The following is a 112,193-nucleotide window of genomic DNA, read 5'->3' as shown; positions in this document are numbered from 1 at the left end:
TGGTGCGACTCCTCTGCGTTCGGGGGTGTGCGGCACGCGTGCCGCGGGGGAAAGTCTGCGCCGGCCGGCGGTCAGCGGTGGCGACCTGCTCGGCGGCTCGGGGGTGTAACCACCGACCGGGCCCGCCAATTCCCGGCTGCCTGCTCCGGTCCCGGGCTCCCGGCCGTGAGCCATGTACAACCCCCCGACCCGCCCAGCGATTCCCCACCCGGCCCCCGCGATCCGGACACCCCGCCCACCCGACCCCATACCCCCGTCGATCATGAAGTTGGCGGCGACAAATCGGACCGCGAACGCCGCCAACTTCATGATCGACGGGCTCAGGCGGGGTAGGGGCCGCCTTGTGGGGTGATCGACGCGGGGTGCGGCGTCCGGCAGGGTGGTGCCGAACGGCCCATTCCTGGAGACGGGGGACCGATGTCCACGTACCGCACCCCGCGCCCGCCCGCCCCGGCCGGCGCCCCCTCCGCCGGCGAGTCCCTGCGCCGGTGGCGGGAACTGCGCCGGCTCAGCCAACTGGAGCTGTCCATCCGGGCGGAGGTGTCGACCCGGCACCTGAGCTTCGTCGAGACCGGGCGCTCCCGGCCCAGCCGGGAGATGGTGCTGCGGCTGGCCGATCCGCTCGACCTGCCGCTGCGCGAACGCAACCGGCTGCTGCTCGCCGCCGGATACGCCCCGGCGTACCCGGAGACCGCGCTCGGCGCGCCCCGGATGGCCGCCGTCCGGGCGGCGGTCCGGCAGGTGCTGGCCGGGCACGAGCCCTACCCGGCGGCGGTGGTGGACCGGGGCTGGAACCTGGTGGACGCCAACGACAGCCTGACGGTGCTCACCGGGCGGGTGGCGCCCGAGCTGCTGACCGGCCGGGTGAACGTGCTGCGGGCCAGCCTGCACCCGGACGGGTTGGCCCCGCACATCGTCAACCTCGGCGAGTGGCGGGGGCACCTGCTCAAACGGCTGGCCCGGCAGGTGGAGCTGACCGGGGACGCGGAGCTGGCGGCGCTGGAGGAGGAGCTGCGCGGCTATCCGGGCGGCGGCCCGGACCGGTCCGTGGACCAGCCCGGCCCGGACGAGCTGGTGGTGCCGCTGCGGGTGCGGCACGACGGCGGCGAGCTGTGCTTCCTCAGCACGGTCGCGACCTTCGGTACGCCGCTGGACGTCACGCTGGCCGAGCTGTCCATCGAGTCGTTCTATCCGGCCGACGAGCGGACCGCCGCCGTGCTCCGGGACCGCGTCCGGAGCTGACGGGTCACGCCGCGGTCCGCGCCCGCCCGGCGGCGTCCGCCGGGGCCTCCCCGCGGCCGGCCGGCCAGGGGATCTCGGGCGCGGCGTGGAACGCGATCCCGGCGGCGCTCCAGCGCGGGCCGTGGCCGGCGAGCCGCTGCCGGAACCCGGCCCAGTCGTGTGTCGAGCGGGGCGACCAACCCAGCTCGGCGACGGCGGGCAGGCGCGGGAACATCATGAACTCGATCTCGGCTCGGGTGGTGACCGACTCGGTCCACAACGGCGCCTCCACCCCCAGCACCGCCTCCGCCGGCACGCCGTGGACGTGCGCCCCCGGGTCCCACTCGTAGGCCCGGCGTACGTCGACGAGCCCGGCCCAGTCGTGCCCGATCGGGGTGTCCGGGGCGTACTTCATGTCGAGGTAGGCGTGGTTGCCGGGGGAGAGGACGAGCCGGGCGCCCCGGCGTACCGCGTCGGCCGTCTCGGGGTCGTCGCCGTTGGTGCCCCACCACTGCACCACGCGCCCGTCGACGTGCCCGGCCGGGGCGATCTGGTGCCAGCCGACGACGGTCTTGCCGGTGGCCGCGACAAGTGCCTGGGCCCGCTCGACGAAGGCGCGGTAGTCGCCCGCCGGCACCTTGAACGCCTCGTCGCCGCCGAGGTGCAGCCACGGGCCGGGGGTCAGCGCGGCCACCTCGCCGACCACGTCGGCGACGAAGGCGTACGTCCGCTCGTCGTGCGGGTCGAGGTAGCTGAACCCGACGTCGGTGCCGGTGTACGGCGGCGGCGCGGTCTTGCCGGGCGCCAGCTCGGGATAGGCGACGAGCGCCGCGTTGGTGTGGCCGGGCAGGTCGATCTCGGGCACCACCGTCACGTGCCGGCGGGCGGCGTACGCGACGATCCGCCGGTAGTCGTCCCGGGTGTACCAGCCGCCCGGCGCGCCGCCGACCGCGGTGCCGCCGCCCGCCTCGGTGAGCCGGGGCCGGGAGTCGACGGCGATCCGCCAGCCCTGGTCGTCGGTGAGGTGCAGGTGCAGGTGGTTGAGCTTGTAGCGGGCCAGGTGGTCGACCACGCGCAGCACGTCGTCCACGCCGAAGAAGTGCCTGACGACGTCGAGCATCGCGCCCCGGTAGGCGAAGCGCGGCCGGTCGACGATCGTGCCGCCGGGCAGCACCCAGCGCTCCGCGACCGGGGCGGCGCTCTCGATCGCCGCCGGCAGGAGCTGGCGCAGCGTCTGCGCGCCGTGGAACAGCCCGGCCGGGGTGGCGGCGGTGATCCGCACGCCGTCGCCGGTGACGTCGAGGCGGTAGCCCTCGTCGCCGAGCGCCGCCTCGTCACCGCCGCCCACGTCACCGCCGCCCACGTCGCCGCCGGTCGCCGAGACGGTGAGCGTCAACCGGCCCTCGGCGCCGTCGGTCGGGTCGGTCACCGGGAGCGGGAACCCGGTGGCCGGGCGCAGCCAGCCGGCGAGCTGCTCGGCGACGTCCCGGCCGGCGGCGTCGATCCGGATCGCCGCGTCCGCCGGGATTGTGAAGTCGCCGCTCGGATCGGGGAGCACCCGCTCGGGCGCTGGCACCACGTCGCCGAGGCGGACCGGCGCGGGCGGGGCGAGCAGGTCGGTGGCCCGGTCGGCGGCGACGCGGGCCAGCTCGCCGGCGGCCGGCGACACGCCGGGCAGGCGGTCGGTCGACGTCGGACGGGGGAGGGCGGGGACGGGCCCGGTCTCGGGTGCTGCGGGGTTTGTCGACACGGCGACTGCTCCGAGTGGTGTATTCGTGCGGGATATGGCAAAGGTCAGGTTCGGCGATATCCGGTGCCGTCAAGAGTACGAGGGGAATCGGAATTGCGTGATCCTGCGCGTGGAAGCGTTCCCAAAGACCCGTACGAACGCGGGCAGTGGTGACTGTTGTGCCGATTGTCACCGAACGGTCCCAGGCCTCGCGAAGTTCGCTTAACCTTCGCCCACCGATCGCTGACGAGCCGGGATTACCGGTGGTCGCTCCCGGGGTATGTCCGAACTGAACCTTCGTTAAGTGTCAATGGCGCGCGTGGGAGGCTCTGGTGGCAGCGCAAGAAGAAACGGTCGAGCACAAGTACGTCTACGACTTCGCCGAGGGCAACAAGGACCTCAAGGACCTGCTCGGTGGCAAGGGCGCCAACCTGGCCGAGATGACCAACCTCGGCCTGCCCGTCCCGCCCGGTTTCACCATCACCACCGAGGCCTGCCAGGCGTACCTGACGACCGGGCGCGAGCCGGACGGGCTGGCCGCGCAGATCGAGGCGCACCTGGAGTCGCTGGAACGCGAGATGGGCCGCCGGCTCGGCGACCCGGCCGACCCGCTGCTGGTCTCGGTGCGCTCCGGCGCCAAGTTCTCCATGCCCGGCATGATGGAGACCGTCCTCAACGTCGGCCTCAACGACCGCAGCGTCATCGGCCTGAGCACCCAGGCCGGGGGGAACGACAGGTTCGCCTGGGACTCCTACCGCCGCCTGATCCAGATGTTCGGCAAGACCGTCTGCGAGGTGCCCGGCGAGGAGTTCGAGCACGCGCTGGACGACGCCAAGCACGCCAAGGGCACGCAGAACGACCTCGACCTGGACGCCGACGACCTGCGCGCGCTCGTCGACGCGTACAAGAAGATCTTCGCCAAGCACACCGGGCGCGAGTTCCCGCAGGAGCCGCGCGAGCAGCTCGACCTGGCCATCCGCGCGGTCTTCGACTCGTGGAACGCGGAGCGGGCCATCCTCTACCGCCGGCAGGAACGCATCCCGGCCGACCTGGGCACCGCGGTCAACGTGGTCAGCATGGTCTTCGGCAACCTCGGGCCCGACTCCGGCACCGGCGTCGCGTTCACCCGCGACCCGGGCAGCGGCGCGCAGGGCATCTACGGCGACTACCTGGCCAACGCCCAGGGCGAGGACGTGGTGGCCGGCATCCGCAACACGGTGCCGTTGCAGGAGCTGGAGCAGCTCGACAAGACCTCCTACGACGAGCTGCTCGGCATCATGGCCCGGCTGGAGGAGCACTACAAGGACCTCTGCGACATCGAGTTCACCATCGAGCGCGGCAAGCTCTGGATGCTCCAGACCCGGGTCGGCAAGCGCACCGCCGCCGCCGCGTTCGTCATCGCCGGCCAGCTCGTCGACGAGGGCCTGATCGACCTGGACGAGGCGCTGCACCGGGTCAACGGCGCGCAGCTCGCCCAGTTGATGTTCCCGCGCTTCCAACTCGACCACGACTTCCAGCCGGTGGCCAGGGGCATCGGCGCGTCCCCGGGCGCGGCGTCCGGCAAGGTGGTCTTCACCTCGGCCCGCGCCGTCGAACTGGCCGCCGAGGGCGAGGCGGTGATCCTGGTCCGCCGGGAGACCAACCCGGACGACCTCAACGGCATGATCGCCGCCCGGGGCATCCTCACCTCGCGCGGCGGCAAGACCAGCCACGCCGCGGTGGTGGCCCGGGGGATGGGCAAGACCTGCGTCTCCGGCGCCGACGAGCTGGAGGTGAACGTCCCGGCGAAGAAGTTCACCGTGGCCGGGCACACCGTCGGCGAGGGCGACGTGGTGTCGATCGACGGCACCACCGGCAAGGTCTACCTCGGCGAGGTGCCGGTCATGCCGTCCGAGGTGGTGCAGTACTTCGAGGGCGACCTCGACCCGGAGACGACCGACGACCCGCTGGTCCGCGCCGTACACCGGATCATGACGCACGCCGACGGGGCGCGGCGGCTGCGGGTCCGGACGAACGCCGACACCGGCGCGGACGCGGCGCGGGCCCGGCGCTTCGGCGCCGAGGGTATCGGCCTGTGCCGCACCGAGCACATGTTCCTCGGCGAGCGCCGGGAGCTGGTCGAGCGGCTCATCCTCGCCGGCGGCGGGCGGGAGCGCGACGAGGCGCTGGCCGCGCTGCTGCCGTTGCAGCGGGCCGACTTCGTGGAGATCTTCCGGGAGATGGACGGGCTGCCGGTCACCGTGCGGCTGATCGACCCCCCGCTGCACGAGTTCCTGCCCCCGCTGGAGCAGCTCGCGGTAAACGTCGCGGTCGCCCAGGAGCGCGGCGAGGACGTGGCCAAGGAGGAGGCGCTGCTCTCCGCGGTCCGCCGGATGCACGAGGAGAACCCCATGCTGGGCCTGCGCGGGGTGCGGCTCGGCCTGGTCATCCCCGGCCTGTTCGCCATGCAGGTCCGCGCCATCGCCGAGGCCGCCGTGGCGGTCGCCCGCGACGGCGGGACGGCCTGCCCGGAGATCATGGTGCCGCTGGTCGGCGCCGTGCAGGAGCTGGAGACGGTACGCGCCGAGGCCGAGAAGATCATCGCCGAGGTGGTCGGCGACAGCGGTGTCGACGTGCTGATCGGCACGATGATCGAGGTGCCCCGGGCGGCGCTGACCGCCGGGCAGATCGCCGAGGCGGCCGAGTTCTTCTCCTTCGGCACCAACGACCTGACCCAGATGGGCTGGGGCTTCTCCCGCGACGACGTGGAGGGCGCGTTCTTCTGGCGCTACCTGGAGCTGGGCATCTTCGGCATCTCGCCGTTCGAGTCGATCGACGCCGACGGCGTCGGCCGGCTGGTCCGGATCGCCGCCGAGGAGGGCCGGGCGGCCCGCCCCGGGCTGAAGCTCGGCGTCTGCGGCGAGCACGGCGGCGACCCGGACTCGGTGCACTTCTTCCACGAGGTGGGCCTGGACTACGTCTCCTGCTCGCCGTTCCGGGTGCCGGTGGCCCGCCTGGAGGCCGGCCGCGCGGCGATCAGCACGACCGGCTCCGACTCCCGCTGAGCCTGTCGGCGCGGGGCCGCCGGTGACCGCCGGCGGCCCCGCCCGGCGCGCCTTTCCGGTCTCCCGGGCGTAACCTGAGCTTCCGCCACGTGTTGATCAGGAGGGGTGGCCGCATGACCGCCGTCTGGGAGAACCTGACCATCGACGCCCGGGACCCGTCCCGGCTCGCCCGCTGGTGGGCCGAGGCGCTCGGCTATCAGGTGATCACCGACCGGCCGGACGAGGTGGAGATCCGGCGCACTCCCGACACGCTCCCCGGCCTGGTCTTCGTCCCGGTCTCCGGGCCGAAGCAGGGCAAGAACCGGCTGCACGTCGACCTGCGCCCGACCGACCTGGAGGCCGAGGTGGAGCGACTCGTCGACATGGGCGCCCGGCACGTCGACATCGGGCAGGGCGACGTGCAGTGGACCGTGCTGGCCGACCCGGAGGGCAACGAGTTCTGCGTTCTCCGGGAGCGCGAGGAGTGAGCCGGTGTTGCGAGCCCCGCAGTCGCGACCTCCGGCGTCTCCGGGAGCGCGAGGAGTGAGCCGGTGTTGCGAGCCCCGCGTTCGCGACCTTCGGTCCCTGCGCCGGCGAAGCCCCGTTGCACGCTGACGACGCGGCGCGGCTGGTCGCCGAGGCGCCCAAGGACACCGGGTACGGACGGTCCCCGTTCGAACGCGACCGGGCCCGGGTGCTGCACTCGGCGGCGTTCCGTCGGCTCGCCGCGAAGACCCAGGTGCACGTCGCCGGCACCGACGACTTCCTGCGTACCCGGCTGACCCACTCGCTGGAGGTGGCGCAGATCGCCCGCGAGATGGGCGCGCGCCTCGGCTGCGACCCGGACGTGGTGGACACCGCTGGGCTCGCCCACGACCTCGGTCACCCGCCGTTCGGCCACAACGGCGAGTACGCGCTGGACGAGCTGGCCGCCGCGTGCGGCGGTTTCGAGGGCAACGCGCAGACGCTGCGGGTGCTCACCCGGCTGGAGGCGAAGGTGCTCACCCCGGACGGGCGGTCCGCCGGGCTGAACCTGACCCGGGCCGCGCTCGACGCGGTGGGCAAATATCCCTGGGAGCGCCGCCCCGGCGAGCGCAAGTTCGGCGTGTACGCCGACGACCGCCCGGTCTTCGACTGGCTGCGCGCCGGCGCCCCGCCCGGTGACCGGCGCTGCCTGGAGGCCCAGGTGATGGACTGGGCCGACGACGTGGCCTACTCGGTGCACGACGTCGAGGACGGCATCCACGGCGGGCACGTGGACCTGGGCCCGCTGCTGGCCGACGAGGACGAGCGGCGGGCGCTCTGCGCCGACGTGGCGTCCGCCTACTCCGGCGAGGCGCCGGAGGACCTGGGTGAGGTGCTGGCCGAACTGCTCGCCGATCCGGTGCTCGCCCCGCTCGCCGCGTACGACGGCAGCCACCGGGCCCTGGCCGCCCTGAAGGCCACCACGAGCGTGCTCACCGGCCGGTTCGTCTCGACGGTGGTGGCCGCCACCGAGGCGCGCCACGGCGCCGGCCCGCACCGCCGCTACGCCGCCGACCTGGTGGTGCCGCGCCGGATCCGGGCGCAGTGCGCGCTGCTCAAGGGCATCGCCCTGCGCTACGTGATGCGTCGTCCGGGCGCGAGCGGGCGCTACGACAGGCAGCGGGAGGTCCTCGCCGAGCTGGTCGCCGCGCTGCTCGACCGGGCCCCGGACGCGCTCGACGAGGTCTTCGCGCCGTGGTGGCGGGACGCACCGGACGACGCCGCGCGGCTGCGCGTGGTGATCGACCAGGTGGCCTCGCTCACCGACCCGGCCGCGCTGGCCTGGCACGCCCGGCTGGTGTCGCCGAGCTGACCGCCCGGCCGCCCCTGTCGCAACTGAGGGTAGCCTAAGCCGCATGACGGAACGCCCGAAGTCGCTCACCGCCGCCACGGTCGTCCGGACCTCGCGGCCCACCCCGCACCTGATCCGGCTCGTGCTGGGCGGCGCGGAGCTGACCGGCCTGCCGGTGGGCGCGCACACCGACCACTACGTGAAGTTCGTCTTCCCGCCGGTCGGGGTGACCTATCCGCATCCCACCGACCTGGCCACCATCAAGCGCGAGTTCCCCGCCGAGCAGTGGCCCCGGCTGCGGGCGTACACGGTGCGGGCCTGGGACGCCGCGGCGGGTGAGCTGACCGTCGAGGTGGTGCACCACGGCGAGGAGGGGTTGGCCGGGCCGTGGGCGGCGGCGCTGCGCCCCGGCGACCGGGTGCTGTTCACCGGGCCCGGCGGCGCGTACGCGCCGGACCCGACCGCCGACTGGCACCTGCTGGCCGGCGACGAGAGCGCGCTGCCGGCGATCGCCGCCGCGCTGGAGCGGTTGCCGGCCGGCGCGCCGGCCCGGGTCTACGTCGAGGTGGCGGATCCCGGCGACGAGCTGCCGCTGGCCAGTGCCGGCGCGGTCGAGCTGCGGTGGCTGCACCGGGCCGGACGTCCGGCCGGCGCCGCGCTGGTCGAGGCGGTCCGGGCGCTGGAGTTCCCGCCCGGCCGGGTGCACGCGTTCGTGCACGGCGAGGCCGGCGCGGTGAAGGAGCTGCGCCGCCTGCTGCGGGTGGAGCGCGGGGTGCCCCGGGACGACCTGTCCATCTCCGGCTACTGGCGGCGCGGCCTGGACGACGAGGGCTGGCGCTCCACCAAGCGGGCCTGGAACGCCGAGGTCGAGGCCGAGGAGTCCGCCGGCGTCGCGACCTGACCGGTTGACGCGTTTCGTCCCGCGCCGGGCGGCGGCCCGCTCAGGATGGGGCCATGGCGGAACAGGTGCGGGATCGACCCGCGACGCAGCCGGCCGACCGGGTGGTGCTCGGGCTCGGCGTGGCCGGCGTGCTGGCCGTGGTGGCCTGGGGCGTGTTCGCGCGCGGTTCCCTGGCGTCGTTCGGTGCGGCCGGCCTGAGCTGGACGATCAACACCTTCGGTTGGTTCTTCGTGGTCGCGGCCGACGCGTTCCTGGTGCTGGCGGTGGTGCTCGCCGCCTCCCGGTTCGGCCGGATCCGGCTGGGCGCCGACGACGACGAACCGGAGTTCGACGGGCTGGCCTGGGTCGCCATGATGTTCAGCGCCGGTATGGGCATCGGACTGGTCTTCTTCGCCGTGGCCGAGCCGATCCAGCACTACGCGGCGCCGCCGCCCGCCTCCGGCGTCGAACCGCAGACCGGGGCCGCGGCGGCCACGGCCATGCAGTACACGCTCTTCCACTGGACGCTGCATCCGTGGGGCATCTACGCGATCGCGGCGCTGGCGCTCGCCTACTCCACGTTCCGCAAGGGGCGCGGAAGCCGGATCTCGTCGGCGTTCGCGCCGTTGCTGGGCGCGTGGACCGAGGGCCCGATCGGGCGCGCGATCGACCTGCTGGCGGTGTTCGCCACCGTGTTCGGCTCGGCGACCAGCCTCGGCCTCGGCGCGCTCCAGGTGGCGGCCGGGCTGGACCTGGTGAGCGGCGTGCGGGACAGCCGGGGCGTCGAGCTGGTGATCATCGGCGCGCTCACCCTGGCGTTCGTGGTGTCGGCCTTCTCCGGCCTGCACCGGGGGTGAAGTGGCTGTCCACCACCAACGTGCTGATCGCCGTGCTGCTGATGCTGTTCGTGTTCGTGGTCGGTCCCACGGTCTACACGCTGGAGGTGTTGCCGGCGTCGGTAGGTGACTACCTGAGCGGCCTGGTGCGCATGTCGACCCGCACCGGGGCGTTCTCCGACCCGGCCTGGCTGGGTTCATGGACGATCTTCTACTGGGCGTGGTGGATCTCCTGGGCGCCGTTCGTGGGCACGTTCATCGCCCGGATCTCGCGGGGGCGTACGGTCCGGCAGTTCCTGGTCGGGGTGTTGCTCATCCCCAGCGGCGCGAGCGCGGTGTGGTTCGCGGTGATGGGCGGCACCGCGCTGCGGACCCAGTCCACCGGCATCCGGGACCTGGTGGCCGACGTGGGCGCCGGCTCGGAGCAGGCGCTGTTCGGGCTGCTGGACGCGTTGCCGCTGGCCACGGTGACGAGCGTGCTCGCCATGGCGCTGATCGCGCTCTACTTCGTCACCAGCGCCGACTCGGCGTCACTGGTGCTGGGCTCGTTGAGTTCGCGGGGGGCGCTGCGTCCGCACCGGGGCGTGGTGGTGCTCTGGGGTGTGCTCATCGGCGCGGTCGCGGCGGCGCTTCTGCTCGCCGGCGGGCTGGACGCGTTGCAGCAGGCCACCATCCTGGTCGCGCTGCCGTTCGTGGTGGTGATGCTGGGCCTGGCCGTCGCCCTGGTCCGGGAGATGGCCGCCGACCCGGTCCTGCGCGCGGGGACCCGGCCGCGCCGGTCCGGCCTGGCCGCGGCGGTGCGGGCCGCCCGGTCGTACGAGGAGGAGGAGTCGCCACCCGTCACCCGCTGGCTGCACCGTCCGCGTCGCTGAGCGGGTGTACCGCGAATTGTAGTATGAGTGCTACATTCCGGGGCATGACTGCGACCGACTCCCTGGATGCCGTCGCGCCGACCGGACGACCCGACGAGGATCTCGTCCTCGACGTCCGCGACCTGCGCATGCGCTACGGCAGCGTCGACGTGCTGCACGGTGTCGACCTCACCGCCCGGCGGGGCGAGGTGGTCGCGCTGCTCGGCCCGAACGGCGCCGGCAAGACCACCACCATCGAGATCCTGGAGGGCTTCCGGCTGCCCTCGGCCGGCGAGGTGCGGGTGCTCGGTGTCGACCCGGCGCGCGGCGACGAGCGGTGGCGCGCCCGGCTCGGCGTCGTGCTCCAGTCCTGGCGCGACCACGGCAAGTGGCGGGTGGGCGAGCTGCTCACCCACCTCGGTGACTTCTACGCGCCGTACGCGACCGACCGGATCCGGCGTCCCTGGCCGGTCGACGACCTGCTGGCCACCGTGGGGCTGACCGCGCACGCCGGCACCCGGGTGGCCCGGCTCTCCGGCGGGCAGCGCCGCCGCCTCGACGTGGCGGTCGGCATCGTGGGCCGGCCCGAGCTGCTCTTCCTGGACGAGCCGACGGTCGGCTTCGACCCGGCGGCCCGGCGCGAGTTCCACGAGTTGGTGCACCGCCTCACCGACACCGACGAGACCACCATCGTGCTGACCACGCACGACCTGGACGAGGCGGAGAAGCTGGCCGACCGCATCCTCATCCTGGCCGGCGGCCGGATCGTCGCCGAGGGCTCGCCGGATGAGTTGGCCCGCCGCGTCGCCGGCGACGCCGAGGTGCGCTGGACCCGCGAGGGCGAGCGCTACGTGCACGCCACCGCCGACGCCACCGGCTTCCTGCGCGATCTGCTGCGCGAGCACGGCGACCGGGTCCGGGAGCTGGAGGTGCGCCGGGCCAGCCTGGAGGACGCCTACCTGGCGCTGGTGCACGAGGAGGAGACCGGGATCCGCACCGGCCGGGCCGAGCGGGTGTGGCAGCGGGAGGCGACGCGATGAATCCGACCACCAACGCGATGCGGGCCGGGGTGCGGCGTGGCCTGATCGAGCTGCGCGCCACGTTCACCAACGGCCAGGACCTGTGGAACTACTTCTTCCCCACGGTGGTGCTGCTGGTCGCCGTGTTCTGGATGCGCGGCTCGACCGTGCCCGGCACCGACTTCTCCCTCGGCGCCCGGACGCTGCCCAGCGCGCTCGGCATGGGCCTGCTCTTCGGCGGGCTGCTCGGGCTGGCCCAGCAGCTCATCGTCGACCGGGAGGACGGCACGCTGCTGCGCGCCAAGGCGATCCCGGACGGCATGCTCGGCTACCTGGTCGGCAAGCTCGTGCTGGTCTCGGCGATCTCGCTGATCGGGGTGACCATCCAGCTCACCCCCGGCCTGTTCTTCCTGGACGGGCTGCGGCTCGGCGACCCGGGCGCCTGGCTCACCCTGGCCTGGGTGGTGCCGCTCGGGCTGGTGGCGACGCTGCCGTTGGGCGCGGTGATCGGCTCGGTGATCGAGAACCCGCGCAACATGGGCCTGGTGGTCCTGCCGATCTTCGGCCTGATCGCGCTCTCCGGGATCTTCTACCCGATCAACGGCCTTCCCGGCTGGGTGCAGGGCGTGGCCCAGGTCTTCCCGCTCTACTGGCTAGGCTTGGGCATGCGCTCGGCGCTGCTCCCGGCCGACCTGGCGGCGGTCGAGCTGGGCGGCTCCTGGCGGCACCTGGAGACGCTCGGCGTGCTCGGCGCCTGGGCGGTGCTCGGGCTGGTGCTGGCCCCGGTGGTGCTGCGCCGGATGGCCCGCCGGGAGTCCGGCTCGCGGGTCGCGGCCCGGCGGGAGCGGGCCATGCAGCGGGTCGGATGAGAGGGCGTCGATGAGCGAGACCGTGCACAACCGGATCGCGGTGCTGCGCGCCGAACGGGGCGTCTCCCGTCGACAGCTCGCCGACGCGCTCGGGGTGCACTACCAGACCGTCGGCTACCTGGAACGCGGCGAGTTCCGGCCCAGCCTGCACCTGGCGCTGCGCATCGCGGCCCACTTCGAGGTGCCGGTCGAGGTGGTCTTCTCCATCGAGCCGTTCCCCCGCATCGGCGACCCCGCGACGGCCCGCTCGGCCTGAGCCGGCGGGGACGGGCGGCGTCCGCCACACGCCCGTCCCCCCGGCCACCGGATCGTCGGTCCGGCAGGGCAGGATGTACGCCGAGGAGGTGGCGGCCATGGCGGGGCGGATCCGGGACGAGGACATCGCGCTGGTCCGCGAGCGCACCTCCATCGCGGACGTGATCTCCGAGGTGGTGACGCTCAAGTCGGCAGGTGGCGGCAACCTCAAGGGGCTCTGTCCGTTCCACGACGAGAAGAGCCCCTCGTTCAACGTCTCGCCCGCCCGCAACGTGTTCTACTGCTTCGGCTGCGGGGTCGGCGGCGACGCGATCAAGTTCCTGATGGACGCCGAGCACCTCGGGTTCGTCGAGTCCGTGGAGAGCCTCGCCGCGCGCGCCGGCATCCCGCTGCGTTACGTCGAGGACGACAGGTCGACGCCGCGCGCCCGGCCGCAGCAGGGCCAGCGGCAGCGGCTGGTCGCCGCGCACGCCGCCGCCGTCGAGTTCTACCGCGCCCAGCTCACCACGGCGGGCGCCCGGCCGGCCCGGGAGTTCCTCGCCCGGCGCGGCTTCGACCGGGCCGCCGCCGAGCGCTACGGCTGCGGCTTCGCCCCCGACGCGTGGGACCTGCTCACCAAGCACCTGCGGCAGCAGGGCTTCAGCCACGACGAGCTGGTCACCGGCGGCCTGTCCCGCCCGGCCCGCTCCGGCTCGCTGATCGACAGGTTCCGCCGCCGGCTGATGTGGCCCATCCGGGACATCACCGGCGACGTGATCGGCTTCGGCGCCCGCAAGCTCTTCGACGACGACGACGGCCCGAAATACCTCAACACCCCCGAGACGCCGATCTACAAGAAGTCACACGTCCTCTACGGCATCGACCAGGCCAAGCGGGAGATCGCCAAGCAGGGCAAGGTGGTGGTGGTCGAGGGCTACACCGACGTGATGGCCTGCCACCTGGCCGACGTGCCGACCGCGGTGGCGACCTGCGGCACCGCGTTCGGCGCGGACCACATCTCGGTGCTGCGTCGGGTGCTCTTCGACAGCGACGAACGCGCCGGGGAGATCATCTTCACGTTCGACGGCGACGCCGCCGGCCAGAAGGCCGCGCTGCGGGCCTTCGAGGACGACCAGCGCTTCGTCGGGCGCACGTTCATCGCGGTCAGCCCGGACAACATGGACCCGTGCGACCTGCGGCTGGCCAAGGGCGACCTGGCCGTGCGCGACCTGGTGGCCCGCCGCGAGCCGCTCGTCGACTTCGCGCTCCGGCACATGATCAGCCGGTTCGACCTCGACACCGTCGACGGCCGGGTCGAGGCGATGCGCCGGGCCGCGCCGCTGGTGGCGAAGCTCAAGGACCGGGAGAAGCGCCCGGAATACGTCCGCAAGCTCGCCGGTGACCTCGGCATGGAGATCGAGCCGGTGCAGCGGGCGGTGCTGAGCGCCGCCAACGGCCAGCCCGCCGCCGGTCGCCCCGCGCCGTCGCGTCCCGGCCCGGCCACGCCGGCCGTGGACAGTCCCCGGTCCATGGTGGAGCGCGAGGCGCTGAAGCTGGCGTTGCAGGAGCCGGTGCTGGCCGGCCCGATGTTCGACGCCGTCGAGGCCGGCGACTACCAGCACCCGGTGCACGCCGTGGTGCGCGTGGCCGTCGCCGCGGCCGGTGGGGCGGCCGGCGCGACAGGCGGCGCGGTCTGGATCGAGCGGGTCCGGGACGCCTGCGACGACCTGGCCGGGCAGGCCCTGGTGGGCGAGCTGGCGGTGGAGCCGTTGCGCATCGACGGCGAGGTCGACCCGAGGTATGTCTCGGTCACCATGGCCCGGCTCCAGTGGAGTTCGGTCACCGGCCGCATCCGGGACCTCAAGTCGAAGATCCAGCGGATCAACCCGGTGAGCAACAAGGACGAATACTTCGCCCTCTTCGGCGAGCTGCTCTCGCTCGAACAACACGCGCGCGCCCTGCGCGAGCAGGCCGCCGGAGGACTGTGATGGGACTCTTCCGCCGCCGCCCGAAGCTGCCGCCGGCCGACCGGCCGCCGCTGGCCGCCGACGAGCGGGTGCTCGCCTGGGCCGCCGCCGGCAACGGAGAGGGTGACGGCGTGCTGGTCGCCAGCAACCGCGGGCTCTGGCTGCCCGGTCGCGGTGAGCGCCTCGGCTGGCACGACGTCCTCAAGGCGGTGTGGTCCGGCCGCGAGCTCACCGTCACCCCGGCCGAGGCGGTCGCCGAGCGCGACGGCTACCTCGTGGTCGCCGACGCGCCGGCCGAGACCTACCTGCTGCTCGACCCGGGCGACCTGCCGCACCAGGTGCGGGCCCGGGTCACCGCCTCGGTGGCGTACACCGCGCACCACCCGGTGCCCGGCGGCGCCGCCCGGGTCGCGGCGCGGCGGGTGTCCGGCGTCGACGGTCTGACCTGGACGGTGCGCTATGACCCGGGCACACCGGTCGACGACGAGGCGGTGGCCGCCGAGACCGACCGCCTGGTCGCCGAGGCCCGCGCCGCCACCACGCCCGCCGACGCCTGACGGCGACCGGACCACCGTACGGCTGTGGCCCTCGGCGGACGGCTTGGCCGGGCCGCCTTGTTCGGAGATCGAGACGCCGGCCGGCAACGTGGCAATGCGACGGACCGCCGAGACGTGCGGTTTCACCCACGAGGGCACCCAGCGGGAGCGCGCGTACGACGGGGACGGCTTCGCGGACATGGCGATCTACGGTCTGCCGCGGCGTGACTGGACGCCGTGAGTGTGAGATGCCCGGCCGGCCGACGTCCGAGTCTCGGGCGGGCCCCTCTTCGGGCTCGGTGGAGTGGTCACAGGAACTCGCTGCGGTAGGTCGAGGCCAGTTCGGCGGCGAGGCGGCGGCGTTCGGCGAGTTCGTCCGGTGCGAGCTGCGGCGGCGGTGCGTCCCGGCCCGCGACGACGTCGCCGATGCGGCTGAAGTACTCGTCCTGCCCGGCCGGGGTGCACATGCACAGCATCCGGGCCGGCGCGCCGGAGGTGTTGCGGAAGTGGTGCGGCGCGTTGGCCGGGATGTTGACCGTCGACCCGGCCCGGACGAGGTGCTTCTCGCCGCGGAAGGTGAACTCGATCTCGCCGTCGAGGATCGTGAACATCTCCTCGAAGTCGTGCCGGTGCGGCGGCGGGCCGCCACCGTCGGGGACGCGCATGTCGATCAGGCAGTACGCGCCGTTGGTGTGCTCGCCTGTGATCAACATGCCGTAGGTGTTGCCCACCAGGGAGATGTAGGTCGTGTCGGGATCGTCGGGGTTCGCCACGGTCAGCGAGCGCGCGGGATCGTCGTCGGGAATCATCGTGATCGTCTCCAGGCAGTGCGGTGGCGGGTCAGGCGGTTGGCGCGAGGACGACGGTCTTGCCGGGCAGCTCGCCCGCACCGGCCCGGGTGTGCAGTGCCGGCAGGTCGGCCAGCGCGACCCGCTCGGCGACGTCGACGCGCAGCTCGCCGGTGCTGACGCGGGCAGCCAGGTCGGCGAGTTGGTCGGCGTCGCTGCGGACGAACAGGTCGACGCCGTGCACGCCGCGCGCCTCGTCGGACGGGGCGGGCATCCAGACGGTGGTGTTGACCAGGGTGCCGCCGTCGCGGATCAGCGTGACCAGCGCGGCGAGCTGTTCCGGGGCGACGGGCGCGAGGTTGAGGACGAGGTCGACCGGATCGGTCACCGCCGCGGTCACGTCGGTGGTGGTGTGGTCGATCACCTCGTCGGCGCCGGCACTCCGGACGCGATCGGCGCTGCGCGGGCTGGCCGTGGCGATCACCTGGGCGCCGACCTCCTTGGCCAGCTGGACCGCGTAGCCGCCGACCGCTCCGCCCGCGCCGTTGATCAGCACCCGCTGACCGGCGGTCAGCTTGCCGTGGTCGAACAGCGCCTGCCACGCGGTGAGGCCCACCAGCGGGAACGCCGCCGCGTCCGCCAACGGGATGTTCCGGGGCGCCCCGGTCAGGATCTCCGCCGGCGCGAGCACGTACTCGGCTGCCGCACCCGGCTCCGTCATCGGCAGGAAGCCGACGACCTGGTCGCCGACCGCGACGTCGTCCACGCCGTCACCGAGCGCGTCGACAGTGCCGGCGACATCGAGGCCGGGGGTGTGCGGCAGCTCGACCGGGATCGGGCCCTGCATGAAACCCGCGCGGATGTTGCCGTCGACGCCGTTGAACGACGTCGCGGCGACCCGGATCCGGACCTGGCCGGCACCGGGGGTGGGCTGCTCGACGTCCTCGTAACGCAGGACCTCGGGGCCGCCGAACTCGTGGAAACGCACTGCCTTCATCGCTGAACCTGCTTTCGTGAGCGCCGTTCGTGTGCACTCAATCTGGCAGGATCCGGCGTGGTCAGCCTGGGCCGGGCTGGCCCACCTTGACGATGGCCGGCTCGGCGGCGGCGCCGACGATCTCCGCCAGGCGCGCCGCGTCGGCCGAGCCCGGCGCCGCGGTGAGCATCAGAGCGGCCAGGTCGTCACCCGGGATGGCGAGCAGGCTGCCGACGAGCGTGACCGCGCCGGCGTCGGGATGGATGAACGCGGCACTGCTCTCGTACGCCTCCACCGGCCGCGGCGTTCGCCACAGGGTGTCGAACAGGCGGCTTCGGCTCCGCATCTCGTCCACCAGCGCGGCGAGCGACGCGTCGGCGGGATAGCGCAGCAGCGCGCTCCTCAGCTGCGCGGCGAGGATCGCTTCATGATCGGTCGCGTCATCGGCTGACTGCTTGAAGTCGTCGAACGGATCACAGAACGTGCGCCAGGCGACGTTCCACTCCCAGGGGTCCCCGGTGAGATGCCAGTGCTCCAGCGCCAGGAACGCGCTGTTCACCGCGACGATGTTCATCGCCGCGTCGGAGACGAACATCGGAGTGTCGGTGAACCGCTCCAGCAGCCGCATCGCGCCCGCACCGATGTCGGTCGGCACCTGCCCGTCCGCGGCGGCGTACCCGGCCAGCGCGCACAGCCGCTCGTAGTCCGCCCGCCCGATCCGCAACGCCCGGGCGATGGCGTTCACCACGCCGGCCGACGGGTGGCTGCGCCCCTGCTCCAACCGGCGCACGTAGTCCGCGGACATACCCGCGAGTTCGCCGAGTTCCTCCCGCCGCAGCCCCTGGGTCCGCCGGCGGCCGACCGGCAGCCCGACGGCCTCCGGTGCCGTCCGCTCCCGCAACTGGCGCACCGCGACACCGAACTCGTGACGTTCCACGGCCCAATTGTGCCCGGTCAGCGTGTCGACGACTGTTCCGGTACCGGCCGCTCAGCGGTCTTCGGCGGCCGTCGCCTGCCAGGGATCGACGACCTCGACGCCGGTGTCGGCGAAGTCCTCGGTGTTTCGGGTGGCGAGTGCGGCGACCTGCCGAGCCTGTCCCGGCCGGCCACCAGCCGGCTGTCCGGGCAGAAGGAAAGGCAAGGAGTCGTCTGCTCCCTGCCACTTTCAACGTATATCGCACCCCGGGTCTTGCGGCAAGCCCCCGGTGCTGCTGAAGAATCCCCCTCCGACGCCGTGACCTGGCGAAATCGAACGGGGGATTCCGTGATCGACGTGATCGACGTGATCGTCGTGGGCGGTGGGCCGACCGGCCTGATGCTGGCCGCCGAGTTGCGGCTGCACGGCGTGCGGGTGGTCGTCCTGGAGCGGGACGCGGAGCCGACCAGCGTCGTCCGCTCGCTCGGCATGCACGTGCGCAGCATCGAGCTGCTGGACCAGCGCGGTCTGCTGGATCGTTTCCTCTCCGTCGGGCAGAAGTTCCAGCGCGGTGGCTATTTCGCCGGCATCGCGAAGGAGTGGCCGCAACGGATGGACACCGCGCACAGCTACATCCTCGGCGTCCCGCAGCCGGTCACCGAGCGGCTGCTGGCCGAGCACGCCACCGAGGCCGGCGCCGAGATCCGGCGGGGGAGCGACCTGGTCGGGCTGAGCCAGGACCAGGACGGGGTGACCGCCGAGCTGGCCGACGGCACCCGGTTGCGGTCGCGGTGGCTCGTCGGCTGCGACGGCGGTCGCAGCACCGTGCGCAAGCTGCTGGGCGTCGGCTTTCCGGGGGAGCCCAGCAGGTCCGAGACGCTGCTGGGCGTGATGGAGCTGACCGCGCCGGCGGACGAGGTGGTCGCCGTGATGACCGAGGTACGCAAGACGCAACTGCGGTTCGGCGTCGGGCCGGTCGGGGACGGCGACGGGCTGTACCGGGTGGTCGTACCGGCGGCGGGGGTGGCGGAGGACCGCGCGGTCCCGCCGACCATCGAGGAGTTCCGGCAGCAGTTGCGGGCGACCGCCGGCACCGACTTCGGGGTGCACTCGCCGCGCTGGCTGTCCCGCTTCGGTGACGCCACCCGCCTCGCCGAGCGCTACCGGGTCGACCGGGTGCTGCTGGCCGGCGACGCGGCGCACGTCCACCCGCCACTGGGCGGGCAGGGGCTCAACCTCGGGCTCCAGGACGCGTTCAACCTGGGCTGGAAGCTGGCCGCGCAGGTCGGCGGGCGGGCGCCGGCGGGGCTGCTGGACACGTACGAGGCCGAGCGGCGGCCGGTGGCGGCGGACGTGCTCGACAACACCCGCGCGCAGACGGAGCTGATGTCCCTGGAACCGGGCCCGCAGGCGGTACGAAGGCTGCTGGCGGAGCTGATGGCCTTCGAGGAGGTGAACCGCCACCTCATCGAGAAGATCACCGCGATCTCGGTCCGGTACGACCTCGGTGACGGACACGACCTGCTCGGCCGGCGACTGCGCGACCTGAAGCTGGCGCGGGGGAACCTGTACGGCCTGATGCACTCCGGTCGCGGGCTGCTGCTGGACCGGACGGGCGCGCTCTCGGTGGCGGGCTGGGCGGACCGGGTCGACCACGTCGTCGACGCCGGCGCGGAGCTGGACGTGCCCGCCCTGCTGCTGCGGCCGGACGGGCACGTCGCGTGGGCCGGCGACGACCAGCGAGACCTGGCCGCCGGGCTGTCCCGGTGGTTCGGACCCGCCGGCTGACCCTCCCGCCCCGCCCCCGCCGGCCCCGCCCCCGGCGTAGCCTCAGCGGCTCGTCTGGCGTGGGTGGAACGCCATGGGTGTCAAAACGAGCCGGAGAGACCCATGGCGTTCCACTCGTGGGCTGGCTGGAGCGCGAGTGGAACAGCATGGGTGTCTGAGGCGCGCGGAGGCACCCATGCTGTTGACGCCGGCGTGACGGCCGCTCGGTGTCAGGTCGCGGTGGTCACCCGCACCGGCATCTGCATCTCGGTGACCCACAGGTCGAGGTCGGGCGGGCAGTCCAGGTAGACCTCGCGGGCGAAGCCCGGCTCGACCGCGCGGTGGCCGTTGTCGTCGATCCAGGTGGCGAGCTTCTGTCCGGTCCGGAACGCCTCCGACATCGGGCCGTGGTGCAGCGCGGTCGCCGCGTACTCCACGGGCGGGAGCGTGACCACCTCGAACCCGGCGGCGGGGGACACCTCGGCCGATCCGACCGGGACCGCCGCGTGCACCCGGATCGTTTCGTCGCCCGGCTCGACCGGCGCCGGTTCGTACCAGGCGATCGGCGCGCCGGTGACGGCCACCCGGTGCCGTTTCAGCAGCTCCATCAGACGAGGGTAGAGCGGGCTGAGGTTCTCGGTGATCGACGTCGGGTGGTCGTAGCCGGCGGCGGTGCCGGACAACTGCGCCACCCGGATCGCCGCGATGCTCTTCAGGACGACGTCTCCGGTCTCCATGTGTCCCTCGCTCTCGATCATGCGGAGTCGCGCGTCGACCTGGGCCAGGCGGGCGGTGTCCTGCCGCATGCGCGCGGCCAGCTCGGCCCGGCGCAGGCGCAGCATGCCGCGCAGCTCGGCGGGATCCACCTTCTCGTCGATCAGTGTCTGCACCTCGTGCAGGCTGAAGCCCAGGTCCTTCAGGGCGGTCGCCCGGTTGAGCAGGCGCAGTTGCAGCGCGGTGTAGAAGCGGTAGCCGCTGTGCGGGTCGACGTGGGCGGGACGCAACAGGCCGATGGCGTCGTAGTGGCGCAGCATGCGCACCGACACCCGGCCCAGGCCGGCGAACTCTCCGATACTGAACATGGTCCCCCCAGCCTCGGCCCTGACACCGTGTGAGGGTCAAGCATCGCGGTCAGGTGACGTCGCGGCGTAGCGGAAGGAGCACCGCGAGCGCCGAGGCGGTCGCCGCGTACGCGGCGAGGACGAGGGCGCCGGCCGCCGGTGGGAGGAGGGGGACGGCGGCGGTGCCGAGCTGATCGGACATGGCGTCGGTGAGGTAGGTGAAGTCGGTCAGCGCGGCGGTCGCGCCGCCGGGCAGGACCGGGTAGAGCAGGTTGACCCCGGGGATCATCATGAGCACCGGCTCGCCCAGGTACAGGTAGCCGACCACGACGCCCACCGCGGCGACCTGGTGGCGGACCAGGGCGCCCACGCCGACGCCGATCAGCAGGTACACCGCCATCGCGACGCCGATCCGGGCGAGCAGCGCCAGCACGGTGGTGGTCGGCAGCCCGAGCGGGACGTCGCGGGCGGCGGCGACGGCGAACAGCGCCACCGCGGCGGTGCCGGCGAGCACGAGCCCGTACGCCAGGCCGACGACCGTGTACGCGGCGAGTTTGGCGGCCAGCACCCGGCCCCGGCGTGGCGCGAACAGGAAGGTGACGGCGGCGGTGCCGTGCCGGTACTCGGAGGTGACCGCGAGCGTACCGGCGGCGGCCGGCACGAACGCGGTGTAGCCGAGGATGCCGAGCACGGCACGGAGGCCGGCCTCGGTGTCCAGCCCGGGCAGTGGCGGGTCGAAGTTCTCCGGGCCCACGAGTGCCATCGCACCGAGCATGCCGCCGCCCAGCAGGGCGGCGGTGAGCAGCAGCCCGCGCCACATCCGGGTGGCCAGCAGCCGGCGGAACTCCGCGGTGATCAGCAGGCTCATCGGGTGGTCACCTCGTCCGTGGTCAGGCGCAGGAAGAGTTGTTCGAGTCCGGTGTGTTCGGTGACCAGCTCGTGGACCCGCAGCCGGTGGGCGGCCGCGTGGTCGGCGACGCCAGGGGCGTCCCACCCGTGCACCCGGAGCCGGCCGGCTCCGACGGTCTCCACCCGGGGGACCGGGCCGGGGCCGACGGTCAGGGTGGCGGCGAGGGCTTCGGCGTCGGGGGAGGTGACCAGGACAGCCGGTGGGCCGGCGAGTCGGGCCAACGGCCCGGCGGCGACGAGTGCGCCGCGCCGGATCACCACCACGTCGTCCACCAACTGCTGGATCTCGCTGAGCACGTGGCTGGAGACCAGCACGGTGCGGCCCTCGTCGGCGAGCCGGCGCAGCAGGGTGCGCAGCCACGCCATGCCTTCCGGGTCGAGCCCGTTGCCGGGCTCGTCCAGCAGCAGGACGCGGGGGTCACCGAGCAGGGCGGTGGCGAGGTTCAGCCGTTGTCGCATGCCGGTGGAGAATCCGCGGGTCCGTCGGTCGGCGGCCTCGGTCAGGCCGAGCAGGTCGAGCACCTCGGCGACCCGGCCGTCCGGGTGACCGCCCAGCGCGGCGTAGACGTGCAGGTGGTCCCGGGCGGTGTGTCCGGGGTGGAACGCGTTGCCGCCGAAGACCGCGCCGACGGTCCGCGACGGGTGGCTCAGCCGGCCGTACGGCCGCCCGCCGATCGTGGCCGTGCCGCCGGTGGGCGACACCAGCCCGGTCACCATGCGCATCGTCGTGGTCTTGCCGGCGCCGTTGGGCCCGAGGAATCCGGTGACCGCGCCGGGCTCCACGGTGAAGCTCAGGTCGCGTACGGCGGTGATGTCGCCGTAGCGCTTGGTCAGGTGCGACACCTCGATCGCGAGGCGGTCGCCGGTCATGCGCCGGCCGCCGTCGCCCGCCCGATCGCCTCCGCGAGCGCCGGCCCGGCGGGCGTGGAGAGCACCACCTCGTCGAACTCGCCGCCGGCCGTCGACCGGTCGAGCACCAGGTGCAGTCCGGGTTCGCCCCGGCGGGCCGCGACGAGTTGGCGGGGACCGCCGAACAGGCCCCAGACGCCGATCTTGGCGAAGCCGGAGACGGCGTATCCCCGGCGGGCGCCGCGGGCCAGCCGGATCGGGTCGGGAACTCCGGCGGCGTGCCGGACCGCGCCGGTGGGCACCGCGAATCGCTCCCGTCCGGTCCAGAGCCGTTCCCAGCCGCTGAACCGGATGTCGATCAGGTGGCCGGTCACCGTCACCGTTGCCATCAGTTCTCCCCCGTCGTCGTGGAGCCGTCGCCCGGCTCCGGTTGCCGTTCGTCGTGGTCGGTGGGCGTCGGCCGGTCGGCAGGCATCAGGACGGTCGCCAGCAGTCGCGGTGTCCGCCCGTCGCCTCGTTCGTTGCTCAGCAGCGGCCCGACCAGCGCGTTGAAGCCGGCCGCGAACTCGCCCAGCTCGGCGTCGGTCAGGTGCAGCACGAGTTGCTGGTAGCCGACGCCGTCAGCGACGAGGTCGAGCCGCTCCCGGCTGAGATAGCGGGAGAACTCGGACAGCAGGCTCGACACGAAAGCCGTGAAGTAGCGGGCGTGCTCCTCCGGGGTGGCCGTGGCCAGCGCCGAGGCGTCGAGCGTCGCGCCGTGGGCGGGCAGCGCGTACACCCGTTCGGCGGTGCCGCGGACCCGGCGCTGTTCCACGACGTCGAGCAGCCCGGTCCGGACCAGCAGCGCCAAGTGCCGGTAGAGCGTCGCCTGGGGGATGTCGGGCAGCAGTTCGACCAGGTCGTGCGTGGTCAGCCGGGACCCGGCGACCGCGCGCAGGATCCGGATCCGCACCGGATGCAGCGCGGTCTCGGCCCAACGCTCCCGCGACATCTCCACGGCGGAACGTTATCACTATCGAGAATGATAATGAAAGTGAGGTGGTCAGCCGCCGCTGCGGTAGAACCGTCGCGCGCCCGGGTGCAGCGGGATGGGGTCGGTCAGCGCCGCGCTGGCCCGGGTGAAGTTCGCCGCCTCCGGATGCACCTGCACCAGCTCGCCCTGCCAGGTGAACAGCACCCGGGTCAGGTCGTACGCGAGCTGGTCAGGCATGTCCGCGGCCACCAGGATCACGTTCGCCACCGTGATGGTCGGCGTCGGCGCGGGCGTGCCGTAGACCTCCTTCGGCAGCAGCGCGGTGGTGTAGACCGAGCCGTAGCGGGCGCCCAGCGGCTCGATCAGCTCGGTCAGCGGCAGCAGCCGGAACTTCCCGGGCGCGGCCGAGAGCAGGTCCTTCACGCCCGGGGTGGGCAGCCCGCCGGAGAAGAACATGGCGTCCAGGGTGTTCGCCCGCATCCGCTTGACGGTCTCCGGCAACGACAGGTTGAACCGCTGGATGCCCCGGTCGGGGTCGATGCCGGCGGCGGTGAGCAGCCGCCCGGCGATGATGTCCGTGCCGGAGCGCGGGGAGCCGGTGGAGACCCGCTTGCCGCGCAGGTCGGCGAAGCTGCCGATCTTGCCGTCGGCCCGGACGATCACGTGGGTGTAGTTGCTGTACACCCGGGCCAGCGCCCGCACCGGCTGCGGCTGCTTGTCGAAGACGCCCCGCCCGTTGACCGCGTCCGCGGCGGTGTCGGCCAGGCTGAACGCGATCTCCATGTCGCCGCTCGCCACCCGGATGATGTTCTCCACCGACGCGCCGGTCGGCTCCGCCCGCGCCTCGTAGCCGGGCAGGTGCCGGCTGATCAGGTCGGCGTACCCGCCGCCGAGCTGGTAGTAGACGCCCGTGGTGTTGCCGGTGGCCAGGAAGATCCGCCCGCCGTGCCAGGCCGGCGCGTCGGTGTCGCCGGCGCCGCAGCCGGCCACCAGCACGACCGACAGCAGCGCCGCCACCAGTCGCGCCGGGCGGCCGGTCACTGCCGGACCGCCGGTTCCAGCGCCTCCGCCACCCGCTGCACCAGCGTCGCCGTCTCGTAGCCGATCTGGCCCAGGTCGCAGCCGGGCGCGGCGAGCACGCCGAGCAGCGCCCGCTCGCCGACCGCCATCACCAGCAGCACGCCGCCGTCCATGTCCACGATCTGCTGGCGTACCCGACCGGCCGACATCAATCGGGCCGCGCCGACGGTCAGGCTGGCCAGCCCGCTGATCACGGCGGCGAGCTGGTCGACCTGGTCGGCGGAGAGGTCGGGGGAGGAGGCCAGGCGCAGCCCGTCCTCGGAGACCGCGAGCGCGTGCGAGACGTCCGGGACCTGCTCGGCGAAGTTCGCCAGGAGCCAGTCGAGTCCGGCGGTGACGGGTGTGGTCATGACGTTCTCCCGGTCGGTGTGGTGGGGTTCGGGGCACGACGCGTCGCGCTGGCCACGCCCTCGGCGAGGGCGGACAGGCGGGCGCGTACCACCTCGGGGTCGAGCAGGTCGGCCGCCGGCGGCGGCGTGGTGGTGCTGGGCATCGGCGCGGGCAGGTGCCCGCCCCTCGTCCGGCGCGGCAGCCCCGCGCCGGTGGTCGCCACCGGCGCGGGCGGCGCGCTCGTCGGGCGGATGCGCGCCGTGCTCGGCGCCAGCAGGGCGTTGCCGGGTGGGCGTACCGTGGCGACCCCGCGCGCGCCCGGCGGGCGCCCGGCGATCGGCGCGGCGGTGACCAGGCCGTGCGGGCCGGTCGGATGCGACGTCCCCGGCGCGGCGCCGGGCTTGAACCACGGCGCGGCGGACCCGTGCGCCGGCCGGCGCGCGGCGGCCGGCCGACGGGTCACCGACTCGACCCGGGTCAGCGCCGACTCGGGCACCTCCACCTGCGCCACCGTGCCGTCGCCGGCATGGTGCAACTGCACCCGGATCCCGTGCCGGGCGGCGAGGTGGGCCACCACGTGCAGGCCCATGCTGCCGGCGGCCGCGCTGGACAGCGTGGCCGGCGCGGCGAGCCGTTGGTTGATCTCGGCCAGCCGGCTGTCGCTGATGCCGATGCCCTGGTCGTGCACGCGCAGCACGAGGCCGTCGACGGTCCGCCGCCCGTCCACCAGCACCCGCGAGTCCGGCGGCGAGTAGACGGTGGCGTTCTCCAGCAACTCGGCCAGCAGGTGCACCAGGTTGCCGGCGGCCGCGCCGTGCACCGCGGCGGACGGCAGGTCGATCTCCACCCGGGGGTAGTCCTCGATCTCCGAGGCCGCCGCCCGCGCCACGTCGTCGAGGAGCAACGCTCCCTCGTGCCCCCGGCCGGGCTCCCCGCCGGCGAGGACCAGCAGGTTCTCGCCGTTGCGGCGCAGCCGGGCAGCCAGGTGGTCCAGGGCGAAGAGCCGCGCCAGCGCGTCCGGGTCGGTCTCCTCGCGTTCGAAGTCGTCCAGCAGTCGGAGCTGCCGGGTGATCAGCGTCCGGATGCGGCGGGCCAGCGCCTCGGCCATCCGGGTGACGTCCAGGCGCAGCTCGGCCTGCTGACCGGCCAGCCGCAGCGCCGCCCGGTTGACCGTGTCGAACGCCTCGGCGACCTGCGCCACCTCGTCCTGGCCCCGCCGGATCCCGTCGGTCGTCCGGGTCGCCGGACCGTCCACCGGCGCCCCCTCGCCGGACGCGATCGCGGTGATCCGTTCCGGCAGCTCCCGGTTCGCCATGGTGAGCGCCGCCACCCGCAACCGGCGCAGCCGGCGGCTGGTGCGGACCGCCAGCAGCACGGCGGTGACCAGCGAGCCGAGCGCGACGGTGCTCGTCGCGCCGGCGGTCACCAGCGCGCGCAGCCGGGCCGTCCCGGCCAGTTCGGCGGCGTCGGCGTCCAGGTCGTCGGAGAGTTCCCGGCCCAGCAGGTTGTACCGGCGGATGGTGCCGCTCTGCGCCACATACCAGGCGTCGCCGTCGGTGCGCAGCGACTCCGGCTCGCCGTCGGTGTCGAGCACCGCGTCGCGCATCCGGCGGGCCGCCGTGACGTCGGTGCCGTCGACCACCCGGTACCAGGCGTCGTTCGCCGGACCGGAGGCGATCCGGAGGAACTCGGCCTGCCGTTGCTCCCGGGCGCCCCGGAGCCGGCCCAGCCGGGCCAGCTCGCCCCGTTCCAGCGCGCCCCGGACGAACACCGCGCGCAGCAGGTCGCGCTCCAGCGCGGAGAGGTGTTCCTGGGCGGCCACCGCGGCGACCTCGCGGGCCTCGTTGGCCAGGCGTGCGTCGCGGAGCTGGCTGGGCAGCGCGTCGGCGACCGCGAGCAGCGACTCGACCAGGGAGCCGTACGCCGGGTCGCCGCGGTCCCCGGTCAACGCCAGCGCGCGGGTCGGGGTGAGCTGGTCGAGGTGACCGTCCGCGTCGTCGAGCACCCGGGCCAGGTCGGGCGCGGTGCGGCGGGCCTCGCCGCCGGCCGAGCGGTAACGGTCGACGGCGCCGTCCACCCGGCGTCGCTGGGCGTCGACGAGCGGACGGCCGGCGTTGCCGCCGCGCTGGCGCAGCGCCGCCGTCTCGCCCAGTTCGCGTTCCAGCTCGTGCACCAGCCGGACGGTGGCGGTGGCGGTGCCGGCGAGCACCCGGGCCCGGCCGGCGTCCGTGGACGCGTCCAGCGCCGCGCCGGTCTGCGCCGCGCCGAGCACCACCAGGCCGGCGGTGGCCACCAGGATCGGCGCGAGCAACTGCACCCGGACCGACCGGAGTCGCCCGGCCCGGTCGGCGGAACGGTGGTGCCGACGTACGCGGGTGGGGTGGGGCAGCGGCACGGGGGTCTCCGGGTCGGGTGTGGGTGGGCCGGGCCCGGACGCGGTCCGGGCCCGGCCGGTCGGTCAGCTCGCGCCGAGGTCGGTGAGCGCCCGGTCCGCGCCCCGGTGCAGCGGCACCGGATCGGTCTTGCGGGCGTTGCCCAGCTCGATGCCCTTGGCGGCCGGGTTCGCCTGGGCCAGCACGTCCTTGCGGTCGAAGACGGTCCGGGTGATCGCGCAGGCCACGTCCGCGTCGAGGTTGTCGCGCACCAGCAGCACGTTCGGCACCACGATGGTGGGCACGTCGGCGGGCGTGGAGTAGACGTCCTTGCCGATGGTGCCGGCCTGGTACGCCGGGTTCAGCTCGGCCATCTTCGGCAGCAGCGCGCCGAGGTCGAGGAACGTCACCTTGCCGCCGGCGGTGGTGAGCAGGTCGGTGACCCCGCCGGTCGGGATGCCCCCGGACCAGAAGAAGCCGTCGATGCTGCCGTCCTTCATGCCATCGACGGTCTTGGTCAGGTCGAGCCGCTGCGCCTGGATGTCCTTGGCCGGGTCCAGCCCGGCGGCGGTGAGCAGTCGGTTGGCGATGACCTCGGTGCCGGACTTGGGCGAGCCGGTGGAGATCTTCTTGCCCTTCATGCCGGCGACCGAGGTGATCCCCGAGTCGGCCCGCACCACCACCTGGGTGTAGTTGTCGTAGATCCGGGCCAGCGCCTTAACCGGCTGCGGCGAGCTGAAGCTGCCCTTGCCCTGCACCGCGTTGACCGCGGTGTCGAACAGCGAGAACGCCACGTCGTACTGGCCGGCGACGAGCTGCTCGACGTTCTGCACGGAGGCGCCGGTCTCGGCGGCCGTTCCGGTGAGCTTGCCGTCGCTGGTCTTGGCCAGCTCACCGGCGAGCGCGTTGCCGACCACGTAGTAGACCCCGGTGGCGTTGCCGGTGGCGATGCCGACCCGGGTGTCCTTGGTGACCTTGCAGGTGATGTCCTTGGCGGCGTCGTCGGTCGCCGCGCCGTCCTGCCGGCCCCCGCATCCGCCGGCGCCGGCGGCGACCAGGGCCAACGCCCCGACGCCGGCGGCTATTCGCGTGTCGATCCTTCTCACTCTCGGTCCTCCCCAGGGTTGACGGACTCCACAGCCGACGGGCGGCCGGCGCCGCGTCGGACGTACACGCCCGCGACGGCCAGCGCGGCGAGCGCCACGCCGATCGTCACGGGCAGCGGTTCCAGCCAGAGCAGCACCAGCCCGGCGACCGCGCCGAGCAGCCGTTCCGGCATTCCGGCCGGCCCGACGCCGGGTAGCCAGCCGCCGGCCGCGACGGCCAGCACGGCGACGCCGAGCGCGGAGACCAGCCCGGCCGACGCGATCCGTCCCGGCCCGCCGATGCCGAGCAGGCCGAGGCCGGTCGGTGTGACCACGAAGGCGAGCGGGATGAGGTACGCCGGCAGCGCGTACCGCAGGGTCTGCCACATGGTCGGCACCAGCCGGCCGCCGGTGACCGCCGCGGCGGCGACCGCGGCCAGCGCGGTCGGCGGGGACACCTCGGACAGCACCGCGAAGTAGAAGACGAACATGGCGGCGGCGGGGGCGGCGACGCCCAGGTGTAGCAGCGCCGGCCCGATGATCACCCAGCCGATCACGAAGGATGCGGTGACCGGCACCGCGAGGCCGAGCAGGCTGAGCGCGACGGCGGCGAGCACGGCGGTGAGCGCCAGCACCACCGCCGGTTCCGAGCTGACCGCCTGCGCGCCGCTGACCAGCAGCGCGGCGGCCTGCGGGCCGAGGCCGGTCTTGGTGGTGGTGGCGGTGATGATGCCGGCCGCGGCGCACACCGCGCTCACCGCCAGCACGCCGCGTACGCCGTCGCGCAGTGCCGCGACCAGCCGGGCCGGGGTGAGCCGGTGCCGCCGGTCCAGGAAGGACAGCGCGGCGGCGAGCACGGTGGCGATCACCACCGCCCGCATCGCCGAGGCGCCCAGCGCCAGCACCACGATGATCACGGCGAGGGAGAGGAAGTGGTAGCCGAAGCGGGCCAGCAGCCGCCAGGCCGAGCCGGTGTCGACCACCACCGGCCGTACGCCGGAGCGGCGGGCGTCGATCTCGACGGAGAGCAGGATGCCGAGGTAGTAGAGGACGGTCGGCACGGTGGCCCAGCCGAGCACCTGGAGGTAGGACACGCCCAGGTATTCGGCGATGATGAACGCGGCGGCGCCGAGCGTCGGCGGGGAGAGGATCGCGCCGACCCCGGCGGCGGCGAGCATGCCGCCGGCCCGCTCGGCCGGGTAGCCGGCGCGGCGCAGGATCGGCCAGGTCACCGCGCCGATGCTGACCGTGGTCGCGGCCCCGGAGCCGGAGACGGTGCCGAGCAGGAAGCCGGAGGCGACGGCGGTGCGGCCGGCGGCGGTGCGGGAGCGGCGGAACGCGGCGGCGGAGAGTTCCACGAAGAACCGGCCGGCGCCGGAGAGGTCGAGCACCGCGCCGTAGACGGTGAACAGCACGATGTAGGTGGCGGCCACGTCGAGCGGGGTGCCGTAGAAGCCGCTGTCGGAGTTGTAGAACGCGTCGACGAGCTGGCCGAAGTCCAGGCCGGCGTGCGCCACCGGCCACGCCTGCGGGAGCAGCCCGCCGTAGTAGCCGTAGCCGAGAAACAGCAGGCACACGGCGGGAAGGATCCAGCCGGTGGCGCGCCGGCACGCCTCCAGCAGCAGGAGCAGCAGCCCGGTGCCGAACGCGACGTCCATCGGGTCGAGCAGGCCCTGCCGGTCGAGGAACGCGTCGTAACCCCCGCCGCCCGCGCCGAGCGCGAACGGCAGCACCGGGTAGAGGCAGACCACGAGCGCGGCGGCGGCCAGCACCCAGTCGAGCACCGTCGGCCCGGCCCGCTCCGCCGTGCGTCGCCGCACCCCCGAGGGGTACGCCAGGAAGACCGTCGGCAGTACGCCGGCGAGGAAGAGGACGAGGTAGTACTTGCTGCCCTGCGACAACGGGAAGAACACCTGCCGCAGCGCCAGCAGTGCGACCGCGACGGTGATTCCGGTGAAGAGCGTGCCGACCGGCCCGGTGAGCGTCCGGCCCGGTTTCTCCTCCTCGAATCGGGCGGCGAGTTCGCGGGTGTCCGGGTGGGCCGGGTCCCGGTCCGGGCGGTGGGTCTCGCCCGGCCCGTCGTCCGCCCACGCCGGGTCGGTGGTGTCGCCCGCGTCCGGCGGGAGCGGCACCTCGGCAGCGTCCACTTCGGACCCGTCGGGCTCGCCGGCGGGCGGCCGGGGTGACGGGGGAGTGGCGTCGGAGGGGCGAACGGGTGGCACGAGGGGGCACGATACGCGAATGGCGGACACGTTGGGAACATTGCCAATCGTGATTGCAATGAGTGACGGAATGGTCTTTCGCTCACTCACCGCACACCGTTCTTGAATCGATTTCGCAATTACCCCGACGCAAAGCCGAACCGCTCTTCGCCCATCGCTCCACTATGGTGAGTTAGGCCCGCTTCTAACGATGGAACGGGTCGGTTACGGAACGTAATGGCGATCACGCACCGTGCAGGCCCGGAGAGGTGTCGGACGCTGCGGTTAGGGTCGGCGGGTGACCATCGGGCAACCACTCATCCAGGCGCGCGGGCTGGTGAAGCGGTTCGGCGACTTCACCGCCGTCGACGGCATCGACGTGGAGGTGCGCCGGGGGGAGGCGTTCGGGTTCCTCGGCCCCAACGGCGCGGGCAAGTCCTCCACCATGCGCATGATCGGCTGCATCTCCCCGCCGTCCGGCGGTGAGCTGCGCATCCTCGGGCTCGACCCGGTGCGCGACGGCCCGGCCGTGCGGGCCCGGCTCGGCGTCTGCCCGCAGCTCGACAGCCTCGACCCGGAGCTGACCGTCCGGGAGAACCTGACGACCTACGCGCGCTACTTCGGCATCCCGCGTCGGGTGGCCCGGGAGCGCGCCGCCGAGCTGCTCGACTTCGTCCAGCTCACCGAGCGGGCCGACAGCAAGGTCGACCCGCTGTCCGGCGGCATGAAACGGCGGCTGACCATCGCCCGCGCGCTCGTCAACGAGCCGGAGATCGTGCTGCTCGACGAGCCCACCACCGGCCTCGACCCGCAGGCCCGGCACCTGGTCTGGGAGCGGCTGTTCCGGCTCAAGCGGCAGGGCGTCACGCTGGTCCTGACCACCCACTACATGGACGAGGCGGAGCAGCTCTGCGACCGCCTGGTGGTGATGGACGGCGGCCGGATCGTCGCCGAGGGCTCGCCCCGGGCGCTCATCGAGCGGCACGCCACCCGCGAGGTGGTGGAGCTGCGCTTCGCCGGCGACTCGCAGGAGGCGTTCGCCGGCAAGCTCGACGGGCTGGGCGAGCGGGTCGAGGTGCTGCCCGACCGCATCCTGCTCTACGTCTCCGACGGCGACGCCGCCGTGGCCGAGGTGTCCGCGCGCGGCCTGGACCCGGTCGGCGTGCTGGTCCGGCGGGGCAGCCTGGAGGACGTCTTCCTGCACCTCACCGGCCGCACCCTGGTCGACTGAGGCACGCGCCGGCCGTTCTAGCGGCGCCGGGCCCAGAGGACGAAGCGTTCAGCCAGGTGCCCCGGTGCGGTGTCCGGCCGTCCGGCGGTCAGGTCGGCGGTGGCCTCGCACAGCAGCGTCCCGAGATGGATCAGCAACGCGGTCCGGTCCTCGCGAAACTCACCGAGCAGCGCCAGCCGGGCCGGCGAGCACGGCCACGCGGCGCCGCAGACCCGGCAGCGCCAGGACGGGCGCGCCGCGACGTGGGGGCGATAGCGGGGCATCAGCGCGTGCCCTCCTCGGTCGGGGTGCGTCGGGGGAGCGTCGCCATGGTGAGCCTCCGTGGTGGCGGGGATGGGGGCGTCGGCGGACCTCGTCGTGCGCCGACGCCCCCGGCCTGGTTCCGCCCGCCGTCCGATCCCGGGAGCGGTTCCGCTGCGTGACAGTCTGGTGACGGCGCGACTACGGTGGGAGGTCCGGCGCGGCGACGACCAGCGCGTGCGGCGACCGGCCCGCGGGTGTACCGAGGACGTACGGAGGCTGTCCGTGGAACTGTCGTCCATGCTGGAGCACTTCGCGGAGGAGCTGCGGCTGGCCCGCGCCGCCGGCGGCATGTCGCAGACCGCGCTTGCCGAGGCGCTCACCTACTCGGGCGCGCTGGTGGCCAAGGTGGAGACCTGCGAGCGCCGCCCGAGCCTGGACTTCGCCCGCCGCTGCGACGCCGTGTTCGGCGCCGACGGCCGCTTCGAGCGCATCCAGCGGCGGATCGGCCGGGAGACCATGGTGCCGTGGTTCCGCGACTGGCCCGGCATCGAGGCGGAGGCGACCGCGCTGCGCTGGTTCGAGCCGATCTGCGTGCCGGGCCTGCTCCAGACCGAGGGCTACGCCCGCGCGCTGCTTTCCGGCAGCGGCCTGTTCCCGCCGGACGAGGTGGAGCAGCAGGTGGCGACCCGGCTGGACCGCCAGCCGGTGCTGACCCGGGAGCGGCCTCCGCTGCTCACGTTCGTCGTCGACGAGCACGTGCTGCGCCGCAGCGTCGGCGGGCCGGAGGTGATGCGCGAGCAGGTGTGCCACCTGGTGAAGGTCGGCTCGACGCTGCCCCGGACGAGAATCCACGTCGTGCCGTTGACCGCCGGGGCCTACCCTGGCATGAACGGCCCGTTCGTGATCGCCACCCCGCCGCACGGCGAGGACGTGGTCTACCAGGAGGGCCAGCTCCACGCCCAGGTGATCGACCGCGCCGACCACGTGCGGCAGATGGTCGAGGTGTGGGAGTCGATCCGCGGTGAGGCACTATCGCACCAGCAGTCCCTCGAACTCGTGACGGAAGTGGCGGAGACATGGACCTGAACGGCGTCCGGTGGCGCAAGAGCAGCCGCAGCAACGGCCAGGGTGGAGCCTGCGTGGAGGTGGCGGGCGACCTGCCCGGAGTGGTCGCGGTGCGCGACTCCAAGGACCCGGCCGGCCCGGTGCTGGCCTTCGATTCCGACGCCTGGCGCGCGTTCGTCACCGGGGTCGCCCCGCGCTGACCGGAGCCGCTCCGCCGAGGGGGCGGCCCGCCACCTCGGCGGGCCGGCGCGGATCACGCTCGCGCCTGTCGTACCCGGGGAGTAGGAAGGTCGACGGGGGTGGTGCGGGTGACGACCGTTCGGGCCGTGGCGCGGGTGCCGGCGACGGCGGTGCTGGCGCACTACCTGGTCGGCTACCGGCGCACCTGGCGGGCGGGCGTCTTCTCGTCGTTCCTGCTGCCGGTGCTCACCGTGGTCGGGTTCGGCTTCGGCGTCGGGGCCTACGTCGACCAGGGCGTCGACGGCGTGCGCTACCTGTGGTGGCTGGTGCCCGGCCTGATCGCCTCGACCGCGTTCCAGGTCGCCGTCGCCGAGTCGACCTGGCCGGTGCACAGCAACTTCAAGTGGATCCGCACCTACCACGCCCAGGTGGCCGCGCCGCTGCGCACCGGTGACATCGTGGCCGGTCACCTGGCCTTCGTGCTGTTCCGGGTGGTCACCAGCACGGTGGCGTTCCTGCTGGTGACCGCGCTGTTCGGGGCGCTGCGGTCGCCCTGGGCGCCGGCGGTGGCGCCGATCGCCCTGCTGCTCGGCCTGGCGGTCGCCGCGCCGGTCTTCGCGTTCAGCGCGCGGGTGCCCAGCGACAGCTACCTCGCCCTGCTGTTCCGGTTCGCGGTGATCCCGATGACGCTCTTCTCCGGGGTGTTCTTCCCGGTCGAGTCGATGCCTGCCGCGCTGCGGCCGGTCGCCTGGGCGACGCCGCTCTGGCACGGCGTCGACCTGTGCCGGGCCGCCACCCTGGGCGTGGCGCCGCAGTGGTCGGTCACCGGCCACGTGCTCTACCTGGCCGCCTGGGCCGGCATCGGCTGGTGGCTGGCGCTGCGGGCGTTCCGTCGTCAACTCGTCGTCTAGGGAAGGGGTCTCGTGGTCGCTCTCCTCATGCCCCGGCTGGCCGGCGTCACCGGGGCGCGGCGCTCGGCGGCGGTGGCCGAGCGCAACCTCACCGCGCTGCGCAGCGCCTACTGGCTGGTGCTGGTCTCCGGCTTCGTGGAGCCGGTGCTCTACCTGCTGTCGATAGGCATCGGCGTGGGCGCGCTGGTCGGCGACCTGACGCTGCCCGGCGGCCGGGTGGTGTCCTACGCGGCGTTCGTCGCGCCGGCCATGCTCGCCTCGTCGGCGATGAGCGGCGCGCTGTCCGAGACCACCTTCAACTTCTTCGGCAAGATGAAATACATGAAGCTGTACGACGGGGTGATCGCGACCCCGGTACGGCCGTTCGAGATCGCCCTCGGCGAGTTGGGCTGGGCGATGGCCCGTGGGTCGCTCTACTCCGCCGCGTTCCTGCTGATCATGGTGGCGCTGGACCTGACCACCGTGGCCAGGGCGCTCGTCGCGTTCCCGGCGGCGGTGCTCGTCGGGTTCGCGTTCGGCGCGCTCGGCATGACCGTCGCCACGCTGCTGCGCAGTTGGCAGGATTTCGACCTGATGGGCTCGGCCCAGTTCACGCTCTTCCTGTTCTCCGGCACCTTCGTGCCCGCCGAGGCCTATCCGGCGGTGCTGCGCTGGCTTGTCGAGCTGACCCCGCTCTACCGCTCGGTGCACCTGATCCGGGGCGTCTGCGTGGGTGGGTCCGGCTGGTCCTGGCTGCTCGACGTGGGCTACCTGGTGGCGCTGACCGGCGTGATGTTGGCGCTGGCGTCCCGGCGGATGGCCAGGTTGCTCTACCCCTAGCGGGGGTTACCCGGCCCGACCTCGGGGCAAGTCGTGCAGTGACGACACGACGACGAGGGAGGTGTGATGGCCGGCGACGAGTCTCCCGTCCGGGACGAGCGCGACCGCACCGAGCCGGTGGGGCCGGACGACGGGCCGGACAGCCCGACCGAGCTTTCGGGTCCGGGCTGGGTGGCCACGCTGAAGCGGACCGTCCGGGAGTTCCAGGACGACAGCCTGACCGACTGGGCCGCCGCGCTCACCTACTACGGGGTGCTCTCCATCTTCCCCGGCGTGCTGGTGCTGATCTCCCTGCTCGGGCTGCTCGGCGAGCGGGCCACCCAGGGCGTGCAGGACACGGTCAACCAGGTGGTGCCCGAGGACAACATCCGCAAGATCATCGAGAGCGCGATCACCCAGGCCGGCGACTCCGGCGGGCTGGCCAGCGTCGCGGCGGTGATCGGTCTGGTCGCCGCGTTCTGGTCCGCGTCGGGCTACATCGCCGCGTTCATGCGCGCCTCGAACAGCATCTACGACGTGCCCGAGGGGCGGCCGATCTGGAAGACGCTGCCGATCCGGCTCGGCGTGACCGCGGTGATCGGCGTGCTGCTGCTGATCAGCGCCGTGATCGTGGTGTTCACCGGCGGGCTGGCCGAGCAGGCCGGCAACGCGATCGGGCTCGGCTCGACGGCGGTCACGGTGTGGAACATCGCCAAGTGGCCGGTGCTGCTGGTGATCGTCAGCCTGATGTTCGCGATCCTCTACTGGGCCTCGCCCAACGCCAGGCACGGCGGCTTCCGCTGGGTCAGCCCGGGCGGGATCCTCGCGGTGGTGCTCTGGCTTGTGGTGTCCGGCCTGTTCGCGCTCTACGTGAGCAACTTCGGGTCCTACAACAAGACGTACGGCGCGGTGGCCGGCGTGATCATCTTCCTGGTCTGGCTCTGGCTGAGCAACATCGCCATCCTGCTCGGCGCCGAGTTCGACGCCGAGTTGGAGCGCAGCCGGGCGATCGCCGCCGGGCTCCCCGAGGACAAGGAGCCCTACGTCGAGCTGCGCGACGACCGCAAGCTGCGCAAGAAGCGCAACGCCCCCAGCCCCCGCTGACCCGACTCGCGCCGCCCCGCCCGGAAACCCGGGCGGGGCGGCGCGTTTTCATGATCCGGAACTCGCTTTTGTTCGTATGGACAAAAGTTTCCATCAGATGTGCCGAAGCTATGGACACGTGACCCGGAAGGCTCCTACTGTGTCGGACACAACACATCGCCATTGCGTCGATGTGAACGACTTCGATGCGGAGGTGACTGCCGGTGCGGACGGTCGACCCCCTGCACGTGCGGCTCCTGCGACTGCTCCGGGACGAGGGCGCGGTGTCCCGGGCCGAGCTGGGTGACCGGCTCCAGATGCCCCGCCCCCGGCTGCTCGCCGAGCTGGAGCGCCTGGTCGCGCTCGGCTACGTGGCCGAGGCCGGGCTGGCCGCCTCCCGGGGCGGGCGCCGCTCCACCCTTGTCGAGTTGAGCCCGCACCTGCGCTTCGCCTCGGTGGACCTGGGCGCCAGCTCGATAGACGTCGAGGTGGTCGACGGCCGCCTGGAGCCGGTGACCGCGTACACCGAACCGGCCGACATCCGCTCCGGCCCGAAGGTGACCCTGCAACGGGTCAACGACCTGCTGCACAAGGCCAAGGTCGACGGCGCCTACGAGCGGCTCGACGCGATCGGCATCGGCGTCCCCGGGCCGGTGAGCTTCCGCGACGGGGTACCGGTCTCCCCGCCGATCATGCCGGGCTGGGACCGCTTCCCGGTCCGCGAGCTGCTGACCCGCGAGCACGGCTGCCCGGCCGTGGTCGACAACGACGTCAACATCATGGCGATCGGCGAGCGGCACGGCGGCGTCGCCCACTCGGTCGACGACTTCCTCTTCATCAAGATCGGCACCGGCATCGGCTGCGGCATCTACCTGCACGGCGAGGTCTACCGGGGCACCGACGGCTGCGCCGGCGACATCGGCCACATCCAGGTCGACCCGAGCGGTCCGATGTGCTCCTGCGGCAACGTCGGCTGCCTGGAGGCGGTGTTCAGCGGCGCGGCGCTGGCCCGGGAGGCGACCGCCGCCGCCCGCGCCGAGGTGTCGCCGGCCCTGGTCGAGCGGCTCGCCGCGCGCGGCGCGGTCACCGCGCTGGACGTGGCGCAGGGTGCGATCGAGGGCGACGTCACCTGCATCCAGCTCATCCGCGACGGCGGCCGGCGGGTCGGCAGCGTGCTGGCCGGGCTGGTCAGCTTCACCAACCCGTCGATGATCGTGATCGGCGGCGGCCTGGCCCAGCTCGGCCACATCCTGCTCGCCGAGATCCGCAGCGTGGTCTACCGCCGCTCGCTGCCGCTGGCCACCGGCAACCTGCCTGTCGTCCTCTCCGAGCTGGGCCCACGCGCCGGCGTCGCCGGCGCGGCCGTGCTGGCCAGCGACGTCGCGTTCGGGGAAGCCGCCTGATGACATCCGAGGAGGTCGAGGTGACCGGGAAGGAAACGCCCGCCGTCGCGGGCGAGGTGGTGCTGCGCCTCACCGACGTCGTGAAGACGTTCCCCGGCGTACGCGCGCTGGACGGCGTTCAGCTTGAGGTGCGGGCCGGCGAGGTGCACTGCCTGCTCGGGCAGAACGGCGCCGGCAAGTCCACCCTGATCAAGGTGCTCGCCGGGGTGCACCGGCCGGACTCCGGCGAGGTGGTGTGGCGGGGCGAGCCGGCCGCGTTCGCCGACCCGCAGGCCGCCATGCGCGCCGGCATCGCCACCATCTACCAGGAACTCGACCTGGTCGACGACCTGTCGGTGGCGGAGAACGCGTTCCTCGGCCACGAGCCGCGCCGGCTCGGCTTCGTCAGGCGCGGGCAGATGGCCCGGCGTACCCGGCAGATCCTGGCCCGGCTCGGCCACGCGGAGATCCCGCCGGGGCGGTTGGTGCGGCACCTGCCGGCGGCCGGCAAGCAGATCGTCAGCATGGCCCGGGCGTTGTCCCACGAGGCCCGCCTGATCATCATGGACGAGCCGAGCGCGGTGCTGGCCCACGACGAGGTGGGCAACCTGTTCCGGATCATCCGGGAACTCACCGCGCAGGGCATCGCGGTCATCTACATCTCGCACCGGATGGAGGAGATCCGCGAGATCGGCGACCGGGTCACCGTACTCAAGGACGGCCGGACCACGGCGGCGAGCCTGCCGGCGCGCGACACCCCGACCCGCGACCTGGTCGCCCGGATGACCGGACGGACCATCGAGTACGTCTTCCCGCAGCGCCCGGCCGACGACGGCGCCGGCGCGGAGCTGCTGCGGGTGGACGGGCTGACCCGGCACGGCGAGTTCGCCGACGTGTCGCTCGGTGTCCGGGCCGGGGAGATCGTCGGCATCGCCGGGCTGGTCGGCTCCGGCCGCTCCGAGCTGCTGGAGACGATCTTCGGGGCCCGCCGGCCGCACGCCGGGACGGTCCGGCTCGACGGGAAGGCACTGCGCCCCGGCAGCGTGGGCGCGGCGGTGCGGGCCGGCGTGGGCATGGCCCCGGAGGAGCGCAAGAGCCAGGCGTTGCTGCTCGGCGAGCCGATCTACCGCAACGTCACGCTCGCCACCTTCGGCAGGTACGCCCGCCTCGGCTTCACCGACACCGGACGGGAGCGGGCCGAGGCGGACCGGGTCGCCGCGTCGCTGGAGCTGCGGCCCCGCGACGTCCGGCGGCCGGTGCGCACCCTCTCCGGGGGAAACCAGCAGAAGGTGGTGGTCGGCCGGTGGCTGCTGGGGGACACCCGGCTGCTGCTGCTCGACGAGCCGACCCGGGGTGTGGACGTGGGCGCCCGGGCCGAGCTGTACCAGGTCATCCGCGACCTGGCCGCCCGGGGCGTCGGGGTGCTGCTGGTCTCCAGCGAGGTGCCCGAGGTGCTCGGCCTGGCCGACCGGGTGCTGGTGATGCGGGAGGGCCGGGTGGTCCGGGAGGCCCCGGCCGGCGAACTCGACGAGAACACCGTGCTCGACCTCGTCATGGCGGGGTCCCTCATGGAAGGCGCACCGGCATGAGCGACGTGACCGACACGAAGCTTCCCGCACAGTCGCCGCCGGTCGACCGGGCGGAGACCGCCAAGGCCGACGCGGCGGCCCGGCTCTCCTGGTGGCGCGGCGACGGCGGGGAGGGCGCCAAGCGCAACCTCGGTCTGCTGGCCACGCTCGTGGTGCTTGTGGTCATCGGCATCCTGACCCGGCCCGACCTCTACGGCGACCCGAACTGGGTGTGGGGCAACACGCTCACCATCCTCAAGCTCGCCTCGGTGGTCGGCGTGGTCACCGTCGGCATGACCTTCGTGATCATCGGCGGCGGCATCGACCTGTCGGTCGGCGCGATCGTGGCGCTGGCCGGGGTCTGGTCCACCACGCTCGCCACCCAGAGCTACGGTGCCGGCGGCATGATCTTCAGCGCGCTCACCGTCGGGCTGGCCGTCGGCGTGGTCAACGGGCTGCTCGTCTCGTACGGGCGGCTGGTGCCGTTCATCGCCACGCTGGCCATGCTCGTCGCCGCCCGGGGGTTGGCCGCCGAGATCTCCGACAAGCAGACCCAGGTCTCCACCAGCTCGTTCATCAACGGCATCGCCACCACGAAGGTGCTCGGCATCCCGCTGCTGGTCTACATCCTCGTCGCGGTGGTCGGGGCCGGCTGGGTGCTGCTCAACCGGACCACGTTCGGCCGCCGCACGGTGGCGGTCGGCGGCAACCCGGAGGCGGCCCGGCTCGCCGGCATCAACGTCCGCCGGCATACCGTGCTGCTCTACGCGCTCTCCGGCCTCTGCTGCGGCATCGCCGCGGTCATGCTGACCGCGCAGGCCACCTCCGCCCAGGCGGCGATGGCAAACCTCTACGAGCTGGACGCGATCGCCGCCGCGATCATCGGCGGCACGCTGCTCAGCGGCGGGCGGGGCACCATCATCGGCTCCCTGCTCGGGGTGATCATCTTTTCCACGATCACCAACCTGTTCGCCATCAACAACCTCTCCGCCGAGGCCCAGAACATGGTCAAGGGCGGCATCATCGTCGCCGCCGTCCTGGTCCAGCAGGTGCAGTTCCGCAGCCTGACCCAGTTCCTCGCCCGCAACCGGGCCACCACCACCTGATCCCACCGCGCCACCAGGCCGCCGTCGATCCGACGCCGGCCCGGCCCACCGCACCCGAAATCACCCCCACCACCTCATCAGGAGGCCGTCATGACAAGTGACCTGTCACGCCGCCGGCTGCTCTTCGGCGGGGCCGCGGTCTCGGCCGGGGTGTTGCTCGCCGGCTGCACGAGCAACGAGCAGTCCCCGACCGAGGCGCAGACCAAGGCCGCCGCGAACAGCGCCAACACCGAGCCGGGCAAGAAGGTGACCATCGGCTTCTCCGCCCCGGCCGCCGACCACGGCTGGATCGCCGCCATCACCAACAACGCCAAGGCGCAGGCCGGCGCGTACGGCGACGTGGAGCTCAAGTCGGTGGAGGCCGGCGCGGACGCGGCGGCCCAGCGGGCGGCGCTGTCCACGCTGATCTCCCAGAAGCCGGACGTCATCGTGCTGCTGCCGCACGACGGCAAGGAACTCAACGCGTTCGGCCTGGAGGCGATGAAGGCCGGCATCCCGGTGGTGAACCTGGACCGGGCCTTCCCCGACCCCAAGGCCTACCGGCTGCAGATCAAGGGCGACAACTACGGCATGGGGGTGGCCGCCGCCACCTACATCGCCGAGCAGCTCAAGGCCAAGGGCGTGAGCAACCCGGTGATCGGCGAGATCCCCGGCATCGAGTCGCTGGAGCTGACCCAGGAACGCTCCAAGGGCTTCGCCGACACGCTCGCGTCGTACGGGCTGAAGGTGGCCAACCGCCGCCCTGCCGAGTTCACCGTGGACTCCGGCCAGCAGGCCGCCACCGGGCTGTTCCAGGCCCTGCCGAAGATCGACGCGGTCTGGAACCACGACGACGACCAGGGCATCGGCGTGCTGGCCGCGGTCAACCAGGCCAACCGCAAGGAGTTCTTCATGGTCGGCGGCGCCGGCTCGAAGAAGGCCATGGAGGACATCGCGGCCGACAACACGGTGCTCAAGGCCACCGTCACCTACAGCCCGTCGATGGCCTCGTCGGCCATCTCCCTCGCCCGGCTGATCGGGCAGGGCAAGGGCATGTCCGACCTGGTGGAACTCCAGGTGCCGAAGGAGATCGTGCTCTCCTCCGAGACGATCACGAAGCAGAACTCGGGCGACTACCTGAAGCTCGGGTTCTGACACACGGGGGGAGACCCAGCTTGTCCAGTCACGACAGCATCCTGCGGGTCGGCATGGTCGGCTACGCGTTCATGGGCGCCGCGCACTCCCAGGCGTGGCGCACCGTGAACCGGGTGTTCGACCTGCCGGCGAAGGTGCGGATGTCGCTCGTCTGCGGCCGGGACGAGCCGAAGGTGGCCGAGGCCGCCGACCGGCTCGGCTGGGACGGGTACACCACCGACTGGCGGCGGCTCGTCGAGTCCGACGAGATCGACGTGGTCGACATCTGCACGCCGGGGGACAGCCACGGCGAGATCGCCCTCGCCGCGTTGGCCGCGGGCAAGCACGTGCTGTGCGAGAAGCCGTTGGCCAACACCGTCGCCGAGGCGCGGGAAATGACCGCCGCCGCCGCGCGGGCCCGCGAGTCCGGGGTCCGCGCGATGTGCGGCTTCAACTACCGGCGGGTGCCGGCGGTCGCCCTGATGCGGCAGCTCGTCGCCGACGGGCGGCTCGGCGAGATCCGGCACGTCCGGGCGGTGTACCTCCAGGACTGGATCGTCGACCCGCAGTTCCCGCTGGTCTGGCGGTTGCAGAAGGACCGGGCGGGCTCCGGCGCGCTGGGCGACATCGGCGCGCACATCATCGACCTCACCCAGTACGTCACCGGGCAGTCGATCAGCGGGGTCAGCGCGCTGACCGAGACGTTCGTGCGGCAGCGGCCGTTGCCGGCCGGGTCGAGCGGCCTGGCCGCGCAGGCCGGTGGCAACGGCCGGGGCACCGGCGAGGTCACCGTGGACGACGCGGCGGTCTTCGTGGCCCGGCTCGACGGCGGCGGGCTCGCCACCTACGAGGCGACCCGGTTCGCCACCGGCCGGAAGAACGCCCTGCGGGTCGAGATCAACGGCTCGCGCGGCAGCGTCGTGTTCGACCTGGAACGCCTCAACGAACTGGAGTTCCTGGACGCCACCCGGCCCGCCGCCGAGCAGGGCTTCAACCGGATCCTGGTGACCGAGCCGGAGCACCCGTACCTGGACGCGTGGTGGCCGCCGGGCCACATCATCGGCTACGAGCACTCCTTCACCCACCAGATGCGCGACTTCGTCGAGGCGGTCGCCACCGGCACCGACCCGAGGCCGTCGTTCGCCGACGCGTTGCAGGTGCAGTTGGTGCTGGACGCGGTCTCCCGGTCGGCGGCCGACTCCGCCTGGGTGGAGGTGGAGAAGGAGGGGTCCCCTGTTAACGCCTCCGGTAGAGGAGGGGGCCCCGCTTAACAACCCGCCCACCCCGCGCGGCGCGTGAGCGCCGCCGACACCTTCCGGCGCCGGCCGGCGAGGGCCCGCCGCGGTTGCGCCCCGCGGCGGGGACGAGGCCGGCGTCGGGGAGCGTGCCGCCGGGATCCTCCGGCCGGCACGACCAGCACGGCCCTCCGGTGCGGCCGGACCGGGATTCCCCGGCCGCACCGGCGGGGCCGGCACCGACCTGGGGAGGTAACGCGATGCGTACGGGTGTCTGGCTGGTCGGAGCGCGCGGCTCGGTCGCCACCACGAGCGTGGTCGGGGCGCTGGCCCTGCGGGCCGGGCTCACCCCGCCGACCGGGTGCGTGACCGAGCTGCCCGAGCTGCGCGGTCCCGCGCTGCCGGGCCTCGGCGACCTCGTCTTCGGCGGTCACGACGTGGTCGCCACCCCGCTGACCAAACGCGCCGAGGCGCTGGCCGCCGCCGGGGTGCTGCCGGGCCGGTTGGCCGACGCCGTCGCGCCGGACCTGGCCGACGTCGAGGCGGCGCTACGACCCGCGCCGACCGAGGGCACCCCGGCCGACCGGATCGCCGCCGTGGTCGACGACCTGACCGCGTTCCGCCACCGGCACGGGCTGGACCGGGTGGTGGTGGTCAACGTCGCCGCCACCGAGCCGGCGCCCGCCCCGCACCCGGCACACCACGACCCGACCGCGCTGCGGGCTTCGCTGGCCGGCCCGGACGAGGTGCTGCCGGCCAGCTCCCGATACGCGTACGCGGCGTTCACCGCCGGCTGCCCGTACGTCGACTTCACCCCGTCCACCGGTGCCCGGCTGCCGGCGCTGGCCGCGCTGGCCGACGCGCGCGGACTCCCGTACGCCGGGCACGACGGCAAGACCGGCGAGACGCTGCTCAAGTCGGTGCTCGCGCCGATGTTCGCGATGCGGCACCTGGCGGTGCGGTCCTGGTCGGGCACGAACCTGCTCGGCGGCGGCGACGGCGCGACGCTCGCCGAGCCGGCCGCCAACGCCGCCAAGGTGGGCAGCAAGCAGCGGGTGCTCGCGGAGACGCTCGGCTACCTGCCGCAGGGCAGCACCCGGATCGACTACGTCGAGGAGCTGGGCGACTTCAAGACCGCCTGGGACCTGGTCACCTTCGCCGGCTTCCTGGGCACCGGGATGCGGATGGAGTTCACCTGGCACGGCTGCGACTCGGCGCTGGCCGCCCCGCTGGTGCTGGACCTGGCCCGGCTGACCGCCGCCGCGCACGCCGCCGGCCGCCGGGGACCCCTGGCCGAGCTGGCGTTCTTCTTCAAGGATCCGCTCGGCGGCGCCGGCCACGCGCTGGGCGACCAGTGGGCGGTGCTGCGCGACTTCGTCGCCGGCCTGCACGCCGGGGCGCCCCGGTGACCCGCCTCGCCGACCTGGCCGAGCTGGTCCGGGCACCCGCCGCGCTGTCCGTACCCGGTGACGTGCTGGCCGGGGCCGCGGCGGCGGGCGCGCTCGGCCGGCGTACCCCCGCCCTGGCCGCCGCGTCGGTGCTGCTCTACTGGGCCGGGATGGCCGCCAACGACTGGGCGGACCGGCGGCTCGACGCGACCGAGCGGCCGGAGCGGCCGATCCCGTCCGGCCGGGTCCGGCCCGCCGTCGCGCTCGGCCTGGCCGGCGGCCTGACCGCCGCCGGGCTGGCCGTCGCCACCGCCGCCGGGGGCCGGCACGCGGCGACCGTCGCGCTCCCGCTCGCGGCCACCATCTGGGGGTACGACCTGAGCGCGAAGGACACCACGGCCGGTCCCGCCGTGATGGCGGCGTGCCGGGGGCTGGACGTGTTGCTCGGCGCGACGGGCGGCCGGACCGCCCGGGCGTTGCCGGCGGCGCTGACCGTCGCCGCGCACACCTGGACCGTCACCGCGCTGTCCCGCCGCGAGGTGACCGGCGCGGCCGACCGCCGGCTGCCCGCCTTCACGCTCGCCGGCACCGCGCTGATCGCGCTCGCCGCCCCGGGCCGGCCGGACGTGTTAAGCGGGGCCCCCTCCTCTACCGAATGCGTTAGGAAGGGGCCCTTCCTTCGCCTCGGGCCGGCGGCGTTGGCGGCGGGGTACGCGGTTCGGTACGGGCGGGCGCAGGCCCGGGTGCTCGCCGACCCGTCGCCGGCCCGGGTACGCGCCGCGGTCGGCGCCGGCATCACCGGGCTGCCCGCGTTGCAGGGCGCGCTGACCGCCCGCGCCGGCGCCGGGCTGCTCGGCCTCGCGGTGGCCGCCGCCGCGCCGCTCGGGCGCCGCCTGGCCCGGCTGGTCTCCCCGACATGACCACCGTGACGCCGGCCGTCGCGCCCCGCCGGCCCGCGCCCGCGCCGGGCCGGCTGCGATTCGGGTACGGCACCAACGGCTTCGCCAACCACCGCCTCGACGACGCGCTCGGGGTGCTCGCCGACCTCGGCTACGCGGGGGTGGCGCTCACCCTGGACCACGACCACCTGGACCCGTTCGCTCCCGGGCTGGCCCGCCGGGTGGACGCCGTGCGCCGCCGGCTGGGCGCGCTGGGACTGGCCGTGGTGGTCGAGACCGGGGCCCGCTACCTGCTCGACCCGTGGCACAAGCACGCCCCGACGCTGCTGCACGACGACCCGTCCCGCCGGGTCGAGTTCCTCCGCCGGGCCGTGCGGATCGGGGCGGACCTGGGCGCCGAGGTGGTCTCCTTCTGGGCCGGCATCCGCCCGCCCGAGGTGCCGCCCCGGGTGGCGTGGGAGCGCCTGGTCGCCGGGTGCGCCACGGTCTGCGCCGAGGCGGCCGGCGTGCCGCTGGGCTTCGAGCCGGAGCCGGGCATGCTGGTCGAGGACATCGCCGGCTGGCGGCGGCTGCGCGCGGCGCTCGGCGAACCGCCCGGCTTCGGCATCACCCTCGACATCGGACACTGTCGCTGCCTGGAGCCGCTGCCGGTGCCCGACTGCGTGACGGCGGTCGCCGACCACCTGGTCAACGTGCAGATCGACGACATGCGCCGGGGCGTGCACGAACACCTGGAGTTCGGCGCCGGCGAGATCGACTTCCCGCCGGTGCTGGCCGCCCTCGCCGACGCCGGCTACCCCGGCCTGGTGGCGGTGGAGCTGCCCCGCCACTCGCACGCCGCCCCGACCGTCGCCGCCCGCTCGCTGGACTTCCTGCGCGCCGCCGCCCGCCGCGGCGAGAGGCGGTGACCGACCACCTTCCACCACCGGCAGAGGGAGACGGCATGACACCCGACCGACTGCGCGCCGCGCTTCGGGGCGTACCCGATCCGCAGTGGCTGGACGCGGCGCTGCGCCGCGTCGCGACCGAACCCGCGGCGATCCCGCGCTACTTCGCCGCCGCCGCCCGGCGCTGCGGGCGCGGTCCGGTGCCCGACCCGGCCGGCTGGACCGTCGACGAGGCCGCCCGGGCGCTGCTGCTGACCGCGCTGCCCGGCGGGCACGCCACCGCGGCCGAGACGCTCTACCGGGAGGGCGACGCCGCGGAGAAGCGGGCCGTGCTGCGGGCCCTGCCGCTGCTGCCGATCGGGGCGGAGTGCGTGCCGCTGCTGCACGACGCGATCCGCACCAACGACACCCGGCTGGTCGCCGCCGCGCTCGGCCCCTACGCCCGGCACCTGGAGCAGCCGGCGTGGCGGCAGGCGGTGCTGAAGTGCGTCTTCGCCGGCGTGCCGCTGGCCGTGGTGGACGGCCTGACCGAGCGCTCCGACGGCGAGCTGGCGCAGATGCTTGCCGCGTACGCCGCCGAGCGGCACGCCGCCGGACGGACCATGCCGGCCGACGCCACCGACCTGCTCGACCGGCTCACCATCACCACCACGGAGGCGTGACGTGCGCATCTTCGACCCGCACATCCACATGACGTCCCGGACCACCGACGACTACGAGCGGATGGCCGCCGCCGGGGTGCGGGCGGTGGTCGAGCCGGCGTTCTGGCTGGGCCAGCCACGCACCGGCGTGCAGAGCTTCGTCGACTACTTCGACTCGCTCGTCGGCTGGGAGCCGTTCCGGGCCGGGCAGTTCGGCGTCCGGCACCACGCCACCGTGGCGCTGAACCCGAAGGAGGCGAACGACCCGCGCTGCCGCCCGGTGCTCGACGTGCTGCCCCGCTATCTGGACAAGGACGGCGTGGTGGCGGTCGGCGAGATCGGCTACGACGCGATGACGCCGGCCGAGGACGCCGCGCTGGCCGGGCAGCTCGCCCTGGCCGTCGCGCACGACCTGCCCGCCCTGGTGCACACCCCGCACCGGGACAAGGCGCGCGGCGTCGAGCGCACCCTGGCGGTGGTCGCCGAGTCGGGCATCGCGCCCGGGCGGGTGCTTGTCGACCACCTCAACGAGGTGACCGTGGAACTGGTCCGGGACAGCGGCTGCTGGCTGGGCTTCTCGATCTATCCGGAGACCAAGATGTCGCCGCCGCGGATGGTCGAGCTGCTGAAGGCGTACGGGACGGAGCGGATGCTGGTGAACTCCGCCGCCGACTGGGGGCGCTCCGACCCGCTGCTGACCCGGGCCACCGGGGAGGCGATGCTTGCCGCCGGGTTCGACGACGACGACGTGGACCGGGTGCTGTGGCGCAATCCGGTGGAGTTCTACGGCCAGTCCGGCAAGCTGGACCTCACCGACCTGGAGGACCCGGCCGCCACGTTCGCCGGCAACTCGATCCTGCGTGGGGGCGCGTGATGCGGCTGCGTCACGCCGACGGCACCACCGTCCACCTCGGCTACTGCACGAACGTCCACCCGGCGGAGGACCTGCCGGGCATCCTCGCCCAGCTCGACACCTACGCGGTGGCGGTGCGCCGGAGCCTGGACGCCGACCTGCTCGGGCTGGGGCTGTGGCTGGCCGCGCCGGTGGCCGCCGCGCTCGCCGCCGACCCGGCGGCCCGCCGCCGGCTGCGCCACGAGCTGACCGTACGCGGGCTGGAGGTGGTCACGCTCAACGGTTTCCCGTACGCGGCGTTCCAGGCCCCGGTGGTCAAGGGCGCGGTCTACCGGCCGGACTGGACCACGCCGGAGCGCCTCGCGTACACCCTGGACCTGGCCCGGGTGCTCGCCGACCTGCTGCCCGACGACGCGGCCCGGGGTTCGATCTCGACGCTGCCGCTGGCCTGGCGCACGCCGTGGGGCCCGGACCGGGCCGACGCCGCCCGGCGCCGGCTCGACGCGCTCGCCGCCGGGCTGGCCGCGCTGCGCCGCGACACCGGCCGCACGGTCCGGGTCGGGTTCGAGCCGGAGCCCGGCTGCCTGGTCGAGTCGACCGGGCAGGCCGCCGCGACGCTGTCCGGCGTGGACCAGGAGTGGCTCGGCGTCTGCCTGGACCTGGCGCACCTGGCGTGCGCCTGGGAGGAGCCGGTCGACGCGCTGGCCCGGCTGCGCGACGCCGGGCTGCCGGTGGTCAAGGTGCAGGTCTCGGCCGCCGTCGAGGCGCCCGACCCGGCCGGCGCGACCGGGGCGCTGCGCCGCTTCGTCGAGCCGAGGTTCCTGCACCAGACCCGGGCGGTGGGCTGCGCCGGCGCGGTCGACCCGGCCGACCCGGCGTGGGCGGCCGACGACCTGGACGCCGCGCTGGACGCGCGGCTGCCGGGGGCGTGGCGGGTGCACTACCACGTGCCGTTGCACGCGCCACCCGAGGAACCGTTGCGCTCCACCGTGCCGGTGCTGCGGGCCGCCCTCGCCGCGCTGTACGCCGGACCGGCCGCCGGCTGCGACCACCTCGACGTGGAGACGTACACCTGGGGGGTGCTGCCGGAGGCGCGGCGGCCGCGCGGCGACGCGGAGCTGGCCGCCGGCATCGCCGCCGAACTGGCCTTCGCCCGCGACGAGCTGACCGCGCTCGGTGTGGCCGGCGGGGTGGGGGTGCCCTCATGAGCCGGCGGCTGGTGGTGCTGGACGTGGTGGGGCTGACGCCGCGCCTGCTGGCGCACATGCCACGGCTGCGCGCGGTGGCCGAGGCCGGTTTCGCCGCCGAGTTGGGCACCGTGCTTCCGGCGGTGACCTGCTCGGCGCAGGCCACCTTCCTCACCGGCGAGCCACCCGCCGGGCACGGCGTGGTGGGCAACGGCTGGTACTTCCGGGACCTCGGCGAGGTGCTGCTCTGGCGGCAGCACCACGCGCTCGTCGGCGGCGAGAAGGTGTGGCAGGCGGCCCGCCGGGTGGAGCCGGGCTACCGGGTGGCAAACGTCTGCTGGTGGTACGCGATGGGCGCGGACGTCGACTGGACGGTCACGCCGCGCCCGGTCTACCACGCCGACGGGCGCAAGGAGCCGGACTGCTGGACCGACCCGCCGGAGCTGCACGACACGCTCACCGACGCGCTCGGCACCTTCCCGCTGTTCAGCTACTGGGGGCCGGGCGCGGGGCTGCCGTCCTCGGCGTGGATCAGCCGGGCCGCGCAGCGGATCCTCGCCGACCACGCCCCGGACCTGACCCTGGTCTACCTGCCGCACCTCGACTACGACCTGCAACGCTTCGGCCCGTCCTCGCCGCGGGCCGCCGCCGCGGCGGCGGAACTGGACGCGGTGCTCGGGCCGCTGCTGGACGCGGCGCGGGCACGCGACGCCACGGTGGTGGCGCTGTCGGAGTACGGCATCACCGACGTGTCCCGCCCGGTGGACGTCAACCGGATGCTGCGCGCCGAGGGGCTGCTGCGCGTGCACACCCAGGCCGGAATGGAATACCTGGAGCCGTGGACGTCGCGGGCCTTCGCGGTGGCCGACCACCAGGTCGCGCACGTCTACGTGCGGGACCCGGCGGACGTGCCGGCGGTGGCGAAGCTCTGCGCCGCGCTGCCCGGCGTGGCCGAGGTGCTGGACGCGACCGGGCAGGCCGGCTACGGGCTGGACCATGCCCGCTCCGGCGAGCTGGTGCTGGTGGCCGAGGCAGACGCCTGGTTCACCTACTACTACTGGCTCGACGACGCGCGGGCGCCCGACTTCGCCCGGCTGGTCGAGATCCATCGCAAGCCCGGCTACGACCCGGCCGAGCTGTTCTTCGACCCGGCCGCGCCGGGCGCGGCGAAGCGCCGGGCGGCGGTGGCGCTGGCCCGCAAGAAGCTCGGGATGCGCTACCTGATGAGCGTGGTGGGGCTGGACGCGGGCGCGCGGGCGGTCCGCGGCTCGCACGGGCGGCTGCCGACCGACCCGGCGGACGGCCCGGTGCTGCTCTGTTCCGACCCGACGGCGGCCCGGGAGGGGGTCGCGGCGACGGAGGTGAAGGCGTTGCTACTCCACCTCGCCGGGCTAACTTTTGTCGATCCACGTCAAAAGTAGTTTCCGATCGATCAGAAGCTATGGACATGCCGATCGAAAGGTTTTAATGTCGTGCCCAGCACCAGCTCCCCCCTTTCGGCATCCGGCGCGACGCGCGCCCGATCCTGGCTGCGCGCGTCAGGAAGGACTGCACGGCATGTCCAGCCACCCCCACCACCCACCCGCCCGACGACGACTGGCCGCCGGCGCGGCGCTGCTGCTCGCCGCCACCGCCGGCACGGTCACCCTGGCCACGACGCCCGTCCCGGCGTCCGCCCACCCCATCACGGCGAGCGACTTCCAGCAGGTCGAGCTGGCCCGCGGCGTCGCCGAGACCGGCGAGCCGATGTCGCTCGCGGTGCTGCCCGACCGCTCGGTCCTGCACACCGCCCGCAACGGCACGCTGCGCCGCACCGACGCGGCCGGCACCACCACTGTCGTCGGCACCCTCGCCGTCTACACCCACGACGAGGAGGGGTTGCAGGGCGTCGGCGTCGACCCCGGCTTCGCCACCAACCGGCACATCTACCTCTACTACGCGCCGCCGCTCTCCACCCCGGCCGGGGACGCACCCGCCACCGGCACCGACTTCTCCGCCTGGCAGGGCGTCAACCGGCTCTCCCGGTTCACGCTCAACGCCGACTTTACGCTCAACCAGGCCAGCAAGGTCGACGTGCTCGACGTGCCGGCCGACCGGGGACTCTGCTGTCACGTCGGCGGCGACATCGACTTCGACGCCGCCGGCAACCTCTACCTCTCCACCGGCGACGACACCAACCCGTTCGACTCCGCCGGCTACGCGCCGATCGACGAACGCACCAACCGCAACCCCGGGTACGACGCGCAGCGCAGCGCCGGCAACACCAACGACCTGCGCGGCAAGATCCTGCGGATCAAGGTGAACGCCAACGGCACGTACTCGATCCCCAGCGGCAACCTCTTCGCGCCCGGCACCGCGAAGACCCGCCCGGAGATCTACGCGATGGGCTTCCGCAACCCGTTCCGGATGAGCGTCGACAAGGCCACCGGCATCGTCTACGTCGGCGACTACGGGCCGGACGCCGGCACCACCTCGGCGCGCGGCCCCTCCGGGCAGGTCGAGTTCGACCGGGTCACCGGGCCGGGCAACTACGGCTGGCCGTACTGCACCGGCACCAACACCGCCACCGAGACGTACGCCGAGTGGGACTTCGCCACCGGCACGGCCGGTGCGAAGTTCAACTGCACCGGCGGGCCGACCAACAACTCGTTCCGCAACACCGGCCTGGCGACGCTGCCCGGCGCGAAGCCGGCCTGGATCCGCTACGGCGGTGACGCCGGCACCCCGAGCGAGTTCGGCGGCGGCTCCGAGTCGCCGATGGGCGGCCCGGTCTACCGCTACGACGCGGCCAACCCGTCCACCACCAAGTTCCCGCAGTCCTTCGACGGGCAGTTCTTCGCCACCGAGTTCGGCCGCGGCTGGATCAAGCCGATCCACGTCAACGCGGACGGCTCGCCCGGCACCATCGACGCGTTCCCGTGGACCGGCAAGCAGGTGATGGACTCCGCGTTCGGCCCGGACGGCTCCTACTACGTGCTCGACTACGGCACCGGCTACTTCAACGGCGACGCCAACTCGGCGCTCTACCGCTTCGACTACCTGGGCGGCGGCAACCGCGCCCCGGTGGCCCGCGCCGCCGCCGACCGGACCTCCGGCACCGCGCCGCTGGCCGTGACGTTCTCCTCGGCCGGCTCGTCCGACCCGGAGGGCGGCACGCTCACCTACGCCTGGACGTTCGGCGACGGCGGCACCTCCACCGCCGCCAACCCGTCGCACACCTACACCGCCAACGGCCGCTACACCGCCACGCTCACCGTCCGCGACCCGCAGGGCGCCACCGGCACCGCGAGCGTGACGATCACCGTCGGCAACACCGCGCCGACAGTGGTCATCGAGACGCCCGGCAACGGCAAGCTCTTCTCCTTCGGCGACACGGTCCCGTTCCGGATCACCGTCACCGACCCGGAGGACGCCACCATCGACTGCACCAAGGTCAAGATGACCTACGTGCTCGGCCACGACCAGCACGGCCACCAGATCACCTCGGCGACCGGCTGCACCGGCACGATCGCCATCCCGGTGGACGGCGAGCACGACGACGCGGCGAACATCTTCGCCATCTTCGACGCCGAGTACACCGACTCCGGCGGCCTCACCACCCACACCCAGCACACGCTCCAGCCCCGGCACCGGCAGGCCGAGCACTTCAAGACCTCGTCCGGGATCAACACGTTCGACAAGGGCACCGCCGAGGGCGGCAAGACCGTCGGCGACATCAACAACGGGGACTGGATCGCGTTCCAGCCGTACCTGCTCGCCGACGCCACCGGGTTCAGCGCCCGGGTCTCCTCGGCCGGCGCGGGCGGCACGCTCCAGGTGCGGGCCGGCTCGGCCACCGGCACCGTGCTCGGCTCGGCCACCGTCCCGGTCACCGGCGCCTGGGACTCGTTCACCACGGTCACCGGCACCATCACCAACCCGCCGGCCGGCACCACCACGCTCTACCTGACGTTCGCCGGCGGCACCGGGGCGCTCTACGACCTGGACGCGTTCACGTTCACCACCTCGGCCGTGCGGACCGGGCCGGTGACGGGACTGGCCGGCAAGTGCCTCGACGTGCGCAACGCGGCGACCGCCGACGGCACCCAGATCCAGATCTACACCTGCAACGGCACCGCCGCGCAGACCTGGACGGTGACGCCCAACTCGACGGTCAAGGCGTACGGCAAGTGCCTCGACGTGTCCGGCGGCGCGAGCGCGGACGGCACCAAGATCCAGCTCTACACGTGCAACGGCACCGGCGCGCAGAACTGGTCGGCACAGGCCGACGGCACGGTGCGCAACCCGCAGTCCGGCAAGTGCCTGGACGTGTCCGGCAACAACTCGGCCGACAGCACGCCGGTGCACCTGTGGACCTGCACCGGGGCCGCGAACCAGAAGTGGACGCTGCCGTGAGGATGGCAAGGAGAACACCGATGAGACTCCTCCGTACCGCGGTGGTGGCGGTGACCGCCGTCGCCGCCACCCTCGCCGGCGCCCCGGCGAGCGCCGCCGACGCCCCGTACGACGTGCTGGTCTTCTCCAAGACCGCGGGCTTCCGGCACGACTCCATCGCGGTCGGCACGCAGACCGTGCGTGACCTGGGCGCGGCGAACAACTTCACGGTCACCGCGACCGAGGACGCCACCCAGTTCACCACCGCCAACCTGGCCCGCTTCGAGGCGGTGATCTTCCTCAACACCACGGGTGACGTGCTCAACGCCACGCAGCAGGCCGCGTTCGAGAGTTACATCGGCGGCGGCGGCGGATACGTCGGCGTGCACTCCGCCGCCGACACCGAGTACGACTGGCCGTTCTACGGCAACCTCGTCGGCGCCTGGTTCGCGTCCCACCCGGCGATCCAGCCGGCCACCGTCAAGGTGGAGGACCGGGCGCACGCGGCCACCGCGCACCTGCCGCAACTGTGGAACCGCACCGACGAGTGGTACGACTACCGCACCAACGCCCGATCCACCGCGCACGTGCTGGCCAGCCTCGACGAGTCCACCTACTCGGGTGGCTCGATGGGTGGCGACCACCCGCACGCCTGGTGCAAGTCCTACGGCGGCGGCCGGTCCTTCTACACCGGCGGCGGACACACCCAGGCGTCGTACGCCGAGCCGGCGTTCCGGGCGCACCTGCTCGGCGGCATCCGCTACGCCGCCGGGCGCACCAGGGCCGACTGCCGGCCCGAGACCGGCTACACCGCGCTCTACAACGGCGGCACCACAGGCTGGTCGCAGGCCGGGCCGGGCAGCTTCACCAACTCCGACGCCACGCTCACCTCGGTCGGCGGCATGGGCCTCTACTGGTACAGCGCGAAGCAGTTCACCAACTACTCGCTCAAGCTGGACTGGCGGCTCCCCGGCGACGACAACTCCGGGGTGTTCGTCGGCTTTCCGCCGTCGAGCGACCCGAACTCGGCGGTGAACAACGGCTACGAGGTGCAGATCGACCCCACCGACTCGGCGGACAAGACCACCGGCGCGATCTACGGGTTCAAGTCCGCCGACCTGGCGGCCCGGGACGCGGCGCTGAACCCGGCGGGGGAGTGGAACACCTACGAGATCCTGGTCGAGGGCGAACGGCTCCAGGTCTTCCTGAACGGCGTCCGGATCAACGACTTCACCAACACCGACCCGGTCCGGTCGCTCGCCGGACACGTCGGCATCCAGAACCACGGCACCGGCGACGACGTGTCGTTCCGCAACATCCGGATCAAGGAACTGGGCGGCACCCCGCCGCCGACCGGCAACACCACCGTGCAGGCCGAGGCGTTCAGCGCGGCCAGCGGCGTCAGCGCGTTCACCAAGGCCGGCGCCAACGGCGGGCAGACCCTGGGGTACGTCGACCCGGGCGACTGGGCCGCGTACCAGGGGTTGGACCTGACCGGGGCGACGTCGTTGCGGGCCCGGGTGGTCTCCGGCGGGCCGGGCGGCACCATCGGGGTGCGGACCGGCTCGCCGACCGGACCGCTGCTCGGCCAGGTGGCGGTGCCCAACACCGGGAGCTGGACCACGTACGCCGACGTCACCACCACGCTGAGCGGGGTGCCGTCGGGGACGCAGACGGTCTACCTGACGTTCACCGGCAGCGGGTCCGGGCTCTTCGACGTGGACGACTTCACGCTGGTCCGCGGCGGTGGCGGCACCGGCGGGACCGGCCCGGTGAAGGGTCTGGCCGGCAAGTGCCTGGACGTGCGCAACGCGGCGACCGCCGACGGCACCCAGATCCAGCTCTACACCTGCAACTCGTCGACGGCGCAGACCTGGACTGTCACGCCGAACGGGCCGGTGAAGGCGCTGGGCAAGTGCCTGGACGTCTCCGGCGGCGCGAGCGCGGACGGCACGAAGATCCAGCTCTGGACGTGCAACGGCACCGGCGCGCAGAACTGGTCGGCGCAGGCCGACGGCACGGTGCGCAACCCGCAGTCCGGCAAGTGCCTGGACGTGTCCGGCAACAACTCGGCCGACGGCACGGCGGTGCACCTGTGGACCTGCACCGGCGCCGCCAACCAGCGCTGGACCCTGCCGTGAGGTAGGCCATAGAGTGGGGACGGCGACCGCGAGGTGGCCGGTGGCCCGTCGGGAGGCGCAACCCGTCGGGCGCAGACGCTCCGGCGTCCACCGGTGCCCAGCCGTCGCCGTCCCCCGGTCACCCTCGCCCCGGTCCGCGACGGAATCCCCACCACGACAGGGGAGAAGGACAATGGCGCGACCCATCACGCTCTTCACCGGCCAGTGGGCCGATCTTCCGTTCGACGAGGTCTGCCGGCTCGCCGCCGAGTGGGGATACGACGGGCTGGAGATCGCCTGCTGGGGCGACCACTTCGAGGTCGACAAGGCGCTCGCCGACGATTCCTACGTCGACCGTAAGCGGGAGACCCTGGCCAAGCACAACCTCCAGGTCTTCACCATCTCCAACCACCTGGTCGGGCAGGCGGTCTGCGACCACCCGATCGACGAGCGGCACCAGGACATCCTGCCGGCGAGGATCTGGGGCGACGGCGAGGCAGAGGGGGTGCGCCGCCGCGCCGCCGAGGAGATGAAGGACACCGCGCGGGCGGCGGCCAAGCTCGGCGTCCGCACGGTCGTCGGGTTCACCGGCTCGTCCATCTGGCACACGCTGGCGATGTTCCCGCCGGTGCCGCCGGCGATGATCGAGCGCGGCTACCAGGACTTCGCCGACCGGTGGAACCCGATCCTGGACGTCTTCGACGCCGAGGGCGTGCGCTTCGCCCACGAGGTGCACCCCAGCGAGATCGCCTACGACTACTGGACCACGAAGCGGACCCTGGAGGCGATCGGCCACCGGGAGGCGTTCGGGCTCAACTGGGACCCGTCGCACTTCGTCTGGCAGGAGCTGGACCCGGTCAACTTCATCTTCGACTTCGCCGACCGGATCTACCACGTGGACTGCAAGGACGCGAAGGTCCGCACCGGCGACGGCCGGCGTGGCCGGCTCTCCTCCCACCTGCCCTGGGCCGACCTGCGACGCGGCTGGGACTTCGTCTCCACCGGCCACGGGGACGTGCCCTGGGAGGACTGCTTCCGGGCGTTGAACGCGATCGGCTACGACGGCCCGATCTCGATCGAGTGGGAAGACGCCGGCATGGACCGCCTGGTCGGCGCGCCGGAGGCGCTCCAGTTCGTCCGCCGCCTCGCCTTCGACGCCCCCACCGCCGCCTTCGACGCCGCCTTCAGCACCACCCGCGACTGACAGCTCACCCCGGCCGGCGCGCCCCCTCCGGCGCGCCGGCCCCTGCGGCCGGCGCGGCCCGAAGCCCGACGGCTCGGGGTCCTGGCGGCTCGGGGTCCTGGCGGCTCGGGGTCCTGGCGGCTCGGGGTCCTGGCGGCTCGGGGTCCTAGCGGCTCGCGGCCCGGCAACCCGGTGTGCTCGGAATTCGGCGACTTCGCGACTTGGCGACTTCGCGACTTGGCGACTTCGCGGCCCCGCGGCTCGGCAGTCCGGTGGTTCCGGATCCCGGCGGTGCGCGCCCCGGCGGGCTCGCGAGCCGGGCGGCCGGGCAATCTCGCGCGCGCCTACAAACTTGATGGCACGGATGACTCACCCATCACCCCGTAGCCCTGGCCCGCTGACCCGACCGGCTATGTCATCGCGGCGCCCACCCTCCAGCCTTCCGGTGAAAGCGTGGGTGGAACGGGATGGGTGTCTGGAGGCGCGGGAGGCACCTATGTCGTTCCACTCGTGGTCTGGTGGGGCCGTGGGTGGAACGGCATGGGTGTCTGGAGGCGCGGGAGGCACCCGTGGCGTTCCACTGGTGGTCTGGTGGGGCCGTGGGTGGAGCGGCATGGGTGTCTGGAGGCGCGCCTGGCACCCATGGCGTTCCACTCACCAGCAGGGCCGAGCCTTGTGAAGCGAACCGGCCGGATGTGCCGCCATTGATCCACCTGCGTCATCAAGTTTGTAGGCGCTGAGAGGCATGCGGTGCCGGGCGGCACCAGGCGTGCCGACCCACGGAGTAGGCGGCTGGGCAGCGCCGTGGCGGGGCCTGTCGAGCGGGGCGCCCACGGGCCGAGGGGCGCCGACGGGCCGACGGATCGGCGAGGGCGTCCGGGGTCAGCGGGTGGTGAAGACCTGGTCGCTGGTCAGGCGGGCGGCGCCGATCAGGGCGGCCTGGTCGTCCAGGTCGGACAGGACGATGGGCATGCTGCCGGTGGCCAGCGGCGTGGACCGCCGGTAGACCACGCCACGGATCTCGGCGAGCAGGACCGGTCCGATGCCCGGCGCCGCGCCACCGATGATCACGATGGCCGGGTTGACGAAGCTGACCAGGTTGACCAGCACCTGGCCGAGCCGGCGGGCGGCGTCGCGGACCAGCGTCTGCGCCGCCGGGTCGCCCTGGGTCGCCGCCCCGGCCACGTCCGCCACGGTCAGCGTGCCGGCCGCCGCGAGCCGGTCCGCCAGCGCCGTCGAGCGCCCGGCTCGCGCAGCCGTCACCGCCTCCCGCACCAGCGCGGCATCCCCGCAGTACGCCTCGACGCAGCCGGTGTTGCCGCAGCCGCAGAGCGGCCCGTCCTCGGTGAGCTGGAGGTGCCCGATGTCGCCGGCCCCGCTGGCCGCGCCCCGGTAGAGCGAACCGCCGAGCACCAACCCGCAGCCCACCGCGTCGCCGAGCTTGACGTAGAGGAAGTCGTCGAACGGGCGGCCGGTGCCGGCGTGCCACTCGCCGACGGCCATCGCGTTCGCGTCGTTGTCCACCTGCACCGGGCAGCCCAGCTCGGCGGCGAGCGTGTCGCGTACCGGGAACCGGTGCCAGCCGGGCAGCGCGGGCGGGGACACCGGCGAGCCGTCGCGGACGGCGACCGGCGCGGGCAGCGCCACCCCGACGCCGGTCAGCCGGGCCAGCCCTGCCTCAGCCCGCAGCTTGCCGAGCAGCTCGACCGCGCGGCCGACCACCGGCTCCGGACCGAGTCGCACGTCGACCGGCTCGTCGTGGCGGGCGAGCGGGTTCAGCTCGCCGTCGGTCAGCGCGACCCGCAGCCGGCCGCCGCCGAGCACTACCGCGCCGAAGCGCACCCGCGCGCCGATCCGCAGCAGCGACGAGCGACGGCCGCCCCGGGACGCGGCCGGTCCCGCGGTCTCCACCAGGCCCTGCTCGACCAACCGGTCCGCCTCGGCCGCGAACCGGGCCCGGGGGAGCCCCAGGACGTCGACCAGCTCCACCCGCGAGCGGGGGCCGTCGTCGCGCAGCAGTCGCAGCAGCCGCGCCTGGTCCTCGGTCTCCGGTCCGACCATCGCCATGTGATCGTCCACCTCCCCTCCGGAGAATGTGCCACACCGCCGTCACGACGGCGTGACGCGTGGGGGCGGACACACGGAAGCGGGCCGGTCACCCGAGGGTGGCCGGCCCGCTGTCCGCTGATGTCAGAGGGTGCTGCTCGTGCCGTTCGGCTTGGTGCTGGTGCCGGTCGTGGTCGAGCCGGTCGCGCTCGTCCCGGTGCCGGCCTTGCTGCCCACCGCGGCCGGCGTGCCGGCGAACGGCTTGTCGGCGTCGGTCAGCCCCGACTTGCTGCCGTTACCCGTGGAGATCTTCTCGCCGAGCTTGCTCTGCCCGAGCTTGTCCTTGCCCTCGGAGTAGAGCCGGGTGGCCTGGGCCTGCGCGACGCCGGCCGCCTCCTGGACGGTCGGGTGGTCGAGCACCTTGCGCCCGCGGACCACCAGCTCCTCGTACTTCTCCCGGCCGGCACGGGCGCCCAGGACGAACCCCGCTGCCAGCCCGCCAAGAAACATGATCTTTCCGCGCATGGCGGCTCCTTTCGTACCTGAACTCTGTTGGTGCCTAACTACCCATCCTGCTCTCGGCTCATACCTCCCTGTGCCGAGATGACGATTTGTCCCGATTCTGGGGTGCCGGCAACCCACTGGCGCACCACCCCCCGATGTCCTGTATTCTTTTCCCCGTCGCACGGCACGGGGAGATCCGAGCCGGGCGGTGCACGGTCCCCTGTAGCTCAATTGGCAGAGCAGCCGGCTGTTAACCGGCAGGTTATTGGTTCGAGTCCAATCGGGGGAGCTTCGCTCCACCTCGACGCCCGTCGGCCCACGCCGACGGGCGTTTCTCGTCGCCGGGCCCGTACGCCCGCCCGATTTCCGCCCGCGAACGCCGCTTCGGACGGCAGGATGGTCGGCGTCGACTTAGACTCCCGCTGCGTCGATTGTTGCGTCGATCCGAGGGTGGTGGAGATGGCCGCAGGACGCAGCCGCTGGACCGCGACGCTTGTCGCGGTGGCGGTGGTGCTCGGCTGGCTGATCGTCGGCGGCGTCGCCGGCCCGTACGCGGGCAAGCTCGGTGACGTCGCCACCAACGACAACGCCTCCTTCCTCCCGGCCGACGCCGAGGCCACCCGCGCCCAGGACCTGTCCGCCGGATTCGTCGACCGGGAGTCCACCCCGGCGCTCGTGGTCTACGAGCGCAGCGGCGGCATCACCCCCGCCGACCAGCAACGGATCCAGGCCGACGCGGCCCGCTTCGCCCAGGTGCCCGGCGTCATCGGCCCGCTGCCCCCGCCGATCGTCAGCCAGGACAAGCAGGCCGCCCAGGTGATCGTGCCGATCGACAGCGCCGAGGGCGAACAGATCCGCAGCGTCGTCGACCAACTGCGCAGCATCGCCGGCCCGGACCGCGACGGGCTCACCGTCGACGTGGCCGGCCCGGCCGGCCTGCTCGGCGACCTGATCGAGGTGTTCTCCGCCATCGACGGGCCGCTGCTGCTGGTCACCCTGGTCGTGGTGCTGGTCATCCTGCTGATCGTCTACCGCAGCCCGGTGCTCTGGGTCTTCCCGCTGCTGGCCGCCGGCATGTCCTACTCACTGGCCGCCGTCTTCGTCTACCTGCTGGCCAAGAACGACGTGGTCAAACTCAACGGGCAGGCGCAGGGCATCCTCACCGTGCTCGTCTTCGGCGCCGGCACCGACTACGCGCTGCTGCTCATCGCCCGCTACCGGGAGGAACTGCACCGGCACGAACGCCCCTGGGACGCGATGAAGGCCGCCTGGAAGGGCGCCGCCCCGGCCATCGTCGCCTCCGGGGCCACGGTCATCGTCAGCCTGCTCTGCCTGCTGCTGTCCAGCCTCAACTCCAACCGGGCGCTCGGCCCGGTCAGCGCCGTCGGCATCGCCGCCACGCTGCTGGTGATGCTGACGTTCCTGCCCGCCCTGCTGGTGCTCGGCGGCCGGTGGGCGTTCTGGCCCCGCCGACCCCGGCACGACGACGCCGACCCGCGCACCGAACACGGCATCTGGGGGCGCGTCGCCGGCTTCGTGGCGCGCCGCGCGCGTACCGTCTGGATCGTCACCGCCGTGGTCCTGGCCGCCCTCGCGATCGGGGTGACCCAGCTCGGCGCCACCACCCTCGGCCAGACCCAGCTCTTCACCCAGCGCACCGACTCGGTGGCCGGCCAGGAGGTCATCGACAGGCACTTCCCGGCCGGCACCGGCAGCCCGGCCACCATCTTCACCCAGCAGGCCGCCGCGCAGCGGGTCGCCCAGGTGGCGCAGGGCGTCAAGGGTGTCGCCTCGGTCGCGCCGCTCGGCCAACGGGGCGAGAACGCGCCACCGGACCCGAACGCGCCGCCCAAGGTGGTCGACGGCCGGGTCCAGCTCAACGTCACGCTCGCCGACCCGCCCGACAGCAACGGCGCCGAACAGGCCATCCGCGACCTGCGCGAGGCCGTGCACGCGGTGCCCGGCGCGGACGCCGTGGTCGGCGGCTTCACCGCCATCAACGTCGACACCGCCGACGCCTCCGTCCGCGACCGCAACGTCATCATCCCGGTGGTGCTGCTGGTCATCGCGGTCATCCTGGCGCTGCTGCTGCGCGCCCTGGTCGCCCCGGTGCTGCTGATCGCCACCGTGGTGCTGTCGTTCCTGGCCACGCTCGGCCTCTGCGCGCTGCTGTTCAAGTACGTCTTCGACTTCCCCGGCGTCGACCAGTCGTTCCCGCTGTTCGCGTTCGTGTTCCTGGTCGCGCTCGGCATCGACTACAACATCTTCCTGATGAGCCGGGTCCGTGAGGAATCGGTGCGCCGGGGCACCCGGGCCGGGGTGCTGACCGGCCTGGCGGTCACCGGCGGCGTCATCACCAGCGCCGGCATCGTGCTCGCCGCCACGTTCTCCGCGCTCGCCGTGCTGCCGCTTGTCGTGCTGGTGGAGTTGGGCGTGGCGGTCGCCGCCGGGGTGCTGCTCGACACCATCGTGGTCCGCTCGCTGCTGGTGCCCGCGCTCGCGTACGACATCGGGCCCAAGGTGTGGTGGCCGAGCCGGCTGTCCCGGACGCACCGCGACGGCGACCGCGCCGGAGCGGGGGTGGAGCGTGCCTGACACCGACGTGGTCGTCGTCGGCGGCGGCCTGGCCGGCCTCGCCGCCGCCCGCCGGCTGCACCGCGCCGGCGTGCCCTGGCGGCTGCTGGAGGCCGGCGACCGGCTCGGCGGCCGGGTCGCCACCGACGAGGTCGACGGGTTCCTGCTGGACCGCGGCTTCCAGGTGCTCAACACCGCCTACCCCCGGCTCGGCGCGCTGCTCGACCTCGACAGCCTCGACCTGGGCTGGTTCACCTCCGGGGTGCTGGTGCGCCGCGGCGACCGGCTGGAACGCCTGGTCAACCCGCTGCGCGAACCCACCGGCGCGCCCGGCGCGCTGACCGCAGGCGTCGGCTCGCTGCGCGACCGGCTACGCCTGGCCGCGCTCGCCACCGGCTGCGCCACCCTGCCCGTGGGGCGGCTGCTCACCGCGCCGGAGACCAGCACCGAGACGGCGCTACGCCGGGCCGGGCTCTCCGCCGACATCATCGAGCAACTGCTCCGGCCGTTCCTGAGCGGCGTGCTGCTCGACCGCGAGCTGGCCACCTCCAGCCACGTCCTCGCGGTCATCCTGCGCTCGTTCGCCCGGGGCCGGATCGGCCTGCCCGCGCGGGGGATGGGGGCGCTGCCGCAGGCCGTCGCCGCGCCGCTGCCCGCCGAACTGATCGCGCTGCGCACCCCGGTCACCGCCGTCGCGCCCGGCCGGGTCCGCACCGAGGCCGGCGAGATCACCTGCCGCGCCGTCGTGGTCGCCGCGGACCCGCCGGCGGCGGCCACGCTGCTGCCCGCCGTCGACCGGGTACGCATGCACGCCTACACCACCTACTACCACCGCACCGACGACGCGCCGCTGGCCGAGCCGATCCTGCTGCTCGACGGCGACCGGCGGGAACTGGTCGCCAACACGGTGGTGATCAGCAAGGCCGTGCCCACGTACGCGCCCGCCGGCCAGCACCTGGTGGCCACCTCCGTGGTCGGCCCGCAGGCCCCGCCCGAGCCGGTGATCCGCCGCGAGCTGGACCGCCTCTACGGCCGCTCCACCGCCGACTGGACCCACCTCACCACCGTCACCGTGCCGGACGCGCTACCCGCCGCCCCACCGCCGCAGCGCCGGCTGCGCAAGCCTGTCGCGCTCGGCGACGGCCTCTTCGTCGCCGGCGACCACCGGGACAGCCCGTCCATCCAGGGCGCGCTCGCCAGCGGTTGGCGGACCGCCGGGGCAGTGCTGGACGAGCTGCGGGGCTGAATCGGCGGGCCACTGCTCGCTGTTATCCTCGCGTTGCCCACCGTGCTGTCGCGGCCGACGTCGCCGCCGGGTCGGTGGTGGCCGGGGATCGATCGGCAGGTTACGATCCGGCGCGGTGACGGGGCGGTAGCTCAGCCGGTTAGAGCAGGGGACTCATAATCCCTCGGTCGCGGGTTCGAACCCCGCCCGCCCCACCAGCTGTTTTCCCTGGTCGGTCATGCTGCTGACGGCCTGGGCGTGCATCCCACCGAACCCAGCCCTCGAAGATCCGCCCACACCTTCGGGGCGGCGGCAGGCGGCGGGACAGGGCATGATGCCCGGATGACGTTGGCCGAGATCTGGCCCGTGCGCCGCCTGCGGGTGACGACGTCCGTGCTTGAGCTGGCCGTCCCGTGTGAAGACGAGCTTGCCGAGCTGGCTCTCCATGCGGCAGCCGGCGTCTACGATCCGCAGAACCGCTTTCTGGCGCGCTCGTCCGTAGCGGGATGGGAGTCGGGACCGTCTCCCCAGGCCGAGTGGTCATTCCTGCGGTACTACTGGGCGTCCCTGGCGGACTGGCGGCCGGGCAGATGGAACCTGGTCATGGCGGTGAAGGTCGATGGTGCGTGCGTCGGGGTGCAGGAGATCGGCGCGCAGGACTTCGGGATCACGAGGACCGTCTCGACGGGGTCATGGATCGCGCGGCGGTTCCAGCGGCGTGGTTACGGCAAGGAGATGCGGGGCGCCATCCTGCATCTCGCCTTCGCCGGGCTGGGAGCGGATCGCGCCGAGTCCGCCGCCTGGTCCACCAACGCGCCGTCGCTGGGAGTCTCGTGGTCGCTCGGCTATCAGTCGAACGGCACCACCATCCGGGCTTTCGACGGTGCCCGACAGGAGCAGATCAACCTGGTGCTCGACCGCGAGCGGTGGGCGAGTCACCGTGCCGACATCGCGATCCACGGACTCAGCGACGAGGTGCTTGAGCTGATGGGCGTCAAGCGGGCCGCATCCCGGTGACGCCCGCTGCCCAAGCCCCCAGCAGCGCTCCTCAAGGCTGTGGGACGGGGGTGACCGGACCGGCAGCGGTGCCGGAGGGGCGCTGGTCGCGGCCGACCCAGGTGGCGACGCATGCCTCGTTGCCCTCGGCGTCGGCCAGGACCCACCACATCGGCGCGTGCGCGTCGGAGACGAGGCGGCCACCCGCGGCCAGGGCGGCGGCGATGCGGGCCTTGGCCTGGTCGTGCGGGACGGCGACGTCGAGGTGCATGCGGTTGCGGTGTGGACGCGCCGCGTCCATCTGCTGCAACCCGAGGCCCGGGCCGCGGCGTGCCGGGTCGCCCAGGTAGTCGTCGCCGACCGCGCGGTAGCCGAGCAGCGCCCGCCAGAACGGCAGCACCTGCGCGCCGACGAGCACGTCGAGGGTGACGTTGACGAGCTGGACGGCGGTCGGGTCGGCGGGGACGCCCAGCGCCCGGGCGACTGCCGAGATCCGCCGGGCCAGCTCGACGTCGCGCCGGGACAGGGACACGGTGACGCCGTCGTGGCGCAGGTCGACGCTGACGTACCGCTGCTCGGTCCCGCCGGCGAGCTGACCGATTCCGTCGACGAGCGCGACGCCTTCGGCCAGTGAAGCGGTCCGGAAACAGGCGGAGACCACGTGGTAGAGGCATCGCCAGTCCTCGACACCGTCGGCCGCGTGGAACTGCCCGGCGGTGATCTGCGCGGTCATGCGGGCGAGGCTAACAGCGGCGACGCGGGGCCGTCCTCCGACCGAGCGGGCGGCGCGGGCGACTATCCTTCGCCGCACCCGACCGCGATGTCCAGCACCGACAGCCGTCCCGCCCGGAACGCCGCCGCCTGCTCGGCGCTCAGTCTGTGGGACGCCGAGGGTGGATCACCCGCCTGCCAGCGGTTGACGTGCACGAAACAGCCGTGCCATCGCCCGCGGCCGACCATGTCGAGGCCGGGGAACACCTGATCGTTCGGCGGAGTGCTGAGGACGAGCCCGGGCCCGGACACGCGGGCGAGGACGTCGTCGTCCGGAGGCCCCACGAAGATCGCGACGGCGGCGCGAGCCGCAGCCGGCGCGGTGCCGGGATCGAGGTAGTCGTCCACTCGCTCGTAGCCGCGCACGTCGATGTCGGACAGGTGGCGTTGCGCCGGGGTCTGCGCGGGACCGATCAGTCGGAGCGCGCCGAAACAGCAGGCGACGACCCCGACGATCGACAGCCACCAGATAATTCGGCGCCGCGACCGCACGGGTACGCGTCCGTCAGCGGCGTCGTCGGGGGTGCGCACGGCGAAACAGTAGGCCGAGAGACGCGCGCACGGTGGGCCGTGCGTCGATCTATCATGTCCCGGTGCGGAAACGCCTGCGGATCGTGTGCGGGCTGGCCCTGGCCGGCGTGCTCGCCCTACCGGTCGCCGTGCTCGGCGTCCATGTCGCCCATCCTCGCGACGAGGACGGATACCTGGCCCACCTCAAGCAGTACGGCGACCGGCAGACCGACCAGCCCCTGCGGGTTCTGCCACCCACCGCGGATCTGGTCGCCGAGGGGGACGCGGCCTGCGACTGGCTGCGCGAGCAGCCGTACGCGCTCTGGCGGCACGATGCGCGGTACGGCGAACTGGCGGTTTACGAGCGTTATCTCGACGAGGTGGGCGACCGCCCGCCGACGTGGGGTGCCGCCCTGCCGGATCTGCGGTCGGTGACCGGGGGCGCCTGGACCTATCTGTGCCCGGCGGACCGGGAGCTACGGGAGCCCCGCCGTAATCCCTTCGCCCCCAAGCCCGACTGAGCGAGGCCTTCGGCAGTCGTCAACCGCGACGCCGGCGGACCGGTCGCGCCCGACCCGACGAGACAGCGGGCCGGGCGCGTCGTGCCGGTTACGCCACGAAACGGGAACGGCGCCGGCGGCCGATCACGAAGCCCACGGCCCCGAGGAGCAGAAGCACGCCGCCGATGCCGGCCACGGTCGCGGTGTCGGTGCCGGTCACCGGGAGCCCACCGCCCTCGCCGCCCTCGCCGCCGGGAGCACCGGGCGTGACGGAGGAGACGGGAGTCGGCACCACGGTCGTGGTGACGCTGGGCGTCGGGGTGGGCTGGGCCGTCGGCGTGGCCGTCGGCGTCGGCTGAGCCGCGCAGTCGAGCGCGCGCGCCTCGTACAGGCCGGTGTTCAGGTAGGCCAGGAGAGCGTCGATCGACCCGTCGTCGAGCGCCTTCTTCGCCGCGTCCTGCACGTTGCTGCCGGCGTCGGTCAGGCTCCGGGCCACCTCGATGCGCAGGGCGACCAACCAGGCGCTCCGCATGTCCTTCTCGAGGAAGGCGCGCAGATCGTCAGCGGTGCCGTCGAGCCCCTTCTGGACGGCGTCGGGCAGCACGGGCAACTGCTCGCGCTTCGCCTCGGCCATGATCTGGTTGGCCAACACGCGGACCTCGGTGTCGGTGGCGGTGTCCAGGTCGATGGTGACGAGTTCGCGGATGTCCTGGTAGACCTTGCGCTCGATCGTCTGGCATGCCGCGTCCTGCCCGGGCACCTGGGCCTGGGCCACGGCCGGCGCCGCCGGAATCATAAAGGCCAGCGCCACCAGGACGCCGACCGACAACTTCCATCGCATGTGGATGGTCCTCCCCGCTGCGGACAAAACAGGGGGATGCTACCGGCGGTGAACGATCCGCACCGCCCCGTGGGATCGAGTTCGATCACTTCCGCCGGCAGACGCCGGTCACCCGCCGCCACCAGCCCCGAGCCGCCCCCCGCGTCGAGGGTAGATGCCGCATGCTTGCCGGCATGGCGCATTACGACCCCAAGGCGGACCTGCTCGACTATCTGCGCGGCGCGCGGGAGGCGGTGGTGTGGAAGCTCGACGGGCTCGACGAGTACGACGTCCGCCGCCCGCTGACGCCCACCGGGACGAACCTGCTGGGGCTGGTCAAGCACCTGGCGCGCGGCGAGTTCGGCTACTTCGGGGAGACCTTCGGCCGGCCGGCCGACGCCGTCGCCCGTTGGCCCGAGGGAGAGGCGTCGTGGGACGCCTGGGCGCTGCCGACCGAGTCGCGCGAGTCCGTCGTCGACCTGTACCGGCGAGCCTGGACACACGCGGACGCGACGATCGAGGTCCTGCCGCTGGACGCGGTCGGCCGGGTGCCGTGGTGGGGCGACGGCGGCGAGGTGACACTGCACCAGATCCTGGTCCACGTCACCGCCGAGACGCAGCGCCACGCCGGCCACGCCGACATCGTCCGTGAGTTGATCGACGGCACGGTCGGCCTGCTGCGGACGTCGACGAACGTGCCGACGTCGGACACGGCGCAGTGGGCCGCCCACCGGGACATGGTGGAACGCAACGCGCGGGAGGCCGCCGGCCGATGAGGCGTCCGGTGGACCTCGCTCGCCGTCTGGCGCACGTGCGGTGGCTCGCCGGAGGCACCGGGTCGGGGAAGAGCACCCTCACCCGCGCCCTGGCCGAGCGGCACGACGTGCTGATCTACGACGGTGACCGCGCGGAGCGCGACTACGTCGGCCGGTGCACCGCGCGGGACCAGCCGTACCTCTGGGCGTTGCTGCACGCCCCGGGGCCGCGGCGGTGGAACGGCCGCAGCGCGCAGGAGATCTTCGAGTCGATGCCGAGCCTGCACGGGGAGACGTTCGGGTTCGTGGTGGACGACCTGCTGGCGCTGCCCGCGGACCGCCCGATCCTGGTCGACGACTTCCGCACCCTGCCCGGCGAGGTGGCTCCGCTGCTGAACTGGCCTGCGCAGGCGGTGTTCCTGCTGCCGACGCCGACGTTCCGGGACCGGGCCCTGCGCAGCCGGTTCGCCGACCCCGACCGGGCCCGAGCGAACTGGGGAGACGGCGACCACCGCGAGGCGCTCGCCCTGCGGCTGGGGCGCGACGAGCTGTGGGACGCCGAAATCCGCCGGCAGGCGGCCGTCTCGCACCTGCCGGTGGTCACCGTCGACGGCTCGCGCGGCGTACGCGACCTCGCCGACGACTTCGCCGTCCGGTTCCGCCTGGCCGACCGTGCGACTCCGCGGGCCGATCGGTGACGGATCGATCTCGGAGCCCCTCAGCGTGACGTCGCTCGTGGACAGTCTGGGGGGAGAGACGCGAATCCTTGCGGTCCGCCGGCGTCGAGGGGCGGCTACTGCCGGCCACCCTGCCGCTCGATCGCCGGCTGCCCGTCCTCACCGGCGAAGCCCACCTGGGTCATGACGCTCAGGGTCGCAGCGTTCTCGTTGGCGATCGTCGCCTCCACCCGCTCCACCAGGGTTGCGAAGGCGGTGACGTCGTCCAGTTCGGTGTACACGCCGGTCCGGGTGAGGAAGTAGATCCTCTCGTGTCCCAGGGTCTGCTCTGTCGACCGGTAGTTCTTCCACTGCTCCCGATAGCGGAACACGCTCTCCAACGAGACCGCGCCGGCCACGATCAGGCTGACGACGGTGGTCACCGCCTGGGCGTAGGGGAAGTCGAGGTTGACGAGGACGGGGACGAGAGAACCACCGACTACGGCAGCCGTGCGGGTTCGGAGATGGGTGGCCTTCGCCCTGACGGCTTTCTTGTCGTACCAGGACTGGTACTGAGCGAGTCGGTCGGCGAGGTATTCATCCGCCGAGAGCCCAGGACCCGCCTCGTGTCCGGCGGTCTCCATCGCCGCGGGAATTTGGGATTCGTCGACCACGGCGCCCAGTAGAGCCGGTGTGCCCGGCGACCGTCAAGGCGATCCGATCACGTCCGCTCACCGACTGGCGCCACGAGGTCACGCCTCCCGGATGCTTGCGGTGACCCGGTGGTGGCGAGGATCCTCGATCTCGTCGAGCAACGCGATCGCGAAGTCCGGGTAGCTGATCCGGCTGGCCGGATCGCCGTGCTCGGCGAGCCGGTAACGCCCGGTCCGCGTCCCGGCGTGGTCGAAGTCGCCGGCCGGCGCCACGTACGCCCAGTCGAGGTCGCCGGCCCGCAACTCCGCCAGGCCGGCGGCGTGGCCGAGGAAGAACGGGCGGTACTCGTCCGGATAGCCGGGCTCGTCCATCAGGGGAGCGCCGGACGGGCCGGGCAGGACCGGCGCGAGGCCGACCACCACCAGCCGGCGTACCCCCGCCGTCGCCAGCCCGGCGGCCAGGGCGCGCGACGCGGCGGTGAAGAAGTCGTGCGGAGGCGCGGCCAGGTCCACCGCCGCGCTGACGGCGGCGTCGTGCCCGGCGGCGGCCCGCGCGACGCTCGCCGCGTCGGTGACGTCGCCGGCCACCACCGTCGCGTCGAGCGGGTCGCGGTGGCGCGCCGGGTCGCGTACCACTGCGGTGACCCGGTGGCCGCGTCGCCGTGCCTCGCCGACGACCGCCCGCCCGGCGCGCCCGCCCGCGCCGAAGACCACGATGTTCATGACCGACCGCCTCTCCGCAGGGCCGGAACCGTTACGCCCGGCCGGTTCGGCGACGGTATCGCCGGCGGTGGTTACCTCGGGGATACCCGTATCGTGGTGGGATGAGGCAGCCGTTGCCCACCAACATGTTCGACGAGCTGTGCCCGTCGTCGCTCAACCCGATCCGGTTCGGCGACAAGTGGGCGGCGCTCGTCATCCGCTGCCTCGACGGCGGCCCCCGCCGATTCTCCGAGCTGCGGGTGCCGCTGCGTCGAGTCACCCCCAAGGTGCTCACCGGTTCGCTGCGCGCGCTCGAACGCGACGGTCTGGTGGCCCGCACCGTCCACCCGGGACGGTTTGCGCACGTCGAGTACGAGCTGACGCCGCTGGGCCGCAGCATGCTCGCACCGATCGCGGCGGCCTGCGCGTGGACCGAGCGGCACTGGGACGAGCTGCTCGACGCCCGCGAGTCCTACGACGCCGCCCGCCGAGGCGGGTGACGCCGCCCGCCGGCTACGCCCAGGGCGGCGTGTGCCGGGCCAGGTAGGCGCGGGCGCGGGGGAGCGGATCCCCCCAGTACTGGTGCGGCATCCGGCTGTGGTGTGCCGCGCAGAACTCTGCCAGGTCGTCGGCGAGCGCGACGGCCTCCACCGGCCGGCTCTCGAAGGCGCGGTTCGCCGCGAGCAGGCGCGGCTCCGGGTGCCAGCCGGAGTGGTCGAACGTCCACCCGGCCCAGGTCGCGTACACGTGCCAGACCTGCGGGTCGTCGGCGAAGCGCAACCCGGTGAGCCCGATCGGCCGGTCCGGGTAGGCGTCCCGGCACACCCAGGCCAGGATGTGGCACGCGCCGGCGGCGAAGAACGCCTGATCCGTACGGTCCCACGCGACGCGCTGGTCGGACCGTTCGAGCGGCGTCCGCCGGAAGACCCCCGCCGCCACCGCCGTCATTCGCCGCCCTCGACGTACGACGCGAGGTTCGCCAGCGAGGACGCGATGCCCTCCTCGTGGACGGCCTGGTCGATGCCGGGCGGCACGCCGGTCGCGGTGACGGTCACCTCGGTGCCGTCGCCGGTCGCGGCCAGGCGCCAGGTCATCGTCATGGTGCCCGCGTACGCCGGGTTGTCGGCCTGGAACACCGCGGTCTGCACCACCCGGGCCGGGCGCGCCAGCTCGGCGAACCCGACGTCGACGACGTCCGTCTCGTCCGACGTCTTGCCGGGGTTGTCGGTGGGGTCGAGATAGGTGAGCACCATCCGGAACCCGCCGCCGGGACGCGGATCCCAGCGGTCGATCCGCCCCCGCATGCCCTCGGGCGGCAACCACGCCTCGAGCGCCGCCCGGTCCAGGAGCGCGTCGTAGACCGTCGCCGGCGGCGCGGCGATGGTCCGGCTCGCCCGATCGATCCTGCTCATCGCCCGATTCTAGGACTCGACCGGGTGCAGGATGGGCCGGTGAGGTTTCCACTCTCGACACGACCAGCCGTCCCCGCCGGCACGCTCGCCGCCGGTCCGCAACCCACCGCCGCCGGCCGCGACCTCGTCCTGCGGCCCTGGCGGGACACCGACGCGTCGGCGTTCCTGGCCGCGTACCGGGATCCGGAGATCCGGCGCTGGCACACCCGCCGGCCCGCCTCCGAGGACCAGGTCCGCGAGTGGTTCGCGTTCTACCGCCGGGCGTGGCGGCAGGAGACGGCGGCGAGCTGGGCGATGACGTACGGCGGCGGCGACGCGCTGGGACGCATGGTGGTGGGCGCCATGGACCTCGGTGACGGGGTGGCGGTGTGCGCGTACTGGGTGGCTCCGGCCGCACGCGGCGCGGGCGTGGCCTCCCGCTCGCTGCGGGCGGTGAGCGACTGGGCGCTCGGCGCGGTGGGCTTCCACCGTCTCGAACTCGACCACTCGACGCGCAACCACGCCTCCTGCCGGGTCGCCGCCAAGGCCGGCTTCCGCCCGGAGGGCACCCGACGCAGCGCCGCCGTGCACGCGGACGGACGGCACGACATGCACGTGCACGCCCGGATCCGCGGCGACGACTGACACCCGGCCCGCGCCCTGACACCAGCGCCGCTCGGGTGGATGCCGAGGTCCATGGAGGTGACGTGAGGCGGAAGCGCCGGGGGGAGGTCGTGTGAGCGAGCCACAGCGCGGCACCGTGCCGCGAACGTCGTTCTGGCAGTCGATGGCCGGGATGCTCACTGCCGTCGCCGCCCTGATCACCGCGCTCGTCGGCGTCGCGGCTTTCCTCCACCAGGTCACCGGTGGCGGCTCCGCCGCCGCGCCGGCGACTCCGACGTCGAACGCCTCTGCCCCGGCTCGGTCGGTCGACCGCGGGACCTCCCTACCGCCGGCCGCCACCCCGGAGAACGCCGCCGCCGGCCCGTTCGAACTGTTGTTCAACAACAACGGCGTCGATCTCGACGCCGACCCGCCCAGGGTGGCCACCCGGTCGGACCCCGAAATCGACATCTACGACGGGGGCGGCTCGATCCAGAGCTTTCCCATCTGGGCCGGCCTGGCCAGGTGGAGTCGCGCCGGCACTCCGAGCCGAGAGGACTGCCTCGCCCTGCTCAACGGCTACGCGACTGTCGACTCCACCTACCGCAAAGGCAGTCGATACTGCGTGCACACCCGGGAGGACGTCCACGTCGCGTTCGTCGAGTTCGTCGCGCCGATCGAGGGCGGCTGGAAGATCCGGGTGACCGTCTGGCCGGGCACGGCGGACTGACCTGCCTGCCACCGCCCCAGCCGCATCGCCTGCTGGTGCGCGGATGAGAGAGTGGCAGCGTGCGGGTGGGGATCCTCGGGCCGCTGGAGGTCCGTGACGGCGAGCGGCTCGTCGACGTCGCCGGGGCGCGGCTGCGGGCGCTGCTGATCCGTCTCGCCCTCGACCCGGGCCGGCCGGTCAGCGTCCCGGCGCTGGCCGAGGCGCTCTGGGCGGACGCGCCGCCCGCCGACACCGCGAACGCCGTGCAGACCCTGGTGTCCCGGCTGCGCCGGGCGGTGCCCGGGTTGGGCGTCCGCAGCGGTCCGGCCGGCTACCGGCTCGACCTGGAGCCGGCGGACGTGGACGCCGAGCGGTTCGCGCGGCTGGCCCGCGACGGCCGGGAGGCGCTGCGCGCCGGGGACGCGGAGCGGGCGCTCGGCACGCTGCGGGACGCGCTGGCGCTGTGGCGCGGCCCGGCGCTGGCCGAGGTCGGCGACGCGCCCTACGCCGCGGCGGCGGTGGCGCGCCTGACGGAGCTGCGGCTGAGCGCGCAGGAGGACCGGATCGAGGCGGAGCTGCGGACCGGCCGCCCGGAGCTGCTGGTCGCGGAGCTGGACGAGCTGACCGCCGCGCACCCGCTGCGGGAACGGTTGGCCGCGCTGCACCTGCGGACGCTCGCCGCCGCCGGGCGGCCCGCCGAGGCGCTGGCCGCGTACGAGCGGGTGCGGGCGCGGCTCGCGGACGAGCTGGGGATGGACCCCTCGGCCGAGCTGCGCGCGGCGCACCTGGCGCTGCTGCGGGGTGAGGTGGCCCCGCCGCCGGTGGCCGCCGCGCCGCGCGGGAACCTGCGCGCCGCGCTGACCACGTTCGTCGGGCGCGACGACGACCTGCGCCGCCTCACCGGGCTGCTCGCCGACAACCGGCTGGTCACGTTGATCGGGCCGGGCGGGGCCGGGAAGACCCGGCTGGCGAGCGTCGCGGCGGGGCGGCTCGCCGGTGGCGTACCCGGTGGGGCCTGGCTTGTCGAGCTGGCCCCGATCACCGACCCGGCCGACGTGCCGCGGGCGGTGCTCGACACGCTCGGCCGGCGGGACCGGGCGCTGGAGCCGACCCGGCCGACGGCGCGGGACACGCTCGGCCGGCTGGTCGACGCGATCTCCGTCGACGAGACGCTTGTCGTGCTGGACAACTGCGAGCACGTGGTGGAGGCCGCCGCCCGGCTCGCCGAGGAACTGCTCGGGCGCTGCCCGGGGCTGCGCGTGCTGGCCACGTCCCGCGAGCCGCTGGGCATCGTCGGCGAGGCGCTGGAGCCCGTACCACCGTTGCGCCTGCCGCCGGCGGACGCGACGCCTGCCGACGCGGCCGCGTACCCGTCGGTGCAGTTGTTGCGTGACCGGGCGGTGGCCGTGCGGGCCGGGTTCGCGGTGACCGGCGACAACGTCGCCGACGTGGTGGAGATCTGCCGCCGTCTGGACGGCCTGCCGTTGGCCATCGAGCTGGCCGCGGCGCGGCTGCGGACGCTGTCGCCGAGGCAGGTCGCGGCCGCTCTGGACGACCGGTTCCGGCTGTTGACCGGCGGCAGCCGCACCGCGTTGCCCCGGCACCGGACGCTGCGGGCGGTGGTGGACTGGAGCTGGGGGCTGCTCACCGACGACGAGCGCAAGCTGGCCGAGCGGCTGGCGGTGTTCCCCGCCTCGGTCACCGCCGAATCGGCGGCCGGCGTCGCCGGACCGGCCGCCGCCGCGCTGCTCGACGCGCTCGTCGACAAGTCGCTGCTCCAGGTGGTCGGCGACGGGCGCTTCCGGATGCTGGAGACCATCCGGGAGTACGGGCTGGAGCGGCTGGTCGCCACCGGGGCGGCCGCCGAGGCGCGGGCCGCGCACGCGGCGTACTTCCGGGGGCTTGTCGCGACCGCGGAGCCGCACCTGCGCACCGCGGGCCAACTGCCCTGGCTGCGGCTGCTCGCGGCGGAGCGGGAGAACATCGTCGGCGCGCTGCACTTCGCCTGCGACGCCGGGGACGCGGACACCGCGCTGCGGATCGGCGCCGGCCTGGCGCTGCCGCTGATCATCTGGGGTGACGACGGCGGGATCGGCGGCGACGTGCTGGCCCGCGCGCTGGCGCTGTCCGGTCCGGCGCCGACGGCGGAGCGGGCCGTGGTGCTCGCCATCCGGGTGGTCACCGAGATGTTCCAGGTCGCCCGCGAGCCGAGCGGGGAGCGGATCGCGGAGCTGACCGACGCGGTGCGCGCGGCGAAGGGGACCGGCCACCCGATCGTGGCGCTGCTCGAACCGGCCCTGTCGATGTTCGCCGACGACACGTCCGCCGGGATCGCCGCGGTGGACCGGGCGCGCGGGCACCCCGACCCGTGGACCGACGGGATGCTGCTGACCATGCGCGGTCAGATCCGGGAGAACGACGGCGACGCCGAGGGCATGCTGCGGGACCTGACCGGCGCGGTCGCGGAGATGCGCGCGGTCGGCGAGCGGTGGGGCCTGTCGATGGTCCTGAGTCAGTACGCGGACGCGCTGACCAAGAGCGGCGACTTCGCGGCGGCGACGGCGGCCCTGGAGGAGTCGGCGCGGCTGGTCCGCGAACTCGATCCGGGCGCCGAGCCGGGCTTCCAGCTCATCTGGCTGGCCGCGATCCGGGCCCGGGCCGGCGACGTGGCCGGGGCGAAGGCGGAGCTGCGCCGGTTCGTCGCCGACCGGGTCGCCGACCGGGACGGCCGGGACGCCGCGTTCGCGCTGATGATGCTCGGCGACATCGCCCGGCTGGAGGGTTCGCTCGACGAGGCGCAGGAGTGCTTCGCCGAGGCGATGCGTCGACAGGACGAGGCGCCGCTGGTGGCGCCGCAGTTCCGGGGACTGCTGCTGGCCGCGACGGCGCACCTCGCGCTCGCCCGGGGCGACGACGCGGCGGCGCGGACGACCCTGTCCGAGGCCACCACGCGGGGCCTCGCCGCGAGGGACATGCCGGTGGTCGCGATCATCACGGTCGGCTGGGCCGCGGTCGCCGAGGCGGCGGGCCGGTACGAGCGGGCCGCCGAACTGCTCGGCACGTCCGACTCGCTGCGGGGCTGGCCGGACCGCTCCAACCCGGACGCCCAGCGGCTCGCCGAGCGGCTGCGCGCCGTGCTGGGCGACGGGGTCTACGCCGCCGCGTACGCCCGGGGGCACGGCCTGAGCCGGGCCGACGCCCTCGCTTCGGTGGGCGTCGACCCGGCTCGGTGAGGCAGGTCAGGCCCGACGCCGGTAGGCCCGGACGGCGAGCGGCGCGAAGACCGCGATGATCGCCACGGTCCAGAGCAGCGACCGGGTCACCGGCCCGGCGACCGGGCCGCCGATGATCAGCCCTCGGGCCGCCTCCATCACGTCGGCCACCGGGTTCACCCCGACCCACCACTGCAACCAGCCGGGCAGCGTGTCCGTAGGCACCATCATGTTGGTGCCGAAGGTCAGCGGGAACAGCAGCAGGAAGGCGGTGCCCTGCACCGCGCCCGGGCTGCGCATCAGCACTCCGAGCAGCACGCCGATCCAGCTCACCGCGAACGCGAACGCGATGGTCAGCAGGCAGGCCGCCAGTGTGGAGAGCGGGTCGGTGCCGATCCGGAAGCCGATGGCGTAGCCGAACGCGAGCAGCACCACGATGGAGACCACGAACCGGACCAGGTCGCCGACCACGGAGCCGACCAGCGGCGCGGACCGGGCGATGGGCAGGCTGCGGAACCTGTCGAAGACGCCCTTCTCCACGTCGGTGTTGAGGCTGACGCCTGTCGCGATGGACGCGAACAGCACGGTCTGCACCATGATCGCCGGGAGCAGGAACTCCAGGTACGCGTGCTGCGAACCGGAGATCGCGCCGCCCAGCAGGTAGACGAAGATGACCACGAAGATGATCGGTTGGAGCGTCACGTCCAGCAGTTGCTCCGGGGTGCGCAGCGTCTTGATCAGGCTGCGGCCGGCGAGCGCGAGGCTGTGCCGGGCCAGCCCGAACGGGCGGGCGCCGGCCCGGGGCGCGCGGGTCCGGGGCGGCGCCGCCGCCGCGCGGGTGGTCGTGGTCATGCCGCCACCTCCGTGGGCTCCTCGGCGCCGTGGCCGGTCAACGTGAAGAACACCTCGTCCAGGCTGGGCAGCCGCAACGCCAGCTCGACCACCCCGATGCCTGCCTCGTCGAGCCGGCGGACCACCGCGGTGAACGTCGCGTCGTTCTCCACCGGCACGGTGAGCAGCCCCGGTCGGGGCAGTTCGGGTTCGACGCCGGTGCCGGTGCGCAGGATGTCGGCCACGTCGCCGATCCGCTCCGGCTCGGTCGGCCGGACCACGATGGTCTGGCTGCCGGCGATCCGCTTCAGCTCGCCGGGCGTGCCGTGGGCGATCACCCGGCCGTGGTCGATCACCGAGATCTCGTCGGCGAGCGCGTCCGCCTCGTCCAGGTACTGCGTGGTGAGCAGCACGGTCGAGCCGTCGTCGACGAGCGAGCGGACCACCCCCCACATCTCCTCGCGTTTCGCCGGGTCCAGGCCGGTCGTCGGCTCGTCCAGGTAGATCACGTCGGGCCGGCCGACCAGGCTCGCGGCCAGGTCGAGCCGGCGGCGCATGCCACCGGAGTACGTCTTGGCCGGGCGGCCGGCCGCCTCGGTCAGGTCGAACCAGGCGAGCAGTTCCGCCGCCCGCGCCCGCGCGTCGCGCCGGCTCAGGTCGAGCAGCCGGCCGATCAGCACCAGGTTCTGCGTTCCGGTCAGGTCCTCGTCGACCGAGGCGTACTGCCCGGTCAGCCCGATCAGCCGGCGCACCTGGCCGGCCTCGCGGACCACGTCGTGGCCACCGACTGTGGCGCGCCCGGAGTCCGGGCGCAGCAGGGTGGCGAGGATCCGCACCGCGGTGGTCTTGCCGGCGCCGTTCGGCCCCAGCACCCCCAGCACGGTCCCCCGTCGTGCGGCGAGGTCGATCCCGGCCAGCGCGGTCGTCGTACCGAACCGCTTGACCAGGCCCTCCGCCTCGAATGCGTAACTCATGGCACCGACGATGGCGGGCGCCGCTGGCAGCGGCCGCACACGGCGCTGACACCGCCACGCACACGTGTCGGCGGCACGACGAGGGGCCCCGCCGATGGACCTGCACACATAAATGGGCTGCCGAATTCCGTCGCCACGGCCGGTCCGGTACGCGCGCAACACGCCCGCGCGGAGCAGCGTTTCTGCTGGTGCAGGGGTTACTTCGGGGCGTTCCGGGTGGCGGCGTCACGCGCCGCCGAATATGAAGGCGCCGATAGAGCACCGTCACGTGTTCGTCATATCCGACCGTCCGCGCCGCGAATTTCTCGGTCGGGGTCGCCGTCCCATTTCCGGAATGGCGCCCGGCGGCGCGGACGTCGATTTCCGTCGAAACGATTTCCGGGAATGTGTGTCGCGCCGCCCGGCGGGGCATACTCGCCGGATGTCCGATCAGCCCCGCCGTCCCGCCGTGGCGTCGCCGATGCTCGTCGCGCTGCGCGACGGCACCCGCCGCCAGCATGCCGCGGTGGAGCGCCGGTTGGGCCTGCCCGACCGGATCCGGACCCGGGACGACCTCGCCGCGGTCCTGATCGCGCTGCTCGACGCCTGGGCGCCGCTGGAGCGTGACCTCGCCGCCGCGGACTGGTCCGCGTTGCCGCTCGACCCCCGACTCGGCGAGGCGGCCGCGCTGCTGCGGGCCGATCTCGCCACGCTCGGCGGCGACCCCGACCGGCCGGTCGCGTCCTCGGGGCTGGGCCTTGCCCCCGTGGCGCGGGCCGTCGGCGGCCGGTACGTCCTGCTCGGCAGCGCCCTCGGTGGCCGGGTGATAGCGCCCGAGGTGGAGCGTCGGCTGGGCCTGCGCGCGGGGGAGGGGACCGGGTTCTTCCGCCGGGCCGGGGGCGAGCCGGGACGGGACTGGCGCGCCTTCCGCCTCGCGGTGGCCGGTCGGGAGTGGTCGGCAGGCGAGACGGCGGACGCGGTCGACGCCGCCCGGTCGACGTTCGACCTGGTCGGCTGCGTCGCGGTGGGCGGGCCCGCCGGCTGACGGTCAGCCCGGGCGGTCGGGGCCCAGTTCCCGGGCGACGATCCGCAGGGCGCGGGTCAGCTCCGCCGCCGAGGGGGCGGCATCCGGGTCGACCAGCCACTGGGCGGCCACGCCGCCGAGCAGCGCCTGGTGGAACGTGCCGAGCGTGAGCGCGGTGGCCTCGTCCGCGTCGGGGCCGAGCCGGTGGAACACCTCGGCCAGGCCGAGTCGTGCCCGCCGGTTCGCCGCGGCGAACGCCTCGCGCAGCTCGGGATGCCGGTCCATCCGGGCGACCAGCTCGAACTGGACCGCCCAGAGCGGGCGCAGCCGGTCGTACGACTCGATGATCCGTTCCCAGGCCGACTCGAACCGCCGCTCCGGGTCGGCGTCGTGGGCAAGCGCGCGGTCCAGTTCCTCGCCCCACTCCGCCATCGCCTCGACCAGCGCCTCGTCGAGCAGCGCCCGGGTGGTGCGGAAGTGGTAGCCGATGGCGGCCAGGCTGGTGCCGGCCGAGGCGGCCACGTCGCGTGCGGTGGTGGCGGCGTAGCCCTTCTCCATCAGGCAGCGCTTCGCGCCGGCGAGCAGGTCCTCCCGATTTCCCATGCGGGCAGCGTACCGAAGCTCTTGAACATTTGTATTGCACAAACGTCTCACACGCCCGTACCGTCATCGCCATGACCGATGTCCTGATCTCCGGCGCCGGTGTCGCCGGCTCCGCGCTCGCCTGGTGGCTGCGGCACCACGGCTTCCGCCCGACCGTCGTGGAGCGGGCCCCGGCCTCCCGCGACGGCGGCTACAAGGTCGACGTCCGGGGCGCGGCCCTGACCGTGCTGGACCGGATGGGGCTGGCCGGTCGGGTGCGTGCCCACGACACCGGCATGCGGCTGGCCCGCTTCCTGGACCGGCGCGGCCGGCAACTCGCCACCATGGACGCCGCGCTGTTCGGCGGCCGGTCCACCGGGGACGTCGAGGTCATGCGCGGCGACCTGACCCGGATCCTGCGGACCGACGACGTCGAGCACCGCTTCGGCGACTCGATAAGCGCGCTCGACGCGGACGCCGACGGGGTGGACGTGACGTTCGCGCGCGGCGACCGCCGTCGCTACGACCTGGTCGTCGGCGCCGACGGCCTGCACTCGACGGTACGACGGCTCGCCTTCGGCCCCGGATCGGCGCACCTGCTCCCGCTCGGGCACCACATCGCCGTCTGCACCGTGCCGGCCGGGCTCGCCGAGGACCGGGTCGAGCTGCTGCACCCGGAGCCCGGGCGGACCGTTGGCGTCTACCGGACATCGGGCGCGCCCGACGCCCGCGCGCTCTTCCTGTTCCGCTCGCCGGCCGACGCCACCGACGCCGGTGACCCGGCCGGGCGGCGGGCCGTGCTGGACCGGGCCTTCGCCGGGGCCGGCTGGCGGGTGCCCGAGCTGCTCGCCGCGGCGGCCGACGCGCCGGACCTCTACCTCGACGCGATGAGCCAGGTGCGGATGCCGCGCTGGTCGACCGGCCGGGTGGGCCTGGTCGGCGACGCCGCGTACGCCGCCTCGCCGGCCTCCGGGCAGGGCACCAGCCTGGGCCTGGTCGGCGCGTACGTGCTGGCCGCCGCGCTGGCCGAGGCGGCCGGCCGACCGGCGGACGGGTTCGCCGCGTACGAGCGCCGGATGCGACGGTTCGTCGACGCGAACCAGGCGCTGGCGCAGCGGAACCTGAAGGGCATGGTGCTCGGCTCGGCCGGGCAGATCCGGGTGCAGACCACGATGCTGCGCCTGCTGCCGCACCTGCCCGGCCGGGAGCGGATGGTCGACCGGGTGGCCGAGCCGATCCGCCGGGCGGCCACCGCGATCACCCTGCCGGACGCGGCCTGAGCCTCACGGACGGTCCAGGCGCTCGGCGTACGCGTCGCGCAGCTCCGCCCAGCCGAAGTTCTTCGCCTCCGCGCCGCGGATCGGGCCGACCGGGTCGCCGTCGAGCAGGTGGCCGGCGACGTCCAGGCAGAGGTGCCAGCCGGCGGCCACCATCGGCGCCAGGTCGAAGCGGTCGATCCGGTGCCGCAGGGTCAGCGTGGTGCCAGCGCCGGTGGGCGTCAGCTCCCAGCGGAGCAGGCCGTCGCCCCAGGTGTGCTCCAGCACGCTCGGGCGGTCGGCGCGCCGCACCGTGGCCGGCGCCGGATCCGCCCGGTCGCCGTCGACGGTGCTGAGCGTGGCGTCGCCGGTGCGCCCCAGGTCGCGGTCGGCGAGGAAGGGCGCCCACTCGGCGAGCTGCCCGGGGTCGGTCAGCGCGGCCCACACCTTCTCCGGCGGGTGCCGCAGCTCCCGGACGAGGATCAGGTCCCACCGGTCGCCGGCCGGGACCCGGTCGACGTCGGCGAGCGGGCCGGGGCGGAAGTCGTCACGCTGCATCGTCACTCCTGACTGTCGAGATGGCGCTCCAGGGCGTCGAGGTGCCCGGTCCACATCAGCCGGTAGGGCCCGAGCCAGTCGTCCACCGCCCGCAGCGGCCGGGTGTCCACCCGGTAGATCCGCCGCTGGGCCGCGGCGCGGCAGGTGACCAGGCCGGCCTCGCGCAGCACCCGCAGGTGCTTGGAGACGGCGGGCTGGCTCATGCCCAGCGCGTCCACCAGCTCACCGACGCTGCTCTCGGCCCGGCGCAGCCGGTCGAGGATGTCGCGGCGGGCGGGCTCGGCCAGCACGGCGAAGGCGTCCACGGTCACCCCGCCAATATGCCATGGCGGTTATATGCCGGTCAAGGCATATGCCCTGTTCCTATGCTCGGGGCATGACAATCCGATGGGGCGTCGTGCTGCCCCAGGGCTGGCGGTCCGACCTCACCCACCTGACCGACCCGGTCGCGGCGTTCGAGGCCATGGTCGCGGTCGCCCGGGAGACCGACGAGTTGGGCTGCGACTCGGTCTGGCTCTACGACCACGTGCAGGCCGTCTCCGGCGAGCCGGAGACCACGTTCGAGTGCTGGACCAGCCTCGCCGCGATCGCCCGGGAGACCCGCCGGGTGCGGCTCGGCCAGATCGTCACGTGCAACGGCTTCCGCAACCCGGCGCTGCTCGCGAAGATGGCCGCCACCCTCGACGTGGCCAGCGGCGGCCGGGCCTTCCTCGGCCTCGGCGCCGGCTGGGACCAGCGAGAGTACGACGCCTACGGCTTCCCGCAGCCGTACCCGTCGACGGGGGAACGGCTGACCCGGCTCGACGAGGCCGCCGCCGTGCTCACCGCGATGCTGCGCCACCCGGTCAGCACCGTCGAGGGCCGGCACCACGGGGTACGCGAGGCGCAGAACGTGCCGACCGGGGCGACCGCCGCGCCCGTACCCCTGCTCGTCGGCGGCGGCGGCGAGAAGCGCACGCTGCGGACGGTGGCCCGCTACGCGGACGCCTGCAACCTGACCGACCACACCGACCCGGCGTTCTACCGGCACAAGCTGGACGTGCTGGCCGGGCACTGCGCCGACCTCGGCCGCGACCCCGCCGCGATCCTCAAGACGGCGTCGTTCTCAGTCTTCACCGGCGCGACGGACGCCGAGGTGACCGCCCGGCTGGCCGGCCGGGACCGGGCGGCGACCGCCGCCGGCAGCGCCGTCGGCACCCCGGCCGAGCTGGTCGACGTCTTCGGCCGGCTGGTCGAGGCGGGGATGGAGTACTTCATCCTGTACTTCCACGAGCCGACCGACCTCGCACCGATGCGGCTGTTCGCCCGGGAGGTCGCGCCGCACCTGGGCTGACCGCTCCTATGCTCGGGGCATGGAACTGCGGATCTTCACCGAACCCCAGCAGGGCGCCAGCTACGACCAGCTCCTCGCCGTGGCGCGTCGCGCGGAGGAGACCGGCTTCGCCGCGTTCTTCCGCTCCGACCACTACCTGAAGATGGGCTCGGTGGACGGCGACCCCGGTCCCACCGACGCCTGGACCACGCTCGCCGGCCTGGCCCGCGACACCACCCGGATCCGGCTCGGCACGCTGATGAGCGCCGCCACGTTCCGCCTCCCCGGCCCGCTCGCCATCACCGTCGCGCAGGTCGACCAGATGAGCGGCGGCCGGGTCGAGCTGGGCATCGGCACCGGCTGGTACGCCGAGGAGCACGCCGCGTACGGCATCCCGTTCCCCCCGCTGGGGGAGCGGTTCGACCGGCTGGAGGAGCAGCTCGCGATCATCACCGGGCTCTGGTCCACCCCGGCCGGCGCCACGTTCGACTTCCCCGGCACCCACTACCCGGTCAGCGCCTCGCCCGCGCTGCCCAAGCCGGTGCAGCGACCCCGCCCGCCGATCCTGCTCGGCGGCATGGGGCCGAAGCGCACCCCGCGCCTCGCCGCCCGGTACGCCGACGAGTTCAACCTGCCGTTCGCCTCCGTCGACGACACGACCGCCCAGTTCCGGCGCGTGCGGGACGCGTGCGCCGAGATCGGCCGGGACCCGTCCACGATGGTCTGGTCCAACGCGCTCGTGCTCTGCTGCGGGCGCGACGACGCCGAGGTGGCCCGCCGCGCCGAGGCGATCGGCCGGGAGCCCGCCGAGCTGCGCGCCAACGGCGTCGCCGGCACGCCCGCCGAGGTGGTCGACACGCTCGGCCGCTACGCCGAGGCCGGCGCCGCCCGGGTCTACCTCCAGGTGCTCGACCTGGCCGACCTGGACCACCTGGAGCTGGTCGCCGCCGAGGTGATGCCGCGGCTCTGAGCGGGCCTACGCCCGCCGGACCGTGTCGAGCCGGCCGTCCCGGTCGCTGTCCAGGTACGTCACGTCCGGCACGCCGTCGCCGTCGATGTCGACCTGCACCACGTCGGCGACGCCGTCGCCGTCCAGGTCGGTCACCACCTCGACCGAGCCGTCCAGGTGGCGGGTCACGATCGAGTGCGCCTGCCCGTCGCGTGGCGCCGGCCCCGGGTGCGGTGCCGGCTCCGGCTCCGGCGTGGGCGAGGGCACCGGGGTGGTCAGGTCCGGCCCGACACCTGTCGGGTCGATCTCCTCCTCCGACGGGTAGACGTCGCCGTGGAGGCTCGGGTCGCGGTAGCTGCTCATCCCGCCAGGATTCCCGCTTCCACCCCGGAACAACCCTGCCCGCCCCCGATGGCGGATGATGCAGCGCATGACGGACACCAACTGGGCCGGCAACGTCCGCTGGTCGGCCCGGACCCGGCACCGGCCGACCTCCCTGGACGAGCTGCGCCGGCTGGTCGCCGGCGCCGACCGGGTCCGGGCCGTCGGCACCGGTCACTCGTTCAACCGGCTCGGCGACACCACAGGCGCCCAGATCGCGCTCGACGGGCTGCCGCCTACCGTCGCGCTCGACCCCGACCGGGGCGCCGTCACGGTCCCCGCCGGCCTGCGCTACGGCGACCTGGCCACCACGCTCCAGGCCCAGGGGTACGCGCTGGCGAACCTCGCCTCGCTGCCGCACATCTCGGTCGCCGGCTCGGTGGCCACCGCCACCCACGGCTCCGGCGTCGCCAACCGCAACCTGGCCGCCGCGGTGGCCGCCCTGGAGATCGTCACCGCCGACGGGGACCTGCTCACCGTCGACCGGGACGACAGCCGGTTCCCCGGCCTGGTGGTCAACCTCGGCGCGCTGGGCGTGGTCACCCGGCTCACCCTCGACGTGGTCCGAACGTTCGACGTGCGGCAGTACGTCCGGCTCGGCCTGCCCCGCGCCGCGCTGGACGAGGCGCTGGGCGCCGCGTACAGCGTCAGCGTCTTCACCGGCTGGCGGTCCGAGCGGTTCGACCAGGTGTGGATCAAGCAGGACGCCGACCAGCCGCCGCCGCCCGCCGACTGGCTCGACACGACGGCCGCCGAGACGCCACAGCACCCGGTGCCCGGCATGTCACCGGTGCACTGCACCGCCCAGTTCGGCGAGCCCGGGCCGTGGCACGAGCGACTGCCGCACTTCCGGCTCGGCTTCACCCCCAGCAGCGGCGACGAGTTGCAGTCCGAGTGGCACGTGGCCCGCGCCGACGCGGCGGCGGCGCTCGCCGCGCTCGACCCGGTCGCCGAGCGGATCGCCGCCGTGCTCCAGATCTGCGAGCTGCGTACGGTCGCCGCCGACGAGCTGTGGCTGAGCCCGAACTTCCGCCGCGACACGCTGGCGGTGCACTTCACCTGGATCGGCGACCCGGTGGCGGTGGCGCCGGTGCTGGCCGAGGTGGAACAGCGGCTCGCCCCGTTCGCGCCGCGCCCGCACTGGGGCAAGCTCTTCGACCGCGACCCGGCCGCCGCGTACCCCCGGCACGCCGACTTCGCCGCGCTGCTCCGCGACCTCGACCCGGCCGGGAAGTTCCGCACCGCGGAGATGGACCGCTACTTCCCGCGCGACTGACGGCACCGGCCGGGCATGCGCTCCCGGCCCTCGCTTCGCTCGGTGCGGTCGCTCATGCGGTCAGCGACCGGCGGAGGTCTGCGGGCGGAGGCTGCCGCGCTGCACCGCGCGGCTGATGTCGCTGGGCGAGACGATCCCGACCAGCCGGCCGTCGACCACCACCAGCGCGCGACCGTCGGTGCACTCGTTGAGCCGGGGGAGCAGGTCGGTGAGCTGTTCGTCCGGGCGGGCCAGCACCAGCTCGTCGGCCCGGCAGGACACCTCGGCCAGGGTGGTCGACGGGCGACGGTCCGCCGCGACGCCGCGTACCCGGTCGAGCGTGACCAGGCCGACCGGCCGGTCGCCCTCGGTCAGCGGCAACGCCGAGTGCCGGTACGCGAAGAGGTAGTGGTCGACGAAGTCGGCCACGGTCAGGTCGCCGGACGCGGTCTGCGGCTGCGGCGTCATCACGTCGCCGACCCGGATGCCGCGCAGCGCGTCGCCCATCCGGGCCTGCCGCTCCTCCTGCCCGGCCGCGCCGATCAGGAACCAGCCGATCAGCGCCAGCCAGAGCCCGCCGAACCCGGCCCCGCTGAGGAACCGCCACAACCCGAGGCCGATCAGCACGATGCCCAGCACCCGACCGGCGCCGGCGGCCACCACCGATGCCCGGGTCCGGTCGCCGGTGGCCTTCCAGACCGCCGCGCGCAGCAGCCGCCCGCCGTCCAGCGGCGCCGCCGGCAGGATGTTGAAGAGCGCCAGCAGCACGTTGATGCCGGCCAGCCAGGACAGCGCGCCGAGCAGCAGCCCGTGCCCGCCGGCCACCGCCACGGCCACCGCGATCGCGCCGAACACCACGCCGATGACCAGACTGACCAGCGGGCCCACCCCGGCGATCCGCAGCTCGGCACCCGGGTCCTTCGCCTCGCCCTTCAGCTCGGCGACGCCGCCGAAGAGCCAGAGCGTGATCCCCTCGACCTCGATGCCGTTGCGCTTGGCCACCACCGCGTGCGACACCTCGTGGGCGAGCAGGCCGAGGAAGAAGACCACCGCGGCGGCCAGGCCGGCTGCGACGTAGGCGAGCGTGGAATGACCGGGGTACGAGCGGGGGAACAGGCTGGCCGACAGCGTCCAGGCGATCAGCACGAAGATGACCAGGACACTCCAGTTGACGCCTACGGGTACGCCCGCGACCCGGCCGAGCCGGAAACTCGCCCTCATCGCTCCGTCATACCCGTCCGCGCCACCACCACACCAGCGCGCGTGGGTCCCCTAGCCGTGGTGGCAGACCGCCTCCAGGTTGATGCCGTGCGGGTCCCGCACGAACGCGCCGAAGTAGTCGTCGTGGTATTCGGGGTGCACGGCGGGCGCCAGCAGTGACTCGGCCCCGGCGTCGAGCGCGGCGCGGTGGAACGTGGCGACCTCGTCGCGGGTGTCGACGGTGAAGGCCAGGTGCATGTTCGTGCCGACCGTGCCGCCGTCGATGAGCCAGAAGTACGGCTTGACCCCGGCCAGCCCGAAGCCGGTCATGGCGGTCGGTTGGTTCGCGGTCGCGTTCGGCGGGATTTCCAGCATCTTGGTGATGCCGATGCTGGCCAGCACCGGCTCGTAGAAGGCCACGGCGGTGGCGAGGTCGGGCACGGCGATGTTGAGGTGGTCGATCCTGGACCCCGAGCGATCAAGCTTCATGCGTCGAGCCTGCCCCGGGTGGCGGTCAGCGGGTGACCGCTACCCGGCGCGGTGTCGCCGGGGCGCCGCGCTGACCACGGTCGGGGAGAACTCGTTCGCCGCCTCGACCGCCCACTCCAGAGCGAAGTCGGCCTCCTCCGCCCAGCCCGGCTCACCGCCGACGAAGTGCGACCGGCCGGGGAACTCCCGATAGCCGGTGACCGCCGTCGAGCTGCGGTAGAGGTTGGCCAGGCTGGTGGCGAGCGACGGTGGGATCACGTGATCCTCACCGCCGGCGGTGATCAGCAGCGGGGCGCGGTCGTCGCGCCTGCGGTCGATCTCGGTGGCCGAGTTCGGGTCCAGGTTGGCGAACGAGCCCTCGAACAGCACGTGCCCGGCGCCGGGCACGGCGTACCGCTCCCAGGCGGCGTCGGACTCGGCCCGGGTGAGCGTGTTGCCGAAGGCGTACCGGAAGTCGTCGGCGGTGAACGGCACCGCGCGGTGCCGGTTGGCCGGGTTGTGCAGGATGGAGAACCCGGAGCGCAGCGTGCTCAGCGGCAGCTTGAGCACGCCCTTGACCGGCGCGGGGTGCACGCCGACGACGGCGGCGCCGAGCCGGCGGTCCAGCAGCAGTTGGGCGACCAGGCCGCCGAACGAGTGCCCCATGACGATCGGCGGTCGGGGCAGCTCCCGGATGATCGCCGCGTAGTGGTCGACGATGTCGGCGATCCGCTGGCCGGCGATCGGCGCGGGGTCGGCCCGCAGGTCCTCGACCTCGCGGTCCATGCCCGGCCAGGCGGGCGTGAGCACCCGGAACCCGCGCGCCGCGTAGCGGTCGGCCCAGTGCTCCCAGCTCCGCGACGTCATCCAGAGCCCGTGGATGAGCACGATCGTGTCGACGCGTCCGGTCGGTACGCCCATGGCGCGGATTACCCGGCCGGGCGGCCCTCACTCCCGGCTGTGTAAGGAAGGGGCCCCTATTAACGGATTCGGTAGAGGAAGGGCCCCCGCTTAACTGGTTCGCTCAGTGAGGTCCGGGAGGCCGCCGCTCTTGAGCCATGCGGCGAACTCGCGGCGCATCTCCAAGGCGCTCGCGGCCCGGACCGCGCTGGCGGCCGCGTCATGCCCGGCTGCCTGAGTTGGCTGGGTGTGTGGCTCGCAGGCCGAGTCGAAATCGGCGGAAGTCATGCGCTGACCCTTCTCTCACCACACCGCACCGGCGCGTGTCAGTCGACAGGGCGCTCCTGCTGGAAACCGCGCAGGAAGCTCCGCCACGCCTGCCCGTCGAAGAGGAGGACCGGGCCGCTCGTGTCCTTGCTGTCCCGCACGCCGACCCGACCGGAGAGGTTGTCCGCGACCTCGACGCAGTCGCCGGAGCCGTTGCTGCGGGTGCTCTTCCGCCAGGTCGTCGTGGCCTGGTTGGTCTCGTCCACCCGGTCGTCCCCTCAGAGCTGGTCGATCGCCTCCCGGATCAGGTCGCGCGACTTGCGGGTGCCGGCCGCCGTGGCGACCAGATGCTCGAAGACTCGCGTGTATTCCCTGACCTGTTGGCCCTCCAGGTAGAGGCTACCCGCGCGGGTCTCGACGTAGACGACGCCCGGGTCGGCCGGCTCCGGGAAGGCGAGCAGGCTGAAGGCGCTGCCCATCGAGCCGTATTCACCGGCTGTGAACGTCAGGATCTGGACGGTGTTGCCGGGGCGATCGGCCTCCTCCGCCAGCCGGTGCAGTTGCGTCTTGAACGTCTCGGCGCCGCCGACCGGCCGGCGCAGGACAGCTTCGTCCAACACCACCCACAGGGTCGGTGGAGCTTCGTTGGACTGGCGGCGCATCCGCAGCTCGACACGGCGATCTACCTCGTTGTCAGGCGAGTCGGGGTGCTCGGCCCGGACGACCGCGCGGGCGTAGTCGGCGGTCTGAAGCAGCCCGGGGATCAGTTGTGGCTGGAAGGCGCGGATCTCCGACGCCTCGGCCTCCAGCCCGACGTAGACCTCGAACCAATCCGGCAGGACGTCGTCGTACGCCTGCCACCAGCCACGCTTGCGAGCGTCCCGCGCCACCTGGACGAGCGCATCGATCTCGTCGCCCTCCACGCCGTACAGGTCGAGAAGACCGCGGGCGACCGGCGGCATCACGGAGACCTGGGCGTTCTCGATGCGGCTGAGCGCCGACTTCGAGATGCCGACCTCCTTCGCCGCCTGGTCGGCAGTCATCCCCGTCTGTTCACGGAGCCGACGGAGGGCGGCGGCGAGTCGGCGGCGACGGACGGTCGGACTTCCGGTCATGGCGACCAGTGTGGAGTGTCCGGGCGCGATTCACAACGACCTTGTCCCAAATCGGGAGTTGCGCAAGGGGACGGATCCGTGCACGATGAGTGAGGGTGTTCTCCCCATGAGTGACGAGCGGGAGTGGGCCCGAGATTGCCCTGCTGCCGTACCGCCGAGGAGGGCTGCGGTGGCAGGTGCCGGGCGGGTTCGCCGGCGCGGGGCGGGCCGGCGGACCCGCCTTTCACCCACGAGTCTCGACGAGAGGTGCTCAGGTCATGACAGAACGATGGGTGATCCACCTGCCGGTCGTCGTGAACGACCTGCTGTCCGCCCAGCGGCTGGCCCGCGTGATCGCGCACTGGACGCACGTGCTGCCGCAGACCGAGCCGGGCGGAACCACCGTGTCCCCCGAGGATGATCAGAACGCACGCCATTGGGTCTTCTGCGATCGGCGGGTGAGGGACGGGCAGCGCTGCCGACTCCGGCCCGACCACGACGGCGCCTGCGCCCGGCGGTTCCGGGTGCGGTGACTGCTGCCGGTACGCCGTGATGCGACACCTGACAAATGTCACGGGCGGAAGGTGACGGGCGCTCCGGGGGCGGGGGCGGCGCGGGCCGGAGCATCGTGGGCATGACCGACACCGCCCCGGCCGTCGAACTGGCCGGACTCACCAAGACCTACGGCCCGGTGACCGCCGTCGACGGGCTCAGCCTGCGGATCACCCCCGGTGAGGTGGTCGCCTTCCTCGGCCCCAACGGCGCCGGCAAGACCACCACCGTGGACATGCTGCTCGGGCTGGCCCGGCCGGACGCCGGCGAGGTCCGGCTCTTCGGCGGCGCCCCCGCCGACGCCGTCCGGCACGGCCGGGTCGCCGCCGTGATGCAGACCGGCGGGCTGCTCAAGGACCTCACGGTCGCCGAGACGGTACGGATGACCGCGCACTTCTATGGCCACACCCGGCCGGTGACCGAGGTGCTGGAGCGCGCCGGTATCGCCGAGATCGCCGACCGGCAGGTGGGCAAGTGCTCCGGCGGCCAGCAGCAGCGCCTGCGCTTCGCCCTCGCGCTGCTGCCCGACCCGGACCTGATGGTGCTGGACGAGCCGACCACCGGCATGGACGTCGAGGGCCGGCGCGACTTCTGGCAGGCCATCCGGGCCGACGCCCGCTCCGGCCGGACCGTCCTGTTCGCCACCCACTACCTGGACGAGGCCGACGCGTACGCGGACCGGATCGTGCTGGTGCGGCAGGGCCGGGTGGTCGCCGACGGGACCACCGCCGAGATCAAGAACCTGGCCGCCGGCCGGGTGGTGCGGGCCACCCTGCCCGGCGCCGACCAGGCCGCGCTCGCCGCGCTGCCGGGCGTCCGCTCGGTCGAGGTACGCGGCGACGCGATCCTGGTGCACAGCGAGGACTCCGACGTCGTCGCCCGGCACCTGCTGACCCGGACCGACGCCCGGGACCTGGAGATCACCTCACGCAACCTCGAGGACGCGTTCCTCGCCCTGACCGCCGCCTGACCGGGAGCCTCGCCATGACCGCCACGACCTCGTCCGACACCGCCACCGCGTCCCGCCTGGCCGACCGCCGGCCGCCCGCCCTCGGCGGCTTCTCCGCCGGCGTGCTCGCCATCGAGATCCGCCGGGTGCTGCGCAACCGCCGCACGCTGATGTTCATCCTGGTCATGCCGGCGGTGTTCTTCCTCCTGTTCGGCCTGCCCTCGCGCGGCGACAAGCTGGACAACGGCCTGCCGGTCACCGGTTGGATCATGATCAGCCTGGCCGTGTACGCGGCAATGGTCGCCACCACCAGCGCCGGCGCGGCCGTCGCCACCGAACGGGCACTGGGCTGGAGCCGGCAGTTGCGGCTGACCCCGCTGCGCCCGGCCGCGTACGTGGCGACGAAGGTGGCCACCGCGATGGTGCTCGGCCTGCTCGGCGTGCTCGTCGAGTTCGCCGTCGGCGTCGCGTCCGGGGTGCGGCTGCCGGCCCACGTGTGGCTGGAGTCCGGCCTGACCGCCTGGATCGGCTCGCTGGTCTTCGCCGCGTTCGGCCTCTTCGTCGGCTACCTCGCCCCGGCCGAGAACGTCATGCAGTTCATGGGCCCGGCGCTGGCCATCCTGGCCATGCTGGGCGGCCTGTTCGTTCCCCTCGATCTGCTGCCCGACGTGATGCAGCAGATCGCCAAGTTCACCCCGGTGTACGGGGTCGGTCAGCTCGCTCGCGCGCCGCTGACCGGCACCGGGGTGGACTGGGCGGCGGTCGGCAATGTGGCCGCCTGGACCGCGTTCTTCGGTCTCGGCGCGGCCCGCCTGTTCCGCCGCGACACCACCCGGGTCTGACCGGGGCGGTGGGCACTAGCGTGGTGGGCGTGACGTCGCCGACCGCCCCGGCCCGGCCGGTGAACCGCCGCCACTGGCGGTTCACCGGCTGGCTGCTGGCGGCGGTCTGGCTCTTCTTCCTCAACATCCCGTTCGTCACCGCGCTGCACCAGCCGGAGCTGTGGCGGCGGCTGCTCGGGCTCGGCTCGGTGGTCGCGTTCGGCGTGGCGTACGTGCTGATCTTCGAGTGGGGTCGGAGCCGCCGGCAACGGCACCTCCCGATCCCGGCCGGCCGGGCTCGACTGCTGATCGCGCTGCTGCTCGCGCTCGGGCTGGCCGGCATCCCGGGCACCGACGGCGACTGGCTGACCACGCTGGTCTTCGTGGCCGCCGCCGCGGTGTTCCTGCTGCCGTCGGTGGAGTCCCTGGTCGTGGTGGTGCTGGCCGCGGCGACCCCGCCGGTGGCCTCGCGCCTCGTGCCCGGCTGGGAGTCGGAGAGCACTGTGGTCTTCGCGGTGCTGCTCGCCTCGTTCGCCATGTTCGGGGTGAGCCGGCTGGCCCAGCGCAACGGTGAACTCCAGGCCGCGCAGCGGGAGATCCACCGGCTCGCGGTCGCCGAGGAACGCGCCCGCACCGCCCGGGACCTGCACGACATCCTCGGGCACTCGCTCACCGTGGTGGCGGTCAAGGCCGAACTGGCCGGCCGGCTGCTGGAACTGGACCCGGCGCGGGCGGCCGTGGAGATCGCCGACGTGGAGCGGCTGGCCCGGGAGGCGCTTGCCGACGTGCGGGGCACCGTCGGGGCGTACCGCGGGGTGGACCTGGCGTCCGAACTGGCCGGCGCCCGGTCGGCGCTGGCCGCCGCCGGCATCGTCGCGGAGCTGCCGGAGACGGCGCCGGAGCTGCCGACGGGCCGGGACGAGCTGTTCGGCTGGGCGGTCCGTGAGGGGGTGACGAACGTGGTGCGGCACAGCGGTGCGCGGCGCTGCGTGATCCGGGTCGACCCGGCGGGGGTGGAGGTCCGCGACGACGGTCGGGGGCCGGCCGGAGGGCCGGCGGGTGCCGGGCACGGGCTGGTCGGGTTGCGGGAGCGGGCGGCCCGGTTGGATGCCACGGTGACGGTGGGCCGAGCGCCCGGCGGGCATGGTTTCCTGCTCCGGGTGACGGTGCCGGACGCGAACGGGAGGGCCCACGGGTGACCGAGTCGATCCGACTCCTGCTCGCCGACGACCAGGCGCTGGTCCGTGGCGCGCTGGCCGCGCTGCTGTCGCTGGAGCCGGACCTCACCGTGGTGGCGGAGGTGAGCCGGGGCGACGAGGTGGTGCCGGCCGCGCTGCGCGCCCGCCCCGACGTGGCGCTGCTCGACGTGGAGATGCCGGGGATGGACGGCGTGGCCGCGGCGGCCGCGCTGCGCGCCGCGCTGCCCGACTGCCGGGTGCTGGTGGTGACCACGTTCGGTCGGCCCGGCTACCTGCGTCGGGCGATGGAGGCGGGCGCGAACGGCTTCGTGGTCAAGGACACCCCGGCCCGCCAGCTCGCCGACGCGGTCCGCCGGGTGCATGCGGGCCTGCGGGTGGTCGACCCGACGCTGGCGGCGGAGACGCTGGCCACCGGGGCGAGCCCGTTGACCGAGCGGGAGACCGAGGTGCTGCGGACGGCCCGGGGCGGCGGCACGGTGGCCGAGCTGGCGGCGACGCTGCACCTCTCCGAGGGCACGGTCCGCAACCACCTGTCGTCGGCGATCGGCAAGACCGGCGCCCGCAACCGCGCCGACGCCGTCCGCCTGGCCGAGGCCAACGGCTGGCTGCTCGGGTAGAAGGAGGGGCCCCCTGTTAACGCCTGCGGTAGAGAAGGGGCGCCTTCTCACACCCACCTGTTAACAGGGGGCCCCTCCTTACACGTGGTCGACGACGACGAGGCTGGTGCCGGGGGGCAGGGCGGCGAGGAGCTGGCGCTGGGCGCTGCGGGTCACCCGGATGCAGCCGTTGGTGACGTTCTCGCCGAGCGTGTCGTCGTTGTGCCAGGTGTGCAGTCCGATGTGGGCGCCGCGCAGCCCGGTGGGCACCGCGTCCGGGTCGTCGGGGATCGCGCCCAGCGCGAAGATGTCCACCCCGCCGTAGACGTCCTGCGGGGGCGGCGTGCGGCCGAGGACGAACGTCCGGCCGAGCGGGGTGAGCTGGCCGGCCGTGCCGAGGCTGACCGGCCAGGTGCGGACGGCGCGCCCGTCCCGGAGCCAGGTGAGCCGGTGGGTGCGGCGTTCCACCACGAGCTGGTCGCGCAGCACCACGGTGGTCCAGCCGCCCGCCGGCAGCCAGGCGATGGTCCGGTTGGCCGACGGCAGCAGCACCGCGGTCCAGCCGGCGCGGCGTTCCACGATCGGCACGGTCAGCCGGACGTCGCTGATGGTCGGGGCGAGGAAGGCCAGCGGCCGGCCGCCGGGCGCGTCGTAGGCGGCGACCCTGCCGTTGGGCCGGGCGCCCTCGCTCAGCGGCCGGGTGTCGGCCGGGGCCGGGTCGGCGGGGAAGCCGCGTGGCGCCGGGTCGTAGGTGATCACCGGCAGGGTGGCCGGCGCGGGCGCGGCGGGCGGGACGGATTCGGCCGGTGACGGGGCCGGCGACGACGGCCCGGTGGGGGCGGGCGCGACGGCGACCGGGTTGGCCGCCGGGGCGCCGGTCAGCGCGTGGCCGACCAGCAGCGCGGTGGCCAGCAGCAGCGGTACGCCGAGCGCGGCGAACAGCCAGCCGGGTATCCATCGCCCGGTTATCTGGTCGAAAGGCACGAAATGACTCTAACCGAGACGAAGCCCCCGTGCCGGGATCTGCCGGCACGGGGGCTCACCTGAGGTGGGGCGAGGTCAGCTCACCTTCGCTCCGACGTGGATGGCGATCCCGTCGTGCGCGTTGACGGTCCCGGCGAACCAGCCGGACGAGTCCACGGTGATCACCGGGCCGCTGCACGAGCCGTTGCTGAACGTGCCGTGGATGACGTCGCAGTAGCGACCGGCCGGCAGGCCGGTGTAGTAGGACCGGCCGCTCACCGCGAAGTCCTCGTCGTTGAGCGTCAGGTAGCCCTTGCCGGCCCGGCTGAACGCGATGTGCTGGTAGCCGTTGTCGTACCAGTTGGCGACCGCCGCGCCCTCGGTGGCGTTGCGGAAGCCGACCATGTTGGCGATCACCGGCCAGCGGTGCTCGCACTCCCAGCCGGAGTAGCAGGTGGTGTTGGTGATCCGGTTGCTGCCGTCCGAGGGCGGGCCCTGGTCCTTCCCGCTGAACGTGAAGCTCGACATCACCGCCGGGGTGCCGTAGGGCCAGGCCAGCATGAACGCGTTGGCCAGGGCGTACTCGCCGCGGTCGCGGTAGGTGAGCACGCCGCCGTCGCGCTGGGTGTCGTGGTTGTCGGTGAAGACCACCGCCGATCCGCTGGGCAGGTAGCCCCAGGACTCACCGAAGTTCTTCAGGTACGCGAGCCGCTCGCTGTTGAACATCCGGGCCAGGTCCTTGCCGTACCGGAACTCGTGCACGTCGCCGTTGCCGGTGTACTCGGTCGGCTGGACCGGCTCACCCGCGCCGTAGATGACCTCCTGCACCAGGTAGGCCGGGCGGGACAGCCTGGCCTTGATCGCCGCGATGTCGGCGGCCGGCATGTGCTTGCTGCCGTCCAGCCGGAACCCGTCCACGCCGAGCGAGAGCAGGTCGTTGAGGTACCCGGCCAGCTTGTTGCGGACGTAGTCCGACTCGGTCTTCAGGTCGGCGAGGTTGACCAGCTCGCAGTTCTGCACCTCGTACCGGTCGTTGTAGTTGGCGATGTCGTTGTTGCCGTTGCGGCCGCAGTAGTGGAAGTCCGCCGACGAGTAGGTGCCCGGGTAGTTGTAGTGCCCGTACGACGTGCCGGCCCAGCCGGTCCCGCCGTTGTCCTGGCCGGACATGTGGTTGACCACGGCGTCGACGATCACCTTGACGCCGGCGTTGTGGCAGGTGTTCACCATCGACTGGAACTGGGCGCGGGTGCCCTTGCGGGACTCGATCCGGTAGCTGACCGGCTGGTAGGACACCCACCACGGGCTGCTGTTGACGTGCTCCTGCGGCGGGGACACCTGGACGTAGCCGTAGCCCTTGGGGCCGAGCGTGCTGGTGCACTCGCTCGCCACCGAGGTCCAGTTCCACTCGAAGAGCTGGACGATCACCTTCTTGCCGCCGGCGGGGGCGGCGGCGGCCGGGGGAGCCGCCACTGTGGTCGGGACGAGCAGGCTCGCGGCCACGCTCAGGGCGAGCGCCGCGACGCGGGTTCGGCGTCGATGCATCAGGACTCCTCGGGGTACGGGGGTACGGGGGAGGTGGAGCCTGGGGAGGGCGGTGATGCCGGCTTCTTGCAGCCGGACGTGAAATTTTCCGCAAGGTTACGAGCGTGTTGCAAGAAATGTCAATGCATGGGCATTCGTCGTTGCGTACCGCGCTACACGCGCGGCCGACCGGGACGGTTCGAGGATCCGGTCGAGAAATTCGCCACCGGAGGTGATCCGTCCGGGCCGCCGCTCCGTACCTGAGGTGGGAGCAGGGTCGGCCGGTGGGGGCGCCGCCGCGAGACGATCGAGGAGCAGATGGCCCGGGCACAGCAGAACGAGAAGGCGACGGCCGTCCGGACCACCACCACCAGTCGTGGTGTCCGGACCCTGTCGAAGTCCGCGTTGGCGGCGCTCACCGCCTCCGTGCTCGGCCTCGCGTGGGCGGGTGTGGAGCTGGCCGGCGCCGGTGGCGCCATGTACTCGTACGGCTTCTTCTTCACCGAGTTCTTCGCCGGGGTGGTCACCCTGGTCTCGCTCAGCCTCACCGTGATGCTGGGGCTGCTCGCCACCGACCGGCTGGTGCTGCTCATCCGGCACCGGGTGCTGCTCCAGTCGGCGCACCGCGCCACCGGCGTGCTCGGCGTGGTCGGGCTGGTCTTCCACGTGATCACGAAGATCGCGATCGGCCGGGCCGGACCGACCGACGCGGTGGTGCCGTTCGTCGGCGGCAACGGCCTCTACGTCGGGCTGGGCACCGTCGCCGCGATGCTGATGGTCGGCGTGCTCTGGACCGGCCTGGTCCGGGTCCGGTTCGCCGGCGTCGGCCCGAAGTGGTTCTGGCGCGCGCTGCACTCGATGGCGTACGTGTCCTGGCCGTTCGCGCTGTTCCACGGCCTCAACGCCGGCCGGGCGGCGGCAGGCTGGGTGGTGCTCAGCTACCTCGCCTGCGTGCTGCTCGTGGTGATGGCGCTCCTGGTGCGCCTCTCCGTCCACCTCGGCAAGCGCAGCCGTGAGCAGCACCAGGCCGCCGCGCTGAACAAGGCGATGGCCGGCCGGGGCGAGGAACGCACCGGCGTGTTCGCGGCGCTGAAGAGCAAGAAGACCGCCGGCAAGGAGGAGAGCGGGGCCGGCACGGGCCGCTGGGCCGAGGCCACCGCCACCTGGACCGCGCCGGCCGGCACCGCCCGGCGGCGCGACCCCGAGCGGTTCGCCGTACCGGTGGTGCCGGAGCCCGGGTCGCTGCGCGAGCCGGTCCGCGCCGCCGCCGCCCGGCGGCGCGCCGAGGAGCCGGCCGAGCCGACCCGTCGCGCCCGGACCGCCGAGGTTCCCGCCGAGCGGCGGTCCACCCGCCGCCGGGACACCGCCGCCCGGGCCCGCGACGACGAGCGCGAGACGCGCCGGAGCCGGGACGCCGAGCGGGTGCCCGCGGTCCGGCGGAACACCGAGGAGATGGAGACGGTCGGCCGTCGCGACGGCGAACGGTCCCGCCGCCGCCGGAACGCCGAGGAGCGGGTGAGCCGCCGGGCCCGGGTCGAGGAGGAGGCCGCCGCGCCGTACTCCGCGCCGCCGGAGAGCGGCGGCCGGCACTCCGCGCCGCCGGACACCGGTGGCCGCCACTCCGCCCCGCCGGACAACGGCCGGTACGCCACCGCGGCCGAGGTGGCCCGCTACTCGGCCCCGCCGCGCCCGACCGACGAGGCGGAGGAGCCCTGGGACAGCCCGCGTCGCTGGGCCGGCGAGCCGGTCTCGGCGGATCCGATCTCCGCGGGTCCGATCTCGGCCGAGCCGCGCAGCGGGACCGGCCGGCGGTACCGGGACGACGAGGACGTGCCGGAGGAGCCGGACTACTGGCGCCCGCCGGCCCGCTACGCCGCCGACGACGACGCGTTCGTCGACGACACCCCGACGCTCGTCGACCTCGCCTCCCGCCGGGCGCTGCGCGCCACCAAGGAGACCCGTTCCGGCCGGCGGAAGAAGGCCGACGCGGACGCGGTCGACGGGGCGTACTGGGCCGGGCTGCGGGGTGAGGCCCGGTGATGCGGACCACCGTCCCGCCGGTCGCCTGCGTCGGCGAACCCCGGCTGACCGCCGGCTTCGCCGAGTTCGGCCGGCTCGACCTGCTCGCCCACGAGGAGGTGCACGGCCCGATCGGCCCGATGGAGCCGGCCGCGCTGCTGCGGCTGGCCGAGGCGATCGACCTCAAGGGCAAGGGCGGCGCGGGCTTCCCGTTCGCCCGCAAGCTGCGCGCCGTGCTGGAGTCCTGCGAGCGGCAGGACCTCGCCGCCGTGGTGGTGGTCAACGCCAGCGAGGGGGAGCCGGCGAGCTGGAAGGACAAGGTGCTGCTCACCCGGGCCCCGCACCTCATCCTGGACGGCGCCGCGCTGGCCGCGTTCGCGCTGGACGCCGAGGAGATCGTGATCGGGGTGGCCGACGACGACGTGGGCCGGCCCTCGCTGACCGAGGCGTTGCAGGAACGGCGGATGCCGGTGCCGACCACGATCGTCACCGTGCCGCACCGGTTCATCTCCGGTGAGGGCGGCGCGCTCGTCAACGGCATCAACGGACTGCCGCACATCCCGCCCGGCACCAAGAAGCGCTCCAGCGACTCCGGCGTCAGCGGGCTGCCCACCCTGCTCTCCAACGCCGAGACGTACGCCCAGCTCGCGGTCGCCGCCCGGATCGGCCCGTACGAGTACGCGGCGCTCGGCACCGACGACGAACCCGGCACCGTGCTGCTCACCGTCACCGGCTCGGCGAAGCGGCCGGCCGTGGTCGAGTGCGCCGCCGGCACCCCGCTGCGCGAGATCCTCGACCTGTGCGAGGTGCCGCCGGGGCCGGGCATCCTGATGGGCGGCTACCACGGCAAGTGGATCACCGCCGAGGCGGCGGAGCGGGCGGAGGTCTCCCGCCGGGGGCTCACCGCGGTGGGCGGCACGCTGGGCGCCGGCATCATCGTGCCGCTCGGCGACGACACCTGCCCGCTCGGCGAGACCGCGCAGGTGGTCCGCTACCTGGCCGGCGAGTCCGCCGGGCAGTGCGGCCCGTGCAAGATGGGCCTGCCCGACCTGGCCCGCTCCGTCGACCTCGCGGTCTCCGGCAGCGCGCCGATCGAGCTGGTCCGGGCGGCGGCCGGTGACGTGAAGGGGCGCGGCGCGTGCAGCCACCCCGACGGCACCGCCCGGTTCGCGCTGTCCGCGATGGAGGTGTTCGCCGACGACCTGCGGCTGCACGCCACCGGGGAGGGCTGCGGCAAGCGGGTCAGGGGTGTGATGGGACTGCCCGGCGCGCCCGACGGCAACCCGCAGAAGCTCACCCTGGACTGGTCCCGCTGCGACGGGCACGGCCTCTGCGCGCACGTGGTGCCGGACTTCATCCGGCTCGACGGCAACGGCTACCCGGCCTTCCCGCCCACCCCGGTGCCGACCTGGCTGCGCGAGGGCGCGCTCAAGGCCGTCAAGGTCTGCCCCGAACTCGCGTTGCGGCTGGTCAAGTCCGAGTAGCCGACAGACCACACCAGGAGGTGCCGATGCCACCCCGTACCGTCCGGCACGCCGTCGTCGCCGTCGTGCTGGCCGCCGCCCTCGCCGCCACGGGGGCCTGCGCGGTCGGCCCGGAACGGGCCGCGCCCGCCGGCGCGGTGGCCGCCGCGCCCACCCCGACCGCCACCGCGTCGCCGGCCGCGCCCGTGACGTCGGCTGCCCCGACGCCACCGGCCACGGTGCCGAAGACGCTGTCGTTCGCCGGCAGGACCCTCGACGGTACGGCATTCTCCGCCGCCGCCCTGGCCGGGCGGCCGGTGGTGCTCTGGTTCTGGGCGCCCTGGTGCGCCACCTGCGCCAGCCAGGCGTGGACCGTCGCCGAGATCGCCCCGAAGTATCGCGACACCGTGCCGATCGTCGGCGTCGCCGGGCTGGGCGAGCAGAAGGCGATGAAGGAGTTCGTCACCGAGTTCGACCTGGCCGGCACGCCGCAGCTCGACGACCGGGCCGGCGCGGTGTGGCGCCGGTTCAAGGTGGCCGAGCAGAGCACGTTCGTCGTCCTCGACCGGGACGGAAAGGTCGTCCACCAGGGCTTCCTCGACGGCGAGTCGCTCACCCGGCAGGTCGAGACGCTGGCCCTCCGATGACCGGCGCGCTGCTGCTCGCGCTGACCGCAGGCATGCTCGGCGCGGTCAACCCGTGCGGGTTCGCGATGCTGCCCGCGTACCTGTCGTTGCTGGTGGCAGGTCCCGGCGACGGGCGCGGCGCGGTCGGTCGGGCGCTCACCGCGACGGCCGGGCTGACGCTGGGGTACGCGCTGGTCTTCGGCGCGTTCGGGCTGGCCGTGGCACCGGCCGCCGACTGGCTGCGCCCCCGGCTGCCGTGGCTGACCGTGACCCTCGGCGTGCTGCTGGCACTGGCCGGCCTCTGGCTGCTCGCCGGCCGGCGGCTGCCCACGCCCCGGCCGTTCGCCACCGCGCCCCGGCTCACCCGCACCTGGCCGTCCATGGCGCTGTTCGGCGCGGCGTACGCGCTCACGTCGCTGACCTGCGCGATCGCGCCGTTCCTGGCGATCGTGGTGACCAGCCTGCGGGCCGGCTCGCCGCTGCGCGGGCTGGCGCTGTTCGGCGCGTACGCCCTCGGCATGGCGCTGGTGGTGGGCGTGGCCGCGCTCGCCGTGGCGCTGCTGCGCGGCCGGGTGGTGGCCCGGATGCGCGGTGCCGGCGCGTGGGTGTCGCGCCTGAGCGGCCTGGTGCTGCTGGTCGCCGGCGGCTACGTCGCCTGGTACGGCTGGTACGAGGTGCGCCTCGCGCTGGGCCGGCACGACGCGTTCGGCGACCCGGTGGTTCGGGCCGCCGCCGCCGTGCAGCAGGCGCTGGTGCGCACGCTTGACGGCGCCGGCCCGGCGCTGCTCGCCGCGCTCGCGCTCGCGTTGCTCGCGGTGTGTGTAAGGAGGGGCCCCCTGTTAACGCCTGCGGTAGAGGAGGGGCCCCTTGTTAACGCCACGGCAGACGCGCGACGGGGGCCGGCGGAACCGGCCCCCGTGCGTCAGGTGATCAGCGAGTCGGAGTGAGGCGGTCGGTGCCGAGCTTGTCGCGCAGCACCTCCGGCACCACGACCGAACCGTCGGGCTGCTGGCACTGCTCCAGGATGGCCGGGAACAGCCGGCTGGTGGCCAGCGCCGAACCGTTGAGCGTGTGCACGAACCGGGTCTGCTTGCCGCCCGGCTCGCGGTAACGGATGGCCGCCCGGCGGGCCTGGTAGTCGCCGCCCCAGGAGACCGACGACACCTCCTTGTACTTGCCGGTGCTCGGCATCCAGACCTCCACGTCGAGCGTCTTGCGCATCGACGCGCTGGAGTCGCCGGCCGCGAGCAGGCTGGTCTGGAAGTGCAGACCGAGCTGGCTGACCAGGCCCTCGACGTGACCCACCATCGCCTCGAGCGCGGCGTCGGCCTGCTCCGGCAGCGTGAACTGGAAGATCTCCACCTTGTTGAACTGGTGGCCGCGCACCGTGCCGCGCTCGTCGGAGTGCGAACCGGCCGCCTCGCGGCGGTAGCACGGGGTGTAGGCGAACGCCTTGAGCGGCAGCCTCGGCGTCTCCAGGATCTCGTCCTGGTAGGCCCCGAGGATCGCCGTCTCCGACGTGGGCAGCAGGAACTGGCCGCGCGGCGCGGACTGCCTGTCGAGGTGGTAGACGTCGTCGTAGAACTTCGGGAACTGCCCGGCGGCGAAGCCGGCGGTGTCCAGCAGCAGGTGCGGCGGGAGCAGGAACTCGTAGCCGGCCTGGATGTTCTGCTCGATCAGCCAGTTGACGAGCGCCCACTCCAGCCGGGCGCCCATGCCGGTGTACATCCAGAAGCCGGAGCCGCCGAGCTTCACGCCCCGCTCGTGGTCGACCAGGCCGAGCGCGCGGCTCAGCTCCACGTGGTCGCGGACCTTCTCGATGGTCGGCGCCTCGCCGAACGTCCGCACCACCCGGTTGGCCTCCTTGCCCCCGGCGACCACGTCGTCGGCGGGCAGGTTGGGCAGCTCGCTCATCACCGAGCGGAGCCGGGACTGCACCTCGTCGAGCTGGGACTCCAGCTCCGCGAGCTGCTTGCGCTCGGCCTCCGGCGCGGTCGGCTGCGGCGTGCCGCCGGACCGCTTCGCCTCCGCGTACGCGCGCGCCTCGGCCTTGCGGCGCTGCCGCTCGGCGTCGATCTCCGTGATCAGGGCGCGTCGCTCCTGGTCGAGCCGCTGGATGTCGTCCAGCGCCCGGGTGACCTCGGCGGGATCCAGACGCTTCGCCAGCGCGGTCGCCACCGCCTCGCGATCCTTCCGGATCAGCTCCATGTCGAGCATGCTGCTCGTACGCCTCCGTCCAGGCAGTCAGGTAAGACCCCCAGATGCTACCGTCGCGGCCCCGCCGGCCCGGGCCGGGCCGTCTACAGGCGCACCGGCATGAGGATGGAGAACGCGTGCGCGTCGTCCGCCCGGCGTACCGCCAGCGGCGTGATCGGGCCGTCCAGCTCCAGCACGAGCTGGCCGCCGCCGGCGTCCAGCGCGTCGAGCAGGTACTCCCGGTTCACCCCGACCCGCAGCCGGTCGTCCGGGCCGTCGACCGCCGCCGGGTCGACCAGCCGCAGCTCACCCCGGCCGTCCAGGCCGAGCGCGACCACCTCGTGCGCGACGCCGTCGTGCGTCCGGTGACAGACCCGGACCCCGTCGGCGGTGAGCGCCGCGCGCAGCGCCGCGCCGTCCACCGGGATCCGGTACGCGGGCGCGCCGACCCGTGCCCGCACCAGCCGGCGGTAGTCCGGGAAGTCGTACGGCAGCCCGGTCACCTCCAGCGTGCGGCCGGCGACGGCGAACGTCACCCGTCCCGCCGTGACGACGGCGTCGACGGTGGGCGTGTCGGTGTCGAGCAGCGCGCGCAGCTCGTCCACCGCGGCGACCGGCAGCAGCGCGGTCACCGGCGGCCCGTCGACCGTGGCGTCGACCCGGGCCACCGCCATCCGGTGCCGGTCGGTGGCGACCAGGCGTACGCCGTCCGGCTCGACCGACAGCAGCACGCCGGACAGCGCCGGCAGCACCGGGTCGGCGCCGACGGCGAAGCGTACGGCGGCCACGGCGGCGGCCAGGTCGGTGCGGGACAGCACGAGGCGGATGGTCACGGTGGTCTCCTCCGGGTCGATCATTCGACGGATCCGGGAGAGTTCGCGACGCGCGTCGTCGAGGCCGTCCTCCAGCCGGCGCAGGTGCGCGTCCAACAGCCGGCGCACCTCGGCCGGCCGATGCCGCAGCCGCAGCGCCTCGGCGATGCCGGCCAGCGGCATGCCGACCCGGCGCAGCCCGGCCACCAGGCGGGCCGGGTCGACCTGGTCGCCGGTGTACCAGCGGTAGCCGGTGACCGGGTCGACCCGGGCCGGCGTCAGCACGCCGGAGCGGTCGTAGAACCGCAGGGCGCTGACCGTCAACCCGCTGGCCCGGGCCAGCTCACCGATGCTGCGAAGCTCGCTCTCCACGACCGCCATCCTGTGCCCTCCACCAGGTCGAGGGTCAACGCCCCGGGGGTGTTAAAAGGGGGCCCCGCCTCTACCGAACGCGTTAAGCGGGGGCCCCTCCTTACGCCTTCAGGGTGCGGAAGGTGATGCCGGCGCGGACCAGGCGCTCCAGCAGCGCGTCGCCCATCGCGGCCACCGGGGTGAGCTGGCCGGCGGTCTCCGGCAGGTCGTCGAAGGCCAGGCAGAGCGCCGACTCGGCGAGCATCTTCGCGGTCTCGTCGTAGCCGGGGTCGCCGCCGGCCACCTCGGTCACCACCCGCCGGCCACCGCCGGCGCCCACGAACCGCACCCGGAACCAGGACTTCGCCCGCTGCTCGGCGCTCGGCCCCTGCCCGGAGGAGAGCCGCCCGAGCAGCCAGCGCCGGGTCGGCGGCAGCTTCACCAGCCCCACCACGGCGGCCAGGCCGGCGCCGGAGACCAGCACGGTGGGCAGCCGCTTCATCGCGGCGAAGTGCCGGTAGCGGAAGTCCGGGCCGTACTCCGTGCGGGCCGCCGCCGACCGGCGGACGATCTGCGGGTCGATGGTGGGCAGCGGCGCCGCCCACTGACCGAACTCGCGGACCCGCCCGACCCGGCCGGGCACCGCGCGCACCCGCCGCCCCTCCGGTCGCGGCTCGACCGCCCGGCGGGCCCGCGCCGCCCGGCTCATCTCACCGGTACGGGCGAACGCGGTGAGCGCCGAGTGGTAGGTGCCGGCGGAGAACCGGCCGCCGGCCCGCACGTAGCCGTCCACCGTGACCGGTCCGTCCGACGGGAGTTGCTTGACGGTGTACCAGGCGCCCAGGTCGTGCGGGATCGAGTCGAACCCGCAGGCGTGCACCAGCCGGGCCCCGGTGCGCACCGCCTCGGCGTGGTGCCGCACGTACATCAGGTCGACGAACTCCGACTCCCCGGTGATGTCGACGTAGTCGGTGCCGGCGGCGGCGCACGCGGCGACAAGCGGCTCGCCGTGGTGCACGTACGGGCCGACGGTGGTGGCGACCACCCGGGCGCTCTCCGCCACCGCCCGCAGCGACGCCGGGTCGGTCACGTCGGCGGTGAGCAGGGGCAGCTCGGCCAGGCCGGGATCGATCTCGGCCAGCCGGTCGCGTACCGCGGCGAGCTTGGCCGGGTTGCGGCCGGCGAGCGCCCAGCGCAGCCGCTCCGGCGCGTGCCGGGCCAGGTACTCGGCGGTCAGGCCGCCGGTGAAGCCGGTGGCGCCGAACAGGACGAGGTCGTACGCGCGCTCAGTGGGCATCCGCCGAGTGTGCCACCCGTGCTGGCCGGGCAATGCGCTCACGGCCCTCGCTTCGCTCGGTGCGTTCGCCCATGCGTCCTGGCCGGGCTCACGGGGTGAACACCGCCCGGACGCAGCCGTCCGCCCGGTCGCGGAACAGCGCGTACCCGTCGGCGCCCCGGTCCAGCGGCAGCCGGTGGGTGGCGAGGTGCTCGGTGACCAGCTCACCCCGGGCCATCCGGTCCAGCAGCGCCGGGATGGCGCCCGGCCCGGCCCGGCTGCCGCCCCGGACGGCCAGCCCCTTGTCCGTCACCGCGCCGAGCGGGAACCGGTCCACGAACTCCGTCCCGCCGCCGAGCACCACCACCGTGCCGCCCTTGCGGCAGGCGTGCACCGCCTCGCGCAGCGCCGTCCCGGCGTCCGGCCCGCCGGTCGGCCGGCGGGCCGGCCCGGGTGGTGGGCCGGACGCGTCCACGCACACGTCCGGTCCCCGGCCGCCGCTGCGCTCGCGCAGCTCGGCGAGGACGTCCACGGACCGGTGGTCGAGCGGTTCGGCGCCGGTGTGCCGGGCGGCCATCCCCAGCCGGTCGTGGTGCTCGTCGACCACGAGCACCCGGGCCGCGCCCCGGGCCACCGCCGCCGCGGCGGTGAGCTGGCCGACCGCGCCGGCGCCCCAGACCGCCACCACGTCACCCGGGGCGACCCCGCCCAGCGCCACCCCGTGCCAGCCGGCCGGCGCGGCGTCCGCGGCGAACACCGCCCGGTCGTCGTCCACCCCCTCGGGCACGGCGAACGCGCCGACGTCGGCGTACGGCACGCGGACGAACTCGGCGTGACCGCCGGCGAAGCCGCCGAGGCGGGCCGGCCGGCCGTAGCACCCGGCGGCGGGCTGCCCCCACGCCGGTTCCGCCGCCGGCCCGCTGGTCCCGTTGTCGCAGCACGCCAGCAACCCCTGCCGGCAGAACCAGCACGCCCCGCAGGCGACCGCCGCGCCGACCACCACCCGGTCGGCGACCCGGTGCCGGCGCACCTCCGGCCCGACCTCGACCACCTCGCCCAGGAACTCGTGTCCGAGCACCTCGCCGGCGGCCGCCTCGGGTACCCGCCCGGCCAGCAGCGGCAGGTCACCGCCGCAGGTCACGCTGCGCCGCACCCGGACGATCATGTCGTGGGCGTTGCGCAGCTCCGGGTCGGGGACCTCGCGCACCGCCAGCGCGCCGGCGCCCTCCCAGCACAGCGCCCTCATCCCGCGGCCCCCGGGCGGTCCAGCGGCGAGCGGTCCGCCCGCAGCACCTCGCCGGTCTCCAAGAGCTGGCGGGTCTCCCGGAGCACCTGCCGCAGGAACCGGCCGGGGTCGTCGCCGACGAGGTGCGCGGCGAACCCGGGCAGCGTCGGCGCCCCGCCCAGCGGGCGTACCGCCAGCTCGGTGCCGCGCCCGCCGGGGGCGGGACGGGCCCAGACCTCCACCGCGCCGTCGAGCCGGCGCAGCGGCTCCGGCCACCGCCCGGCCGGGAGCACCTGCTCGGGCCGCCCGGTCACGGTCACCACCTGCCAGCGCGCCGGTCGGGGTTCCGCGCCGGCAGGTGCGGCCCGCCGGCGGGTCAGGGTTCGCACGCCACGGGCGAGCGCGTCGACAAGCCGTCCGGTCCGGGGCACCCTGTCCTCCTGCGGATCGCGGGTCCACCGGGCGGCCGGCGGTGCGCGGCCGGCCGCCCGCGTAGCCCGAGCCTGCCGGGAACCGGGGTGACGGCGGCTCGCCCCGAAGGGGTGAACCGGCGCGGTCCGGGTAACCGCGCGGAGCACCGACGGGGGAGGGACGCATGCCGGAGGAGTCCGACCCGGTCCGGCTGGCCGCCGCGCCGACCGGGGCCACCGCGCCGACGGACGCCGGGCCGCTGCCGGAGGCCGTGGTCCGGCCCGTCGTCGGCGCGCCGGTCCCGCCTGCCGCCACGCCTGACGTTCCGGCCGCGCCGCTGCTCGGGTCCCGGTTGACGCCGCCCGCGCCGCCGGAGCCGACGGTGCTCCGGCCCCGGCTGCTCGACCGGTTGGAGCGCGGTGCGGGCGGGCCGGTCACCCTGCTCCTCGCCCCGGCCGGCTGGGGCAAGACGACTGTGCTGTCCGGTTGGGCGCGCTCCGCGCGGCCGGGCCCGGCGCCGGTCTGGGTGACCGTGGCGGAGGGCGACACCACCGGCCGGCTCTGGGCCTACCTGGCCGAGGCGCTGCGCACCGCCGTCGCCGGTGACCCGGACGAGGGCCCGCCACCGCCGATGCCGGCCGGCCCACCCCGGCCCGAGCAGGTGGAGGCGCTCGCCGCCGCCCTCGCCGCCCGCGAGCACCAGGTGCTGCTGGTCCTGGACGACCTGCACCGGGTGACCGACCCGGCGGCCCTGGCCGGGCTGGAGTTCCTGCTCCGCCACGCCGACGGGCGGCTGCGGCTGGTGGCCGGCGCGCGCCGGGAACCGCCGCTGGCCCTGCACCGCTGGCGGCTGGCCGGCGAGCTGACCGTGCTCGGCCCGGACGACCTGGCGTTCACCGCCGACGAGGTGGCCGACCTGCTTGTCGCGCACGGCGTGCCGGTGCCGGCCGACGCGGTGCCCCGGCTTGTCGAGCGGACCGCCGGCTGGCCGGCCGGGTTGCGCTTCGCCGCGCTGGCGCTGGCCGCCGGCACCGACCCGGCGCGCGCCGTGGAGCAGGTCTCCGGCGACCAGCCGGACGTCGCCGCCTACCTGCGGGACGAGGTGCTGGCGCCGCTCGACCCGGCCGCCCGTGACGTGCTGCGCCGTGGCGCGGTGGCGCCGGCGGTCTGCGCCGACCTGGCCACCGCGCTGACCGGCCGGGCCGACGCCGGGCGGCTGCTGGCCGACGTGGCCCGCGAGGGCGGGTTCGTGCAGCAGGACGGGGGCAGCCCGCCCTGGTACCGGCCGCACCCGCTGCTGGCCGACCTGCTCCGCGCCGAGGTGGGCCGGCTGCCCGCCGGCGAGCTGCGCGACCTGCACCGCCGGGCGGCGGCCTGGTTCGCCGGGCACGACCGGCCGGCCGAGGCGCTGCGGCACGCGCTGACCGCAGGCGAGTGGGACGACGCCGCCGAGCTGCTGGTCACCCGCTGGCCGGAGCTGGCCCCGTACGAGCCGGCAGGGGCCGCCGCGCCCGCGCCTCCCGAGCCGCCGGCCGACGCGGTGCGCCGGGACCCTGAGCTGGCGCTGGCCGCGGCCGCCGAGCGGGCGTACGCCGGGGACCCGGCCGCCGCCGGCGGGCACCTGCGGCGGGCGGTCGCGCACGCGGCGGACCTGCCGGCGCCGCGTCGCGACAGGTTCCGCCGGCTGGCCACCGCGGTCGAGCTGAGCCTGGCCCGGCTCACCGCGAACCACGAGGAGGTACGCCGCGCCGCCGCCCGGCTGCTCGCCACCGTCCCGGGGCACGGGCGGCGCGCCGGGTCGACCGCGCCCCGGATCGCCGCGCCTGAGCTGCCTCCCGGGCTCCCGCTCGTCGGGGCGCCACCGCCGGCCTCCGCCGGCACCGTGCCCGAGCCGCCGTCCGGGGCGTCTGCGGCGGCGGCCATGGTCGGCGAGGGCGGCGACTCCGACGACGTGCGGGCGGTGGCCGGGGCCGCGCTCGGGCTGGTAGCGCTCGCCGAGGGGGAGTTGTCCACGGCGGGGGAGCGGTTCGCCGACGCGCTCGCGGCGGCACGGCGGGCCGGCCGGCCGCGTACCGAACTGGTCTGCGCCAGCCGGTCGGCGGCGCTGGCGGCGGCCCGGGGCGCGCTGCGGGTCGCCGAGGAGCACGCCCGGGAGGCGCTGTCCATGCCGCCCTGCCGGGGCTGGTCGTCCCGGCTGGACTGCGGCTACGCGTACCTCGCCTCGGCGCTGGCGCACTGGCAGCGGGACCGGCCGGCGGAGGCCGCCGCCCACCTGGCGCTGGCCGGGCCGGCGGGCGCGGAGCCGGGCGGCGCCGCGCTGCTCGCGCTCTGCCGGGCCGGGCTGCTGGCCGACGCCGGTGACCCGGCGGCCGCGCTGCGCACGCTCGCCGCGGCGCGGGCCGTGGCGCCCGGCCCGGAGCTGGGCGCGTGGCTCACCGCCGGTGAGGTACGGCTGCGCGCCGAGGTCGGCGACGTGGCGGGCGGTCGGGCGCTGCTGGACGCGGTGGGCGGTGACCCGCCCGACCCGGCGCTGGCGCTGGCCTCGGCACGGCTGTGGCTGGCCGCCGGTGACGCCGGCGCGGCGGAGCGGGCGCTGCCCGACTGGACCGGGCCCGACGCGACGCGCTGGCCGCTGCCGGTACGCCTGGACGCCGGCCTGCTGGACGCGGCGCTGGCCGGCGCGGCCGGGGACGGCCGGCGGGCCGGGCGGCTGCTGGAGGAGGTGCTGGCGCTGGCCGAGCCGGAGGGCTGCCGGCGTGTCTTCACCCGGGCCGAGCCAGGGGTACGCGACCTGCTGGCGGCGCACCTGGACTCCGGTACGGCCCACTGGGCCACCGTCGACGACCTGCTCCGCGGCGTCGACGAGTCCCGGGCCGGCGGGACGCCGGACCCGCCGGCGCGGGCGCTGGACGAGCCGCTCACCGAGCGGGAGCTGACCATCCTGCGCTATCTCCAGAGCATCCTGTCCAACGTGGAGATCGCCGCCGAGCTGTCCCTGTCGGTCAACACGGTGAAGACGCACGTGCGCAACATCTACCGCAAGCTCGACGCCACCCGCCGGCGGGAGGCGGTCCAGCGGGCGCGCGAGCTGCGACTGATCTGACCGGGCGCGTCAGGCGGCGGCGGCGGCGTCCACCACGGCCAGCAGCTCGGCCAGGTCGTAGCCGCCGTCGTGGCGGGCGTCGTTGACGAACAGCGTCGGGGTGCCGTTGACCCCGCTGCGGATGCCGCCCACGAAGTCCTGCCGAACCCGGTCGGCGTGGGCCTGCCGACCCACCTCGGCGTCGACCTCGTCGGGCGACAGCCCGATCTGTTCCACGCCGAGCGACAGGTGCACCGGGTCGAGCTGGTCCTGGTGCTCGTAGAGCCAGTCGTGCATCTCCCAGAACCGGCCCCGCGCGCCGGCCGCCTCGGCGGTCTCCGCCGCGCTCTCCGCGTACGGGTGGACGTTGGTGATCGGGAAGTGGCGGTACGCCAGCCGCACCACGTCGGCCCGCTGGCGCAGCACCTCGGCCAGGTTCGGGTAGGCGGCCCCGCAGAAGCGGCACTGGAAGTCGCCGTACTCGACGACGGTGACCGGGGCGTCGGCCGGCCCGCGGACGTGGTCCCGGTCGGAGACCGGGATCCGCAGCCGGGCGGTGGTGACCTGCAACGGCGTCGTCATCGGGCGTCCACCCGCCGATCCGTGCCCAGTTGTTCCAGCGCGTCGAGGATGCCGTCGACGCCCGGGTTCACCTCGGGCGGGGAGAGGTGACTCCAGGCCACCCGGCCGTCCGGGTCTATCACCACGAGCGCCCGGGCCGACTGCCCGCGCGGGGCGTACGCGCCGTAGCGGCGGGACACCTCGCCCTTCGGCTCGAAGTCGGCGAGCAGCGGGAACCGGATGCCCCGGCTCTCGGCGAACGCCCGGTGCGAGTCGACGCTGTCCACCGAGATGCCGAGCAGCGTCGCGTCGTACCGCTCCAGTTCGGGCAGTGCGGCCTGGTAGAGGGCCATCTGGTCGCCGCAGACCGGGGTCCAGTCGGCGGGGTAGAAGGCCAGCACGACCGGGTGCCCCCGGAACTGCCCGGGACCCACCTCCCGCCCGTCCGGCGACGCCGGCAGGGTGAACCCGGGCGCGGCCTGCCCGGCTGCGATCAGCCCGTTCGGATCACTCATGCCTCCCACCCTGGCCCGCGCCCGGGTGAGGCCGGCTCACCCGGGCGGGGTGGTTCCGGGGCTCACCCGGCCCGCACGGCGATCCCGTTGCGCAGCCCGCACACGCCGGCCAGCGCGGCGACGGCGCGTTCGGCGGCCCGCCGCTGGTACTCCCACTCGACCTCGCCGTGCAGGGTGACCCAGCCGTCGGCGACCGTCACGTGCAGCGTCCCGACCGGCACGAACGCGTCCCACTCCAGGGCCCGGACGGCGGCGACGGCGATCTCCGGATCGTCCCGGCCGGGCGTGTCGGCGATCCGGACGGCGATGTCGTCGGCGACCGCGCGGACCCGGTCCACCCGGTGCGCGGCCTGCTCGGCGGCCCACTTCCCGGCGTAGCCGTCCACCCGGCCGGTGAGCGTCACCACGCCGTCGGTGACGCCGACCTCGACCTGGTCGAGACCGGTGCGGGCCAGTTCGTCGCGCACGGCGGACCGGATCTCCCGGTCGGTACGCGTGGTCGTCTGGGTGACCATCCGCCTCTCCCTCTCCCTCGGTCGGCGGCGCGGTCGCGCAAGCCCGATCATGCGTGCCGCCGGGGTGAGCCGGCCTCACCCCGACCGGATGACGTGGGAGCGCTTCCATGAACCGCCCGACCGGCGTACGCTGAGGGTCCCTCGGCTGCGGGAGCCAGCATGCCGACGGGGAGCCCGGGCAGCTCCCCGACGCCGCACCACCCCCTGCTCCCGTTCCCCCACCACCGGGCAACCGAGAGGAACCGCCCCCATGCGCAGAAGTCTCGCCGGGCTGGCCGCCGTCGCGCTGGCCGCCACGGCGGCGGCAGTCGTCGTGCCGCTCGCCACCACAGGCGTACCCCCGGCCGCCGCCGCGGCCGCCGAGCCGTACTCCTGGAAGAACGTCCGGATCGACGGCGGTGGCTTCGTCCCCGGCATCGTCTTCAACCCCACCGAGAAGAACCTGATCTACGCGCGGACCGACATCGGCGGGGCGTACCGCTGGGAGCAGGCCACCGGCTCGTGGACGCCGCTGCTGGACTGGGTCGGCGCGGACCGGTGGGGCTGGAACGGCGTGGTCAGCCTCGCCACCGACCCGGTGCAGACCAACCGGGTGTACGCGGCGGTCGGCATGTACACCAACGACTGGGACCCGAACCACGGGGCGATCCTGCGCTCGACCGACAAGGGCGCCACCTGGCAGGCCACCGAGCTGCCGTTCAAGAACGGCGGCAACATGCCCGGCCGGGGCATGGGGGAGCGGCTGGCGGTCGACCCGAACCGCGACAGCGTCCTCTACTACGGCGCCGAGGGCGGCAACGGCCTCTGGCGCAGCACCGACTACGGGGTGACCTGGGCCCAGGTCACCGCCTTCCCGAACGTGGGCAACTACCGGGCCGACCCGAACGACAGCAGCGGCTACCAGAGCCAGAACCAGGGCCTGACCTGGGTGAGCTTCGACAAGAGCACGGGTACCGCCGGCACCGCCACGAAGACCATCTACGTCGGTGTGGCGGACAAGCAGAACCCGGTCTACCGCAGCACCGACGCCGGCGTGACCTGGGAGCGGATCCCCGGCCAGCCGACCGGCTACCTGGCGCACAAGGGCGTGGTGGACCCGGTCGGCGGCTTCCTCTACATCGCCACCAGCGACACCGGCGGCCCGTACGACGGCGCCAAGGGCGACGTGTGGAAGTTCAACCGGGCCACCGGCGCGTGGACGCGGATCAGCCCGGTCCCGTCGTCGAGCGGGGACGCCTACTTCGGCTACTCCGGACTCACCATCGACCGGCAGCACCCGAACACGCTGATGGTCGCCACCCAGATCTCCTGGTGGCCGGACGCGATCTTCTGGCGCAGCACCGACGGCGGCGCGACCTGGACCCGGATCTGGGACTTCACCAGCTATCCGAACCGGAGCAAGAAGTACACCATGGACGTCAGTTCGGTGCCGTGGCTGACGTTCGGCGCCAACCCGGCCCCGCCGGAGGAGAGCCCGAAACTGGGCTGGATGAACGAGTCGCTGGAGATCGACCCGTTCGACAGCGACCGGATGATGTACGGCACCGGCGCGACGATCTACGGCACCACCGGCCTGACGAAGTGGGACACCGGCGGCACGTTCACCATCACGCCGATGGTGAAGGGGCTGGAGGAGACCGCGGTGCTCGACCTGATCAGCCCGCCGTCGGGCGCGCTGCTGGTCAGCGGGCTCGGTGACATCGGCGGCTTCCGCCACACCGACCTGAACGCGGTGCCGCCGATGATGTTCACCCAGCCGGTGTTCACCAGCACCACCAGTCTCGACTACGCGGAGACCAAGCCGGCGGTGATGGTCCGGGCCGGCAACTTCACCGACTCCGACCGGCCCAACGACAGTCACGTGGCCTTCTCCACCGACGGCGGCGCGAACTGGTTCCAGGGCACCGAGCCCGGCGGGATCAACAACGGCGGCACGGTGGCGGCGTCCGCCGACGGCAGCCAGTTCGTCTGGTCGCCCGGTGACGCGGGTCAGCAGGTCGTCCGCTCGGTGGGCTTCGGCACCTCGTGGACCGCCGCGACAGGCATTCCGGCCAACGCGACTGTCGAGTCCGACCGGGTCGACCCGAACAGGTTCTACGGCGTCAGCGCCGGGAAGTTCTACGTCAGCACCAACGGCGGGGCGTCCTTCACCGCCACCGCGGCGACCGGCCTGCCCACCACCGGGGTCAAGGTCAAGGCGCTGCCGGGCGTCGAAGGCGACATCTGGCTGGCCGGCGAGGGCGGGCTCTGGCACTCCACCAACTCGGGTGCGAGCTTCACCAAGGTGAGCGGCGTGACCTCGACGGTGAACGTCGGCTTTGGCAAGGCGGCGCCCGGGCGGACGTACCCGGCGTTGTTCACCGTGGGGACGGTCGGCGGCACGGCCGGCGTCCACCGCTCCGACGACGCCGGCGCGACCTGGGTGCGGATCAACGACGACAAGCACCAGTACGGCAACGCGGGCGAGGCGCTCACCGGTGACCCGCGCGTCTACGGCCGGGTGTACCTGGGCACCAACGGCCGGGGCATCCTGGTGGCCGACCGGCTGGGCGGCACGCCCACGCCGACCCCCACCTCGGCGAGTCCCACGCCGTCCCCCACCTCGCCGAGCCCGACGCCGACTCCGACCTCGCCGAGCCCGACGCCCACGCCGACCCCGCCGAGTCCCACCCCGACGCCGTCGTCGACCGGGCGCGGCTGCGCGGCCGCCTACGCGGTGACGAACACCTGGCCGGGCGGCTTCCAGGGCGAGGTGACGGTGCGCAACTCCGGCACCGCGCCGATCGCCGGGTGGACGCTGACCTGGACGTTCCCGGACGGTCAGCGGATCGCCCAGTTGTGGAGCGGGTCGTACACCCAGAGCGGCGCGGCCGTGACGGTCACCGACGCCGGCTGGAACGGCAACCTGAGCGTCGGCGGGTCCACCACGGTCGGCTTCACCGGGACGGCGACCGGCGGCAACCGGGCGCCGACGGTCTCCTGCGCCGCACGCTGACCCGCCGGCCCGCCCCACGACGCGGTGGGCCCCCCCCCAAAACCGGGGGGGGCCCCCCCCCGAGGGCCGGGCCGGGGGGGAGGCCGGCCCGCCCGCCCGGGGGTGTGTGCCGGGCCCCCGCCACCAAAACCAAAAGGGGGGGGCCCCCCCCCG

At 74.0% G+C, this 112,193-nt stretch carries 104 protein-coding genes, 2 tRNA genes and 2 pseudogenes (1 of these 108 running past the window's edge); 62 read left to right on the top strand and 46 right to left on the bottom strand.

What is annotated here, in order from left to right:
• Position 1, bottom strand: partial view of a C39 family peptidase gene (locus tag ACIA5A_RS13930; RefSeq protein WP_396760958.1) — a 1-nt sliver only. It extends 647 nt beyond the left edge of the window; a 1-nt sliver of its 648-nt coding sequence is all that appears in the window; only part of the start codon is in view: it crosses the left edge, with 1 base visible at position 1; its stop codon lies beyond the left edge, outside the window.
• A gap of 416 nt (positions 2-417) precedes the next feature.
• Between ACIA5A_RS13930 and ACIA5A_RS13925 the strand changes: the two genes are divergently transcribed.
• Positions 418-1,242 (top strand): helix-turn-helix domain-containing protein, encoded by an 825-nt coding sequence (locus ACIA5A_RS13925; protein WP_396760954.1) that lies wholly within the window; start codon positions 418-420, stop codon positions 1,240-1,242.
• Between the two features lie 4 nt (positions 1,243-1,246).
• On the opposite strand, the gene ACIA5A_RS13920 is transcribed toward ACIA5A_RS13925, so the two are convergent.
• On the bottom strand, positions 1,247-2,971 hold the full coding sequence (locus ACIA5A_RS13920) for a beta-N-acetylhexosaminidase (RefSeq protein WP_396760951.1): 1,725 nt from the start codon (positions 2,969-2,971) through the stop codon (positions 1,247-1,249).
• Between the two features lie 311 nt (positions 2,972-3,282).
• Between ACIA5A_RS13920 and ppdK the strand changes: the two genes are divergently transcribed.
• The 11 genes and pseudogenes from ppdK to ACIA5A_RS13865 all read left to right on the top strand — a co-directional run bounded on the left by ppdK (position 3,283) and on the right by ACIA5A_RS13865 (position 15,222).
• Positions 3,283-5,994, top strand: a complete 2,712-nt coding sequence (ppdK, locus tag ACIA5A_RS13915) for a pyruvate, phosphate dikinase (RefSeq protein WP_396760948.1) — start codon at positions 3,283-3,285, stop codon at positions 5,992-5,994.
• Between the two features lie 113 nt (positions 5,995-6,107).
• Entirely contained in the window at positions 6,108-6,461 is a 354-nt protein-coding gene (locus ACIA5A_RS13910; protein WP_396760945.1) for a VOC family protein, read from the top strand.
• Positions 6,462-6,577: 116 nt separating this feature from the next.
• Entirely contained in the window at positions 6,578-7,810 is a 1,233-nt protein-coding gene (locus ACIA5A_RS13905; protein WP_396760942.1) for a deoxyguanosinetriphosphate triphosphohydrolase, read from the top strand.
• A gap of 43 nt (positions 7,811-7,853) precedes the next feature.
• Positions 7,854-8,690 (top strand): siderophore-interacting protein, encoded by an 837-nt coding sequence (locus tag ACIA5A_RS13900; protein WP_396760939.1) that lies wholly within the window; start codon positions 7,854-7,856, stop codon positions 8,688-8,690.
• Positions 8,691-8,743: 53 nt separating this feature from the next.
• A pseudogene (locus tag ACIA5A_RS13895) lies at positions 8,744-10,377 on the top strand (BCCT family transporter).
• Between the two features lie 128 nt (positions 10,378-10,505).
• On the top strand, positions 10,506-11,396 hold the full coding sequence (locus tag ACIA5A_RS13890) for an ABC transporter ATP-binding protein (RefSeq protein WP_396761207.1): 891 nt from the start codon (positions 10,506-10,508) through the stop codon (positions 11,394-11,396).
• On the top strand, positions 11,393-12,244 hold the full coding sequence (locus ACIA5A_RS13885; RefSeq protein WP_396760937.1) for an ABC transporter permease: 852 nt from the start codon (positions 11,393-11,395) through the stop codon (positions 12,242-12,244). Before ACIA5A_RS13890 ends, ACIA5A_RS13885 begins: the two co-directional genes overlap by 4 nt.
• Before the next feature lie 10 nt (positions 12,245-12,254).
• A complete protein-coding gene (locus ACIA5A_RS13880; RefSeq protein ID WP_396760934.1) occupies positions 12,255-12,500 on the top strand; it encodes a helix-turn-helix transcriptional regulator in 246 nt (81 codons plus the stop codon).
• Between the two features lie 73 nt (positions 12,501-12,573).
• Positions 12,574-14,466 carry a DNA primase gene (dnaG, locus tag ACIA5A_RS13875; RefSeq protein WP_396760931.1) on the top strand — a complete coding sequence of 631 codons (1,893 nt, stop codon included), beginning with the start codon at positions 12,574-12,576 and terminating at the stop codon, positions 14,464-14,466.
• Positions 14,466-15,002, top strand: a complete 537-nt coding sequence (locus ACIA5A_RS13870; protein WP_396760928.1) for a hypothetical protein — start codon at positions 14,466-14,468, stop codon at positions 15,000-15,002. Before dnaG ends, ACIA5A_RS13870 begins: the two co-directional genes overlap by 1 nt.
• 94 nt (positions 15,003-15,096) lie before the next feature.
• Positions 15,097-15,222, top strand: coding sequence for a hypothetical protein (locus ACIA5A_RS13865; RefSeq protein WP_396760925.1), 126 nt, complete (start codon positions 15,097-15,099; stop codon positions 15,220-15,222).
• Positions 15,223-15,289: 67 nt separating this feature from the next.
• On the opposite strand, the gene ACIA5A_RS13860 is transcribed toward ACIA5A_RS13865, so the two are convergent.
• The 3 genes from ACIA5A_RS13860 to ACIA5A_RS13850 all read right to left on the bottom strand — a co-directional run bounded on the left by ACIA5A_RS13860 (position 15,290) and on the right by ACIA5A_RS13850 (position 17,682).
• The gene (locus tag ACIA5A_RS13860; protein WP_396760922.1) at positions 15,290-15,790 is read right to left on the bottom strand and encodes a cupin domain-containing protein; all 501 of its coding nucleotides are present in this window, start codon (positions 15,788-15,790) and stop codon (positions 15,290-15,292) included.
• 31 nt (positions 15,791-15,821) lie between these two features.
• Entirely contained in the window at positions 15,822-16,766 is a 945-nt protein-coding gene (locus ACIA5A_RS13855) for an NADP-dependent oxidoreductase (RefSeq protein ID WP_396760919.1), read from the bottom strand.
• A gap of 61 nt (positions 16,767-16,827) precedes the next feature.
• A complete protein-coding gene (locus ACIA5A_RS13850; RefSeq protein ID WP_396760916.1) occupies positions 16,828-17,682 on the bottom strand; it encodes a helix-turn-helix domain-containing protein in 855 nt (284 codons plus the stop codon).
• Between the two features lie 336 nt (positions 17,683-18,018).
• Here ACIA5A_RS13850 and rox point away from each other — a divergent pair, with 336 nt between their 5' ends.
• Complete coding sequence (rox, locus tag ACIA5A_RS13845; RefSeq protein WP_396761204.1) at positions 18,019-19,449, top strand: rifampin monooxygenase; 1,431 nt, start codon at positions 18,019-18,021, stop codon at positions 19,447-19,449.
• Positions 19,450-19,658: 209 nt separating this feature from the next.
• Here rox and ACIA5A_RS13840 read toward each other — a convergent pair whose 3' ends face one another.
• The 10 genes from ACIA5A_RS13840 to ACIA5A_RS13795 form a co-directional block, all read right to left on the bottom strand.
• Complete coding sequence (locus ACIA5A_RS13840) at positions 19,659-20,510, bottom strand: MerR family transcriptional regulator (RefSeq protein WP_396760913.1); 852 nt, start codon at positions 20,508-20,510, stop codon at positions 19,659-19,661.
• Between the two features lie 49 nt (positions 20,511-20,559).
• Positions 20,560-21,357: an ABC transporter permease gene (locus ACIA5A_RS13835; RefSeq protein ID WP_396760910.1), complete on the bottom strand. Its 798-nt coding sequence runs from the start codon at positions 21,355-21,357 to the stop codon at positions 20,560-20,562.
• Positions 21,354-22,268, bottom strand: a complete 915-nt coding sequence (locus ACIA5A_RS13830; RefSeq protein ID WP_396760908.1) for an ABC transporter ATP-binding protein — start codon at positions 22,266-22,268, stop codon at positions 21,354-21,356. The genes ACIA5A_RS13835 and ACIA5A_RS13830 overlap by 4 nt, the downstream gene beginning before the upstream one ends.
• Complete coding sequence (locus tag ACIA5A_RS13825; protein ID WP_396760905.1) at positions 22,265-22,636, bottom strand: hypothetical protein; 372 nt, start codon at positions 22,634-22,636, stop codon at positions 22,265-22,267. The genes ACIA5A_RS13830 and ACIA5A_RS13825 overlap by 4 nt, the downstream gene beginning before the upstream one ends.
• Positions 22,636-23,238 carry a helix-turn-helix domain-containing protein gene (locus ACIA5A_RS13820; RefSeq protein ID WP_396761201.1) on the bottom strand — a complete coding sequence of 201 codons (603 nt, stop codon included), beginning with the start codon at positions 23,236-23,238 and terminating at the stop codon, positions 22,636-22,638. Before ACIA5A_RS13820 ends, ACIA5A_RS13825 begins: the two co-directional genes overlap by 1 nt.
• Before the next feature lie 51 nt (positions 23,239-23,289).
• Positions 23,290-24,261, bottom strand: a complete 972-nt coding sequence (locus ACIA5A_RS13815) for a TAXI family TRAP transporter solute-binding subunit (RefSeq protein ID WP_396760902.1) — start codon at positions 24,259-24,261, stop codon at positions 23,290-23,292.
• Entirely contained in the window at positions 24,258-24,650 is a 393-nt protein-coding gene (locus ACIA5A_RS13810; protein WP_396760900.1) for a roadblock/LC7 domain-containing protein, read from the bottom strand. Before ACIA5A_RS13810 ends, ACIA5A_RS13815 begins: the two co-directional genes overlap by 4 nt.
• On the bottom strand, positions 24,647-27,025 hold the full coding sequence (locus ACIA5A_RS13805) for a nitrate- and nitrite sensing domain-containing protein (protein ID WP_396760897.1): 2,379 nt from the start codon (positions 27,023-27,025) through the stop codon (positions 24,647-24,649). Before ACIA5A_RS13805 ends, ACIA5A_RS13810 begins: the two co-directional genes overlap by 4 nt.
• 63 nt (positions 27,026-27,088) lie before the next feature.
• Positions 27,089-28,108: a TAXI family TRAP transporter solute-binding subunit gene (locus ACIA5A_RS13800; protein WP_396760894.1), complete on the bottom strand. Its 1,020-nt coding sequence runs from the start codon at positions 28,106-28,108 to the stop codon at positions 27,089-27,091.
• Entirely contained in the window at positions 28,105-30,234 is a 2,130-nt protein-coding gene (locus tag ACIA5A_RS13795) for a TRAP transporter permease (RefSeq protein WP_396760891.1), read from the bottom strand. The genes ACIA5A_RS13800 and ACIA5A_RS13795 overlap by 4 nt, the downstream gene beginning before the upstream one ends.
• A gap of 352 nt (positions 30,235-30,586) precedes the next feature.
• Between ACIA5A_RS13795 and ACIA5A_RS13790 the strand changes: the two genes are divergently transcribed.
• Positions 30,587-31,519 (top strand): ABC transporter ATP-binding protein, encoded by a 933-nt coding sequence (locus ACIA5A_RS13790; protein WP_396760888.1) that lies wholly within the window; start codon positions 30,587-30,589, stop codon positions 31,517-31,519.
• A gap of 17 nt (positions 31,520-31,536) precedes the next feature.
• Here the strand turns inward: ACIA5A_RS13790 and ACIA5A_RS13785 are convergent, their stop codons facing one another.
• On the bottom strand, positions 31,537-31,782 hold the full coding sequence (locus tag ACIA5A_RS13785) for a flavin reductase (protein ID WP_396760886.1): 246 nt from the start codon (positions 31,780-31,782) through the stop codon (positions 31,537-31,539).
• A gap of 262 nt (positions 31,783-32,044) precedes the next feature.
• Between ACIA5A_RS13785 and ACIA5A_RS13780 the strand changes: the two genes are divergently transcribed.
• From ACIA5A_RS13780 to ACIA5A_RS13685, 20 genes are all read left to right on the top strand, one after another.
• Entirely contained in the window at positions 32,045-32,848 is an 804-nt protein-coding gene (locus ACIA5A_RS13780) for a Scr1 family TA system antitoxin-like transcriptional regulator (RefSeq protein ID WP_396760884.1), read from the top strand.
• Positions 32,839-33,027, top strand: coding sequence for a DUF397 domain-containing protein (locus tag ACIA5A_RS13775; protein WP_396760882.1), 189 nt, complete (start codon positions 32,839-32,841; stop codon positions 33,025-33,027). The genes ACIA5A_RS13780 and ACIA5A_RS13775 overlap by 10 nt, the downstream gene beginning before the upstream one ends.
• A gap of 108 nt (positions 33,028-33,135) precedes the next feature.
• The gene (locus ACIA5A_RS13770; protein ID WP_396760879.1) at positions 33,136-33,918 is read left to right on the top strand and encodes an ABC transporter permease; all 783 of its coding nucleotides are present in this window, start codon (positions 33,136-33,138) and stop codon (positions 33,916-33,918) included.
• A gap of 12 nt (positions 33,919-33,930) precedes the next feature.
• Entirely contained in the window at positions 33,931-34,737 is an 807-nt protein-coding gene (locus ACIA5A_RS13765) for an ABC transporter permease (protein ID WP_396760876.1), read from the top strand.
• Positions 34,738-34,803: 66 nt separating this feature from the next.
• Positions 34,804-35,820 (top strand): YihY/virulence factor BrkB family protein, encoded by a 1,017-nt coding sequence (locus ACIA5A_RS13760; RefSeq protein ID WP_396760873.1) that lies wholly within the window; start codon positions 34,804-34,806, stop codon positions 35,818-35,820.
• A 203-nt stretch (positions 35,821-36,023) separates the two neighbouring features.
• On the top strand, positions 36,024-37,202 hold the full coding sequence (locus tag ACIA5A_RS13755) for an ROK family protein (RefSeq protein ID WP_091071182.1): 1,179 nt from the start codon (positions 36,024-36,026) through the stop codon (positions 37,200-37,202).
• Complete coding sequence (locus ACIA5A_RS13750) at positions 37,202-38,770, top strand: sugar ABC transporter ATP-binding protein (protein WP_396760871.1); 1,569 nt, start codon at positions 37,202-37,204, stop codon at positions 38,768-38,770. The genes ACIA5A_RS13755 and ACIA5A_RS13750 overlap by 1 nt, the downstream gene beginning before the upstream one ends.
• Positions 38,767-39,855, top strand: a complete 1,089-nt coding sequence (locus ACIA5A_RS13745; RefSeq protein WP_396760868.1) for an ABC transporter permease — start codon at positions 38,767-38,769, stop codon at positions 39,853-39,855. Before ACIA5A_RS13750 ends, ACIA5A_RS13745 begins: the two co-directional genes overlap by 4 nt.
• A gap of 90 nt (positions 39,856-39,945) precedes the next feature.
• A complete protein-coding gene (locus ACIA5A_RS13740; protein ID WP_396760865.1) occupies positions 39,946-40,989 on the top strand; it encodes a substrate-binding domain-containing protein in 1,044 nt (347 codons plus the stop codon).
• A 53-nt stretch (positions 40,990-41,042) separates the two neighbouring features.
• Entirely contained in the window at positions 41,043-42,239 is a 1,197-nt protein-coding gene (locus tag ACIA5A_RS13735) for a Gfo/Idh/MocA family protein (protein WP_396761198.1), read from the top strand.
• A gap of 224 nt (positions 42,240-42,463) precedes the next feature.
• Positions 42,464-43,612: an inositol-3-phosphate synthase gene (locus ACIA5A_RS13730; protein ID WP_396760863.1), complete on the top strand. Its 1,149-nt coding sequence runs from the start codon at positions 42,464-42,466 to the stop codon at positions 43,610-43,612.
• Positions 43,609-44,511 carry an SCO3242 family prenyltransferase gene (locus ACIA5A_RS13725; RefSeq protein ID WP_396760860.1) on the top strand — a complete coding sequence of 301 codons (903 nt, stop codon included), beginning with the start codon at positions 43,609-43,611 and terminating at the stop codon, positions 44,509-44,511. Before ACIA5A_RS13730 ends, ACIA5A_RS13725 begins: the two co-directional genes overlap by 4 nt.
• Positions 44,508-45,398 (top strand): sugar phosphate isomerase/epimerase family protein, encoded by an 891-nt coding sequence (locus tag ACIA5A_RS13720; protein WP_396760857.1) that lies wholly within the window; start codon positions 44,508-44,510, stop codon positions 45,396-45,398. The genes ACIA5A_RS13725 and ACIA5A_RS13720 overlap by 4 nt, the downstream gene beginning before the upstream one ends.
• 35 nt (positions 45,399-45,433) lie before the next feature.
• Positions 45,434-46,039 carry an EboA domain-containing protein gene (locus ACIA5A_RS13715; RefSeq protein ID WP_396760854.1) on the top strand — a complete coding sequence of 202 codons (606 nt, stop codon included), beginning with the start codon at positions 45,434-45,436 and terminating at the stop codon, positions 46,037-46,039.
• Between the two features lies 1 nt (position 46,040).
• A complete protein-coding gene (locus ACIA5A_RS13710) occupies positions 46,041-46,892 on the top strand; it encodes a TatD family hydrolase (protein WP_396760852.1) in 852 nt (283 codons plus the stop codon).
• A complete protein-coding gene (eboE, locus tag ACIA5A_RS13705; RefSeq protein WP_396760849.1) occupies positions 46,892-48,079 on the top strand; it encodes a metabolite traffic protein EboE in 1,188 nt (395 codons plus the stop codon). The genes ACIA5A_RS13710 and eboE overlap by 1 nt, the downstream gene beginning before the upstream one ends.
• Positions 48,076-49,479 carry an alkaline phosphatase family protein gene (locus ACIA5A_RS13700; RefSeq protein ID WP_396760846.1) on the top strand — a complete coding sequence of 468 codons (1,404 nt, stop codon included), beginning with the start codon at positions 48,076-48,078 and terminating at the stop codon, positions 49,477-49,479. The genes eboE and ACIA5A_RS13700 overlap by 4 nt, the downstream gene beginning before the upstream one ends.
• 136 nt (positions 49,480-49,615) lie before the next feature.
• On the top strand, positions 49,616-52,453 hold the full coding sequence (locus tag ACIA5A_RS13695; protein ID WP_396760843.1) for an RICIN domain-containing protein: 2,838 nt from the start codon (positions 49,616-49,618) through the stop codon (positions 52,451-52,453).
• 20 nt (positions 52,454-52,473) lie between these two features.
• Entirely contained in the window at positions 52,474-54,573 is a 2,100-nt protein-coding gene (locus tag ACIA5A_RS13690) for a ThuA domain-containing protein (protein ID WP_396760840.1), read from the top strand.
• Between the two features lie 172 nt (positions 54,574-54,745).
• A complete protein-coding gene (locus ACIA5A_RS13685) occupies positions 54,746-55,756 on the top strand; it encodes a sugar phosphate isomerase/epimerase family protein (RefSeq protein ID WP_396760837.1) in 1,011 nt (336 codons plus the stop codon).
• Positions 55,757-56,617: 861 nt separating this feature from the next.
• On the opposite strand, the gene ACIA5A_RS13680 is transcribed toward ACIA5A_RS13685, so the two are convergent.
• Both ACIA5A_RS13680 and ACIA5A_RS13675 read right to left on the bottom strand, forming a co-directional pair.
• The gene (locus tag ACIA5A_RS13680; RefSeq protein WP_396760834.1) at positions 56,618-57,802 is read right to left on the bottom strand and encodes an ROK family transcriptional regulator; all 1,185 of its coding nucleotides are present in this window, start codon (positions 57,800-57,802) and stop codon (positions 56,618-56,620) included.
• Positions 57,803-57,925: 123 nt separating this feature from the next.
• Positions 57,926-58,306: a hypothetical protein gene (locus ACIA5A_RS13675; RefSeq protein WP_396760831.1), complete on the bottom strand. Its 381-nt coding sequence runs from the start codon at positions 58,304-58,306 to the stop codon at positions 57,926-57,928.
• A 195-nt stretch (positions 58,307-58,501) separates the two neighbouring features.
• On the opposite strand from ACIA5A_RS13675, the gene ACIA5A_RS13670 reads away from it, so the two are divergent.
• From ACIA5A_RS13670 to ACIA5A_RS13650, 5 genes are all read left to right on the top strand, one after another.
• A tRNA-Asn gene (locus tag ACIA5A_RS13670) sits at positions 58,502-58,574 on the top strand.
• Positions 58,575-58,744: 170 nt separating this feature from the next.
• Positions 58,745-60,880 carry an MMPL family transporter gene (locus tag ACIA5A_RS13665; protein ID WP_396760828.1) on the top strand — a complete coding sequence of 712 codons (2,136 nt, stop codon included), beginning with the start codon at positions 58,745-58,747 and terminating at the stop codon, positions 60,878-60,880.
• A complete protein-coding gene (locus tag ACIA5A_RS13660; protein ID WP_396760825.1) occupies positions 60,873-62,105 on the top strand; it encodes an FAD-dependent oxidoreductase in 1,233 nt (410 codons plus the stop codon). The genes ACIA5A_RS13665 and ACIA5A_RS13660 overlap by 8 nt, the downstream gene beginning before the upstream one ends.
• A 120-nt stretch (positions 62,106-62,225) precedes the next feature.
• Positions 62,226-62,302, top strand: a tRNA-Ile gene (locus ACIA5A_RS13655).
• Positions 62,303-62,426: 124 nt separating this feature from the next.
• Positions 62,427-63,101 (top strand): GNAT family N-acetyltransferase, encoded by a 675-nt coding sequence (locus tag ACIA5A_RS13650; RefSeq protein WP_396760822.1) that lies wholly within the window; start codon positions 62,427-62,429, stop codon positions 63,099-63,101.
• 31 nt (positions 63,102-63,132) lie between these two features.
• Here ACIA5A_RS13650 and ACIA5A_RS13645 read toward each other — a convergent pair whose 3' ends face one another.
• Positions 63,133-63,813, bottom strand: coding sequence for a VOC family protein (locus tag ACIA5A_RS13645; protein ID WP_396760819.1), 681 nt, complete (start codon positions 63,811-63,813; stop codon positions 63,133-63,135).
• Between the two features lie 62 nt (positions 63,814-63,875).
• Positions 63,876-64,382: a hypothetical protein gene (locus ACIA5A_RS13640; protein ID WP_396760817.1), complete on the bottom strand. Its 507-nt coding sequence runs from the start codon at positions 64,380-64,382 to the stop codon at positions 63,876-63,878.
• Between the two features lie 62 nt (positions 64,383-64,444).
• Between ACIA5A_RS13640 and ACIA5A_RS13635 the strand changes: the two genes are divergently transcribed.
• Positions 64,445-64,882: a hypothetical protein gene (locus ACIA5A_RS13635; RefSeq protein ID WP_396760814.1), complete on the top strand. Its 438-nt coding sequence runs from the start codon at positions 64,445-64,447 to the stop codon at positions 64,880-64,882.
• Between the two features lie 88 nt (positions 64,883-64,970).
• On the opposite strand, the gene ACIA5A_RS13630 is transcribed toward ACIA5A_RS13635, so the two are convergent.
• Positions 64,971-65,702 (bottom strand): ALF repeat-containing protein, encoded by a 732-nt coding sequence (locus ACIA5A_RS13630; RefSeq protein WP_396760811.1) that lies wholly within the window; start codon positions 65,700-65,702, stop codon positions 64,971-64,973.
• 173 nt (positions 65,703-65,875) lie between these two features.
• Between ACIA5A_RS13630 and ACIA5A_RS13625 the strand changes: the two genes are divergently transcribed.
• Together ACIA5A_RS13625 and ACIA5A_RS13620 are read left to right on the top strand one after the other, a co-directional pair.
• Positions 65,876-66,457, top strand: coding sequence for a DinB family protein (locus ACIA5A_RS13625; protein WP_396760808.1), 582 nt, complete (start codon positions 65,876-65,878; stop codon positions 66,455-66,457).
• A gap of 8 nt (positions 66,458-66,465) precedes the next feature.
• Positions 66,466-67,134, top strand: coding sequence for a hypothetical protein (locus tag ACIA5A_RS13620; RefSeq protein WP_396760805.1), 669 nt, complete (start codon positions 66,466-66,468; stop codon positions 67,132-67,134).
• Between the two features lie 95 nt (positions 67,135-67,229).
• On the opposite strand, the gene ACIA5A_RS13615 is transcribed toward ACIA5A_RS13620, so the two are convergent.
• Together ACIA5A_RS13615 and ACIA5A_RS13610 are read right to left on the bottom strand one after the other, a co-directional pair.
• On the bottom strand, positions 67,230-67,766 hold the full coding sequence (locus tag ACIA5A_RS13615; RefSeq protein ID WP_396760802.1) for a DUF4231 domain-containing protein: 537 nt from the start codon (positions 67,764-67,766) through the stop codon (positions 67,230-67,232).
• 78 nt (positions 67,767-67,844) lie between these two features.
• Positions 67,845-68,468 carry an NAD(P)-dependent oxidoreductase gene (locus tag ACIA5A_RS13610; RefSeq protein WP_396760799.1) on the bottom strand — a complete coding sequence of 208 codons (624 nt, stop codon included), beginning with the start codon at positions 68,466-68,468 and terminating at the stop codon, positions 67,845-67,847.
• Positions 68,469-68,569: 101 nt separating this feature from the next.
• Here ACIA5A_RS13610 and ACIA5A_RS13605 point away from each other — a divergent pair, with 101 nt between their 5' ends.
• Positions 68,570-68,947, top strand: coding sequence for a winged helix-turn-helix transcriptional regulator (locus ACIA5A_RS13605; protein ID WP_396760796.1), 378 nt, complete (start codon positions 68,570-68,572; stop codon positions 68,945-68,947).
• Between the two features lie 13 nt (positions 68,948-68,960).
• Here the strand turns inward: ACIA5A_RS13605 and ACIA5A_RS13600 are convergent, their stop codons facing one another.
• Together ACIA5A_RS13600 and ACIA5A_RS13595 are read right to left on the bottom strand one after the other, a co-directional pair.
• Complete coding sequence (locus ACIA5A_RS13600) at positions 68,961-69,395, bottom strand: hypothetical protein (RefSeq protein ID WP_396760793.1); 435 nt, start codon at positions 69,393-69,395, stop codon at positions 68,961-68,963.
• The gene (locus tag ACIA5A_RS13595) at positions 69,392-69,859 is read right to left on the bottom strand and encodes an SRPBCC family protein (RefSeq protein WP_396760790.1); all 468 of its coding nucleotides are present in this window, start codon (positions 69,857-69,859) and stop codon (positions 69,392-69,394) included. Before ACIA5A_RS13595 ends, ACIA5A_RS13600 begins: the two co-directional genes overlap by 4 nt.
• Positions 69,860-69,898: 39 nt before the next feature.
• On the opposite strand from ACIA5A_RS13595, the gene ACIA5A_RS13590 reads away from it, so the two are divergent.
• The 3 genes from ACIA5A_RS13590 (at position 69,899) to ACIA5A_RS13580 (ending at position 74,383) form a co-directional block, all read left to right on the top strand.
• On the top strand, positions 69,899-70,483 hold the full coding sequence (locus ACIA5A_RS13590) for a GNAT family N-acetyltransferase (RefSeq protein WP_396760787.1): 585 nt from the start codon (positions 69,899-69,901) through the stop codon (positions 70,481-70,483).
• 91 nt (positions 70,484-70,574) lie between these two features.
• Positions 70,575-71,171, top strand: coding sequence for a hypothetical protein (locus tag ACIA5A_RS13585; RefSeq protein ID WP_396760784.1), 597 nt, complete (start codon positions 70,575-70,577; stop codon positions 71,169-71,171).
• A 59-nt stretch (positions 71,172-71,230) separates the two neighbouring features.
• A complete protein-coding gene (locus ACIA5A_RS13580; RefSeq protein WP_396760781.1) occupies positions 71,231-74,383 on the top strand; it encodes a BTAD domain-containing putative transcriptional regulator in 3,153 nt (1,050 codons plus the stop codon).
• A 6-nt stretch (positions 74,384-74,389) separates the two neighbouring features.
• Here the strand turns inward: ACIA5A_RS13580 and ACIA5A_RS13575 are convergent, their stop codons facing one another.
• Both ACIA5A_RS13575 and ACIA5A_RS13570 read right to left on the bottom strand, forming a co-directional pair.
• Positions 74,390-75,214 (bottom strand): ABC transporter permease, encoded by an 825-nt coding sequence (locus tag ACIA5A_RS13575; RefSeq protein ID WP_396760778.1) that lies wholly within the window; start codon positions 75,212-75,214, stop codon positions 74,390-74,392.
• A complete protein-coding gene (locus ACIA5A_RS13570; protein WP_396760776.1) occupies positions 75,211-76,167 on the bottom strand; it encodes an ATP-binding cassette domain-containing protein in 957 nt (318 codons plus the stop codon). The genes ACIA5A_RS13575 and ACIA5A_RS13570 overlap by 4 nt, the downstream gene beginning before the upstream one ends.
• Positions 76,168-76,588: 421 nt before the next feature.
• On the opposite strand from ACIA5A_RS13570, the gene ACIA5A_RS13565 reads away from it, so the two are divergent.
• On the top strand, positions 76,589-77,191 hold the full coding sequence (locus tag ACIA5A_RS13565) for a biliverdin-producing heme oxygenase (protein WP_396760773.1): 603 nt from the start codon (positions 76,589-76,591) through the stop codon (positions 77,189-77,191).
• Positions 77,192-77,194: 3 nt separating this feature from the next.
• On the opposite strand, the gene ACIA5A_RS13560 is transcribed toward ACIA5A_RS13565, so the two are convergent.
• Positions 77,195-77,773 (bottom strand): TetR/AcrR family transcriptional regulator, encoded by a 579-nt coding sequence (locus ACIA5A_RS13560; RefSeq protein ID WP_396760770.1) that lies wholly within the window; start codon positions 77,771-77,773, stop codon positions 77,195-77,197.
• Between the two features lie 71 nt (positions 77,774-77,844).
• Between ACIA5A_RS13560 and ACIA5A_RS13555 the strand changes: the two genes are divergently transcribed.
• Positions 77,845-79,032 carry an FAD-dependent monooxygenase gene (locus ACIA5A_RS13555; protein WP_396760767.1) on the top strand — a complete coding sequence of 396 codons (1,188 nt, stop codon included), beginning with the start codon at positions 77,845-77,847 and terminating at the stop codon, positions 79,030-79,032.
• A 3-nt stretch (positions 79,033-79,035) separates the two neighbouring features.
• Here ACIA5A_RS13555 and ACIA5A_RS13550 read toward each other — a convergent pair whose 3' ends face one another.
• Both ACIA5A_RS13550 and ACIA5A_RS13545 read right to left on the bottom strand, forming a co-directional pair.
• Entirely contained in the window at positions 79,036-79,566 is a 531-nt protein-coding gene (locus ACIA5A_RS13550; protein WP_396760764.1) for an SRPBCC family protein, read from the bottom strand.
• A gap of 2 nt (positions 79,567-79,568) precedes the next feature.
• Positions 79,569-79,877: an ArsR/SmtB family transcription factor gene (locus ACIA5A_RS13545; RefSeq protein WP_396760762.1), complete on the bottom strand. Its 309-nt coding sequence runs from the start codon at positions 79,875-79,877 to the stop codon at positions 79,569-79,571.
• A gap of 65 nt (positions 79,878-79,942) precedes the next feature.
• Here ACIA5A_RS13545 and ACIA5A_RS13540 point away from each other — a divergent pair, with 65 nt between their 5' ends.
• Together ACIA5A_RS13540 and ACIA5A_RS13535 are read left to right on the top strand one after the other, a co-directional pair.
• Positions 79,943-80,899 carry a TIGR03560 family F420-dependent LLM class oxidoreductase gene (locus ACIA5A_RS13540; RefSeq protein WP_396760759.1) on the top strand — a complete coding sequence of 319 codons (957 nt, stop codon included), beginning with the start codon at positions 79,943-79,945 and terminating at the stop codon, positions 80,897-80,899.
• A gap of 19 nt (positions 80,900-80,918) precedes the next feature.
• Positions 80,919-81,848 (top strand): LLM class F420-dependent oxidoreductase, encoded by a 930-nt coding sequence (locus ACIA5A_RS13535; protein ID WP_396760757.1) that lies wholly within the window; start codon positions 80,919-80,921, stop codon positions 81,846-81,848.
• 6 nt (positions 81,849-81,854) lie between these two features.
• Here the strand turns inward: ACIA5A_RS13535 and ACIA5A_RS13530 are convergent, their stop codons facing one another.
• Positions 81,855-82,190, bottom strand: a complete 336-nt coding sequence (locus tag ACIA5A_RS13530) for a hypothetical protein (protein WP_396760754.1) — start codon at positions 82,188-82,190, stop codon at positions 81,855-81,857.
• A gap of 67 nt (positions 82,191-82,257) precedes the next feature.
• Between ACIA5A_RS13530 and ACIA5A_RS13525 the strand changes: the two genes are divergently transcribed.
• Positions 82,258-83,484: an FAD-binding protein gene (locus tag ACIA5A_RS13525; protein WP_396760751.1), complete on the top strand. Its 1,227-nt coding sequence runs from the start codon at positions 82,258-82,260 to the stop codon at positions 83,482-83,484.
• Positions 83,485-83,544: 60 nt separating this feature from the next.
• Here the strand turns inward: ACIA5A_RS13525 and ACIA5A_RS13520 are convergent, their stop codons facing one another.
• The 5 genes from ACIA5A_RS13520 to ACIA5A_RS13500 all read right to left on the bottom strand — a co-directional run bounded on the left by ACIA5A_RS13520 (position 83,545) and on the right by ACIA5A_RS13500 (position 87,413).
• Positions 83,545-84,684, bottom strand: coding sequence for a site-2 protease family protein (locus ACIA5A_RS13520; protein WP_396760748.1), 1,140 nt, complete (start codon positions 84,682-84,684; stop codon positions 83,545-83,547).
• 51 nt (positions 84,685-84,735) lie between these two features.
• A complete protein-coding gene (locus ACIA5A_RS13515) occupies positions 84,736-85,152 on the bottom strand; it encodes a VOC family protein (RefSeq protein ID WP_396760745.1) in 417 nt (138 codons plus the stop codon).
• A 39-nt stretch (positions 85,153-85,191) separates the two neighbouring features.
• The gene (locus ACIA5A_RS13510) at positions 85,192-86,052 is read right to left on the bottom strand and encodes an alpha/beta hydrolase (protein WP_396760742.1); all 861 of its coding nucleotides are present in this window, start codon (positions 86,050-86,052) and stop codon (positions 85,192-85,194) included.
• Positions 86,053-86,357: 305 nt separating this feature from the next.
• Positions 86,358-86,564, bottom strand: a complete 207-nt coding sequence (locus ACIA5A_RS13505; protein WP_396760739.1) for a DUF397 domain-containing protein — start codon at positions 86,562-86,564, stop codon at positions 86,358-86,360.
• 12 nt (positions 86,565-86,576) lie between these two features.
• Positions 86,577-87,413, bottom strand: a complete 837-nt coding sequence (locus ACIA5A_RS13500) for a helix-turn-helix domain-containing protein (RefSeq protein WP_396760736.1) — start codon at positions 87,411-87,413, stop codon at positions 86,577-86,579.
• A 257-nt stretch (positions 87,414-87,670) separates the two neighbouring features.
• Between ACIA5A_RS13500 and ACIA5A_RS13495 the strand changes: the two genes are divergently transcribed.
• From ACIA5A_RS13495 to ACIA5A_RS13475, 5 genes are all read left to right on the top strand, one after another.
• The gene (locus tag ACIA5A_RS13495) at positions 87,671-87,925 is read left to right on the top strand and encodes a hypothetical protein (protein ID WP_396760734.1); all 255 of its coding nucleotides are present in this window, start codon (positions 87,671-87,673) and stop codon (positions 87,923-87,925) included.
• A gap of 101 nt (positions 87,926-88,026) precedes the next feature.
• Entirely contained in the window at positions 88,027-88,914 is an 888-nt protein-coding gene (locus ACIA5A_RS13490; protein ID WP_396760731.1) for an ABC transporter ATP-binding protein, read from the top strand.
• 14 nt (positions 88,915-88,928) lie between these two features.
• Positions 88,929-89,735 (top strand): ABC transporter permease, encoded by an 807-nt coding sequence (locus tag ACIA5A_RS13485; RefSeq protein WP_396760728.1) that lies wholly within the window; start codon positions 88,929-88,931, stop codon positions 89,733-89,735.
• Between the two features lie 29 nt (positions 89,736-89,764).
• Positions 89,765-90,913: a sensor histidine kinase gene (locus tag ACIA5A_RS13480; RefSeq protein ID WP_396760725.1), complete on the top strand. Its 1,149-nt coding sequence runs from the start codon at positions 89,765-89,767 to the stop codon at positions 90,911-90,913.
• The gene (locus ACIA5A_RS13475) at positions 90,910-91,530 is read left to right on the top strand and encodes a response regulator (protein WP_396760722.1); all 621 of its coding nucleotides are present in this window, start codon (positions 90,910-90,912) and stop codon (positions 91,528-91,530) included. Before ACIA5A_RS13480 ends, ACIA5A_RS13475 begins: the two co-directional genes overlap by 4 nt.
• Positions 91,531-91,608: 78 nt before the next feature.
• Here the strand turns inward: ACIA5A_RS13475 and ACIA5A_RS13470 are convergent, their stop codons facing one another.
• Positions 91,609-92,493, bottom strand: coding sequence for a L,D-transpeptidase (locus ACIA5A_RS13470; RefSeq protein ID WP_396760719.1), 885 nt, complete (start codon positions 92,491-92,493; stop codon positions 91,609-91,611).
• Between the two features lie 75 nt (positions 92,494-92,568).
• The gene (locus tag ACIA5A_RS13465; RefSeq protein ID WP_396760716.1) at positions 92,569-94,014 is read right to left on the bottom strand and encodes an alpha-amylase family protein; all 1,446 of its coding nucleotides are present in this window, start codon (positions 94,012-94,014) and stop codon (positions 92,569-92,571) included.
• 297 nt (positions 94,015-94,311) lie between these two features.
• On the opposite strand from ACIA5A_RS13465, the gene ACIA5A_RS13460 reads away from it, so the two are divergent.
• From ACIA5A_RS13460 to ACIA5A_RS13445, 4 genes are read left to right on the top strand one after another with little or no spacing between them, the layout of a single operon-like run.
• Positions 94,312-96,033 (top strand): hypothetical protein, encoded by a 1,722-nt coding sequence (locus ACIA5A_RS13460; RefSeq protein WP_396760713.1) that lies wholly within the window; start codon positions 94,312-94,314, stop codon positions 96,031-96,033.
• Entirely contained in the window at positions 96,030-97,496 is a 1,467-nt protein-coding gene (locus tag ACIA5A_RS13455) for an NADH-ubiquinone oxidoreductase-F iron-sulfur binding region domain-containing protein (protein ID WP_396760710.1), read from the top strand. The genes ACIA5A_RS13460 and ACIA5A_RS13455 overlap by 4 nt, the downstream gene beginning before the upstream one ends.
• A gap of 26 nt (positions 97,497-97,522) precedes the next feature.
• The gene (locus ACIA5A_RS13450) at positions 97,523-98,122 is read left to right on the top strand and encodes a TlpA family protein disulfide reductase (RefSeq protein WP_396760707.1); all 600 of its coding nucleotides are present in this window, start codon (positions 97,523-97,525) and stop codon (positions 98,120-98,122) included.
• A complete protein-coding gene (locus tag ACIA5A_RS13445; protein ID WP_396760704.1) occupies positions 98,119-99,048 on the top strand; it encodes a cytochrome c biogenesis CcdA family protein in 930 nt (309 codons plus the stop codon). Before ACIA5A_RS13450 ends, ACIA5A_RS13445 begins: the two co-directional genes overlap by 4 nt.
• Here the strand turns inward: ACIA5A_RS13445 and serS are convergent.
• The 5 genes from serS to ACIA5A_RS13420 form a co-directional block, all read right to left on the bottom strand.
• Positions 99,032-100,318 (bottom strand): serine--tRNA ligase, encoded by a 1,287-nt coding sequence (gene serS / locus ACIA5A_RS13440; RefSeq protein ID WP_396760701.1) that lies wholly within the window; start codon positions 100,316-100,318, stop codon positions 99,032-99,034. The genes ACIA5A_RS13445 and serS overlap by 17 nt on opposite strands.
• Before the next feature lie 83 nt (positions 100,319-100,401).
• Entirely contained in the window at positions 100,402-101,490 is a 1,089-nt protein-coding gene (locus ACIA5A_RS13435) for a MerR family transcriptional regulator (RefSeq protein ID WP_396760698.1), read from the bottom strand.
• A 91-nt stretch (positions 101,491-101,581) separates the two neighbouring features.
• The gene (locus ACIA5A_RS13430) at positions 101,582-102,757 is read right to left on the bottom strand and encodes a saccharopine dehydrogenase family protein (protein ID WP_396760695.1); all 1,176 of its coding nucleotides are present in this window, start codon (positions 102,755-102,757) and stop codon (positions 101,582-101,584) included.
• A gap of 88 nt (positions 102,758-102,845) precedes the next feature.
• Positions 102,846-103,982 (bottom strand): alcohol dehydrogenase catalytic domain-containing protein, encoded by a 1,137-nt coding sequence (locus tag ACIA5A_RS13425; protein ID WP_396760692.1) that lies wholly within the window; start codon positions 103,980-103,982, stop codon positions 102,846-102,848.
• Positions 103,979-104,392, bottom strand: coding sequence for a hypothetical protein (locus ACIA5A_RS13420; protein ID WP_396760689.1), 414 nt, complete (start codon positions 104,390-104,392; stop codon positions 103,979-103,981). The genes ACIA5A_RS13425 and ACIA5A_RS13420 overlap by 4 nt, the downstream gene beginning before the upstream one ends.
• A gap of 164 nt (positions 104,393-104,556) precedes the next feature.
• Between ACIA5A_RS13420 and ACIA5A_RS13415 the strand changes: the two genes are divergently transcribed.
• On the top strand, positions 104,557-107,475 hold the full coding sequence (locus ACIA5A_RS13415; protein ID WP_396760687.1) for a LuxR C-terminal-related transcriptional regulator: 2,919 nt from the start codon (positions 104,557-104,559) through the stop codon (positions 107,473-107,475).
• 9 nt (positions 107,476-107,484) lie between these two features.
• Here the strand turns inward: ACIA5A_RS13415 and ACIA5A_RS13410 are convergent, their stop codons facing one another.
• From ACIA5A_RS13410 to ACIA5A_RS13400, 3 genes and pseudogenes are all read right to left on the bottom strand, one after another.
• Complete coding sequence (locus ACIA5A_RS13410; protein WP_396760684.1) at positions 107,485-108,036, bottom strand: DsbA family protein; 552 nt, start codon at positions 108,034-108,036, stop codon at positions 107,485-107,487.
• Positions 108,033-108,530, bottom strand: a complete 498-nt coding sequence (locus ACIA5A_RS13405) for a redoxin domain-containing protein (RefSeq protein ID WP_396760681.1) — start codon at positions 108,528-108,530, stop codon at positions 108,033-108,035. Before ACIA5A_RS13405 ends, ACIA5A_RS13410 begins: the two co-directional genes overlap by 4 nt.
• Before the next feature lie 71 nt (positions 108,531-108,601).
• Positions 108,602-109,045, bottom strand: a pseudogene (locus tag ACIA5A_RS13400) (BON domain-containing protein); the annotation flags it as partial.
• 250 nt (positions 109,046-109,295) lie between these two features.
• Here ACIA5A_RS13400 and ACIA5A_RS13395 point away from each other — a divergent pair.
• Positions 109,296-112,040: a cellulose binding domain-containing protein gene (locus ACIA5A_RS13395; protein ID WP_396760678.1), complete on the top strand. Its 2,745-nt coding sequence runs from the start codon at positions 109,296-109,298 to the stop codon at positions 112,038-112,040.
• Positions 112,041-112,193 lie beyond the last annotated feature (153 nt).

This window comes from Micromonospora sp. NPDC051300, assembly GCF_044455315.1.
In the GTDB taxonomy this organism is placed as follows: Bacteria; Actinomycetota; Actinomycetes; order Mycobacteriales; family Micromonosporaceae; genus Micromonospora; species Micromonospora robiginosa.
This window is presented reverse-complemented; position numbering and strand designations above follow the sequence as displayed.

Coding starts and splice junctions, on each gene's coding strand:
- ACIA5A_RS13925 (WP_396760954.1), top strand. CDS start 418: ATGTCCACGTACCGCACCCCGCGCCCGCCCGCCCCGGCCGGCGCCCCC.
- ACIA5A_RS13910 (WP_396760945.1), top strand. CDS start 6,108: ATGACCGCCGTCTGGGAGAACCTGACCATCGACGCCCGGGACCCGTCC.
- ACIA5A_RS13900 (WP_396760939.1), top strand. CDS start 7,854: ATGACGGAACGCCCGAAGTCGCTCACCGCCGCCACGGTCGTCCGGACC.
- ACIA5A_RS13890 (WP_396761207.1), top strand. CDS start 10,506: ATGCGCTACGGCAGCGTCGACGTGCTGCACGGTGTCGACCTCACCGCC.
- ACIA5A_RS13885 (WP_396760937.1), top strand. CDS start 11,393: ATGAATCCGACCACCAACGCGATGCGGGCCGGGGTGCGGCGTGGCCTG.
- ACIA5A_RS13880 (WP_396760934.1), top strand. CDS start 12,255: ATGAGCGAGACCGTGCACAACCGGATCGCGGTGCTGCGCGCCGAACGG.
- dnaG (WP_396760931.1), top strand. CDS start 12,574: ATGTACGCCGAGGAGGTGGCGGCCATGGCGGGGCGGATCCGGGACGAG.
- ACIA5A_RS13870 (WP_396760928.1), top strand. CDS start 14,466: ATGGGACTCTTCCGCCGCCGCCCGAAGCTGCCGCCGGCCGACCGGCCG.
- ACIA5A_RS13865 (WP_396760925.1), top strand. CDS start 15,097: ATGCGACGGACCGCCGAGACGTGCGGTTTCACCCACGAGGGCACCCAG.
- ACIA5A_RS13860 (WP_396760922.1), bottom strand. CDS start 15,790: ATGATTCCCGACGACGATCCCGCGCGCTCGCTGACCGTGGCGAACCCC.
- ACIA5A_RS13855 (WP_396760919.1), bottom strand. CDS start 16,766: ATGAAGGCAGTGCGTTTCCACGAGTTCGGCGGCCCCGAGGTCCTGCGT.
- ACIA5A_RS13840 (WP_396760913.1), bottom strand. CDS start 20,510: ATGTTCAGTATCGGAGAGTTCGCCGGCCTGGGCCGGGTGTCGGTGCGC.
- ACIA5A_RS13835 (WP_396760910.1), bottom strand. CDS start 21,357: ATGAGCCTGCTGATCACCGCGGAGTTCCGCCGGCTGCTGGCCACCCGG.
- ACIA5A_RS13830 (WP_396760908.1), bottom strand. CDS start 22,268: ATGACCGGCGACCGCCTCGCGATCGAGGTGTCGCACCTGACCAAGCGC.
- ACIA5A_RS13825 (WP_396760905.1), bottom strand. CDS start 22,636: ATGGCAACGGTGACGGTGACCGGCCACCTGATCGACATCCGGTTCAGC.
- ACIA5A_RS13820 (WP_396761201.1), bottom strand. CDS start 23,238: ATGTCGCGGGAGCGTTGGGCCGAGACCGCGCTGCATCCGGTGCGGATC.
- ACIA5A_RS13810 (WP_396760900.1), bottom strand. CDS start 24,650: ATGACCACACCCGTCACCGCCGGACTCGACTGGCTCCTGGCGAACTTC.
- ACIA5A_RS13785 (WP_396760886.1), bottom strand. CDS start 31,782: ATGCCCCGCTATCGCCCCCACGTCGCGGCGCGCCCGTCCTGGCGCTGC.
- ACIA5A_RS13775 (WP_396760882.1), top strand. CDS start 32,839: ATGGACCTGAACGGCGTCCGGTGGCGCAAGAGCAGCCGCAGCAACGGC.
- ACIA5A_RS13760 (WP_396760873.1), top strand. CDS start 34,804: ATGGCCGGCGACGAGTCTCCCGTCCGGGACGAGCGCGACCGCACCGAG.
- ACIA5A_RS13750 (WP_396760871.1), top strand. CDS start 37,202: ATGACATCCGAGGAGGTCGAGGTGACCGGGAAGGAAACGCCCGCCGTC.
- ACIA5A_RS13745 (WP_396760868.1), top strand. CDS start 38,767: ATGAGCGACGTGACCGACACGAAGCTTCCCGCACAGTCGCCGCCGGTC.
- ACIA5A_RS13740 (WP_396760865.1), top strand. CDS start 39,946: ATGACAAGTGACCTGTCACGCCGCCGGCTGCTCTTCGGCGGGGCCGCG.
- ACIA5A_RS13735 (WP_396761198.1), top strand. CDS start 41,043: ATGGTCGGCTACGCGTTCATGGGCGCCGCGCACTCCCAGGCGTGGCGC.
- ACIA5A_RS13730 (WP_396760863.1), top strand. CDS start 42,464: ATGCGTACGGGTGTCTGGCTGGTCGGAGCGCGCGGCTCGGTCGCCACC.
- ACIA5A_RS13720 (WP_396760857.1), top strand. CDS start 44,508: ATGACCACCGTGACGCCGGCCGTCGCGCCCCGCCGGCCCGCGCCCGCG.
- ACIA5A_RS13715 (WP_396760854.1), top strand. CDS start 45,434: ATGACACCCGACCGACTGCGCGCCGCGCTTCGGGGCGTACCCGATCCG.
- eboE (WP_396760849.1), top strand. CDS start 46,892: ATGCGGCTGCGTCACGCCGACGGCACCACCGTCCACCTCGGCTACTGC.
- ACIA5A_RS13700 (WP_396760846.1), top strand. CDS start 48,076: ATGAGCCGGCGGCTGGTGGTGCTGGACGTGGTGGGGCTGACGCCGCGC.
- ACIA5A_RS13695 (WP_396760843.1), top strand. CDS start 49,616: ATGTCCAGCCACCCCCACCACCCACCCGCCCGACGACGACTGGCCGCC.
- ACIA5A_RS13690 (WP_396760840.1), top strand. CDS start 52,474: ATGAGACTCCTCCGTACCGCGGTGGTGGCGGTGACCGCCGTCGCCGCC.
- ACIA5A_RS13685 (WP_396760837.1), top strand. CDS start 54,746: ATGGCGCGACCCATCACGCTCTTCACCGGCCAGTGGGCCGATCTTCCG.
- ACIA5A_RS13680 (WP_396760834.1), bottom strand. CDS start 57,802: ATGGCGATGGTCGGACCGGAGACCGAGGACCAGGCGCGGCTGCTGCGA.
- ACIA5A_RS13675 (WP_396760831.1), bottom strand. CDS start 58,306: ATGCGCGGAAAGATCATGTTTCTTGGCGGGCTGGCAGCGGGGTTCGTC.
- ACIA5A_RS13665 (WP_396760828.1), top strand. CDS start 58,745: ATGGCCGCAGGACGCAGCCGCTGGACCGCGACGCTTGTCGCGGTGGCG.
- ACIA5A_RS13650 (WP_396760822.1), top strand. CDS start 62,427: ATGACGTTGGCCGAGATCTGGCCCGTGCGCCGCCTGCGGGTGACGACG.
- ACIA5A_RS13645 (WP_396760819.1), bottom strand. CDS start 63,813: ATGACCGCGCAGATCACCGCCGGGCAGTTCCACGCGGCCGACGGTGTC.
- ACIA5A_RS13630 (WP_396760811.1), bottom strand. CDS start 65,702: ATGCGATGGAAGTTGTCGGTCGGCGTCCTGGTGGCGCTGGCCTTTATG.
- ACIA5A_RS13625 (WP_396760808.1), top strand. CDS start 65,876: ATGGCGCATTACGACCCCAAGGCGGACCTGCTCGACTATCTGCGCGGC.
- ACIA5A_RS13610 (WP_396760799.1), bottom strand. CDS start 68,468: ATGAACATCGTGGTCTTCGGCGCGGGCGGGCGCGCCGGGCGGGCGGTC.
- ACIA5A_RS13605 (WP_396760796.1), top strand. CDS start 68,570: ATGAGGCAGCCGTTGCCCACCAACATGTTCGACGAGCTGTGCCCGTCG.
- ACIA5A_RS13600 (WP_396760793.1), bottom strand. CDS start 69,395: ATGACGGCGGTGGCGGCGGGGGTCTTCCGGCGGACGCCGCTCGAACGG.
- ACIA5A_RS13595 (WP_396760790.1), bottom strand. CDS start 69,859: ATGAGCAGGATCGATCGGGCGAGCCGGACCATCGCCGCGCCGCCGGCG.
- ACIA5A_RS13575 (WP_396760778.1), bottom strand. CDS start 75,214: ATGACCACGACCACCCGCGCGGCGGCGGCGCCGCCCCGGACCCGCGCG.
- ACIA5A_RS13570 (WP_396760776.1), bottom strand. CDS start 76,167: ATGAGTTACGCATTCGAGGCGGAGGGCCTGGTCAAGCGGTTCGGTACG.
- ACIA5A_RS13565 (WP_396760773.1), top strand. CDS start 76,589: ATGTCCGATCAGCCCCGCCGTCCCGCCGTGGCGTCGCCGATGCTCGTC.
- ACIA5A_RS13560 (WP_396760770.1), bottom strand. CDS start 77,773: ATGGGAAATCGGGAGGACCTGCTCGCCGGCGCGAAGCGCTGCCTGATG.
- ACIA5A_RS13555 (WP_396760767.1), top strand. CDS start 77,845: ATGACCGATGTCCTGATCTCCGGCGCCGGTGTCGCCGGCTCCGCGCTC.
- ACIA5A_RS13550 (WP_396760764.1), bottom strand. CDS start 79,566: ATGCAGCGTGACGACTTCCGCCCCGGCCCGCTCGCCGACGTCGACCGG.
- ACIA5A_RS13540 (WP_396760759.1), top strand. CDS start 79,943: ATGACAATCCGATGGGGCGTCGTGCTGCCCCAGGGCTGGCGGTCCGAC.
- ACIA5A_RS13535 (WP_396760757.1), top strand. CDS start 80,919: ATGGAACTGCGGATCTTCACCGAACCCCAGCAGGGCGCCAGCTACGAC.
- ACIA5A_RS13530 (WP_396760754.1), bottom strand. CDS start 82,190: ATGAGCAGCTACCGCGACCCGAGCCTCCACGGCGACGTCTACCCGTCG.
- ACIA5A_RS13525 (WP_396760751.1), top strand. CDS start 82,258: ATGACGGACACCAACTGGGCCGGCAACGTCCGCTGGTCGGCCCGGACC.
- ACIA5A_RS13520 (WP_396760748.1), bottom strand. CDS start 84,684: ATGAGGGCGAGTTTCCGGCTCGGCCGGGTCGCGGGCGTACCCGTAGGC.
- ACIA5A_RS13515 (WP_396760745.1), bottom strand. CDS start 85,152: ATGAAGCTTGATCGCTCGGGGTCCAGGATCGACCACCTCAACATCGCC.
- ACIA5A_RS13510 (WP_396760742.1), bottom strand. CDS start 86,052: ATGGGCGTACCGACCGGACGCGTCGACACGATCGTGCTCATCCACGGG.
- ACIA5A_RS13500 (WP_396760736.1), bottom strand. CDS start 87,413: ATGACCGGAAGTCCGACCGTCCGTCGCCGCCGACTCGCCGCCGCCCTC.
- ACIA5A_RS13495 (WP_396760734.1), top strand. CDS start 87,671: ATGACAGAACGATGGGTGATCCACCTGCCGGTCGTCGTGAACGACCTG.
- ACIA5A_RS13490 (WP_396760731.1), top strand. CDS start 88,027: ATGACCGACACCGCCCCGGCCGTCGAACTGGCCGGACTCACCAAGACC.
- ACIA5A_RS13485 (WP_396760728.1), top strand. CDS start 88,929: ATGACCGCCACGACCTCGTCCGACACCGCCACCGCGTCCCGCCTGGCC.
- ACIA5A_RS13465 (WP_396760716.1), bottom strand. CDS start 94,014: ATGCATCGACGCCGAACCCGCGTCGCGGCGCTCGCCCTGAGCGTGGCC.
- ACIA5A_RS13460 (WP_396760713.1), top strand. CDS start 94,312: ATGGCCCGGGCACAGCAGAACGAGAAGGCGACGGCCGTCCGGACCACC.
- ACIA5A_RS13450 (WP_396760707.1), top strand. CDS start 97,523: ATGCCACCCCGTACCGTCCGGCACGCCGTCGTCGCCGTCGTGCTGGCC.
- ACIA5A_RS13445 (WP_396760704.1), top strand. CDS start 98,119: ATGACCGGCGCGCTGCTGCTCGCGCTGACCGCAGGCATGCTCGGCGCG.
- serS (WP_396760701.1), bottom strand. CDS start 100,318: ATGCTCGACATGGAGCTGATCCGGAAGGATCGCGAGGCGGTGGCGACC.
- ACIA5A_RS13435 (WP_396760698.1), bottom strand. CDS start 101,490: ATGGCGGTCGTGGAGAGCGAGCTTCGCAGCATCGGTGAGCTGGCCCGG.
- ACIA5A_RS13430 (WP_396760695.1), bottom strand. CDS start 102,757: ATGCCCACTGAGCGCGCGTACGACCTCGTCCTGTTCGGCGCCACCGGC.
- ACIA5A_RS13425 (WP_396760692.1), bottom strand. CDS start 103,982: ATGAGGGCGCTGTGCTGGGAGGGCGCCGGCGCGCTGGCGGTGCGCGAG.
- ACIA5A_RS13415 (WP_396760687.1), top strand. CDS start 104,557: ATGCCGGAGGAGTCCGACCCGGTCCGGCTGGCCGCCGCGCCGACCGGG.
- ACIA5A_RS13410 (WP_396760684.1), bottom strand. CDS start 108,036: ATGACGACGCCGTTGCAGGTCACCACCGCCCGGCTGCGGATCCCGGTC.
- ACIA5A_RS13405 (WP_396760681.1), bottom strand. CDS start 108,530: ATGAGTGATCCGAACGGGCTGATCGCAGCCGGGCAGGCCGCGCCCGGG.
- ACIA5A_RS13395 (WP_396760678.1), top strand. CDS start 109,296: ATGCGCAGAAGTCTCGCCGGGCTGGCCGCCGTCGCGCTGGCCGCCACG.